Genomic DNA, 115,343 nt, shown 5'->3' on the forward strand with positions numbered 1-115,343 from the left:
CAAATCCTTCAAATACGGTCATGCCGCCATCGATGAAGATGCTGGCACCAGTAATGTAGTCTGATTGGTCGGAAGAGAGAAACACGGCGAGATTCCCAATATCCTGGGGCTGGCCAATTCGGTTATAAGGAATTAAGGTCATCAGGCCGTTTAGTGCCTGAGGGGTTTCCCAGGCCGCCCGGTTGATGGGTGTTTGAATGGCACCGGGGCAAATGCTGTTGACCCGAATCTTCCGATCACCATATTCCTGCGCCAGCGACTGCATCAACATTTTTACCCCACCTTTTGAGGTCGCGTAATTAACATGTCCGGCCCAGGGAATTAGTTCATGCACGGAGCTCATACAGATGATTTTTCCGGTGGCTGCTGATACAGCCGGGCGTGGTCCACGGCGCAAAAACTCCCGTATAGCCTCGCGAGCGCACAGGAACTGGCCTGTCAGGTTAACCCCAATCACGGTATTCCACTGATCGAGGGTCATTTCATCAAACTTCGCATCGCGCTGAAGCCCCGCATTATTGATTAATATATCGACTGTGCCGTACTGAGCTACCACGTCGGCAAATAAGTTGATTACCTGGTCTTCCTTGCTAACATCACACTGGGCCACCATGCCTGCACCGCCTGCATCGGTAATTTCTTTCAATACAGCATCAGCTGCCGGCTTTGTGGCCTCAACAGGATAATTTACCACAACAGTAGCTCCGGCAGCCGCCAGCGACTTGGCGACCCCCGCTCCGATTCCACTGCTGGCGCCGGTGATAATTGCAATTTGTCCCTTTAATACCTGATCCATACCTTTTAAAGAAGTGTTTGTTTATGGTAAGTCAGGGCAGATACAATTGTTTTAAAGGTCTACTTGATCGAGTAACCATTAATTGGTTTCTGTCAGACTTGCCAGCGGCAAACTACAAACGATTTATGGATTATTGCCATATTGGACCTTCCTGACAGTATCATATTAAATGAATTTAATAGGCCAGGCTCAGTGCTGCTGAGTTTTAAACGGGGCGGAGACAGTCCGGGTTAAGTTCAGCCAGGCTCTTGTAGCCGCTAAGTCCCAGCGTCAATTCCAGGTCGGCCAGCAGATTACGAATTACGGTCTCTACCCCTTCTTGTCCACCCAAGGCAAGACCATACACGTAAGGACGACCCAGGCAAACGGCTTTCGCGCCTAGTGCCAGCGCCTTAATCACATCGGCACCACCTCGTATTCCACTGTCCAGGAGTATTGGCAGTTGCCCATTAACAGCAGCAACTACGCCTGGAAGGGCTTCGATAGCACTGATTGATCCATCTACCTGTCGCCCACCATGAGTAGAAACGATGACGCCATTCATACCGTAGTCGACCGCTTTACGTGCATCATCGGGGTGTAAAATACCTTTGAGCAAAATGGGCAAGCTGGTTTGTTCACGAAGAAACGCCAGGTCAACCCAGGTTAGGGCGGGATTACTATAAATACCTGAAAACAGCGAAATGGCACCCATTGCGCGTCCAGAACGCAGGTTTTTCAGAAAAGAGCCTGTTGGATACCGGCGAACAGCGCCTATCAGATGCCGGAGTGTAGTTGCTGTTACCGACGGGCGAGCCGTTGGTGGCTGTTGTAGAAAGTCGTCCAGTAATTGTTGAAAAACTGGATCAGAGGTATACTGAGCTAGCCCCTTCCCATGCAGAAATGGTAAATGGCCTAGCGCAAGATCCTGCGTCCGCCAGCCAAGCATAGTCGTATCCAGTGTCAGCACGATTGCCCGGCAGCCACAGGCTTCGGCCCGATTGACAAAACTCGTCACTAAATCACGGGAGCGACTCCAGTAGAGCTGAAACAAGCGCATTTGTTCACCCATCACTGCCGAACATGCTTCCATTGATACCGATGCCTGATTTGAAAAAATGTAAGGCACCCCGGTGGTTACCGCTGCGCGCGCCACTGCCAGATCGGCTAGCGGGTGCGCCATTTCCAGTACCCCTATGGGAGCCAGTAAAAGTGGTGAGGGTAGCTGTTGGCCCAATAGTTCAATACGTAGATCAGGGTTCTCGACGTTTCGGAGCATACGTGGCACAATCTGCCAATGCTCAAAACCCTGTCTGTTGTCAACCACGGTTTGTTCGTTCCCGGCTCCACCCAAGATATAGGCGGTTGCCTCAGGTGTCATTTTTCGAACAGCAGCTTGTTCCAGTTGAATTGAGTTAGCTGGGATCGCAGGGATTTTTCCCGCAAATCCATCCAGGTAAATTTTCCGTTGCCAGTGTAAAGCCCGCATTGGTAGTAAAAGATAAAGAAGCTACGTTTAACAATCAGGGCCAACTTCACAAATAGTACTATTCTCATTAAAACCCTATAGTTTTCAGAGGAACACTATTTTCCGGGTAATGGTATTTTACAATAAAAAAACTATCTCTTCCAAAGAGATTTTGTTCAGAACCTTCTATTCGTTGTGTACAAAAAGAGGTATTTACCTTCTTTTCTACTTGGTTTTATGGCGCATTGGTTGTTCTTCTACTTAACTGATTTTAGACAAATTGAATAATTGGACTAAAAAATAGTCTTACAAATGCAACAAGTCCTATATTTTACAATTATTAGAAAAATACAATTCATACGCCATTTATAGGGACTTGTTGTACTTTTCCAATAAACGACCTACTATACTAATAGCAAATTGTATTTTAAGATGAATATTCAGCCATAACGAGCTTTAGAGAGCCTACCCTATTGCATTAAATCGTGTTTACCCCACACCTTTGTGACGGTTAAAACAAAATTTCAAACCAATGAAAAAAATCCGTTTATCAATCGCTGTACTTTTGTCAGTATGGAGTCTGGCTGGCACAGGAGTTGCCAATGCCGACAATGGTTCAGGAATGGGTGGTGTGAAAGTTGAGAAGTCCGAGCAAAAGAAAGTACGTGTTTATACAAAGCCGGGGACGCCCGTTGACTTAGCACTCATTGATGCTGAAGGCAACGTACTCTACCGGGGAGTTATCTCCAAAAATAACCAGAAGGCAACTTCGTTCAACCTGAACAACCTGCCCGATGGCCAGTATTTTCTGACGGCTGGTAGTAACGCCTGGTGGATGTCGCAAGGGATTACAATCAAAGCCAACTCGGTAGCTATCGACGAACGCAACCTGCAACAAGTGGCTGAGCCCACGCTTACAGCTTACGAAAAGAATAAAATCGAAGTTGTGCTGCCCTCTAAAAACGTCGAAGAATCGACAGTAGCGATCTATGATACCCAGAACGTACTGGTGCAAGTAGATACATTCAAAGGTTCGACCCGTCGTTTCGATTTATCTGGCTTACCTTCTGGCGCTTACACGTTTGTGGTTGGCCCAAATCAGAAGCAATTTGCTACCCGTATCGACATTCAGCACTAAGCTGTTTGTTTAGTTCAGTAACTAGCCGCTAGGCCTGTTCATTACACTTCTCATTTTAGTGGTCAGTCTTTTCGGACAAGCCTGACCGCACCCCTGATTCCGCCCGCTGCCTTTGTACAAAGGCAGCGGGCTTTTTTATGGTAATGAGTGATTAACTAAGTGCACGTCTCTCTTGCTCTATAAATGGGTAGCGTAACTATGTTGAACCAATACTCGTTTAATGTATGAAAATGAAGTTCCCATTCGGTTAGACTTGCAGGCTTGACCAGTAAAGAATGAGCGCCCGCTAAGTAGACTTTTTCAACAAGACCTGCCTCTTGCTGACTACTCAAAACTACGACGGGAAGAAGCGGATAACGGGAACGTATTTCCGTTAACAAGGCAAGTCCGTTTGAGAGTTGGGGAAGTAAAAGGGCTTGAAGTACTAACCACGGAAAAGCTCGGGGTTCGGCTGCAGAATACCCTAAAAAGGAAAGAGCGTCCTCCGGGTTGTCAGCAAAAATGGGTTCGGCCTGAGGAATCTTTGCACGTAGGCAATAGCCGATTAACAGTTGGTGATCTTTATTACTCTCGACCACTAAGATCGGGAAAACATTCTTCTGATGAAGTCGCTGGTCGGGGTCCATTAATAAGCTGAACTAATTGATTACGTAGTTGATTCGGGCATAAACTAGAGTGAATAACAGGTAGCTGATGGTAAAAACTATCAAGATTAAATAAGAATTCTGAAGGAAATCTGAAGAAGATTTTCTTCAGATAACACTATCCTACTGGCCAATAGGAAAAAATTTCAGATTCCCGATTAAGGATGAATAAGGTTCTGTAGAGGACGATTATAATCAACAGTTAAGCCCATTAGCCTAACATAACCAACTAATCATCTAATATACATCTGAACTGGATGAATCGGTAGTAGCAGGTTCCGCGTTTTAGTATTTTGACCGTTCGGTCAAAAGTTCAGCCTTAGTCACAAAGTAGTGACTTATTTTACAAGTAAAGTCCTACAACCATCCAGTTAACTTGGACTCATGCCGAATTCAATCCACGTATGGAAGATTTTACTCCTGATCAACGTATTAGCATTACAAAAGGCTACTGCAGCATGGCTCAGGCCCTGAACGAGTATCAGGTTTTACATTGGTCAGAACTCTCACATGAGCAGCATTTAGACCTTAATGCTTACCAGAATAGTTTGCTTAATCGGGCTCAGGACCTTCAGTTGCAGGTTAGCCGTCCCGCCTTTGCAAATGTAGCCGATATGGCTACTAGTGTGCTGCATGCAACAACGGACGCTCAGGCTGGTCTAAAACATATCAATAATCTGACTGTTGCGCTGAATATAGGGGCTATCACGGTTGCCCTTGCTGCGTACGTTGCCCGTGCTAATCTACGAGGTATCCAAACCGCCCTGCGCGAATTGAGTGATTTACTAACGCTGGAAAATAAAGTGGAGTAGGTGGAGTGTGTGCAGTAGGTGAACGGACTCCGTCAACTCACTGCATACACTCCACCTACTCCACGAGTAACTTACTCCACGACTTACAAAATCAATCCAGAAGGCGACTTTACACCCACAAGTTCAACTTCGAATGTAAGTTGCTGGCCCGCCAGCGGATGATTTGCATCCAACGTAACATTCGTATCCGTAAGATCGCGAACAATAACCGGGATGGGACGGGGGTTACCGTCTTCGTGCATATTGAGGGTCATTCCTACTTCAAGTGGAATATCATCCGGTATATCTGTCCGATTTAGGGTGAAAATCATTTCTTCATTGGCAGGGCCATATGCATCCTCTACAGGAATGTTGATGGTTTTCTTTTCACCCTGATTCATTCCCGCCACACCTTCATCGAATCCTTTAATCACCTGGCCGCTCCCTACTGTAAATTCCAGGGGTGTACGACCTTCTGATGAATCAAATATAGTTCCATCGGTTAGAGTTCCTGTATAATGCACCTGAACGGTGTCACCAGATTTTGCTTGTGCCATAAAACAAGTGGTTTGTTGTAAACGCTGATACAAAAATACCGGAACTTCCGACAAGAGTTTGCTTTTGCGTTAATTTTTACCAACTCGATCCTGACCTTAAAAGTTTACACCAATTTGTGTTAATAGTTAACGATTTGAAGTTACCTGAAGCGTACACAATAGGCATTTCAAGTAACTTCAAATCGCAAACCTACAGACTATTGACTCATGGCTTCCATAAACTTGATCCCCGCCAGGGTCATAAGCGGTTGAATCGACTTCGCTTTATCGTTTTTAAAAACGAAATAAACGTCATGAATCCCTTCAGTATCTTTAAGAGCCATCTTCACAGAGGGCGCTGGTCTCCTGAACCGATTAGGCGTTGGTGCTGCCGGAGCTGCGCCTGGTGTTGCGGTCGTACTGGCGGGTGGCGTAGCGGATTCCATCTGCGCCATAAGTTTTGCCATATCAACCTCGGGCGCTAATTCAACAGTTGCTTCGCCAATGAGTGGGCCAGTAGGCGAATTTAAATGGGCTTCAATCGTACCACCAGCGCTGCCTTCGCGTCGTTGAGCGGAGGCACCAAAGTCTAACTGCTTAATGCCCGTCAGATCTAACCGATGAAAACCAATATAACTATTCGCGTAGGGAATTACGTTCATGCCTTTCCCCATACCCCGTGCTTTCAATTCAGCTCCGTGTACAACTGCGGCATCCGACGCATTCATTTGCGGACTATGCAATACAATCATTCGTTCGGAGGTTTGTGTTGGAACAGTTTTGGCACCCCGGTCTGTATAGGCAGCCCGCACCAGTACGGAGCCCTGCCCATTGTCTCCTTCAGGCAATCTCACGCTATAACTCCCTTGCATGGGCAACGAGCTAAAGGTCTTCTCATTCACATTCAGAATGTATTTCACAATTACCTCAGCATCGGCCTCTGACATAGCCGGGTGCCCAGGCATGGCCACATCGCCCCATACACCCACGCCCCCATTGCGAATTTTCTTGACTAACTGATTCGTTGCACTAGCATTGCCTTTGTATTTGGTTGCAATTGCGGTAAACATCGGCCCAACCGATTTAGTATTGACCTGATGGCAAACTTTGCAATCGCTCTGACTAATAAGGGTTTGAGCCACAGCATATTGCGTGGATGCATCAACGCTCCGCTGGCTTTGCATGACTTCGGCATAATCGAAACCTTCTGAGGTGTAGTCAATACTTACTGCCACTTTTTCGGGTGTAATTTTACCGCTGCTCAGAGTTCCGTCCTCCTTATCATCCACATTCACTGCGTACCGAATTGGTTGGTTAGGAAAGAAAAACGTTTTATTGCTGGTCAGATTCATCGCTACTTCGGGCGGCTCATTCCCGGCAATGATCTTCACCGATTTACTATTGGATGCTCCCTTCGCATCCGTCACCGTCAACGTAGCGGTATACACGCCTGCCTTATCAAAACTAACGGCCGGATCGGCAATATTAAACACCTTTGGTGCAACTCCGGGAGCCGTTACTTTCCACTGATAGGTAAGTTTATCACCATCAAAATCCTTAGTTCCGTTGGCTAACAGTGTTAGCTTAAGTGGTATGGTTCCCCCTTTTTTACTAGTCGAAGCTTCGACAATTGGTTTTCGGTTACCGCCGTTATATTCAATCCGAACCAGCTTGGCGTTGTCGCTTTTACGAAACCAGTTGCTGCCGTACTCCAGTGTATAGAGATCACCGTCGGGGCCAAACTTCATATCAATTGGCTCAACGGGATGGTAGTTTGGCAATACGCGCTCCATGGATTTATAGTTACCCTCTGCATCCATTGTAACGGCCATAATCCAGCCCCGCGAGAAGTCAGTAATGATCCATTTGTTCTCGTAATACGCAGGCCAGGGTCGTTTAGCTCCTTTGAAATCGGACTGGTGATAAACCGGCCCACCCGTGGCAGAACGCGATCCGGTTCCCACCAAAGGAAACTCCTCCGACACGCCATATGGGTAATAAATAAACGAAGGAGCAACCGGTGGTAATTCTTTCAGACCCGTATTGTTGGGTGAATTATTAATCGGCTTGTTCGGATCTTTTTTCTCCAGCGGCTTCTTCTCCCCATAATCATACACCGGAAATGCCTGCATGTTGCCTACAAACCAGGGCCAGCCAAAATTACCCGGCTTGCGGGCCTGGTTCAACTCGTCATAACCGCGGGGGCCAATCTCCGAATCGGAGGTGGCATCCGGACCAACTTCGCCCCAGTAGACGTAGCCAGTCTTGCTGTCGATTGAAATTCGCCAGGCATTCCGATGTCCCATCGAGTAAATCTCTGGGCGAGTCTTAGTGGTTCCCTTTGGAAACAGGTTCCCCTCGGGAACGGTATACGTACCATTCGCTTCGGGGTGAATACGAAGAATTTTACCGCGTAGATCATCTGTGTTTCCAGCATGTCCCTGATCGTCCCAGCTACTACGACCGGGGCGCTCGTCGGTTTGTGCGGCCTGCTGGTTACCGGTATTGTTCCCTACGGTCAGGTACAGATTACCCGCCCGGTCCCAGGTCATACCCCCACCTGTATGGCAGCAAACTTCGCGCTGGGTTGGCACTTCGATTAACACTTTCTCCGATTTCTCGACCAGCTTGTCGTTAATCAGATCCCAACGGGTCAGAATATGTTTTTTCTCGGTTGGGTGTGCATAGTACAAATACACCCAATGGTTTTTCTCGAAGTTCGGATCGAGGCTCAACCCCATTAAGCCTTCCTCTGCTTCAGACACTCTACCTTCTGCCGATGTGTATTTCGTATTGACCGGAATCGTAGCGATCAGCTCAACCGTTTTAGTAACTGGATCATATTTTTTGAAGCCTCCTTTCCGCTCAATGATGTAGGCAGTACCGTCTTTCAGTACGTCGAATGTCATGGGTTCATCGAGATCATCAGCCACGATTACGGGCGTAAATCGGCTATCATCAGGCTTTTGCGACGGGGAGTCATCCTGCACCACGAAGGATGCCAATCCAAGCACCAGTACCGTATGCAATGCTATTGACAAGGGCAGATGCCGCAGGAAAGCCCTTTTTTTAGGAATACGTTTTGGTAGTATCATATCGACTGAGTTAGGCCGGTAATTTTTTCAGATACGTGTAACTAGTCGTGATGCTCTCAATAGGTTGAGCCGCCATGTCCTGCTCCACAAAGAAGTATTTTAGGCCAGCTAGCTTAGCAGCAGCAAACGCACTTTTGAAATCAACAACTCCGTTTCCTACTTCCGTAATCGTTTTCAGGTCGGATTTGATGTCTTTAGTATGCCAGAGGGGGAAACGGCCCGGATGCTCTTTAAACAATTTCACGGGATCTTTACCCGCTTTCACGGCCCAAGCCAGATCTAACTCCATCTTAACCAGATCTTTGTCTGTTTGCGAGAGGATTAAATCATAAGGTGTCTTGCCCCCTTCAACGGCATCGAATTCGGTGGCGTGGTTATGATAGGCAAATCCAATACCGGCTTTTTTACAGGCTTCACCCGTTTTCTGGAACACCTCAATCGACTTCTGAATCTCATCGAGTGTAGCCACAGGCGTACTGGCACAAACTAAATACGTCAATCCGCCTTCACCCGCTTCATCAACCAATTGCTGATAGTTGTCCCGCAGATTGAGCATGGGTGGCATCTTTGAAAAATCCATAGCTGGACGTGGGTTGGCTCCGGCAGGTGCCTGCCCTCCACCGGCGGTTCCAGTCGTGCTGGCGGGCGGTGTTGGTCGTGGCTTAAAGGGCGCGCCCCCTGCATGGTGAGCCCTCCAGGTCATGCCCAGATCTTCAACTACTTTTTTAAATTCTTTTGCCGTATAGCCGTAATAGCCTCCCTTCAAACTAAATGCCGATTCAACTTCTTTGTAGCCTACGGCAGCCACTTTTTCAAGGGTTCCTTTTGGATCATCGCTCATGGGCCGAAACAGCGTAAACAACTGTAGCCCGATTGGGCGGGGAGCCAGGGCGGGAAATAAGGCGTCGGCCTGAACAAGTTGGGGTAAAACAAGACCACCGAGGGTCAACGCTCCGGCGTCGCAAAGAAACGAACGTCTGGTATTCATAGGTATACGTTTGGGGTTTAAACAAACAACACAGACGAGGGGAACGCCAACACAGGTATTACCTCTACCTCCAAAATTGTTGTTTGATTACTCAAAACAACAGTAGTTCATTCACTCCCAAAAACGCAATAGACCGAAGCCCAGAAAATATCGGCAGATAGCCCATTTCAGCCGATGAATGGATTGTAGAATTTACAGGTTCATTTGTATTAATTAAAAATAGTCAGGTATAGTCTGGAATGAGCAAGGTTGAGTTTATGAACTACCAACCCTTGACTTTATCAGACTATACCTGACCACTGTTTACCTGCTACTATCAATAAGCCCGCGCAAACACCACACGCCCTTTCGAGGGTTTACCTGAATAGACGCACGTTCCTTCTTCGGCTTCCTGATCGAAGGGAATGCAGCGAATAGTGGCTTTAGTTGCTTCTTTGATGGCTTCTTCGGTTTCGGAAGTGCCATCCCAGTGGGCCATCAAAAATCCTCCTTTCTCGATTTGCTCCTGAAACTGCTCAAACGTATCGACCTTAAACGTATTATCCTGACGGAACGCTTTGGCCTTTGCATAAATCGTAGCCTGAATATCATCCAGCAACGCTTTAATACGCTCAGTCAATCCATCGAAGGGGACCGTTTCCTTACTTTTCAGATCACGACGGGCAATTTCAACCGTTCCGTTTTCCAGATCACGTCCGCCCATAGCCAGCCGAACGGGAACACCCCGTAACTCGTACTCAGCGAATTTCCAGCCTGGTTTATTCGCATCTGAATCATCGAACTTTACCGAAATTCCTGCCTTTTTCAACTCCTGAACCAACGGTTTAATTTTGGCAGACAACTGCTCCAATTGCTCTTCCGTGCGATAAATTGGCACGATCACCACCTGAATAGGCGCCAGTTTGGGAGGTAGAACAAGCCCATCATCGTCGGAGTGGGCCATAATTAAGGCACCCATCAATCGGGTTGAAACACCCCAGGATGTGCCCCATACATAATCCAGTTGATTCTGTTTATTCAGAAATTGCACATCGAACGCTTTGGCAAAGTTCTGGCCCAGAAAATGTGAGGTTCCGGCCTGAAGGGCTTTCCCATCCTGCATCATGGCTTCAATACAGAGCGTATCTTCGGCCCCGGCAAACCGTTCGTTGGCTGTTTTAGCGCCTTTAACAACCGGTAAGGCCATCCACTCTTCGGCAAACTGCGCGTACACATCAAGCATCTGCTGGGTTTCAGCTTTTGCTTCGTCAGACGTAGCATGGGCTGTATGCCCCTCCTGCCAGAGGAATTCGGTCGTGCGCAAAAAAATCCGTGTCCGCATCTCCCAGCGAACGACATTGGCCCACTGATTAATAAGTAAAGGCAGGTCCCGGTAGGACTGAATCCAGTTTTTGTACGTACTCCAGATTACCGTTTCCGACGTTGGCCGAACGATCAATTCCTCTTCCAGTTTTGCCTCAGGGTCAACGATTACACCAGAACCATCTTCTGCATTTTTAAGCCGGTAATGCGTAACAACAGCACACTCTTTGGCAAAGCCCTCTACGTGAGAGGCTTCTTTACTTAAGAATGATTTGGGGATGAACAGGGGAAAGTATGCATTCGAATGGCCCGTTTCCTTGAACATATCATCCAGAGCTCGCTGCATTTTTTCCCAGATCGAAAACCCGTAGGGTTTAATGACCATACAGCCCCGAACGGCTGAATTTTCGGCTAGATCAGCTCGCTTAATTAACTCGTTATACCACTCGGAATAATTCTCACTACGGGACGGAATCGCTTTTGCCATGTTTTGATAGGCCATTGATTGTCCCTGAATCATTTATGGTCATTTTTCGTGATAGAACTAAATGACCATGAATGATTCAGGGACAATCAATGACTTTTTTTAAAGACGGATTAAACCTTATTGATTAAAATGGAATCTAATAGAAGATAACTTGCAAAGATAGGTTTTTACTCTATTTTTGTAATCAAACTAGCCATTCCTGTGTTATAGATTGAAATGGCAGTTTACATGAGCCTTTATTACTTTAATTCCCTTGCCAAATGAAAACGCAACGACTATATTCTTACCTGACGTTGGCCGCCCTACTTAGCATCTGGAGTTGTACGTCCAGCCGTCAGACTGCGCAGAACACCGGTGAAGTGGATGATCTGTACGGAGTTTCCGGTAATTCGGAAGTATATGCCAGTAATCGCCAGTCGGATGGGTACAGTGGTCAGCAATCGAGCCGATCGCTGCAACGGCAGCAACAACGCTCACTCCGGAATGCCAATCCCGATTATGCCGATGATCAGCAGTATGGTATCAATGGTAGTAGCAACACAGATGAGTACTACTCCGAGTTAAGTACTCGTAAGCTAAATCGGGGCCTTTCTGCCGATCCAGGCTGGAATGATACCGGAACGAATGCCTATAACTCAGGCTTTGTGAATGGGTACAACTCAGCTACAGCCTCGGCTTACAGCTGGAACCGCTGGGGTTTCAACAACACTGGCTTCTACAGTGGCCTTGGCCTAGGTTTAGGCCTGGGTGGTTATGGCTACAATAGCTTCGGGTTTGGCTTTGGTAGTCCATTCTACTCGCCTTTCTATGGTAGTTCCTACGCCTATAGCCCCTTCTATTCGCCCTTTGGATACGGTTCTTATTATGATCCGTTCTATAGCTCCTATGCGTATGGTGGGTTTGGTGGCTATTACAGCCCCTTCTATTCACCCTATTACAGCGGTGGCTATTATGGCGGTTCGTATATCAACAATGGTTACGTAACCGGAGCTGATCCTTACCGTACCCGCACGTATGCACGTACAACTGATCGGTCGGCAGGTCGATACTCGACTCCGTTTGATAACTCGGCCCGTACATACAATCCGAATGGAGGTCGTGCCAGCGCTAACAATTCCGGTTCAACCGCAACAACGCGCGGGAATGATGGCTATTATGCACGTCCAAGCGGTGGCAGTAACCGGGGAAGTTATTACTACGATAACAGTTCGAGCAGCAATGGCCGAACCAGTACCAATACAACGGCTCCCTCGTACAACAGCAATTCGGGCAGCGGCACCAGCGAATACTACGCTCGCCCCCGCGAGAGCAACCGAGGTAGTTATACACCCTCTACCAGTGGCTCTAGCTACAGTAACGGTGGCAGTAGCCGGAGTAGTTATCAACCAAGTTACCAACAGCCAACTCAGTCGTACCAACAGAGTAGCCGGGGTAGCTATCAGCAATCGCAACCAAGTTATAGCCAACCTAGCTACAGTGCACCAAGCCGCAGCTATAGTGCGCCAAGCTACAGTGCTCCCAGTTCGGGTGGTGGTGGGGGCGGTGCCAGCCATTCAAGTGGTGGGGGCGGACGTGGCCCACGTTAGTTTTTTATAACTTATCAATAAAAAATCCCCGCTGGTTAGGACAATTAGCGGGGATTTTCGTTTTGTAAGTGTTGTGCTATTAACGTATTTATAAGATAGCGATTAAACGTTTATTCGTTAATCTGTTCTAATACGTATAATTATATCGCACTCCACCAATCGCCTTATAAACATGATTAAGCAGTCATTTTTTACAGTAGCCCTTATGGTAGCAACTCGTCTGGCTTTTAGTCAGGGAGCTGCCTTCGATTATGCAGACGATGCCTTTCGTTATTCTGATTTTAGCCAGAATGGCACCGCCCGTTTCAGAGGTATTGGCGGAAACCACACTGCCCTGGGTGGCGATGCCAGTAATCTATCCGGTAATCCGGCTGGCTTGGCCTTCTACAATCGGTCTGAGTTAAGTCTGAGCCCCATGTATACGTCGGCCAATAACCAGAGTACGTTTTTAGGTCAACAAACAACCGGCAGTAGTGGTAAAGTTAGCGTTGGCCAATTTGGCCTTATTCTACCTGGTAAAAACAATAATGGTAGCAGCCGCTGGCGCCGGACTACGTTTGGCATTGGCTATTCTCAGTCCGCAAACTTTTTCGATTATATCGACGCACGTGGGCTAAACAATAACCCGAATTCCTCTATCGCCCAGACGTATATTAATTCGGCAAATGCAGCGCAGTACAGCGAGACCGAATTAATTAATGGATTTTATCCGAATGATCGTCAGGCAGATTTTAAAGAAGCTGCTGCCTATGGTCTGTTCTTAATTAATCCAACCACGACAACAACGCCAAGTTATTCTGGTCCGCCTTATACGCGCTATGATGCCACAACCCAGAAAGACCAGCGTTCAACCATTAGCCGCTCGGGTGCCCATTCACAGTGGACACTGGCCTATGCGGGTAACCTGGATGACAAATTATACATTGGTGGTTCGTTGGCACTGACTCATCTGAAATACTCCTCAGAAGTTGCATTTCTGGAAACGCCGGTCAATGGTCGCACCTTTGCGAATTATGGACAGACAAACCGGTTGGATATAACCGGCACGGGCATCAATGCTTCACTGGGTTTAATTTATAAACTAATTCCCCAGTTACAGATTGGTGCTACATTGATTACGCCGACGTTCAGCAGTGCGAATGAAGTCTTTGGTCAAACCCTATCGGCAGTAGCCAAAGACCCAAATCTTCAGCTGAAAACGAATTATGTGGATGTGGTTGACCCTTCTAATGAGTTTACTTACTCATTACAAACACCTTTACGGGCGTCGGGCGGAGCCACATACTTTATCGGAAATGGCAAAATCGGCTTCCTGACAGCAACGGCCGAGTACGTGAATTATCAGGGTATGCGGGTACGTACGTCCGCCTTCACAAATCAACAGGACAACACCGACTTTAAAAATGATGTAAGACGGTTTGTTCAGGATACATACCAGAACGTAATTAATGTGCGAGCCGGGGCTGAAATCCGGGCGGGGCTGCTTCGTCTGCGGGCTGGGGTAGCTTACCTACCCAGTGCTTACAAACTTGATCTGGATCGGGTTGCAAAAGCAGATCGTTCTAAATTGCTGCTATCTGCCGGATTGGGCGTACGAAATGACCGCTTCTTTGCTGATCTATCCGGTTCTTATCTAACTTATAAATCAGGTTATTCTCCTTTCGAATTGCCTAATAGTGTTGATACGCCGACGGTTGCCACAAACAATCGTAGTGCCAACCTGATGCTTTCGCTGGGTGTGTTTTTCTGATCATAATAAGCGCGGGGCGTATGTACTAGAAGTGAACCATTTCTAGTACATACGCCCCGCGCTTATTACGTTTATCATAGCCATTTTCCTAATCTCCGCAGCAACTCATCCTCAGTTGTCTCTCCCGAAATAATGATATTAGCCTGTGAGTAAATAGGCAATCGGAGTTCATACCGTTTTTGCAATACGGTGAGCAGTTCGGGATCGTTTGCATTATTCAGCGGGCGATCCTCATGAGCATGCGCCTGTATCCGCCTGGCCAGCACATCTACAGGCACATCTAAAAATACAGACACGCCTGTTGCCTTGATGTACTCCATATTATTATGATAGCAAGGCATGCCGCCCCCCGTCGACACCACCATATTCGCGCCCGGTTTGAGATTCCGAAGAACCCGCCGTTCGACCTCCCGAAAATATTCCTCGCCTGATTCGGCAAAAATCTCGGGAATGGAGCGTCCTTCTTCCCGAACAATGATCTTATCGGTATCGATAAACCGGTAATGCAAGACATCAGCGATACGTTTACCAAGCGTACTCTTGCCTGACGATGGCATACCGATAAGGAAAATATTTTTCATGATTTGTGTAGTGATGAAAGCAAATGCAGTTAGTCACAGAATTGCTCAATGCACTGACTTCACCTAGTTCACTTACTTCACTAAACCCTGAACTTCACCCGCATCCGGAGTTGAATTGTAATGCCATTTACCACGCACCACGCCGTTACTCATCAGCCAGGTACCTGGGTTTGATCGCATGATGGTTTTCAGAACCGTAGCATCCGCTTTGTAATAGGGCACAGTTTCTAATTGAAACTCCTTCCGGAACGCCTTGATTTCATCATCACTAGTTGAAGTAAGTATATAGGAAGACACATTGCTTCCTTTTAACCCTTCAACCAAAGCTCGTATAGCAGGCAGGCTTCCGGCATCAATATCTTTCGTATTCTTAACAATGATAAAGAGCTTATTTCCTTCAAACGTTTGCTGAGTGAAATCTCCCTCGTCGTTCCAGATCCGGTAATCCGTAATTTTGGGCTTGGCACTCTGATTCACCAATACCATTTCTTTAAACTTATAGCTCTGATCGGTCGGATAGGTTTCAAACTCCGTTGTTTTTCCATCTTTCTCCATCACGTACTTGTAGCGAAGCGGCTCCGAAGGTTTCATCCCAGCAGGAATACTTTTCCCAACTGCGTAGGGCAGCATATCGATTGGCGGTAGAAACTGAACGGCGTACACACCAAGTGCAAGCGTCAGAGCAACCGTAATGCCCACCAGCCACCCAGTGTTGCGGGACCGAAGGCGGTTGCGGTGGCCTATAATAAACAGGATCAGTACGGTCAGCACAACATCCTTCAGGAACGATGTCCAGGGCTTGAGCTTAATAGCATCCCCAAAACAACCGCAGTCGGTTACCCGGTCGAAATAAGCCGAATAAAAGGTTAAGAACGTAAAGAAAGTGATCAGGAAAAACAGGAGCCAGACTGTCACTTTAGGTTTGTACGAAGCGAGTAAAGCCACACCAAGAATCACTTCTGCTGCGCAGAAAAGCACAGACATAATCAGTGTAAATGGGACTAGCGCCATGAAGAAATCATGAAGAAACGGCACATCCTGCGCAAAGACTTCAAAGTACTCCTCAAACTTAATCTGGGTCCCAACCGGATCGTTGAGTTTAATAAGACCTGAGAATATAAAAACAATACCGACAAGAATGCGGGCAATCCGAGCGGCAATCAGCATGGGTGGCGTGCCGGTTTTAACTTTAGGTTGCGATGTAGTTGGGTTCATAGGTTAAGAATGAAGAATGTATAATTCATAATGTAAAATGACTACTAAATGGCGTAAGATTAATTCTTCATTTTACATTATGAATTATACATTCTTCATTAATTAGTCAGTTTTATTAAGCAAAAAACGGCGTAGTTAATCATATCCATATAATTAGCTTCAACACCCTCAGATACGAGCGTGTTGCCCTGATTATCCTCAATTTGCTTTGTACGCAGCAGCTTCATTAAAATAATATCGGTCATTGAGCTAACGCGCATATCGCGCCAGGCTTCACCGTAATCATGGTTTTTAGCAAATAACAACTCAATAACCTGGCCAATTTGGCCATCATAGAGATGTTCGAGTTCATCGGTTGGAATATCGGTCCGTTTGTCCTGCACTAACTGCATCTGAATCAGGGCCATAACGCAGTAATTAATGATACCCACAAACTCAGGCTCAATGCCCTCGCCTACGCGGCTCACGCCCGTTTCCTGCAAGGTGCGGATGCGCTGAGCCTTTATAAAAATCTGATCGGTGATGCTGGGAAGCCGTAAAATACGCCAGGCGGTACCATAGTCTTTATTCTTTTTCAGGAAGAGGTCTTTGCAGCGTTGGATAACCTGCCGATATTCGGATTCTGTAGTGGACATAGTCATTCAATAATCATTGATCGTCATTAACCAGTCATTGATTGTACTTGCGAAGAATGACAATCCAATGTCAGTGGATGACAATTTAATGACCTTTTATGCCGAAAGTTACGAAAAAAAGCCTAAACTGCCGGGGACGGCTGGTCGATTTGACTGAACCCGTGGTGATGGGGATTCTAAATGCCACCCCCGATTCATTCTTTGCGGGCAGTCGCGTCAGCCTCGGTAAATCAGCTACGGAACAGACTGTTGAGCTTGCCGGCCAAATGCTAGCTGACGGTGCCACATTCCTGGATATTGGCGGTTATTCGACCCGCCCCGGCGCAGCAGCCGTTAGTACAGCCGAAGAAGTTGAGCGTGTACTGCCTGTTATAGAAGCGATTCTGGCAAACTTCCCCAGTGCACTGATTTCAATTGATACCTTCCGGGCTTCGGTAGCCCGGAAGGCCATTTCAGCCGGAGCGGTACTCATTAACGACGTGTCGGGGGGAACCCTCGATACCGATATGTTCAGGACGGCTGCCGACTTGAGTCAATCCATGTCGGTTCCGTATATATTGATGCATATGCGAGGTACTCCGCAAACTATGCAGTCATTGGCAACCTATCAGAATCTTGTTCCTGAAGTCGTGGACGAATTGGCACAACGTCTGGCTGAATTACGAACATTGGGGGCTAAAGATATCATTCTCGACCCTGGGTTTGGGTTCGCAAAGACAATTTCGCAAAATTTTGAACTACTAAACAAACTGGACGCTTTTCAGCTATTCAACGAGCCCTTACTGGTCGGTTTTTCCAGAAAGACAACGATCTGGAAAACACTGGCTATCAGCGCCGATCAAGCCCTGAATGGCACTACCGTCTTAAACACAGTAGCCCTCCTAAAAGGGGCATTGATTCTACGTGTTCATGATGTCCGTGAAGCGGTCGAAGCCATAAAGCTCACCCAACAATTAAAAAAAAAATAGGGGTAGCCCTTGCGCTTATAAAAACAAAACCCTACTTTTGCATTCCCAAACGACGAACGATACGTTTGCTGAAAGGGAAATGATCTGGTAGCTCAGCTGGTAGAGCAATACACTTTTAATGTATGGGTCCTGGGTTCGAATCCCAGCCGGATCACAAAAACCGCAAAGCCGCTCAATTGAGCGGCTTTTTTTATGTACCTCCAGGTAAGCTCACTACCCGTTTTTTATCTATTTTTGAGAAAATAGCTTTTCCTCATTGTTAATTTTTGGACAGGATCAACAGGATGTGACTTCTGTCACCCATCCTGTTAATCCTACAATCCTGTCGAAAATAGCCATATTCAACAATCCTTTATGTCCGTAACTATATCTGTGACCAACCTGCTTATCCGATTTAAATCCTATTGGTTAAGCTGCCTCCTAGCGGGCTTAGTATGCATTGAAACCCTCGCGCAACCAACGGCTATTATCTGTAAACGATTCATTGACGGAACAGGCAAGGTGATACAAAACGCGGCCATAATTTTATCTCGTATGAACAGCCAATTAGTTCCGAAGGTCTGGTCGCTAATGGCCCGGAGAAAATCCGAAAAGCCGTTCGGGAGGAGATCAAACAGGGTACCTATTCTGTACGTTCATTGCCCTATTGAGTCTATCAAATTGGCATTTTTCAAGAAGAACTATAATCAAATTCACAATTAAAGCCGTTTACTAGTATATTCCGACAAAGGCTGTTTTTGCCAAATTTTTTTAGTAGTATATTGCGTGACTTTGTCACAAACGCCCGTCAGCCCGGCTAACATCTTCTGATTTGTTTATACGCCAGGCTACCTGTTAATTTAGATTTTCCTAACAATCGACGTTATTTTTTGCGATTCTGTCAATCAGAATACATTTATAGCGTCCTTATCCAACACTGTTACGACCATGTCTGATCAGGTTGACCAATTGGCGGGCCTCTACCGCCCCGAGTTTGAACACGACAATTGCGGTATCGGCTTTGTAGCCCATATTAAAGGTCGAAAGTCTCACCAGATTGTATCGGATGCGCTCCAGATGCTTCGGCGTATGGAACACCGGGGCGCCGTTGGGTCTGAACCCAATTCCGGCGATGGCGCGGGACTACTCATCCAGATTCCGCACGAGTTTTTTGTTGATGAAACTCGCAAGCTAGGTGTTCACCTTCCTCCTGCGCTCGAATATGGCGTTGGAATGGTTTATTTTCCGAAAGATGTATGGCTTCGGGAAGAATGCCGGGCGGTATTGAATCGGAAGATGAAACGGCTGGGACTTGAACTCCTCTGTTATCGGGTTGTACCAGTCAATAACAGCGATCTGGGGAATGGCTCACGTTCAGCAGAACCTCAAATGGAGCAGGTGTTTATTAAACGCCCTGCCGACGTTACCAATGCGGAAGATTTTGAGCGGAAACTATACATTCTTCGTAACTATAGTACGCGCATCATTAATGAAACCATTGCGGGTGTCGACCATTTTTATTTTTCGTCGCTCTCTTGCCGTACAATTACCTATAAAGGGCAACTGACAACGCTTCAGTTGGAGCCGTATTTCCCGGACCTTCAGAATGAAGAGGTTGTTTCGGCACTTGGGGTTGTGCATTCGCGCTTTTCAACGAATACCTTCCCGTCCTGGAAGCTAGCTCAACCCTTCCGGTATATTGCCCACAATGGTGAGATCAACACAGTTAAGGGGAATGTGAACTGGATGAAAGCAGCCGAAGGGCTTCTTGAATCGGCTAAGTTTACAAAGGACGAGATGGACATGTTATTGCCCATCTGCGATCCGAAACAGTCTGACTCGGCTAACCTCGATAATGCTATTGAATTGTTGGTCATGAGCGGTCGCTCGTTGCCGCATGTGATGATGATGCTGGTTCCCGAAGCCTGGGACGGCAACGACCACATGGACCCCGTTCGGAAAGCATTTTACGAATACCACGCAGCCCTGATTGAGCCCTGGGACGGCCCAGCCTCGATATCCTTTACCGATGGCCGGATCGTTGGTGCTACCCTCGACCGGAACGGACTACGCCCATCCCGTTTCTGGGTCACCAGCGACGATGTTGTAATCATGGCCTCGGAAGTAGGTGTTCTTGATATTGATCCAGCAATTGTTGTGTCAAAAGGGCGCCTTCAGCCTGGCAAGATGTTCCTGGTCGACATGGAGCAGGGACGTATTGTATCGGACGAAGAGATCAAAGCGGAAATTTGTACCCGCAAGCCCTATAGCAAATGGCTGGCCGATAATAAAATAAAGATTCAGGATCTTGAAGCACCGATCCGGTCGTATAACCCGTATGATCCCGCCAAATTGCTACGCATGCAACAGGCGTTCGGCTTCACATCCGAAGATCTCCGGATGATTCTGGCCCCAATGGTGGAAACCGGTAAAGAGGCCCTCGGTTCGATGGGTATCGATATCCCGCTTGCCATACTGTCGGAGCAGAGTCAACACCTGAGCCATTATTTCAAGCAGTTGTTTGCGCAGGTAACCAACCCGCCAATTGACTCCATTCGGGAGCGATCGATCATGTCGCTGATATCATTTGTAGGGGCAACGTATAATCTACTCAGTGAATCGCCGGAACATTGCCGTCAGGTAGAATTAGATCAGCCTGTACTGACAACAAAGGAGTTTGATAAATTACGCTTTATTGACAAGCCCAATTTCCAGGCTAAAACGATCAACTGTTTGTTTACGGCCGATGGCCAGGGTCGCTCACTCGAACGGGCGCTCGATCGAATCTGTCGGTATGCGGAAGATGCCATTCAGGATGGATACTCGATTCTGGTTCTTTCCGACCGTGCTATCGACTCCAGCCATGCACCTATTCCATCCCTGCTGTCTACAGCGGCCATTCACCACTACCTGATTCGTCAGGGTTTGCGAGGCAAAGTTGGGATTGTAGTAGAAGCCGGGGATGTGTGGGAAACGCACCACGTTGCCACATTGATTGGGTACGGTGCATCGGGCGTCAACCCGTATATGGCGTTCGAGACGATTGCCAATATGAAAGAAAAGGGTTTGCTGGCGGTTGATTACGACCTCGACAAACTCTTCAAAAACTACGTTAAGGCTGTCAATGGCGAGTTGCTCAAAATCTTCTCGAAGATGGGGATCTCTACCCTGCAATCGTATCAGGGTGCCATGATTTTCGAATGCCTGGGCTTGAATCAGGACGTCGTGAGTCGGTATTTCACCGGTACGGTATCCCGCATTGGCGGTATGGGTCTGGACGAGATTGCCAACGAAATTCTGGTTCGCCATTGCGTTTCTTTCCCCGATATGCCCGTATCGGTCCCTCGTCTGGAAGTGGGAGGTATTTACCAGTGGAAGCAACGGGGAGAAAAGCACATTTTCAATCCCGACACGATTCACTTATTACAGCAGTCTACGAAGAAGAACGATTATTCGATCTTCAAGAAATATTCGAAACTTATTGACGATCAGACGCAGAAAGCCATCACCCTGCGCGGTCTGTTAAAGTTCAAGAAAGGAGCATCTGTGCCTATCGACGAAGTTGAACCCATTGAAAGTATCTTCAAGCGGTTCGCAACGGGGGCTATGTCGTTTGGGTCGATTTCCTGGGAAGCGCATACCACGCTGGCCATTGCCATGAACCGTATCGGCGGCAAGAGCAATTCCGGTGAAGGTGGGGAAGATGAACTCCGCTATACTCCGCTCGAAAACGGCGACAGTATGAACTCGGCCATCAAGCAGGTTGCGTCGGGCCGGTTTGGGGTAACGAGCTACTACCTGACCAATGCGCAGGAGCTACAGATCAAGATGGCGCAGGGTGCCAAGCCTGGCGAAGGTGGTCAGTTACCTGGCTTTAAGGTAGATGACTGGATTGGTCGGACACGCCACTCAACACCGGGTGTTGGCCTGATTTCGCCCCCTCCTCACCACGATATTTATTCGATCGAGGATTTGGCTCAGCTCATCTCCGACCTTAAAAACGCCAACCGGGCCGCCCGGATCAGCGTTAAATTAGTATCGGAAGCCGGGGTCGGTACCATTGCTGCCGGGGTTGCCAAAGCCCATGCCGATCACATCCTGATTTCGGGACACGATGGCGGAACGGGAGCCTCTCCCCTGTCGTCGATTCGTCACGCAGGTCTGCCCTGGGAATTAGGTTTGGCTGAAGCGCATCAAACACTGGTTAAAAACAAATTACGCGGCCGGGTAACGGTTCAGGCCGATGGCCAGATGCGTACCGGTCGTGACCTGGCTATTGCCGCGTTACTGGGTGCCGAAGAATTTGGCGTAGCCACGGCCGCACTGGTTGCCACGGGCTGTATCATGATGCGCAAATGCCATCTGAATACCTGCCCAGTGGGTGTAGCAACGCAGAATAAAGAACTTCGTGCGCTATTTACAGGCAAGCCTGAGCACGTGGTGAATATGTTCACCTTCCTGGCCATGGAACTGCGTGAGATCATGGCGGAGTTAGGCTTCCGCACCATTAACGAAATGGTTGGTCAGTCCCAAATGCTCGAATTGCGTGAGAATCTGGCACACTGGAAATACAAAAAGGTGAACCTCGATGCCCTGATTTACAAAGAGCCAACCAATCTGGATGTGGCACTGTACAAACAGGAAGAACAGAATCACTATTTAGATGACGTACTCGACCGGAAACTGATTGAACTGGCAAAGCCTGCGCTGGCATCTGCCGAGTCGGTTTATGGCGAATTCACGGTGCAGAACATTGACCGGAGCATCGGCACGATGTTGTCCAACGAAATCTCGAAGGTATACGGTGGCCCCGGACTGCCCGATAGTACGATCCACGTTAAACTTCGGGGTACGGCTGGGCAGAGCTTCGGCGCATTCAGCACAAGCGGTATCAAACTCGAACTTGAAGGCGATGCCAATGATTACTTCGGCAAAGGTCTCTGTGGAGCGCAACTGATTGTGTATCCTGACCGGACAGCGCAGTTTCAACCAGAGGAAAACAGCATTGTTGGTAACGTATCGTTTTATGGAGCCACCTCGGGCGAAGCATTTATTCGGGGGATGGCGGGCGAGCGATTCTGCGTTCGTAACTCCGGGGCTAAAGTCGTCGTTGAAGGCGTGGGCGACCACGGACTTGAATACATGACGGGTGGCCTTGCCATCATTCTGGGGCAAACGGGCCGCAACTTCGCAGCGGGTATGTCGGGAGGTGTGGCGTATGTGTACGATCAGGACGGATCATTTGCCTCGAAAGTAAATGGTGAAATGGTGAGCCTGGAAAGCCTGACAGACGAAGATCAGGGCATCATCCGTGAATACGTTGATAAGCATTTTCAATACACCACCAGCAACGTAGCACTGGCCCTGATTCAGGACTGGGACAATCAAATTGGTCGTTTCGTGAAAGTAATGCCCGGTGATTTCCGGCAGGCACTTGCTGGTCGGGGCATTTCGCTGGCGGATCAGATTCGCGACAAGAGCATTGTTTATCAGGACATAACCGTAGATGTGACGCAGGGGTAAGTAAAAAATACTATGGGAAAACCTACCGGATTTTTAGAATTTACGCGCGAGCTACCCAAAAAGCGCGACCCGCAGCAGCGGATTCACGATTACAAGGAAATTGAGATGCCGCACTCGGAGAAAGACTCCCAGCGGCAGGCTGCCCGGTGTATGGACTGCGGCACACCGTTCTGCCACAGCGGCTGTCCACTGGGAAACATCATTCCTGAGTTCAACGACGCGGTTTACGAACAGAACTGGGCCTATGCCTACGAGATTCTGAGCTCGACGAATAACTTCCCGGAATTTACGGGTCGTATTTGCCCGGCTCCCTGCGAAGCCTCGTGTGTATTGGGCATCAATAAACCGCCCGTCGCTATTGAGTTCATAGAAAAGTCGATTGCCGAAGCCGCTTTTGAGCATGGCTACATAACCCCAAAGCCGCCTAAAGAACGGACGGGTAAGCAGGTAGCTGTGGTAGGGTCTGGCCCGGCGGGTCTGGCCGCTGCGGCTCAGCTTAACAAAGCAGGCCACACCGTTACGCTATTTGAGCGGGCCGATCAGATTGGGGGTTTGTTACGTTACGGCATCCCTGACTTCAAACTTGAGAAGTGGACCATCGACCGCCGGTTAGCGGTGATGGAAGCTGAAGGCATAACCTTCAAAACAGGTGTTAATGTTGGCGTAGATGTAAAGGCGAACGATTTACTGAATGACTTTGATTTAGTAATGCTGACCGGTGGTTCCACCGTGCCGCGCGATCTGCCAATTCCGGGTCGTAACCTCAAGGGAATTTATCCAGCAATGGAATTCCTGAGCCAACAGAACAAGCGTAATGCTAAGCTTCCGGTTGTCGTTGATCATCAGGGTGAGAAGTACAGCGATGGCGAATTACTGGCAACGGGTAAAAACGTAGTTGTTATTGGTGGTGGCGATACAGGTTCCGACTGTGTCGGAACGTCAAACCGACATGGTGCTACCAGTATAACCCAAATTGAGTTAATGCCAATGCCACCGAAAGACCGGGCCGAGAATACGCCCTGGCCTAATTGGCCCATGATGCTTCGCACCAGTTCCTCGCATGAGGAAGGTTGTGACCGGCACTGGTCTATCAACACCAAGGAATTCATTGGCGACGAAAACGGCAGTCTGAAAGCACTCCGTATTGTTGACCTGACCTGGAAACACGAGAACGGCCGCATGCAAATGGTGGAGCTACCCGGTTCGGAACGCGACATCCCCTGCGAACTGGCCCTACTGGCCGCTGGCTTCCTGCATCCGCAGCACAACGGCCTGCTAGACGACCTCGGTCTTGAGTACGACGAGCGCGGCAACGTAAAAGCGACGAACTACCAGACAACGACCAATCCGAAAGTATTTGCCGCTGGCGATATGCGTCGGGGTCAATCGCTGGTTGTCTGGGCTATCTCAGAAGGTCGTGAAGCTGCCCGCGCTGCTGACCTGTACCTGATGGGTGAGACCATGCTCGAAGCGAAAGCGGTTTCGATGATAGCGGTGGACTAATACGTATTGCCGATTAATAGAAGCCGCCCGGCTGCTGGTGCCAACCAGTAGCCGGGCGGCTTTTTATTTGTAATTATTTTTTGTTCTTTTGTATCATTACAAGTTAATTTATTTACCGACCACAATACTAAAGGGATTTTTCTTAGTAGAATACGTACGATTACATAAACGATGCTAGTGATGACTAACTCAAATTTACCTGGTACCGAGCATTTGCCAACCGCTATAAGGTATGAATTGAGTATGCACGCTGGCCAGCACGTAATCTTTATTTACTTCGAGTTTAACAATGAATTAAACAAACAGGTCCGTCAGCTATCGGGAGCCAGATGGAGTCGTTCACACAAAGCCTGGTACGTTACTGATATTCCTCATTATCGGCGGCTATTTGGGCTTGCGCCACAGTTGGCCGGCAAAGAGGTAATCATTCAAATTGATCCGGTAAATCAACCAGCCTTTAAAGCACTTATAGAAACACTCCAATTGAAAGCTTACAGCGAAAGTACCATTCGGACATACCGTAATGAGTTTGCTCAGTTGCTATACCTTCTCAAAAGCATATCCGTTGATTCGTTGGAGCCAGACCGACTAAGAAGCTATTTTTTATATTGCATAAATACGTTTAAACTCTCCGAAAACACACTTCATAGCCGTATCAATGCGATCAAGTTTTACTACGAACAGGTAGCAGGAAGGGCAAAAATGTTCATTGAAATTCCAAGGCCCAAGAAGCGGATTAGTTTACCTAATGTATTAGCGATTAGCCAGGTTGAAAAGTTATTCTCAAATCTGGCTAATCTTAAACATAAAACGATGCTTTTTCTGGCTTACTCAGCAGGTCTGCGTGTAAGCGAAGTAGTAAATCTAAAACTGAAGAGTATTCATTCTGAACGTATGGTTATTAACATCAAGGGGGCAAAAGGAAAAAAAGATAGAACAGTATCCCTGTCACCCGGCATATTAGATTTATTACGGAAATATTATAGTGTGTACAAGCCCAGGGAATGGCTTTTTGAAGGCCAATATGAAAATAGCCAATACACGACCCGAAGTTTACAGCAAGTATTTCACCGGGCCAAAAATAGTGCCAAAATCATACAGCCTGTCACGTTTCATAGTCTGCGTCATAGCTATGCCACCCATCTACACGAGCGTGGCCCAGACATTAAATTGATACAAGAATTGCTCGGCCATACTGATCTGAAAACAACGCTGAGATACACCCATGTCAGTAACCGCACTCTGGAAAATATCATAAGCCCATTTGACCAGTTAAACTTAAAATAAGAGTCATTTTTTTAGATGACATTACAACATCTCTTCGTTGGTCACTCTTAAATTAATCGGAAACAATACAAAAAGTACGACAGATAAAGCACAATAAAGTATTCAAATTACACAAAACAATACAAAAAGTACGACAAAACTTTCGTCTATTACAGAGTTAGCGGTCATTGTAGGCGACACCTGGATATCGAACATACATTAAAAATGAAGCGAATAAAAATGACGACTTTAATATTTGTACTTCTGCTTTTCGGCTGCAATCATACCAATACCTTCAGCCAAGGACAAAATCAAACAACCGTAGCAAAAGATACAATCAAGTCCCAAACCAAAAACTCAATCACTTCCTATGGTCCTAAATCAATTGTTCGCTCAGTCATACAGGATAGAAAGGGCAATATCTGGATGGCTTCATGGGATGGCATTTTCCGATATGATGGAAAGTCTTTTACTAATATTACAAGTAAAGAGAGTTCGGGACGCTTTTTTTCGATTTTAGAAGATAGCAAAGGAAATTTTTGGTTCGGGACGATTGGAGAAGGTGCTTATTATTTTGATGGGACATCTTTTAAAAATTTCACAACAATAAACGGGCTACTTAATAATGAAGTTACAAGTATTTATGAAGATAAAAAAGGTAACATTTGGTTCGGTGTTTCCGGAGGAGCAAGCTGTTACGATGGGAAAATATTTCGGAATTATATCATAGATGAAAATGTCATTTATGAAGCTTGGAAAGGAAAAACTTTTACGGACAGACAACCTAATAGCCTTGGTGTTATGATGGAAGACAAAACAGGGAAATTATGGATTAGTACAAAGGGTGAGGCTTATATTTATGATGGAAAAACATTTGCAGTTCTTCGAGATAAAGACGGTAAAGCCTTTTACGGTTTTGGGGGTATAACCAAGGATAGAAAAGGCAATATTTGGTTTAGTGCAAATGATGGTATTTGGCGTTATGACGATAGCACATTTACTAAGTTTTCGGAGAAAGGTGCTTCATCAATACTTGAAGATAAAAAAGGAAACATCTGGACTTCTTCAACAACTGCTATGTATAATAAGCCATGGACACTTTCTCGTTATGACGAGAAGTCTTTATATAATGAAAAGCCAACAGTAACAGAAATAACAAATAAACAATTGATATTTGGAATTCTAGAAGATTATGATGGAAATATTTGGTTTGGCTCTGGTCATGGGGTTTATCGTTATGATGGAAAAACAATCACGGACTTTAAGGAGATACAAGGAGATAATTAGCTAGTAGTTTAAAGTTGAGTTGGAGAAGGAATTAAAAACGGCATCATAGGCGAGAAAAAACAACGAACCGCTAACATTGGTATTGCCAATAGTGTGGCTGGACAATGAATCAATCAACAGCGGTAATACATTTGTACTTCAGTTCGGGCTTGACGAATAGAGCCAAGCATTAGTTCTAATTATTTAACTTTAGTAAAAAGCCAAGCGGCAGTTCCGAGCTGGACGGAATACTAATTCCACACCATCGGCAATACCTGGCCGTTAGTGGCAACCGCAAGGAAAACTCAAAAGACATTTTCTGTTCAACAGAACAATTTTTCACATTTTAATCAATTATAAATAATTAAATGAAACTATCTGTATCATCAATCTTACTCTTACTTATCGTCAATACTTCTTGCTCAAACCGAATTGTCTATTGTGGACAAAATAAAACAGATCCTGTCGTAATTCGTAAAAATCCTGAAAAAGCATATTTTGAATATGTAAAACAACATACAAATGATATAAAGTTGAGTTTGAAATATTTGAATATTTTAGATATTGGTGGCGTTTCGGCAAATACCAAAAGTGAAATAACGACTTTAAGAGAAAAGTTGAATCAACAAAATATTTTTGTGCAGGAAGTTTTAAAAAGTAGTTTTTTTGCATTTTCGCAGAACCCATGTAATAAGGAAGTTGTTACAAATCATCTCAATATTTTGCAAAAATTTTCTGAAAGCAATAAAACTGTAAAGGATGTAACTACAACATTAGAGAAACTAACAAATAGTGTCAATTTCTCTAATGATATTGAAAGTACATTAAATAATTTAAATAAAAAATTGAAATGAGCAGAAAAAAACGAACAGCTTTACTGATTATTATCTTTTTATTAACATTTATTAATAATTCCTATTGTCAAAAATGGGGGCTTAGTCCAGATTCTAGTTATATTGCTTTTCAAATTTTCGCTAAAAAGATTTATCCTATTGAAGATTGGGAAAAAATAAAAACCGTATCTCATAAAACTAATGAAGAAAATTCAATAAGTATTGGTAGCTACAAAGAAAAGAAAAAATATTTTATAGAAACATCTAATGGATTTAATTCTTTAATTAACGACTATACTTTTCTTACTCATTACTCTGAAAACTCAATTAGTAGTTTATTCGGTACACTACTAAACATACCAACAAATACTTCAATAAACGAGATATATTTCAAATACTTTTACAATATCAATAAAGGATTAGATTTAAATAAATTTTTTTTAAACAACAATCTTAAGTCAATTATCGAAGTAAATACTTTGGATTTAAAAGAAAATAGTTCTGGTTTTTTAGGTTTTAAAACTTTGATGCTATACTATTTTATTTTTAGTCATGAAATGGCACATATAATTAATGGTGATGTTGAGCAGAAATCAAAGTTGCTTAAAAAAATTAAAAAAACTAACAAAGCCTCTAAACTTGATAAAATTAGGCAAAAATTAGATTTATTTGAATACAAAGCAGATTTATTTGCATACAATCAATTCAAAACGTTAGTAGATACTTTGAACTCGAAACTCAGTAAAGAGAGCAAAATTAAAGATTTTTGGTTTCCTAAATGTTCCTCATCTTGTATCGAACCATTGATTTTATTAGAAGAGATTGAAAATGATTACTATAAGAACATTGCTTTTGCACCACCATCAAAGCGAATTTTAAATTTAATAAAACACATCAACAAAGACAGTGATTGCGGACTAAATATTGAAGATAATTACATATTTGGTAAAGAGTTTTTATCCTTAGTTTTTAGTAACCCTGACAATCTCAATCTTTTAGATTCTAGTAAAATAGCAAAAAACATTACCCCTTATAATGCTACTTTTTTAAAGAAAGACGCTAAATTATTTTATGAAGCCTTATCAAATGATGATTTTATCCATAGTATCAATTCGCATAATAAAAAACTTTCAAGTAATATAATTTATGAATTATACGCTAAACACCATAAAATTTCTATTCTTGATAAAGCCAATTACTTTTTAAAAGGAAACAACAATTACAAAACAAATCTTGATAGTGCATTTCATTACTTCAAGTTATCCGCTGACTCATTGAATAAACTTGACAATTTTTCGGTAATCAAAAGTACCCCTGAGAAGTTTGAGTATGACTTTTTATTTGTTAAAAACAGGAATCAGAAGTTAAAGCATAATGAGGCATCTTCTGTTTTTAATTCCTTGCCTCAATTCACTCAAAAAGAAAAATTAAATTTTATTGTTGCCTTATTTTATTTCCATCTATTCAAAGATATTGAAAATACAAAAAAATATTTAAAAAATGAAAATGGTGTTTCGTTAACAAATTTAGTTTTATTATATGAGGAGCAGATGAAAAATAAGTGAAATACTATGAATGTGGACGCAGTATCGGGCAGACGAAAGCGGCAGCCACTAACATAGTATTTATGAAAAAGGGGGCGGACGGAAGTAATTGAACATCAGTAAATTAATCAACATTTGTACCGTCGGACGGAATACTATGAAACAGTTGGAATTAACTCAACTTTGGAACAAAACCCAGCACCAGTTACGGGCGGACGAGTTCCAAATTCCCCCTTCTTCATAAATACTTGTACGTTGGCGGCAACCCTAAATGACACAGCACTAAAAAAGTTACAGAAGACAGTACAAGAGAAAAATTTACCAGCGTCAAAACTGATCCCTATTACGGTAGTAAGACTTTTTTTGACGCTACCTTTTTAACTTTAGAGCTAATTCAATTGGGAAGTACTCCCCTTACAACGTTACCGTCTCCTCCTTCTCATCATAAAACAGATAATTCAGTAAATCACAGTAGGGTTTGATGATGCGGCTGCCGCGTACGATTTCGTCGGCGAAGTTGGGTTTGAGAACTTCCTTGTCGGTATAACGGTGCAGGAAGAATAACTCTTTGCGCCGAAGCAACTCGATTTCGGGGTGGTCGGCGGGATAGCCTTTGGGTGTTGTTTTCATCACCTCACCCGCTGCTTCAGGAAAGTAGGTCTTGAACTCATCGGCCTCAATGATGTCCTTCAGTTGCTGAGCGTTATAGTCCACTTCCTGCCGAAATTTAGCGAGGTTAGCGGGTGTCGGCTGCCACATGCCCGCACCCAGAAACGATTGGTTACCCGGTTGGATATGTACGTAATAATCAACCCGGCCCGAATGACGTCCGCCGGGGCCGACTGCAAAGGCCAGATTTGATTTGTAGGGCGCTTTATCTTTAGAAAATCGGATGTCGCGGTTGATGCGAAAAATACAGTCTTTTACCGCGGTATTGGCTAACGGTTCAAACGGGCTAAGCCCTGCCAATACCCGCTCCACTACCGCGCAAAGCTCGGCTTTGGCAGCATCGTACCGAGGCCGGTTGGCATGAAACCACTCCCGATTGTTGTTTTGAACGAGTTCGCGCATGAACTCCAGCGTAGGCGCCGTAAAGGCCGCTTTTGAGGCAGTTTTTGTTGTCATAACTACCCCAAAGATAAGTAAATTGATGTATGATATAGGATGTATAATGTATCGTTTTCTGGACATACACCATATATCGTACATCATACATCCTATATCAATTTAGCCCTAAGAGTTGCCGCTTGAACTGGCGGGGGCAGATGTTTTCGACCGAACGAAAGGCGCTACTAAAATGGGTGATACTGTTAAAGCCTGATTCATAACAGGCATCCGTAATGGTCTTGGCTGGGTTGCTCAAAATTGCCTTTGCCCGACGGATACGTTCGGTCAGGATAAACTGGGCCGGAGAAACGCCGAGCTCACTTTTAAAGAGTCGGAAAAAATGGGATTTAGACAGGCAGGCTTTATCACAAAGTTCCTCAACCGACAAACTACGGGTTATATTCTCACGAATATAGGTCACCACATACGCCAGCCGGTTCGTATTTATATGCTGGCTCGTTTGCAAAAGTAAACCCGTGCGCACCTGCGTTTGTGAAAGTCGGACAATCAGCTCACGCAGGGTGTTTTTGATAAAGAAGGGCCGAAACGAGTTGTTTTCACGAAACAACCGCATCAGTTTATCCGTCAGTGAACTGATTTCAGGGTCATTCTGTACCAGATAATTATCTGTATCCAATTGCCACTGATCTATGGTTTCGACACGCGGAATCTCTTCATTCAGCTGATCAATCGTTTCACGGATAAACTCATCTGAAATGGTGAGTGCCAGGCAGCGCGTAGGAGAATCGGTGGTGGCGTCGGGAAAATCAATCTGCATCAGCCGATCCGAGGGTAACAATAATGATTCGCCCGGTTGATAGTCGAAAGGGTCCATTTCACGCAGGTGCATCACCTTGCGGCCACTTAGCATACTGGTCATTACGGGTGCGTTGAAACGCAACTGAATCAGGTTCGCCTGCTGAAATGTCTCATACAGATGTAGTTCGGCTTCATCGTGGCTGAGTGTCAGCTTATTCTCCACCAACGTGTCCAAGCGGGCTCCCCAGGCACTTACCGCTTCCTTAGGAACCACTTTCCTTAATTTTTCCATACGACCACAGAATGGGAGGATTTCGTAAGTATTTGAGACGATACCGCAAAAATACTTGTACAATTTCGGCAAAATTTGTGAAGAAGCTAATTAAATCACATAAAACCTTTTTTAAACATGCAAACTGCAGAAGCACCGAGCAAGACTATGCCCCGGCCAATGTTTAAGACTCAATATGAAAACTACATCGGCGGCAAATGGGTACCACCCGTTGGAGGAGAGTACTTCGACAATGAGTCGCCGGTTGATGGGAGCCTGATTGCCAAAATGCCCCGCTCGAAAGCTGCCGATGTCGATTTAGCCGTTGCCGCAGCCCAAAAAGCGTTTGAAACCTGGGGTAAAACATCGGCTACCGAACGGAGCAAAGTGTTGCTTCAGATTGCCGACGTAATTGAACAGAATCTGGAGTTTCTGGCTCGTGTTGAAACTGTAGAGAATGGCAAAGCCCTCCGCGAAACGATGGCGGCCGATCTACCCCTTTGCGTAGATCACTTCCGTTATTTTGCGGGCGTTATCAGGGCTGAAGAAGGTACTGCCACCGAACTGAATGCCGATACGTTGTCGCTCATTATTAAGGAGCCAGTGGGTGTTGTCGGACAAATTATCCCCTGGAACTTCCCCCTGCTGATGGCAACCTGGAAACTGGCACCGGCCCTGGCTGCTGGCTGCTGCGTGGTGATTAAACCAGCCGAACAAACCCCTACCTCACTGGCCATTATGTTCGAATTGCTGGAAGGCATCGTACCTGCCGGTGTGGTCAACATTATTCAGGGATTTGGCCCGGAAGCGGGCAAACCGTTAGCCCAGCACAAAGGCATCAACAAAGTTGCCTTTACGGGCGAAACCACCACAGGACGGCTTATCATGCAGTATGCATCGGAAAACCTCATTCCGGTTACCATGGAGCTAGGCGGTAAATCGCCGAACATTTTCATGAAATCCATTGCCGATCATGACGATGAGTTCTTCGATAAGTGCGTGGAAGGAGCGGTAATGTTTGCGCTCAACCAGGGTGAAATCTGTACCTGTCCATCGCGTTTGCTGGTTCACGAAGATATTTACGACAAGTTTATGGAACGGGTAATTGCCCGTACCAAAGCGATCAAACTTGGCCACCCGCTCGATCCTGAAACCATGATGGGTGCGCAGGCCAGCAACGACCAGTACGAGAAAATTCTGTCGTACATCAACATCGGCAAACAGGAAGGAGCCGAAGTGCTGACCGGAGGTGGTCCCGCCGACACCATTGAAGGTGGTTTCTATATTCAGCCGACGATTTTCAAGGGAAACAACAAGATGCGGATTTTCCAGGAAGAAATTTTCGGGCCCGTTCTGTCGGTAACAACCTTTAAAGATGCCGACGAAGCCGTTGCGATTGCCAATGATACGCTTTATGGGCTGGGTGCCGGTTTCTGGTCTCGCGATGCGCATGAGCTGTACACCATTCCCCGGCAGATTCAGGCGGGTCGCGTGTGGGTAAACTGCTACCACGATTACCCGGCCCACGCACCGTTTGGCGGCTACAAGAAGTCGGGTTTTGGCCGTGAAAACCACCTGATGATGTTAAACCACTATCGCCAGGTTAAAAACCTGCTGATCTCGTACAGCAAAAACAAATTAGGGTTCTTTTGACAAAGGGGAGAAAAGGGAGGAAGGAGAGAGGGACGTAAGGGAGAACGTAAATCTATCTCTTGTTTGGTCCCTTCCCCCTCCTCCCTTTCGTCCCTCTCCTCCTTCCTCCCTTTTCTCCCTCTTCGTTATGGAAAGAATAGACCTCACTCCGGCGGCAGCCGAGATTATTGATAAACTCCGCGCTGATCACGGACCACTTATGTTTCACCAGAGTGGGGGTTGTTGCGATGGCTCCTCGCCTATGTGCTATGCTGTCGGTGATTTTATCATTGGCTCATCGGATGTGCTGCTGGGCCAGATTTACGGCTGTGATTTCTGGATGTCGAGCGATCAATTTGAATACTGGAAACACACGCACTTAACCGTTGACGTAACCCGTGGGCGTGGGGCCAGTTTCTCGCTTGAAATCCCGCTGGGTGTTCGATTTCTGATTCGGTCCCGGCTCTTTGACGATGATGAATTTGCTCAATTAGCCCCCGTTCATGTTGGGCCACTGGAGGAAGTATAACGGTTTAAGGTAGTCAGTATTCGGTTTACCGTGGTTACTGCAAAATCCGATCACTCTGCCTAAATTAGGCACCTAAAAATTGCAAAGTGAATCCTGTAAATCGTTAACAATCAGCTTGCTTTGTAATGTTCATACCTGTATATTCGATTAGTATTCTCTAAACACTTACAGGTATGAACGTTTTAAACCGAATTGAAAACTGGGGGGATACGCATCACCCCGCCTGGACCGACGCCCTACGTATTGTACTCGGAATTATCCTGGTGCTGAAGGGGGTTAGCTTTATCAGTGATACAGCCTACCTCACACGCTTAGTGGGTGGTCTGCATTTCAGCCTTTGGCCCGTCATGCTGGTACATTACGTTGCTTTTGCTCATCTGATGGGCGGCTTTCTAATTGCGCTTGGCTGCCTGACCCGGTTGATGGTCGTTCTGCAACTGCCTATTCTTGTTGGTGCGCTGTTCTTCGTAAATATCCGTCAGGGCTTTTCGCCCCTGAATTCTGAACTCTGGTTATCGGTTATCGTCCTGTTATTGCTCCTATGGTTCCTCGTCATCGGATCCGGAAAATTCTCGATGGATGAGTATGTGAAGCAGCATAGTCATTGATTTTTTAACCGTGCGGGCGGAACGCCCGCACGGTTAAAAAATATACCGAATCTCACACCAGGGAATCTCCTCCTTCACCAACTGCTCGAATACATCAATCATCTTACGCTTCAACTGGTGCTGATACCGAATGTTCCAGCCACCAAACTGGCTTACTTTACTCTCCTGTAATTCGGGTACCCACAATAGTTCTTCTGCCTTTGGATTGATGGCTAAGTTAGCCTGATGCTGCCATTGGTTGTGGGTCAGAAAAATTACTTCACATTTGAGTTGAGCCCGGACTTCGGGGCGCAACGCTGCATCGAGTTGACGAAACAACTCACGATAGTCATTTCGCCACGCTTTTCTGTCTCCATCAGGGCCGCTGTAGACAATGACGGGTGAGAAATTTACGTGCACCTCATAGCCCGCATCGTAAAAGTCATTGATAGCAGCAATTCGCTTTTCAATACTATCGGTACGCACATCGACTAGCTTACTGACATGACTGGGCATCAGACTGAAACGAATCCGTATTTTACGTTTTGGATCGAAGTTGAGCAGTGCTGGATTAACAAACTTGGTCGCAAAAGTGGCTTTTGCACGCGTATGATCCCGGTAAAAGGCGAACACCTGCTGCATCCCCTCCGTTAGATCATAGTCGATTGAAATATCTGAGTTGCAACCAATATCATACGTCCAGTAAGTGGGGTCAGTCTGGTTTGCTGGCTTGGGCCAGGCCAGCAACTGAACGTGTTTATCAACGCTCGTCAGGTTTTCGTCGATGTTGGTAAACAAGGTAATCGGGTTTACGTTTTTATGCCGATCGACGTAGCAATAGGTGCATGCCCCGAAACAGCCATTTGCCAGACTCGGCGCAATGTAATCGGCACTACGTCCACTCCATTTGATAGCCTGAGATTTCAGTTTTCCAAGTACCAACACGTCGGACTTGACCTTGAAATGATTCATTCCCAACTCTGGCAACCGGTTGTGCTGTTTCAGTTCAAGCGTCTCTGCCTGTGGGAACTGAGCCAGTACAGCTTCACCCTGTTCGTTCAGGGAATCGGCGGTATATAAAATAATTGATGGATTGAAATCGGGCATGAAGAAACGCTGAGGTTGGTAAAAAGAAAACGTTCACAACCCAGTAATGGTTCAGAAATCCCCCAAAGCAAGTACCTGTAAAACAGACGATTAATACTAGAAAAAACAATTTACTTCAACGATGAGTCGATCCGTATCGAATCACCTACCCGCCAGTTTGCCCAGACCGGATTTGACGAGTAAACTTGCGTGGTAGTTGTCTCGATAACCCATTGTTGGCGGGCTTCATCATAGTCTATACGTGTGATAAGTTCCCGTATTGAGCTATCTGAACCACGGTCGACAATACGCTCATCGGATTGAATGCGTCCCTGCACCAACCGAACAACCCGATCCGCTAACGCCTGTACATCAACCTCGTGGTGACTCACCAAAATCGTAGTTGTGCCCCAGTTCTGATGAAGTTGTCGCAACATCTGTCTGAGCATCTGACTAGCTACTTCATCAAGAGCGGCAAACGGTTCATCCAGTAACAACAGTTGTGGCCGACGAACCAGCGCACGAGCCAGGGCTACCCGCTGACGCTGGCCGCCCGACAAACGAACAGGCTTCTGATTCACGAATGGTTCCAGGCCCGTGGCCTCAATCAGTTCATCTACTAAAGCTTCCCGACCAGCGGGAGCCGCATATTGAATATTTTCCCGAACCGTCATATTCGGAAACAGGCCTGTGTCCTGAAATACATAGCCAATGGACCGTTGCTGGGGAGTGCGGTTAATACCCTGGCTTTTATCCAGCCATATCGTTTCATTAACCTCAATATGGCCCGTGCCAGGAGTTTCCAGCCCAGCCAGTAACCGAAGAAGGGTTGTTTTTCCAGAGCCAGAAGGCCCAACCAGTGCGGTTAAACTACCCGTTTCCAAGTCTAGTTGCACTTGAAGTTCACTGGCTCCTTCGGCAAACAGACGCGGCATGGTTATGTCCAGTTTGATCATACCGTTACGCGTTTATTGATGCCATAAACCAGTAAGAGAATAGCAAATGAAAGGCCCAGCAACAGAGCCGCATAGGTATGAGCCGTATCGAAATGAAGTAGCTCGACTTCATCGTAAATAGCGATAGACGCCACCCGTGTTTGGCCTGGCAGGTTACCTCCAATCATTAATACCAGACCAAATTCGCCGATGGTGTGCGCAAATGTCAACACGATTCCGGTGAGCAAGGCGGGTTTACAGTTGGGCAATAATACCCGCCACAGGGTTCTGCTTCGCGATTGTCCCAATGTATAGGATGCCTCACGCCAGGAAATGGGCAGGTTTTCTAATCCAGCCTGAATGGGATGAACCATAAACGGTAAACTATACAGCAGTGAAGCTACGACTAAGCCTTCGAACGAGAAGACGAGTTGTAGATTAATCGTTTTCAACAACCAGCCCCCTAACCCACTGGTTGGGCTAAAGGCTAACAGCAGGTAAAAACCAACCACTGAAGGGGGTAGAACCAACGGCAGGCTGATTAGTGCTTCAATGACGGGTTTAAGTCGGAATCGGCTAAGGGCTAGCCAACCCGCCAGTGGTACGCCAATCAGGAGCAGAATAAACGTAGTGATACCGGCTAAGCGTAAGGTTAGCCAGATGGGTTCCCAGTCGATGGGCATAGAAAAAAAGGATAAAGGGAGAAAAGGGAGGAAGGAAGAGAGGGACGAGAGGGTAAACCGAGAATTTACATCCTCCCTTTCTTCCCTCTCCTCCTTCCTCCCTTCAATGATACCCAAACTGCTGCAAAATACGGCGGGCTGCCGGACTACGCAAAAATGCCATGAATTGCCGGGCTTCTTTAGGTAAGCTGGTTCGTTTCAAAACAACTACGCCCTGCGCAATAGGAGAATAACCCGTTGTTGGCAAATCGAGCCAATGTCCGCGCTTTGTCAGGCTGGGATCGAGCACGACCGATTTAGCCGTAAACCCTACCTCTGCTGCGCCCGTCAGTATGTATTGATTGACCTGGGCAATGCTTTCGCCGTACACAATTTTAGGCTGTACCACTTCCAGCAACTTTTTGGATTTCAGGAACGAAACTGCTGCTTCGCCATACGGAGCCGTTGCCGGGTTAGCAATGGCTATATGGCGAACAGCCGGGTCTGACAATATCGTTAAATCAGCCGTTAAGGGTAGATCGCTTCGTGTCCAGAGAACCAGTGAGCCATAGGCATACACTAGCGGTGCATCCACCGTAAGTCCAGCTTTGTGCAAGGTTTGCGGATAGTCGACATCGGCTGATAGAAATACATCATAGGGGGCCCCCTGTTGAATTTGCGTCGTTAGCTTTCCCGAAGAGTTCACAATTGACTCAACTTCAATACCCGTCTTTTTCTGGAATGCGACCTTCAATTGCTCCATCACAAATTGCGCGTTAGCCGCCACCGCTACGCGCAGAGGCTGACAATGAGCAAACCCTGTTATGGAGTATACGAGAAGAAATATGAGTAGTTTTTTCATATCAGTTAGCAAATCGCACCTCAATTGATTTCACTTCCCGAATCCAGCGGGCAGGCTTTTTCTCTCCAGGAACTACCACCCGGTATGGCCCTACACCCTGAGCCAGTGATACTCCGTCTACAGAGTCGGCCAGTAAGATTACCCGTGTTGTAAAGTCCGGGTCAATCTCAGCGAGTGCGAATATGACTTCATAATTATCTATCGCTTTCACCACGACATACTTTGTCAGGTTTTCGCCCCGTAGTGCACTGCCTAAGGTTGCTCCTGCCTGTTTGAGTAGTTCCGAGAGTGGTACGCCCGAGTACTTGTGTTCCTTTCCATCCCGATCATTACCGATTACCTCGGTATGAGTCATGGCTTTCAAATCAGCCGCTTGTAAGGTGAGTGGTTTAGTTACCTCTCCCGAAATAGTCAGCACTATCTGGGCCTCTGCCCTATTCGTCCCAAGGAAACCCGTTAGTATGAACAACAGGCCTAGGACCGCGTGCTTACCGGTTCGTGTTCTCGCACTCTTTCGGCTCATATGGTTTACCAGTCTTAGCATCAGTTATCGTTATATACACACAAACATAACGATAGTTTTGTTTCAAACTCACCAGAACAAACCAGTAATTGATAAAAGTGGTACAGATTTTGGGGCACAAGTTGTGCCAGCAGCTAGCACCAACCGACCATAACCAGACAATTTGAACCATGCGTAGGTCTTCAGCTACTTTCCAGCTTAGGTCGCTGTTTTCAACAGATGGTAAGCGCTTCTGGACAATGCAGCTTATCTATCTGATTGTAAGCTGCTTATTTTTACTACTCTTTCTCAATTTACCCAACAACCGCGATTGGTTAATCACAACTATTCAACGATTTTATGATCAGCGACGGGATTTGGGGATACGGACTGACATCCAAACCCGCAAACAGGAAGGTTATGGTGCAGCTTTCACGTACACGAACCTTATTCGGAAATACTGTAAACCATCCGATTATTTCCTGATTCCACCGCAACGCTACCTCATTCGGAAGGCTTATCGGCAGGGGGCAGCCACCGGATACGCCTGGGTGTATCCAAGTGTATTGTATTACCATCTTGGCAAGTCAGTTCATTTAGTTGACATGGTCAGTCCTGATTCAATGATAGGCCGCGCTACATTTACGTTTTGGGTACAGAAAAATCAAGTAGCCTTACTGAGACTTACCGACAACAATCGCGCTCAGATTCTTGCCGAATTCAGGAAGTATGACCCGCACTTTTTTGCTTATACGCCACAGCAAGCCAAGGCCTACGTTAAGACGACCAAGCCATGACGATATCCCTTATTTTGGTCATCAGCGCCCAATTTCTGCTAGGTTTCGGCCTGATTACCCGGCTTCGAACGGTATCGACTGGATTTAGTTTGCTGGGACTCTCTATGTTGACCGGGCTTGGTCTGAGTACAGTAATCCCCATAGGCATACAGCTTAGCCATCTGCCAATTTCGCCAACGCCGATGTTTATTGGGCTAGGTATACTGGCTGGTTCATCGCTACTCCTGTTACGCGGGCAAGGGAACTACCTGCGCCTGTTGTTTAGCTGGAAACGAATATCATTCCGTCTGTTTGAACTTCCCTTTCTGGCCTTCTGGGCGTATTTACTAGTTATCAGTGCCTGGAAATGCGCCTGGTTTCCGAACCTCCCATTCGATACGATCGTGGGTCCTGATCTGGTAGCAACGTTTGCCGTTCGAGAGCAAACGCTGGTTTCGTCGGTGTTTACAGAGCATCTGCCTACTGCATCGGTTTTCAGTAACCAACCGTTCTATGCACCTTTTAGTACAATGCAGCAGGTTATCTATCTGCTAGCGGCCGATGATTCAGGACCTTTTCCGTTTGGGAAAGTGTGGCTAACAGTAGTGGTCATCGCCTTTGGTGTATTTTTATATGCCGAGTTACGCGAACGCATCCATCCACTTCTGGCCGGACTTCTCGTCACGATCCTCGCCTGCTCACCCGAACTGTTTGCCTATACGTTCCTGGTGCAGACCGACTGGGCCAATGCGGCCTTCTTTGCAACGGGGGTGATACTGGTACAACGCTATCTGGCATCAGGTCAGCCAATAACCCTGGTCGCGAGTGCACTCATGCTGGCCTTTGCCTGCTGGACACGTACCGAAACCATTTTCTTCGTGCCAATTGGCTCGTTACTGGTCTGGCTACATTCTCCAGGTATTCCGAAAAAAAGTGGTTTTCTACGGGCCACCGCTGTATCGATAGCCTGCCTGGTACCAGTTGTCTTCTGGAATTATGGTTTCTTACGAGGGTATATCCCCCTCCCACCAAATGCCAGTCTGGGGAAAGTTCATGGTTTTACAGACAGCTACGTTGGTCAACTCGCGAGTGTATACGCCACTATGAATGAGCAAGTGGTGTTCGATGAGATTTACTGGGGCTATGCTGTACCGATCTTCTTAGTACTAACGGCTATTAACGTTTTTGTTTTTCGAGACAAACGAGGTCTTTCCATTCTCCTCTGGATAGCAGGCATATACATCATCTTTGGGCTTCTCATTCAGCATATTGACGGCGCCAATATTCCGTTTACCTTCCGGCGGGGCTTTTTCAAACTGCTTTTCCTGATGTATTACTACCTGGGCATCACAAGCCTGTTCCGCTGGCTGTCGGATTGGCTATATCGGTGGGAAGGGAAGCACCCAGCCAGCAATAACTTACTGAAGTTACGCAGTGATTGTGCCTTTGTCACAATCTGAGCAGAATATACCATTTTTGCCACTATGAAAGGGCTGACGCTGGAACAAGATTTATACTCGGACTATCTGGTGGTCAATCAGGGACAGGCCACTGCCACCCGATTAGCCGCTCTTTTAGAACAGCAGCTCAGCCATGACCGGTTAACTCGTAGCCTAAGCGGGGCTGATTATGGGTCGGCTCAACTCTGGCAAGTTGTTAAGCCCTTTGTACAACAAATGGCCCACCCGGATGGACTCTTACTACTGGATGATACCGTCGAAGAAAAACCCTACAGCCAAACCAATCAGTTGATCAGCTACCACTTTGACCATACTCAAGGCCGTTCGGTCAAAGGCATTAATCAACTCACGGCGCTCTATCACAGTCAGGATACAAGCTTGCCTGTTGGCTTTCATTTAGTGAGAAAGACTAAAACCATTCAAGCCAAGAAAGGGCCTAAACGGGTCAGTGAGCAGACCAAGCAACAACTTTTTCGGGACTTAATTCGGCAGGCAATCGCCAATCAATTCCCGTTTAAGTACGTCTTGGCCGACAGTTGGTATGGTTCCGTGGAAAACATCAACTATCTGATTGACAAACAAAAGCAGTTTATTTTTGCGCTAAAAACCAATCGACAAGTAGCCCTTTGTGAAGCCGATAATCAGCAGGGGCGGCATCGGTCGATGAGTGAGTTAGGCTGGGAGGAGACAACACAACACCGTGTCTGGCTGGCAGGCGTAGAAACCGCCTTGTTGCTGACCAGACTCGTTTTTGATAACAAAGACGGCTCACGGGGGACACTCTATCTGCTGACCAATGACCTCACGACCGATGCTGCTCAGATACAAAGCACGTATGGACTGCGGTGGCGGATCGAACCGGGCCGCCGGAGCGGAGTTCTACAAGTCGATTAAGTCAAACACGGGCTATGCCAACTCCCCGGCTCATCGGGTACGCACTCAGAGCAATCACCTGTTCCTATCAATGGTCGCTTTTGTCAAGTTGGAAGCACTCAAAGTCTTGAGTCGGCTGAATCATTTTGCCTTGAAAGCAAAGTTGACTCAGAATGCCTTAAAACAGTCATGGCAGCAGTGGCAGGACTACAAACAAGCCTCTACACTACTTGCTCTATATGCGTAACATCAGTAACTTATTTTCGACAGGATTCACAGGATAAGGCAGTATCTGTGTTTGATCGTGTGATTAGGTTAATCATTGAACTTACTTTCCCCTAAATCCCCTGAAAGGGCAGGGCCGTTAAGTTCTGAATTTTCTTTACTTAACCAGCCTCTTTTGTTAGCTCATTTTTACCCCCAACCCCCTGAAGGGGGAGAAAATCCACTTCGGAGTACTCCCCCTTCAGGGGGCTGGGGGGTAAAAACGCTAGAACTTAACGGCCCTGCCCTAAAGGGGGACTTTGCTCGCACTTGAATAAAGTCCCCTTTAGGGGATTTAGGGGTAAAACAAGTTGGGAAAGGATAACCCTAAACAGGTCCTTCTTCATAATCCTGACCTATCCTGTAAATCCTGCCGAAAAAGATTTACCCTTGTTACCTTATAACCAGAGCGGCCTGGCTTCCAAAACGTTAGCATATACGCTACAATCGGCGGAATGGGCGCCGGGCAGAAATCCAATACTCATCAAAAACTCATTCACGATCTCTCCGCCTGTGAAGCGAAACGTTTTCTTGAACAGCTTCACCCACTCTAGTTTTGTTTTTGGATGATGAAGTTCCAGCCATGCGTCAAACGAGCCATGTTCCGCCTGGAGTTGTAGGATGGTTTTCGCATTTTCGATGGCTGCATTAATTTTTAGCCGATTGCGAATGATACCGGGATCGGCCATCAGCCTCTCGCGATCTGTATCCGTATAGGCCGCCACTGTTTTTAAGTCGAAATTGTCATACGCCTTTCGGAAAGTAGCTTCTTTTCTCAGAATGGTTTCCCAGCTCAGGCCAGCCTGATTTATTTCCAAGACTAATCGGCAAAACAACTCATTATCATCGTGGATGGGAAAGCCATACAGATAATCGTGATAGGCTTTGTGTAAGGCTTTCCGTTCTTCGGGCATGGAATCGATGGCGCGGCAGTAGGACATTGAGGTTGTGTTTAAACCCCAAAAATACGGCATTAGTCGCATCTTATCTCACAACAGGGAGATATAACCATACGTACAAGCGCTAACCCACTATCACTTCTTTGTGCTGGATTTAGCGATCTTGCCCAGAACAACTCTGGCGTTTTCGCCCATAATTTTATCTACCTCCTGGCTGGTAAGTCCTTTTGCTTTCAAGGCTTCCGCTACCTGCGGATATTGAGTATAGTTCGTTAACACCGGTTGAAAGTTAGCGCTCATATCGGTGCCAATCCCGACGTGATCAATGCCCACCACATCGATCAGTCGTTTAATGTTATCGACATATTCATCGAAGCTTTTATTGAATCCCGAAGGCCATGCTCCAATAACGCCACCCGTGTCAGCGACAAATTTTGCATGCTCTTTTGAAATAGCCCGGAGGGCAATTGGGCGATCGGCCTCCATTTGCAGGATGCTGTGCGATAAGATGATCGGGGATTTCGTCAGGTTGGCCACATCTTTAGCCGTTTGAAACGACGCGTGGGCCACATCGATCACCATACCCAGTTCATTCATCTTTTTGACGACATCTTTACCAAACGATGACAATCCATTGAACGTCGTTTCGGCCGTTTGAAGATCCCCAAGGCCATTTTGTGCGTAGTGTACCAATTGAATGGAGCGAACCCCGTCCTGATAGGCTTCTTCGATCCGGCTTAGCTGATCATCTAAAAAATCACCCCCTTCCACAGCCAAGTACCCAATGGGGCCGCGGCTTTTGGTACTCAGGTCATTCAGATCGGTTGAAAACGGCATGCCCACTTGCGCAAACACCTCTTTTATCCGCTGAAGCTGGCGTTTATACTCTGTCCAGCCATCGCCGGGCGAGAATTTACGAGTAATGATGATTCCTTTTGGGCCTGGTTTTATCAGGGGCGCATCGGCTACCAGCGCAAGAAACCCACTGGTTAGATGGCCTTCCTTCATGTCGCTGATCGTTTGCACGGTCTCCCCGTTATTGGCAAAGTTACGCTCGGTCATCGACCAGCCGGGATGGCAATGAAAATCAAAATAGATGGACTTTTTGGGGGCGGGCCTCGCGTAGGCTGCCAGCTCATCTACCGGCAGCAAAGATGCGCCCGCGGCTATTGTGCATATATTTTTCAAAAACTGCTTTCGTGTTTGCATAGGAAGGTTTTCTATAAAGAGGTTGTATTCGCAATTGTAAGATAGGATTTCTTTGGTTAACCCGTAACCGTTAATTTGCAGGTATGAATTATCCTAACTATTTGCTTGCGCTGGTGGCCTGCTGCGGTTTAGCGATGCCGACGAGCGTACAGGCACAGGACCGCAATCTAACGTACCGAGAGAGTCAGGACGATTTTTTAAATCCAGAACGAGGTTTTTACATTCCGATTTCTACGTCGTCGGCCCGGTTTGTACCGCTTGATGCCGCTGCGCTAACGACCTACCGAACCCAGCCGCAACGTGTCTCCAAGGCTACTTATTCAATCTACTGCTCGCTGGTGTATCGGAGTTACCGGCTGGAAACGTTTAAAGACAGTCCGCTCAGTGCGGATTTTCTGGAAAACGTGCGGGCCGATTTTGCCATTGCCCGTACTTCCGGCGTCAAACTCATTCTTCGATTCGCCTATACCGATAAAGCCACCAACGGCGATTGTCCCGATCAATACAAAATATGTCCGCCCTATGGCGATGCCCCCAAAGCTATTGTGTTGAACCACATTCGGCAGCTAAGCCCTTTACTCCATGAAAATGCCGATGTGATTGCTGTTTTCCAGATGGGTTTCATTGGCATTTGGGGCGAAAATTACTTTACCGATTATTTCGGCGATGCATCTACCAATGGGCTGAGCGTTGTGCCTGATAGTAGCTGGCAGGATCGCAACCAGGTACTGGCGGCTCTCCTACAGGCACTTCCCACCGACCGCATGGTGCAGGTGCGTACCCCCCAGATTAAGCAACGATTTGTTTATGGCCCCAAAGCACCCATTACGTCGGCAGCTATGCCTGCTACTGCTGGCTTTGGCGCTTCTCCCACCGCCCGGATTGGCTTTCACAACGATTGCTTTCTGGCCAGCCCCGACGATTATGGGACATTTTATGACGTGGGCAATTCGTCGACCAAGCGCGGGCCCGCTACGGAGGTGCTCCGCCGGTATATGGCCCAGGATAGCCACTATACCGCCGTTGGGGGCGAAACCTGCGATGATGCCTTCAGCCCCCAAAACGACTGCGCGCCCCTCGGCCGTGCTGAGCAGGAAATGGCCCTGATGCACTATAGTTACCTGAACGCCAGCTATAATAACGACGTGAACAACGACTGGCAGGCCAATGGCTGCATGGACAACATTCGTCGCCGACTGGGCTACCGGTTTGTGCTTCGGAAGGCCACACTCGCTGAATCCGGAAAGGCGGGGCAGTCTATAACCGTTGCGTTCACTGTTGATAATGTGGGGTATGCTTCTCCCTACAACCCAAGGCCGCTTCAACTCATTCTGCGACATACGAAAACGGGGGTAGTCCATACGCTTCCCTTAAAAACGGATGTTCGACGGTTGCTGCCCGGCTCGCATCAGCTCCGTCAGTCGGTCAAACTTCCTGAAGATCTAAAAGCGGGGCAATATGAGTTGCTTTTAAATTTGCCCGATAGCTATGCCTCTCTGGCGACTAACCCGGCTTACAGCATTCGCTTGGCCAATGACGGGCTCTGGGAAGCCCAAACGGGATTTAACAAACTGAACCATGTGCTTACGGTCCGCTGATTGTAGGGCTTGTTGAGCAATGGGCTTTTTGAAAAGCCAACGTACAGGGCTTTCTTATTAATTCAATTTTCAATTCATGGTCAAAAGCATCACGTCGTTATGTTTCTGCTTTGCCGATATGCCTATCGATCATTGTGTTAAGCGACACGGTTTTCAATTGATTGACTTTATCTTTCATTGCATGACATGGTAGGCCTAATATCACAAAAAAACCGCTACACCTACCTCGAAGGTAAGCATAGCGGCAATCTACTCTTTGGGTTCCGCTCTTCTCTGGGGCTAAACCAAACGAGCCATCTCTGTCTCTTGATGATCCTTTCGCTTTTCCATTAACTCCTCATACACACAGTCCCAGAGGTCAATGCGTTTTTGCAAAGCCTGACGAACAGACTGTTCGGCTTCCAGCCAGTATTGTTCATTCTCTCCGCATAGATTGGCCGTCATTTGTAGCGCTAGTTGGCTATGGTGATCACCGTCGACTTCAATGTGGCGTTCGAGGTAGTATTTGAAGATGGACAGGCTATCCGGGAATTTCCTGTGCAGGTCGTTGATGATCGAAATAAACATGCCGGGAATCAGGTCTTCGCGCCCGAACGTAAACACCGCCGATTGCTGGTGCTCCCGATTACCCGAAATAATAGCAAAGGTAAAATTTACAAAATCGTTGGCGGCCTGCGGGGTTGCTGAGGCTGTAAACGCCTGATCGAAATCACCCGTTTCTTTCAGGATCGCGACAAATGTTTCTATTGGTACTGTATCAGCACCGCACTGTTGCATAGCATCCAGATACAGTTCAAAGTGGCTTTTACGGGTGCCGTCCATATCGACATCCGATTCTTCGCCGGCAACGATTTCATTGATTAAATAGCGAGTTTCCGCCGAGCCCTTCGGAAACCAGGGAACCGATGTACAAGTGAGATTAAGTTGCAGGGCCTTGAGTAGCGACATAAAATCCCAGACGGCAAATACGTGATACTGCATGAACACTCGGACATCGTCCACACTTTGAATGGCGTCATACACCTTGTGGTTTATAATCTCCTGCCGCAACGGCTCAATTGATTGTTGAATTTGTTCAATTCGTGCATTCATCATTGGAAATAATTCACTGTTTTGGGTTGTATATACGACTGAAACCTGATAAAAGATGGCATACGATGGCGCAAGGCCGGGCCACGCTGGCTCCAGCCTTGTGTCTATTATTTTCCGGCCTCTGGCCGGATTATCAAACGTATCTTTGTTACCGGCCAGAGGCCGGGGAATAGTAGACACAAGGCTGGAGCCAACGTGGCCCGGCCTTGCGCCATCACGAAAACCCAATTAAAAATTCGGTCCAGCCGTCTTCGTTGGTTTTAAGGGAGAACGAAAACTGGTGATTCAGGAGAATTTCGCGGGTGAGTGTCAGGCCGATACCCTGGCCTTCGGGCTTGGTGCTGTAGAATGGATTGAACAGATTGGCTTCAATATCATTGAGGATAGGCTCCCCATTATCACGAATAACCAGCTGGCGTGCCGTGCTGATCACCTCGACACGGTGGCCCGTTTCGCAGGCTTCGAGGGCATTTTTTACAATATTGACCAGCACCTGCTCCAGTTGCTCCACATCAACCACCTGAACGTTAGCTTCTTTTCCGATGAATTGAAGACTAACACCCCGCAACTCGGCCTGTGGCTGCATTAACCGGACAACGCTTCGGGCAATTTCACCGATATCCATAGCCCGCTTCTGGGGTTGCGGTAAACGCACGACATCAGCAAACCGGCGCATGAAGCGGTTCAGTCGGTCGTTGCGTTCGATGGCTACCCGAACGGCGTGTTGCACATCGGGATCAGCTACGTAGGACTGCGTCACATCGAGAATTGAATTAACAGCTCCGATGGAATTGTTCACTTCGTGCGCCATCATCCGGATTACTTTGCTGTAGGCTTTCTTCTCACTCGCCAGAATCTCGGAGGTGAGTTCCTCAATGATCAGAAACGAGCGTCGGAAACCGCGATCCATGAAATTCGACCGCAGGACTTTGTAGGTTTCAAGCCCATTGGGTTTCATAATCCGCGATTCACCATCGGCCAGATCAGCAATTTGGGCCAATAGCGAAAACCCAAGTTCCGCTAGTTGTTTCCCAACTACGTCGTCGGGGCGCACCGATAGCAGTTGACTGGCTCGTGGATTAACGGACGCGACATTCCCGTCGAAATCAAAAATCAGAATCGCAATGGGGGCGGCTTCGATGAGTTTTTCCAGAAAAAACTGCTGTTCTACCTGCCGGGTCCGCTCCTGCCGAAGTTGGTCGATCATCAGATTATAGACGGTGATCAATTCATCGACCTCCTGATTACCCGTCGGCACGAACTTGACCGTAAAGTCCTTATCCCGAATGGCTTCAATCCCCGAGGCAATGAATTCTGACGGCTGCTGGAACCGCCTGTAAATACTGATAGCCGCATACACAGACAGCAAAAGTCCGATTTCACTGGCAATGAACAGCAGCTTATTTTCCTGTAACACCAAAAACAGCAGCCCCGTCATTGCCAGATGAATAGCAATAATGTACAGCAAATAGCGGGTGCGAAAACTAACGTGCATATAACTTAAACGCAAAGGGCGCAAAGGTAAGCGCAAAGAACGCGATGTAAATCTTAGCGCTCTTTGCGCTTACCTTTGCGCCCTTTGCGTTAAAAAAAACTACTCCTCAGTATACGGGATGCCAAATTTCTCTAATCGGCGGTAGAGTGCAAAACGGGTGATGCCTAACGCTCGCGCTACTTTCGCTACCCGATTATGATGGAACGCCATAGCACGCTGAATCATTTGGTATTCCATCTCCTCCAGGGTCATGGTGCCTACATCTGGCAGGGAGCTCGGGGCATGGAGCGGGGTGGTTACGTTTGATGTGAGGTTTCGCTCGAAGTCTTCGGTTTGCAATTCATCGTTCGAGGACAGGAGAACGGTTCGCTCAACCACGTTTTTCAACTGTCGGATATTGCCCGGCAACGCGAGGTTTTTCAGCCACTTCTGCGCCACCGGGCCTACGCGCAAGTCCGGGCGATTATAAATGGTTTTCAGGTTGGTTACGAAGTAGTTGACCAGCAATGGAATATCTCCAGGGCGCTCCCGCAAGGCAGGCAATCGAACGGTAATGAGGTTGATCCGGTAAAATAAATCTTCCCGAAACTGCCCTCTGCTGACCATCTCTTCGAGATTACGGTTAGTCGCACAAATTACCCGCACATCAACCGTTTTAGATTTGCTACTGCCTAACGGTTCGAACGTCCGATCCTGCAACACGCGTAGTAATTTAACCTGACTGGCGGGATCAAGATCCCCAATTTCGTCCAGGAAAATAGACCCTTTATTGGCCAGTTCGAAACGACCTACGCGATCGGTTTTGGCATCGGTAAAGGCACCCCGCACATGCCCGAACAGTTCACTTTCGAAGAGTGTCGATGAAATACCACCCAGATTCACTTTCACAAACGGCTGGCGTTTCCGGCGACTGTTCTGGTGAATGGCTTCGGCAATGAGTTCCTTGCCCGTACCACTTTCGCCCGTTATCAATACGGGCGCATCGGTTGGCGATACGCGCCCGATGGTTGTCAGGATATCCAGCAAATTGGGGTCTTCGCCCACAATGTTATCGAACCGAAACTGCTGATCGAGTTTCCGACGATTGGGCGATGTCGATGCGGGTTGCGCCAGATTCAGCGCTGTTTGAACCGCCTGAACGAGGTGATCATTTTGCCAGGGTTTCGTAATAAAATCCTTTGCTCCGGCTTTCATGCCTTCCACCGCCAGATCGATACTCCCCCATCCGGTAATCAGAATGACTGGTATGTTAGGCAGTCGTTCCCGAATTCGACGTAATAAACGCAGCCCATCATCGCCGGAAGTATCGACCGAGAAATTCATATCGAGCAAAATCAACTCAGGCACTTCCTCGTCCAGAACCTCAAAAGCCTCAAACGGCCCATCGGCAACGCGCACAGTAAATCCTTCTTTCCTGAACAACAGGGAAAGTGACGTTTGAATAGCAATATCGTCGTCGATGATGAGGAGCATGTTTTTTTAATGAATAATGGATAATGAACAATGAATATTGGCGGGCTACAGTCTATTATTCATTTTCGTCATTCATTTTACATTATCCATTTTACATTATTCATTATCCATTAATCTTATTCCTCATGCAACGCCACGGCGGGTTGAATCATGGCGGCTTGTCGGCTGGGGAAAAGGGCGCAGAGCGTGACAATGCCGTAAATGATAGCGACCGCAATCAGAATGGCGATTACATAAATGCTTGCCTGTAAGTCAAATACGTTCAGCAAGGGAAATTGGGCGGCAAACAGCAAGCCAATTAGCATGGCAAAGGTAGCCAGTACCCAGATTTCGCCGATGAATTGGGTCGAAATTCCGTTTCCCGTGGCACCCAATGCCCGACGAAGGCCAATTTCACCCCGGCGTTTGGCAATACTTAGGTTCAGGACGCCAAATAAACCAAGGGCTACATTGATCAATAAAAATCCGCTTACAATGAGCGCGATGATAATAGGTACCAAAACCAGATTATGCTGATTTTTACGCGAATCGGTCAGGTAATCCACTTCGACACTCCAGCCAGTCACCATCGACGCGATGTCTTTCACAACTTTGGCTTCAAACGTGGCATCCGTTCCGGGTTTCACTTTGATCAGCATCGTATCGATCCAGGTTGCATTGGCCTTTGCTAGCTCAAACACAGCCGGTTTATTCGTCATAAATTCGCCCTTGGCTTTGAAATTATCGATCACACCAACAACCCGGAATCGCTCACCAATAATTTTACCCAGCGGGTTTTCATCCCCAAATAAGCCTTCTCTGGCCTTCTGATTGATGATTACGGGCGTGTATTTACCTACACTGTCGGCATTTCGGTACCAATGTCCTTCTGAAACGGGAATATCAAGCGTTTTTGCAAAGTTCTCATCGGTTGTGTAAAAGTCCGCGAGCACTTTTCGCTTTTTGTACTCAATACCATTGTTCGTTTGATTCGCCGAAAATGGAAAGTTGCTACCCATCCGGGAAACAGATTCGACTTCCGGATACGCCTTCAATCGTTGCTGTACCCGCTGTAATTTGTCCGCGATTTCGGTCGTATCCTGGTTAGCCTTCAGGCCAATGGCCCAGACGTTTTCGTAGCGGAAGCCCAACGGCTCTGTGTAATTTCCAACGTTCACAACAACCAGTGTTGCCAGTCCAAAAAGCACCATAAACGACGCCCAGATCTCGACGATCAGGAGAGCGTGTGCTTTCTTCTTATTCCAGATTAATTTAAACAGATGAGGGATCATGATTAAAGAGCGAAAGAGTGAATGAGCGAAAGAGTGCCTAAGTGATCCAGCCTTTTCGCTCATTCACTCATTCACTCTTTCGCTCTTTAAGATTTGAGCGCTTCGGCAATGGTTAGTTTCGACATACGCAGGGCGGGCAACACGCCTGATAGGAGTCCGAAAATCAGGCACACGATCAGGCTGATTAAGAATACATTCAGATTGATGGTCAGATCGGCGTAGGCAATCATGCCGCTGGTATTGATCAAGTGAATGACAATCATTGTTAGGCCCAGTGCAATGGTACCACCGATAAGAGTAATGAAAATATTCTCAACAATGAACTGCCAGACCAGCGTTTTTACGGGTGCACCAAAGGCTTTCCGAATACCAATTTCAGAGGCTCGTTCCATAATTCGGCTGACATTTATATTGACTAAGTTGATTGCCGGTAAGCCCATCAACATGAATAGAACAAACGTGATCACTCCGAAAAAAATAGTCTTGATTCCAGAGTTCCCCTCCAGGATAGGCCCTATAAAATTATCCAGATAGGACTCGCCCTTCACCTCCAGTACCGAATAGTTAAATCCATCCTGGATACCGGGCAATGGGATACGGTCGATATGACTCTTGAACTCCTCCTGAATAGCCGGTAGGTCGGTTTTATCTTTCGCCAATATCATCGCCACATACCCGCCCCGCATTCCGGTGGCCTGGTAATTACTTTTGGGAGTCGTGTACGGGAAGTAAACATCAGCATAGGTAAACGGTCGGGTAGCCGGACTGGCCTTCACTACGCCAATTACCTTATAATGAATGTTTTCGATTTCAACATCCTTACCAACAACGGGTTCGTCAGCATTGTCAAAATAGTGCTTCTTGAAATCATCGGTAATGACCGCCACGTTTTCGCCATTGGCCATATTCTGTTCATTGTACGGCTTGCCTTCCAGAAAGTCAAAGTCGGTTACCTGCCAGAAATCGGCATCGGTGAATTTGGTATTGAGTTTAATTTTCTGTGACCCCACATAGGCATTGGAGCTATTGATAAAGGTGGTGATCGTTACTCGTTCAGGCGTTTTCAGCGACTTGGCGTAGTCTGTCAAAAACTTAAAACTCATGGGCCCCGAGCTATTCGACGTCCGACTCGAATCCTGCAGCCGCATTTGCATGATATAAAGCATCCGATCCCGCTTATTTTCAGGGTAATGGCTCCCAATCAGGTGATCGAGAAAGGAGGTCAGCACCATCATCACGGTCAGTGTCAGGCTGATGCCGAAAAGGGTAATGAAGGTGTAAAAGGGATGCCGCAGCAACACCTTCCAGGCGATTTTTATGTAGTTCAGTAGCATAATTTGTAGTCATTAGTTGTCATTTGATGGCCATTAATAGTCATTTGATGGTCAGTTGAAAGTCATTATTTGCTGGTAGAACATGACAACGAATGACAACTAAATGACTACAATGACCATAAATGACAATTTATAAAACCTGCGTTCCGTCGAACAGTCGAATGAGTCTATGCGTGCGTTTGGCCATTTGCTCGTCGTGGGTAACCATCACGATGGTGGCGCCGTCGTCGTTGAGTTGCTGGAGAATGTTCATGATTTCGTTGCCCATCGCACTGTCGAGGTTGCCAGTTGGTTCATCGGCAAGTATGATATGGGGGTTCCCAACGATGGCACGGGCAATGGCAACCCGCTGTTTCTGTCCACCCGATAACTGCTTCGGAAAGTGCTTCATGCGGTTACTCAAGCCTACTTTAGAAAGGGCCTCTTTGGCGTACTCCTGACGTGGCTTACCGTTGGTCGAACGATACAGCAACGGAATCTCGACATTATCGAGCACTGACAGGTCGTTGATGAGGTGGAAGCTCTGAAAAATGAAGCCGATCTTCTGGTTACGCAGTCGGGCCAGTTCCTTGTCGGTGTACTTCGTGACCGGCTGCCCATCCAGTTGAACCGTGCCCTTCGAGGGTTCATCGAGCAGGCCCATGACGTTGAGCAGGGTACTCTTGCCGCAACCCGACGGCCCCATAATCGAGACGAACTCGCCTTTCCTGATGTCCAGGTTGATGTTGTTCAGCGCCAGCGTTTCGATGGTGCTGGTCCGGTAGACTTTTTCGATGTTTTGGAGAGAGATCATAGTTTTAAAGGAGGAAGGAGAAAAGGGAAGAGAGGGAGGAAGGGTTAAGCGGATAAGTGAATGAATAATTTTTTTATTCCTTCTCCCTTTCCACCCCCTCCTCCCTTTTCTCCTTCATTTTAGTTTCTGGTTTGTGTCAAAATCGTATAAGGTTAATAAGCGAAGGGTGTAGTAGGCTTGCCAGTAATCGCGCAGGGCCAGGATGGCATCGCGACGGGCGCGGTCTTTTTCCTGCGTGGCAATGCCTAAGTCGGTCACACTGAGGTCGCTTAATTTAAAGCGATCCTGCGCAATCTGGTAGCGGCTCTGGCCAATCTGGTCGGCTTTGGCAGTGAGCGTCACTTGCTGGCGAAGCATTTGTAATAGCGTCACCTGCGTAAAAATCTCCTGTTCGAAAGTGAGTTTATCCTGCTCGACGGTTTGCTGCGCCAGTTCCCGGTTTGCCTTTGCCGTTTCGACAATGGCCTGCGCGCGGCCCCAGGTCATAATGGGTAGCGTAAATTGAAGCGAGACATATTCCCGGTTCTGCGGACGAACGTACACGTCAATGAGACTGGGGCCTTGATTCGACAAACCGTATCCTGCCGTTAATGTCGCGTTCAGACCATTGTTTTTGCGCGCTTTTTCCAGATCCCGTTCAGCCTCCAGCAGCCGACGTTTGAACGCAATGGCTGCCGCCCGATTGGCCGTGGCCTCGTTGATCGCCCGATTCACATCGACCGTCAGATCAGGAATCTGGTTGGGAATGGCCAATTCAAGCGGGCGCGTTTGGCTAATCACCGAACGATCGTTTGCTTCCGTTCGATAGCCAATAAACGTCTTCAGTTTGAGCGACGCCACAGCTGCCGTTTGCCGCGCCGATGCCAGGTCTTTCTCGGCATTGAGTACGCTCAGTTGCAATTGTAACAAATCGTTCTGCGAAATTTTGCCAAGGTCTAGTTTGTGGAGCGCAATGTGATAAAGGGTATCATTATTGACACGGTTGGTTTCGGCAATTTGCAGATTCACTTGCGACACCAGCAGATCAAAATACAGGTTGGTGGCCGTTAGTGAAACCTGTTCGAGCGATTCGATCAGTTGCTGATTTCCCTCGGCAAATAACAGTGGCTGGATTTTCTTATCCCAGCGCATCTGGTTGAACTGGAACAGCGGCTGCGACAGGCCAATGCCAAACGGAATGCCATTATAAAGCGTGCTATTCTGAATGAAATTATCGAACCGCTGGAGCTGTTTCTGAACAAAAATCGTCCCGCCCGTTGGGGCAATCGTTTGACTCAGCGACAAATTCAGGATCGAGTTATTATACGATACGGGCTCAAACCGAATGTTCCCATCGGGCTGCGTCACCTGCACATACGAGCGGGTGAAATTAGGCAAGGACCCATCCAAACTGAGCTGCGGTTTAAACTGAGCCAGAAACGAGCGATAAGCCCAGATGTTCGTACGCTGTTGCGTGTTAGCCCGTTTCGCCGACACCGACTGTGCCTGCGCCAGTTGCAAAACCTCGTTCAGGGTCGTGACTTGTGCCGATGTTTGCCCAACGATCCCAAGTAAACCCAGTATGACTAAGTAAAAGCGGTTCATAGCGGTCTGGGTTAGTGTTTCGGCTCAATGGTGATTTCTTCCAGATGCTCGTACTGGCTCAGATCGGTCAGGATGATTTGTTCTCCCGGCTGAATCCCCGACTTTATTTCTACGAAATCAAAGTTGGATAGACCTAACGCGATCTCCCTACGGTGCGCTACCTGACTCCCTTTCGGTAACACATATACGTACTGGGTTCGCTTGCCTTTGAAGGCGGGACCGTTAGCTACCCGTACGGCCTTTGCCACTCGATCAGTGATGACGAACACTTCCACTTTCATATTCGGACGAAGGGACGCGTGGTGGCTGTTATCCAGTTGAATCACAAACTGCACAATCCCATTTTTCACGGCGGGTTTCACCTGCGTAATGAGCCCCCGCAGATTGGTTTCATTTACTTTAACCGTAACCATTAGCCCTACTTTAACCTGATCGGCATACACATCAGAACACGACCCTTCAACCCGAAAACTCGCCAGATCGGCCAGTTTGGCCAGCATTTCGCCTTCGTTGACGGCTGAGCCGATGTTCTCATTTACCCAGGTCAGCACACCCGGCCGGTCGGCAATAATATTGGCCTGTTTTAGTTTGTGAGTCAGTTCTTTCAGGTTCTTTTCTTCAATCTGCGCCTGTAAGGTCGTTTCGCGCAGGCTGGCGCTCATCGACTGTCGATTGTAAGTGAGGTCGTTCTCTAACTGCTTTTTTTCCAGTTCGGCCACACGAAGGGCATTTTCGGCGCGGGTCACATCTTCGCCTGTGCTCCCGCCTACTTTCTGCAATCGTTTGGTCCCTTCCAGATCAGCCCGTAGCCGATTGATGTTGAGCAGCTTTATCTGATCATTCACTTCGGCATCGTACAGGCTTTTATTCAACTTCATGCGCAACTGATCGATGCCGTTCCGTTTCAGCGCCAGCTGGTCATTGAGTTTTTCCAATTCAATTTCGGTGAGCGACTTATCGAGATCCATAATAGGCTGACCCGCTTTTACCGACGTACCCGGTGTCAGTAATATCCGACGGATACTGGCCCGAATGGGACTGGTATAGATCTGCTCGTAAGCGGGAATGACTTCACCCGTGGCATTCAGGGAGTTTTCGACCGGCCCAATTTCGGCAGTGGCCAGACGAATTCGATCGGCCTCGACAGACGTTTTGAGCGCATTCCGTGTCCAGAGAATGACCAGTGCCAACACAACAACAGCCGTCACCCCAATAAGCAGGTTCCGATTGCGGCCACGGTTGGCGATCTCTGGGGCAAGTTCTTTATCCATTTTCTGTGTTGTATGACACAGATAGAGAGCCAAACAACGTGCCAGGAGGCAATCTACTAGAAGTCAATTAGTTGGCAGAGATTAGCTTAAATAAAATGTGCGATTTCGCACATTTTATTGCGATTTCGCACGCGTGTTTTTGTCATCCCGAAGAATGAGGGATCTCAAGTTTCCTGACGCTTGAGATCCCTCATTCCCGACGTTCTCGCTTGGCTTCGCCGAGTGAGGATTATTTTTTGACGGCCTCTGGCCGGTGAATTATGTCAAAAACGGGCCAGAGGCCCTTGAAACGATAGTCCTCACTCGGCGAAGCCAAGCGAGAACGGTGTGTCAGGTGTAAGCACCTGGCATCACAATCACCATAAATCTTCTCCCCTACAAAAGGCAGTTCCAAAAGCTTTTCGTACCTTTTTACCCCATTACCATAGCCAATGGATTTCCCGTCAAAAAATGATGAAAATTACTTTTACAATCCTCTTCCAATTCCTCGTTTTCCTCTCTTACGCTCAACAGAATCTGGTTCCCTACGTACAACCGCTGATTGGCACCGAAAAAATGGGACATACCTTTCCTGGCGCTACGGTGCCGTTTGGGTCGGTTCAGTTAAGCCCAGATTCGGACACGTTATCGTACGAATTTAATGGCAAATACAATGGCGATGTTTATCGATACTGTGCGGGTTATAAATACGAAGACAAAACGATTGTCGGGTTTAGTCATACCCATTTCAGCGGTACGGGGCACTCGGACCTTGGTGACTTTCTGATTATGCCCACGCAGGGGGCTTTACAACTCAATCCGGGCGTGGCGTCGAATCCCAAGGGTGGCTATCGGTCGGCGTTTTCGCACGCGAATGAGGTGGCCGAAGCGGGGTATTATAAAGTCAAACTTGACGATGATGCCATTACCGCCGAGCTGACTGCTTCCAGTCGGGTTGGTTTTCATCAGTACACATTTCCAAAGTCGGATCAGTCGCACATTATTCTGGATTTGACGCACGGTATTTACAATTACGAGGATAAAGTGGTCTGGACGTACGTGCGGGTGGTCAACGACACACTGATAACGGGTTATCGGCAAACCAACGGCTGGGCACGCACCCGAACGGTGTATTTTGCCCTATCGTTTTCGAAACCCTTTAAATCATACGGACAGCAAAACCTGGATAAACCGCAGGTGTATAAGGGCTTCTGGCGGAAGTTCGATCAGACCAAAAACTTCCCGGAACTAGCGGGCAAGAAGATTCGGATGTATTTCGACTTCGATACGAACGAGGGCGAGAAAGTTAAACTAAAAATGGCCTTATCGCCGGTTAGTCAGGAAAATGCGCTGGCCAACATGCAAACCGAAATCCCGCACTGGAACTTCGAGCAGACAAAAGCACGAGCCCAGGCCGACTGGAATAAGGAGTTGAACAAAATCCAGATCGACGCATCGGAAACCGACAAAGTAAACTTCTATACATCGCTCTATCACTCGTTTATCAACCCAACCACCTATATGGATGCGAATGGGCAATATAAAGGGTTGGATCAGGGTGTGCATCAGGCGGGTGGGTTTACGAATTATACGACGTTTTCACTGTGGGATACCTATCGGGCGCTGCATCCATTCTTGAATCTTACACAACCCGCTCGCTCTAACGATATGGTGCAGTCTATGATGGCCCATTACGACCAAAGCGCACTCAAAATGCTGCCCATCTGGTCGCATTACGCCAATGACAACTGGTGTATGAGTGGGTATCACAGCGTATCGGTGCTGGCCGATGCTATTATCAAGGGTGTCTATAAAGGCGATGCCCAGAAAGCGCTGGATGCCTGCATAGCCACCTCCAACCACCGTGATTACGAAGGCATTGGGGAGTACATAGACAAAGGGTTTATTCCTGAGAATACAAATAGAACCTCCGTCTCGAACACGCTTGAGTATGCGTATGACGATTGGTGCATTGCCCAGTTGGCGAAGAAACTGAATCGGCCCGATGTGTATGCCACCTATCTCAAACGCTCCGAAAACTGGAAGAACGTCTACGATACGTCCATTGGGTTTATGCGTCCCCGCCTGGCCGATGGCTCGTTCAAAAAAGAGTTTGATGTATTGAAAACGGATGGGCAAGGCTTTATTGAGGGCAATTCCTGGAACTTCAGTTTTTTTGTACCACAAAATCCAGCAGCCCTGATGCAAGTAATGGGTGGGCCCAAAAAGTTTGCCACCCGGCTCGACTCGCTCTTTTCGATGCATTTGCCGGATGAGTTTTTTGCCGAAACGGAAGATATTACCCGCGAAGGAATCATTGGTGGGTACATTCACGGCAACGAACCAGCGCACCACATTGCCTACCTGTACAACTGGGCGGGGCAGTCCTGGAAAACGCAGGAACGCGTCCGGATGATCCTCAACATGCAATACAAATCCACTCCCGACGGCTTGGGCGGCAATGATGATTGTGGCCAGATGAGCGCCTGGTACATGTTCTCTTCGATGGGTTTTTACCCGGTAGCACCCGGTTCCGAAGAATACTCGCTGGGAAGTCCTTCGGTCAAAAACGCCCGCTTGAACCTGGAAAATGGCCAGACGTTTACCATCGAAGCCATCAATCAGGGCGATAAAAATGTGTATGTGCAGAAGGTGCTGTTGAATGGCAGGGAATTGACGCGGCCCATAATTACGCATTCGGATATTTTGAAAGGCGGGAAACTAACGTTTTACATGAGCGCGAAACCAACGAAAAAATAGATGGTCATTGATGGTCATTAGGTTGTCATTAATAGTCATTCATTGTGGATAATCTATCAATGACAACGAATGACCATCAATGACAACCTAATGACCATCAATGACAATGAATGATAACTTACAAACCAGGAACCTGTTTGATGATCCCTTTCGGTCGATAGCGGATTCGCTTACCGAACACCAGTCGAAGATAACTCGTGTTCGTGTTGATCAAACCATTCGAAAAGGTCCGGTTCATCAGCGTGGTTGATCCATATAATCCGCCATAAAAGATACTCGAACTATAACCAATCGTTGCCGATGCAATTCCCTCCCAGCCCGGCTGTATGTGCGTTTCGGAACCCGATGTTTCGCCACTGCTTTGTTGTAGCATAATCGTTAGTCCCGGCCGTACGGTGAAACTGACAAAATAGTGTTTGCGATAAACAAACGTCTGGCTGTACCCCAGATCGATGCCCACGGCCACCGATTTAAGATTTAGCAGATTCGACTCGGGCCGAAAATCAGCCTGCAACGCAGTGGGTACCAGGGACGAATCGGCCCGTATGAGCTGATAGGTTATCGAAGCCCCAACATTCCAGGAACTTGCGCCTTTGCGTTGTTCTTCCCGCTGAAGCAATGTGGCTGGTGTCGAGAGCTGGAGCGGATTGAACTGGTACAGCAACCGGCTCGACACCGTCTGGCTCCGAAGATCATTGCGATACGGATACGCCGAATTATGGTCAAACCAATTCGCCTGAAGGATGTCGGGATTGCTCAAATAAAAACCGCGATAAAACTGGTATTGCGTTGATAACCAGAACCGGCGGTTGTTTAAATTGATAGTCACTCCAAACGGTTTGGTCTTTCCCCGGAGGTCGTTATTGTAGCCAAAGAATGGCAGTTTAACCGTTATTTCCGTTCCGAACCATTTGTAGTTGACCCCCAGACCCAGCGACCAGGCCAGATTGGGCCTGTAAACCAACGTATTCGGCGAACCAACCACCCGCAGGGTATAATCCTGACGGTCGCTGACGGCATATAAATGTAACTGTCGATAATAAGTCGTTATGTAGGCTTTGTCGACCCGTGGTATCTTGGTTTTCAGCAACGTATCCAGCGGAATACCCAACAAACTAAGGCCCTGTCCAAAACTGCCAATGTGGCTACCCATCAGCAGGATAAGCAGTAACCATCGCCCCAAAATAACCTTACCCATGCGTAAACAGGACATCTAATCTCCTCTATAGAACGCAGATTCTTATGATTATTAAGATTAGTTATGATTTTTCCGGATAAATGGCCAAATGAATATTCCGTTATTCAGGGATTAAATCATAAATAAATCATAAGGATCATAAAGATCTGCGTTCTATTGAACAGGTGAAGGCAGAGAATGTTTCTACAACACCACAACCGCTTTACCAATGACTTTACGTTCCATCATATCGGTAAGCGCTTGTGGCGCTTCGGCCAACGTATAGTGTTTAGATATATGCGGTGAAATTTTACCTTCCATGGCCCAACCCGCAATTTCCTGCATGTTTTTCATGCTCAGGGCCGCTTCTTTTTGAGTGAACATGCCCCAGAAAACGCCCACCAGCGAACTACCTTTTAACAACGCGAGATTCAGCGGAATCTTCGGAATTTCGCCCCCCGCAAACCCGACAACCAGATACCGACCTTTCCAGGCCAGCGACCGGATGGCTGGCTCCGCCCATTTGTCGCCCACCGGATCATAAATAACATCGACGCCTTTCCCCTGCGTGATGTCTTTGATCCGTTCGCGCAGGTCTTCGGTGGTGTAATTGATCATGTAGGACGCTCCTTTCTCATTGCAGACCGCTAGTTTTTCATCGGACGATGCGGCTGCGATGACCGTGGCCCCCATCAGATCACCTAATTCTACGGCCGCTAAACCGACACCGCCAGCCGCTCCCAACACCAGCAATGTTTCGCCGGGTTGCAGTTGCGCGCGATCTTTCAGGGCATGATAGGAGGTGCCATACGCATACATGGTCGACGCACCTGTTACAAAATCCATCCCAGCGGGCAGGGGAATCGTGGTTCGGGCATCCGAAATACGTTCTTCGGCCAGTCCGCCATGCGAACCGAACGTAAATACGTGATCGCCCGGTTTGACGTGCTTTACACCCTCGCCCACCGATTTAACGATACCCGACGATTCACTCCCCGGCGAAAACGGCAGCGGGGGTTTAAACTGATACATATTCCGGATCGTGAGCGTATCCGGAAAATTCAGGCTACAGGCTTTCGTCTGGATCAACACCTCACCGGGGCCGGGCGTTGGTGCAGGAACATCTTCAAGCGTAAGCGTGTCGGGTAGCCCGTAGGCGCGGCAAAGGATGGCTTTCATGTAGTTTATAGATGGCGCGAACGTCTACGTTCGTGCTGATTATTCCCCGGCCTCTGGCCGGAAGTTAAGTAATAGCCAACCGGCCAGAGGCCGGGGAATAGTCGGCACGAACGTAGACGTTCGCGCCATCTCATCGCGCTATTAATGCGCATCAAAATTATCCTCAAACGCAATCGTTCCATCTGGCCGTTTAAAGCGAACGAAATCGACTGAACCGGTGCCTTCAAATTCGTAGCTGACACCCACAATATCCGTAAATGCATTGGGCGCGATGGCTTCATACGCTTTTTTACCAGCCACAAAGAGTAGCACCCGCTTGTTCCGAACCTCACAACGAACGTCTACCCACTTTGACAAATCAGCCCCGAAATTGGATAAATCTTTCGTCTTTGCTTCTGCTTGGTGGCCAGCCAGGTACAAATCCAGATTGCCAATACAGCCTTTTGCCGACAGTGGAATGGAGAAGTATTGGTTCTTACAGAGAACCATTATTCGAATATACTGGCAAGCCGAGGAGCCTTTTTCAAAGTCATTTCTCACCCGCGTCTCGAATATAAAATTTTTGGCATTAAGCCGGTCAAACTCCCGCACATACCGATAAAGTACCGTTGGAGGCTGAGGTTGTACTGGAATATTACGTTTCTTAATATCCTCAACCGACAACCCCAGGACTCCTTTTCGAGTTATGTCATCGGATTTGAAATAGATCGGAACAGGTGTCCACAAAACGGCCACGTGCCAGCCATCCGATGGAATCAGCAGGTTATGTTGCTTCACAATCTGCTTACCAATCACCAGCTTAGCCCGATAGTAGCCGGGCGAATAATAAATTGACGTGTATTCGTGGCCGTTTTTAGGTACCAGGTCGCGTCGACGGGGGTCCCAGGATTGCTGAATAAACACCGAATCGGTAGGCGAAGCGGTGGCATCGTACGAAAAGACGACCGAGTTGGGAAGGCCCTTTGCAACAGGTTGGCTACTGAATGAGAAATCAGTTGGGGAGAGTGGTTTAGGCGTAGCATTGCTCAGAAAAAACGCGAGAACGCCAACGACGCTGGCTAGCAATCCAAGTCCTACCCATAAGCGATTTCTACCAGCGATAAGACGCTCTTGAACTGGTTTTAAGGTAGTCGCTGGCAGCTCTCCAACAGGTTCAGGTACGGCTATAGAATCAGGTTCGCTCTGTTTTTTTGGTGAGAAATCCTGCTCCGTAACCGCTTTAAAATGCGACCAGTTTTCATAACCCGCAAACTGTACCAGCGCATTGAGCGTGGTGGCTGTGGGTGCCGATTCGTAACGCACCCGCCCCCACACCCGCTTAAGCGTTGTTACGCTCAACGAAATGCCCGTCTGTCCGGCAATCTGTTCACTAAGCCGTTCGAAATCCTGGGTAGACCACCCGTCGCTTCTGCCCCACCCCATTTTCTCCTCGATCAACCGACGGCAGCGGGCGAGTTCTCTGTCTTCCTGTTGAGTAATCATAAACCTAGCTGTCAGTCAGTTAGCTACTTGTCTAAACTTGAATAGAAGTTGAACAGGGTTGAATAGGCCTTGTACGCTGGGGTTCGCAAGTTTGTTTTCGTTCGCGATTGATCAACCAAATGTACTGAAACAAACGATGAAAAACCGGCCGACAGCCTTTGCATTTCTACTGCTTCTACTTGCCCATCTGGTCAATGCCCAGACCACTATTCCCTACGGCAACAATCCGCAGGCTGGCCACTACTACAACGTGGGTGATGCCAAAATCTACTATGAACTTTATGGAAAAGGCAAACCTATTGTGCTCCTGCACGGGGGGTTGTTCGGGTATATCGACGAGTACGAATTTCTGATTCCTAAACTGGCTCAAACCCATCAGGTTATTGCCATTGGCACCCGAGGGCATGGCAAATCGGAGATTGGCACCAAACCATTTACGTACCAGCAACTCGCCAATGATGCCTATGCCGTTATCAGAAGCGTAACGAAAGATAGCGTGCTGGTCATCGGCTTTAGTGATGGTGGCATCACCGGCTATAACCTTACCGCCACACACCCCGAACTGGTTCGAAAACTCGTGGCAATCGGTTCCCCCCGGCGACCAGCGGATCGGGTTTTGAGCAACGAAGAAGAAGGCAAAATGACCGCCGAACGGTTGGATAAACTAGCGCCCGATTTCGTAAAATCCAGAAAGGCGATCATGCCCGAACCGAATCGATGGAATGAATTGCTGGATAAACTCGACCCGCTCTGGAATCAGCCAACCTTCATTTCCGACGAAGCCCTGCACCAGGTCAACTGCCCCGTTCTGGTCATGGCCGGGGACAAAGATCCGTATTTCAAGACTGAAAAAGTCGTAGAAACAGCCCGTTTGTTTCAGCACGGCACCCTGGCTATTATTCCCGGTTGCGGCCATGTGGTACTCTATTGCAACTTCCATGCGGTTTGGGAAGCTATCGTTCCTTTTATCAAGTAAACCCTATTTTATTCATGAAAACCCTCCTATTGACCTCGCTTGTTGGGTTAATTGCCCTGAAGGCAACAGCCCAGAATCAACCCGAGAATTACGGCGATTTCTCAACCAAACAATGGACGTTCAGCAGCAAGTACACCAGGGCTACTTACTTAGGCAAGCCCGCACTCAAACTTATCCGCGAGAAAGAAACGGCTACGGGAGCCAGCATTGCTTACCTCAACGACTATTCCTTTTCGGATGGGAGCATTGAACTAGATATTGCGACCCCCTTTCCCAAATCGACGATCTCGTTTCTGGGTGTGCTTTTCCACTTTAACAAGGTCGGCAGTGAACCGCGTTACGAGTGCTTTTACTTCCGTCCGTTCATGTCGGGAAAATCGGGGGCGATGCAATACATGCCAATCAACAACGGCCTCGTCAACTGGCCCGACTACCAGGCCGCTGTTTATCAGGGGTCTCCGGTTTGTAAGACGCAGCAATGGTTCCACGTCAAAGTCGATGTAAAAGGGCCAATGGCAACCGTTTTCGTAGATGGCAAACAAGTGTACCAGATCAAAAATCTGGCCCGTGGCAGTTCAAAAGGATCGGTGGGACTTTGGCTGGGCAACACGCCCGAAGGCTATTTTGCCAATTTCAGGGTGACCCGAGCTTTACCAAAATAGATTCTAGTGCTCCTATTGATTCTGATTGATCCTATTGCTGCTAGTAGGATAATAACCAGACAAGGATTTACCAGAATCAAAATTGGACGAGTTCTAGTCCAGCGATGGCAGGGAGTACATCAATGAACTACTAAACGCCAACCCAACCAGCATCAATTAATATTTATCATGAAAGCCTTGTTATTTTTTTTGCTGATAGTTACTAATAGTCAACTAGTTGCTCAAACCATCGTCCCATTCGATTCGTCAGCCTGGACGTATGCCGGTAAGGTTACGAAAGAGACATTTCAGGGCAAAGACGGCATTTTGCTAACCAACGGGCGGATTACATTGAAAGACAATACCTTTAAAAATGGCATCATCGAATTTGACATGACTCTGTCACCGGATCGCGACTTTCCTGGATTTGGGTTTCGCCTTCAGGACAACGACAATTTTGAGCACATTTATCTGCGGCCCCATCGGGTAGGCAATCCTGATGCCATTCAATATATGCCCGTTTACAATGGGCAGGATTCCTGGCAGTTCTACTATGGCGATGGTTATTCGACAACCGTGAATTACCCCATGAATGAGTGGGTGCACATTAAACTGGTTGTTCGGGATACGCAAGCCGAAGTGTATATCGGCAATTCCATTGAACCCGCTCTGTTGATCCATCAGCTAAAACGCGAACCCAAACCTGGCCGAATCAGCCTGGAAAACGGGGCACCAATAACCACGCGTTTCGCTAATTTTCAGTATACCAAAACGGACAATCCACCCATGGCGGGTAAGTTCAAGCCCGAAGCAGCTCCTCAACCAGGTACGCTATTGACCTGGCAAGTTTCCAGCACCTTCGACGAAAAGCTACTGCAAACCGATTATACGATCCCACAGTCAGTAGCTAACCAATTAACATGGAGCAGCTTAACGGCCGAAAACTCGGGCCAACTCAATGTTTCCAAAATTCGCAAACGCAGTGACGACGCCAATACGGTCTTTACAAAATTGACGATCATGTCCGATAAACCGCAGATCAAGAAGCTAGATCTCGGCTTCAGCGACCGCGCCAAAGTCTATCTTAATGGCCGTTTGCTGTATTCCGGTCACGATGAATTTCTATCGCGGGATTATCGCTTTCTGGGCACCGTTGGCTATTACGATGCGATTTATCTTGATCTAAAAAAAGGCAAAAACGCACTCTGGATTGCAGTTTCTGAAAACTTTGGCGGGTGGGGAATCCAGAGCAGGATTGTTGATCAACGGGGTCTTATTGTCAAGTGACAACTTGTGAACAGTATAATTAATTCAATTTAAATATGCCACATTGCATATTTAGGATATTTAAATTGAAACATTATGCCTATAATCATATATATTTACACCAGGTAACTTTGTTTCCCTACTCTACTTATGGTGTAGATAAATTTTAAAGCGGATTGGCAATGCCAATCCGCTTTTTCAGTTAAGGCCCAACTTGGCTGATAAAGCTATTTACGTTCACGATTACTTGTGAACATCCACTGAATTGCTCGAACATGATTAGCCAATCCGGACGTATTGCTAATTGCTCAATTTCCATTAATAGGTAAAAGCACTAACTCTATTCTAGTAATCACTATCGGTAGCAAGTATACTACCCTATGGTATTGTCTATAATAAGACACCTCCTTTATTCCCCAATGGTTTGCCCTCTCACCCGTAGCGGTCGAATCAGCTCTTAATGTGTATTTTTTTTCAAAACACACAAAGCCAATCTACTGGCATTATAATTGTACACGTAAATAAAGAATGTGTTTATTTTAAAATAAACCAAATGTTAATCAAATGAAACAAATTTGTACGTTTATAGTCTTTATTGCCATTTTCGTGTGTATTAATGTAACACATGCACAAATAAAGGGGGCAGTTTTTCGAGACTTTGATCTTAATGGTGTTCGTTCAGATACATTACCCGTTGAAGTAGGAATGGCTGGAGTACCTGTATGGGCCTTTGTTGGCATGAATAAAACTCCTGTTCAGACGATCACTGATGCTAAAGGGAATTATTCATTTACGAGTACCGATGTGCCTGCTGGTCAGTCGGTGCGAATCGAATTTGACCAGTTCCCCCCTGGCTATTATAGTAGCCCTTACAGTTCCAGGAGTGGCACCAGCGTGCAATTTGTTAAAAGCCCCGCAGAACAGGTAAACTTGGGCATTAACTACCCTGCCGATTACTGCCAGCCAAGCGGAGTTCGGCTGGTAATACCTTGCTATGTCAATGGGAATACCCAGCTGACAACCGATGCAACTGGTAATCCGGTACCTGATGAAAAGCAGACTGCTGAGAGTGATGCCCTGGTCAGTATTGCTTACGAAGCTACTGGTCAGCCAGACAACTTTCCGCCCAATCATCTGGCAACGGCAGGCCAGGTAGGTGCTATCTGGGCAATTGCTTATCAACGACGAACCAAAAAAGTATTCAGTGCAGCTGTAATCAAGCGTCATATGAGTTTTGGGCCGCTAGGCTCTGGAGGTATCTATATGACTGATATGCCAAGCCAAACAACAACTAATTTTCTTGATGTCAAAACACTCGGAATTGATACCGGGGACGACCCCCACAGCGGATTGTTTGGCGATAAAACCCAGGCAAGTACCGATCCGGGTTCAATGACAGCTATGGGGCGGGTTAGTATTGGCGGTATGGATATATCGGAAGATGATAAGACCTTGTATTTCGTCAATCTGAACGATCGAAAAATTTACAGTTTGTTCATTGATACACCCGCGGTAGCACCCACCTCCTTAACCTCTGTCCATTCGTGGTCAATTCCTGATCCAGGTTGTTCCAATGGTGATTTTCGTCCCTGGGCACTTAAAGTCTATCATGGCAAGATTTATGTTGGGGTGGTTTGTTCAGCCGAAACCTCACAACAGCAAAGCGATTTAAAAGCAACCATATACCGCTTCGATCCAACAACTACTACGCCCGTATTTGACGAAGTTCTCTCCTTCCCACTCAATTTTAAGCGAGGCCCTGTTGATATAACAACGGATGATACTCATCCAGAAACTAGTTGCGCCAAGTATGACCACTGGTTACCCTGGAGCGATAGCTGGCCAACTCCTTGTGGGCAAGGCAATAACCCCACCTTTGTGATGTACCCCCAGCCCATTGTTTCAGACCTTGAATTTGACGATGATGGATCGATGCTGATCGGCTTCCTTGATCGTTTCGGCCATTTATCGGGTGTAGCTAATCATTCTCCACAGGGTAACGGAGCGTTCGATGGCTTTACTGGTGGCGATCTATTGCGTGCCGCCAACAATAATGGTGTTTTTGAGCTGGAGAAAAACGGGAAATCGGGTAATTTAACCGGTAGTGGTGTAGGAAATGGCGAAGGCCCGATTGATGCGACGAACACCGGGGGTGAGTTTTTTGGAAAGGATAACTGGTTTTTTATTAATCATTATGCTCATTCAGAAGTAACCAACGGCGCATTGTCCCTGATCCCAGGTTATAATGAGGTCGTTACATCGGCTTTTGACCCAGTTACTGATATCTACCAGTCAGGTGGGGTAAAAGTGTTTAACACAAAAAATGGGTCTTCAAATCGAAATTATGTCTTGTATACACTGACACCTGGTTCATTCGGAAAAGCGTCCGGTTTGGGAGATGTCAAAGCTTTATGTGACCCGGCTGGCATTGAAATTGGAAACCGGCTTTGGTTTGACGATAACCGCAACGGGATTCAGGACGCTTATGAAACTGGTATTGACGGTATTGTACTAACGCTTCATGATATGGAAGATGGAGGTGCAGTGGTTGCCACTCAGACTACCCATGATGGAGGGCAATATTATTTTAATAATACTACCGTTCCGAGTGGTTTGAAATATGGACATAAGTACGAGATTCGAATGGCGACAACCCAATTATCAACGCTGGATATTTCCCTGACTGGAACTAAACCGTTAACCCCATCCGGAGGCCGGAAAGCGGCTAATGCAGCCGGAGCCAGAAAGGGCGCAACTGATCGTCAACCTTACTATGCTCTTTCACCGAATAATCAGACAGGTTTTACCAATCCAGACCAGCGCGACTCAGATGCTCAGCTAGTTAACGGATACGCTGTAATTAGCCTAACGACCAAGGATGCTGGACAAAACGATTTCTCGAACGACCTGTCTATTTATTCCTGCCCATCCATAAGCAGTGAAAAAGATACTATTTCGCTTTGCCGAACAGTGGCGCCAGACTCAATCGCAGCATTTGGTACTCATTTCAGCCAGATCGATTCAGTTAGGTTTGTGCAGTTTAGTAGTCCTCAGTCAGGTACAGCCATGTACGGCAGTGGTGGGATTGTGTTAGGCACTGTAAAGCCTGATAGCACTACAAATCGGGCGGTACTCTATCATCCAGTACTTACAACTGGTGCGACTTCGTCTGGCGTTTCCTATCAATATATTTATGCAACTATCTATCCCATGCCAGAGAATCCCGATTGCCGTCAGTCGGCGGTAACAACCCTTAAAATTGCGCCAACTGATTGCTTTCCTATAAGCATTAAACAACTAAAGTAGATCAACTAAACTTCTTATTCATCAAAAGTTCCCCGAGCATAGCCATAGCTCTGGGGACTTTTTCAAGTAATACAATCGTCGTAACCCTACGTAAATTAGCCCCCTCTACATCTTCGTGTTTATAATTCTTGACTTCCCCGTTTAGTTGTTTTTGCCTAAACCCTATTTGTCAATCAATCGAGCTCGTATGGTAATCAACGCATCTTCGTACGAAGCACCAATCGGTATCGGTTGGCCCGCCACCGTTAGTTCCTGACGGGCCATTTTCTCAATTTTATCGAGCGCAATACAGAATGAACGGTGTATCCGAATAAACTGATCGGAGGGTAAGAGTTGCGTCAAATCGGCCATTGTCTGACGACTCAGTAATTTTCGGTTTTTGAGTACATAGATCAGGTAATTCCCTTCCGCTTCGATATACAGAATATCATCCAGCAATACTTTTTCCGTTTCGTAGCCCGTCTTGACAAAGAGATAGGCCTGTTCCTTATCCGAACGCAGCGTATGCATGTCGAGCGCTTTCGTACAGGCTTTCAGAAAACGGACTAACGAAAATGGTTTCAGCAAATAATCGACCGCATCCAGCTCAAATCCCTGTACGGCAAAATCCGAATAGGCAGTGGTAAAAACAACCATCGGAACTTTAGGCAGACATTTCACAACCTCCATACCAGAAATATCGGGCATTTTGATATCCAGAAAGAGTAAATCCACCCGATTGGTTTGCAGCCAGGCAATGGCCTCAAAGGCGTCGGTAAAACACGCTTTAAGGTCCAGAAACGCGACTTTTGCCGCATGAAGTTTTATTACTTCCAACGCCTGGGGTTCATCATCAATGGCAACAGCGGTAAGAGTCATGGCTGCAGAGAGTGGCGTTAATTTTTAGAATAAACTCAGGAATTATTTGTCGGCTTATTGCAATTGGCACTAGCCAAAGTAGCAGAAGAGGTAGGATAAAATATCTCATATAGAACGATTTTTTATATAAATCAGGGTATTCACCAATACACCAGCGTTAATGCGACAAAGTAATCCTGATCCGATTGCTGAATAGCCAGTTGATGTCGGTTGGGGTAAATCAGGTCCAAACGCTTGCGCACATTATCCAACCCTACACCTGATTGAGCTTCTTCAGGATCAGCCCCGGTTTTAGGATGCCGGGAGTTGTGTACTTTAAAATACAAATGCGTGTCATCTAAAGTTAGCGTGATGTAAATCCAGGATGGGTGCCGGAGGCTGATTCCATGCTTGAACGCATTCTCGACAAAGGGCGTCAGCATCATAGGAGCGAGATAAATAGCACGGTCAGGCTCCTGAATGTTTACCCGGATTTCAATCGGATGCGTCTCGTCAATACGCATGCGCTGAATCTGGATGTAGTTATAAAGATATTCGACTTCCTTGTCGAGCGGAATACGATCGCGGTTGTTTTCCTGCAACATAAACCGCATCATATCGCCCAGTTTCTGGATACCATCGGCTGTTTTTTCACTGTTTTCCCGTAGAGCAGTGGCATACAGACTATTCAACGCATTGAACAGAAAGTGGGGGTTGATCTGTGCCCGTAAGCTCGACAACTCTGCCGATTTGGCCGAAACCTGCGTTTGAAGTACGGTATTCTCTTTTTGTAGTCCCTGCCGAAGAAATGCAATAGAAACTGCCCCGATCAAAACGAGGAACATCAGAAGAAGTGGATCGCGGTTGTCGTAATGAAATCCCGTACTAGCTCCCCATATACCAAGAGTGGACACAATAATCAGTAACAAAAAGGTAGCAATTCGGCTTGCCAAGACCACTTCCGACGTTGGGGAACTTCTTAGAAAAGGCATGATCACAAGCATGTAGGTGGCAATGCGCCCAGCCCGTAGCACCTCGTATGTTGAAGAAGTCTTTAAAAGAGGCAAGATATAAGCATAAAAATACGCTTGCAGGAACAGAATCTGAATGGCCAGGCCGGAGAAGATCAATGTAGTTCGGGTATTCCTTTGCCATAAAAACATTAACACATCTCCTCTGAATGCCATCCCAAGCGCCAGTACACTCAAGCCGGCTAACAACAGGTAACTGACAATCTGGAAATGCGTTTCAGACTCTTGCCAAATCTTCCGTTTTAGATAGTAATAATACTGAAACCCGATCTCATACACCCCCAATACAATACCAAACCCAATAACATCGGCCAGTACAGTCCGCTTGCGGTAAAGCGAATACACTTTAAGGCCAATAATGCGATGTGCGTCATTATACTGATAACGAACCTGTAATTTGAGATAATGATACAGAAAGGTACCCGCAAGCAGTAGAAACACAGTAATTGCTCCATATACGGCGACTTTCTGGTCGTTAGTGCGGTCGTTTAGGAGCGGATAGGTCAGATAATGAAACACATACCAGCCTCCTAGTAGTAGACAGACGCCTATAATCAGAGGAACATTATTATTGAGGGTATGGTCGTAAGAAGCTAGATTTCGCCAGACAACAGACGAGGGCACCCGATTATGCAAGGTCATCTCTACCATGGCATCGATTCGGTCCACTTCTCTGATCAATCGCCTGATGATGTAAATAACCGCTGTGCTTAGTACGAATACCAGTTCATAGCGCCGAATAAGTTGTACGTCCCGCATTGGTCTACTTGATTTTTGACCAAAACTAGGCGGGACGAACAAGCTTGTGGGTAAAAAGGGTTGAACAAGCTGAAAAATGGGATGAAGGTCGGGGAGCTCGGTGCAGGGTGCAGGGTTTTCCACGCTCCGAGCCCCCCGCTCCCTGCCACACGCTACTCCGACCGCAGGGAGCGCACCGGATTCATTAACGCAGCTTTGATGCTCTGTAAGCTCACCGTTAGTAAAGTAATAAGCAATGCTCCGGTACCCGATACGGCAAAAATCCACCACGTAATTTCTGTACGATATTGGTACTTCTGAAGCCAGTTATGCAGAAAATAGTAAGCAATGGGCGTTGCGATGCCAAACCCAACAATGACCAGCACCACAAAATCTTTCGAGAGCAAACGCCATAGATTAAATACCGACGCACCCAGTACTTTGCGAACACCAATCTCTTTGGTGCGTTGCTCGGCCATATACGACGCCAGGCCGAACAAGCCCAGGCAGCTAATGAAAATGGCCAGAATGGCAAAGAATGATGCTAGTTTCCCAATCCGCTCTTCCGTGCGAAACTTAGCGGCATATTCATCATCGGCAAATTTGTATTCGAAGGGGGCCGATGGAATGAGTTTTTTGAAAACCGCTTCGATTTTTGGTAATGCATCGCTGGTACTGATGGCAGGGTTGAGTCGGATATTGATCCAGTTAGGATTCCCAAACAGACAAAAGATAGTGGGCTTGATTGGCTGGAATGGCGACTCCATGACCATGTCTTTCACAACGCCAAGCACTATAAAACTTTTTTCGACATTATCGGTCATCCACTGGCTTTTCCAGCGAATCGTTTCGCCAATGGCCGATCCAGCAGACCGATTCTGGAAGCCCATCTGTTTAGCGGCTGTTTCATTAATAATAAAGCCACTGGAATCAGAAGCAAATTCCTTCGAAAAGTTGCGTCCCGCTATAAATTGCCAGCCAACCGTTTGGGCATATTCGGGAGTGACCGATAAGGTAGCAAACTGCTCGGTCGACGCTATGGATAGGCCTTTCCACCGGAAACCATCATTTGTCGACCAAACCCCTGTAATTGGGCTTTGTGATTCTGCCACGTCGGTGACGGCACCGGTATTTTTTAGTTCGGTACGTAATAAACCGGTTTTCCCATAGAAATCGTCAGATTGCATTTGCACCATTAACAAGCCATCCCGGGAATAACCGACCGGGCGATTTTTAGCAAATTGAACCTGACGGTAAATAACAAGCGTACAGATGATCAGTGTAATCGAAACCGTAAACTGCATAACGACCAGCACCTGACGAGGCATGGACGAAAAACGCCCCATTTGTGCTTTTGCTAAACCGCCCCCTTTCAACACCTTGACCGGTTGGAAAGAGGTTAAATACAAAGCCGGATAGCTACCTGCCAGCAAACCAGTCAGCAGCACGAATCCAAAGTTAAACAGCCAGAAGTAGCCATTTTTCCAGGGGATACTCATCTGCTTGGCCGCCATATCGTTGAACCAGGGCAAGGCTGTCGTCACCATCAAAATGGCCAGCACAAAAGCCAGAAATACAACCAGAAAGGACTCACTAAAAAACTGGCCAATCAATTGAATTCGAAGCGAACCGATCGCTTTTCGAATTCCTACTTCTCTGGCGCGTTCTTCGGAACGAGCGGTTGACAAATTCATGAAATTGATACAGGCCAGCAACAACACAAAGAAGCCAATCAAGCCCACTAGCCATACGTATTGAATCGGTCCATTGCTGACCGTTCCATTTGTAAAATCGGAATACAAATGCCAGTTTCGCATGGGATTTAACCACATCTGCGGGGTAGTTGCAGCCTCCTCCTTCATGCTCTCAAGGTGCTTGATCACATTCAACTCAGAATCTTTTATACTGGCCGTAACCTTATCGAAGTCAGTATTCGGTTGAATCTCTACATAAATCCAGAGCGCATGGTTATCCCATTTTTTCTGCCTCATATAGGCATTAGTGGCCACGAAGTAATCCCAGGAAGCCAGAAACTGAGCGTTATGAAGTTCCGTATTCTGGGGTAAATCTTCGTAAACACCGGTTACACGCACATCCTTATCCGTATTGATTTTCAACAATTTACCCATCGGTTCGGCATCGCCAAACAATGCACTGGCTGTGGAAGCCGACAGTAAGATTGATTGTTGGTCCTGCAAGCCTGCCCAGGTTCCTTTGAGCATATGCAGCGTGAACATTTCGGGAGCTTCGGCCCCAATATATTGTCCTTTTTTTGTGAGCTTCTTATCGGTTGTCGACAGGATATAATCACCTGTGTGCGTAGACGTTACGATATGTTTAAAATGGCGTTTGTAGTTCGTCTTTAATTCATGAATGAATGGATAGGGTAATGTTTGCGACGTCTTGATCACGCCATGCTCAGTCTGATTTTGCATGATCTGAGCAATACGGTTGTAATTTTTATGATACGTATCAAAAGACAGTTCGTCGTATACCCACAGGCCAATGAGCATGGCTACGGCCATACCTACAGCCAGCCCTCCAATGTTGATAAACGAGTAACCCTTGTTTTTAACAAGAGTCCGAAAGGCGATTGTCAAATAATTGCGTAGCATATCAGTAGTTGTTGGGTTGGGAAATTCTCCGGAGCGCCGGGTCGTTGGCTGTCGTTTCATGATCGAGGGTCGAACATAGACTAGCACCTCCCGCCAGTATCGGCGTCGGGCTTTAGCTTCCCCTAAATTCTGCACCCATAATGCATAGCGTTCGTGCAGGTCGCCGATCACTTCCTCACGCAGGTGAGGAGCGCAGAACCAGTTCAGCAGGCGGTCAGCGAAGCGGGGCAGTTTTATAATGGATAATGAGTGTCAGTAGCTGTATTATTGGCACCAATGGCGTTATTCATTTTGCATTGTCCATTACTCATTCCGACCGTAGGGAGGTAACCGGGTTCATCAATGAGGCTTTGATCGCCTGGAAACTAACGGTTAGCAGCACAATCAACACAGCGGAAAACAAGGTTAGTATAAATACACCAACCCCAATGGCTATGCGGTAATTATAATCCTGCAACCATTTCTCCATGGCATACCAGCCTACGGGAGCGCCAATGACAAAAGCAACCAGCATAAGCTGGATAAACTCTTTGGTTAACAAGCTCACAATACTGGTTACGCTTGCTCCCAGCACTTTCCGTACGCCAATTTCTTTCGTTCGCTGTTGGGCTGTGTAGGCCGCTAATCCAAATAATCCCAGACAGGAAATAAGAATGGTCAGCCCCGCAAACAGGCCCGTTAATGAACCCGTTCGCTGTTCGTCGGCAAATTTGGCTTTGTACGACTCGTCGGCAAATGTGTACTCGAACGGGTACCCAGGGTTATATTTCTTTGCGATCATTTCGGCGAGTTCGAGATTCTTAGCCACTGTATTCGCCGGATTTAGGCGAATGCTCATCCAGTTGAGGGGAATTGATCCACCTGGCCCATGAATGATAACCGGATTGACCGGCTCATAGGGAGAGGCAAAGATGAAATCCCTGATAACGCCAATTACATGCCATTCCCGATTGTCGAACGTCAGGCGCGTACCCACTGGCTTTTTCAACTGCATTGTTTTTACGGCAGTTTCATTTAACAAAACAGCCGTTGAATCCGTTGGATACTCCCGAACATTGATCTCCCGCCCTACCAATAATTTTGTGCCCGTCGTTTTCAGAAAATCCTGATCGGCCCCAAACCGGTCAAACTCAACATCCTTATCTGCTTTTGTACTACCGGGCCACGATAACCCCCATTGGCGTGAATTTATAGTAGTAATGGGGCCCAGTGATTTGCTGGCCGAAACAGCCGCTCCACCCCGTATCAAATCCTGTTGAAATGAGCCATAAAATGTTGGCAGTTCTCCCGACATATAGGTAAACAGGAGGTTATTCTGGTCGTAGCCGCTTTCCCGATTCTGCGCATAGTTTATTTGCTGGTGAATCACTAAGGTGGCTATGATCAGCACGATAGCAAAGGTGAATTGGGCGACCACTAACCCTTTTCTGGGCGAGAATACGCTATGAATAGGTCTGAACGCGCCTTTCATCACCTTAACTGGCTGAAAATTAGCGAGAAAGAAAGCAGGGTAGCTACCGGCCAACAAACCCGTGAACAGGACAAATGCAAGGGCACAAAGCCAGAAATCAACCGTTCCTAGTGCCAGGGTTAACTGCTTATCCGTTAAGTTGTTGAAGGCAGGAATACAAAGGGCAACCACTACCAGTGCCAGCAATCCAGCGAAAAAGGTAAGCAGTACCGATTCGCTGATGAATTGCAGGACAAGCGCCGATTTTTGAGCACCCGCCACTTTACGTATGCCTACCTCTTTCGCTCGTTTTTCACTACGGGCCGTTGTGAGATTTATAAAGTTAACAGCCGCAATGAGCAGAATTAAGGCCGCTATAAGCCCAAACAATCGCACCGTAACAATCTTTCCGTCAACCAGTTGCCCATTCTCCTGCTTTGAATACAAGTGCCATTTACTGGCCGGATGAAGAAAAATCTGCCGGTTCGATACATCATTAATAACCCCCTTGAGCTGTTCCGCGGTCACACGCTTAATCTTTTCATTGACAGCCACTGGATTAACCTTGTCTCTGAGCAGGACAAACGTATAGTTGTTGTTCGAAGCCCAGCCATCGGAGTCCCAAACGGGTGTCACAAAATACGACCAGGGCAATAGGTACGATACGTTATTAAATTGGGTATTATTTGGCAAATCATCCAGAACGCCAGTCACGGAGAAACTATCCTTATGGTCAATCTGAACAATTTTACCCAACGCATCGATAGTCCCAAACAATTTTTCAGCCAGCGCCTTTGTGATAACAATGCCATTGCTTCCAGAAAGAGCCTTATCCGGATTACCCGCCATGAATGCGAAATCAAATAAATTCAGGAAAGACGGATCGACAAAGGCGCCCTCTGTGTTTATTTTTTTATCTGCCGCCGTCAATAGTAAGGTGGTAGGCCGGAATCGGGAAGCGTCCTCAATCTCTGGATAATTCTGTTTTAAGGTAGGTGCCAGTGGTTTAGGCGTTGTTCCCCAAACCTGCCGATTTCCACTAAACATATCCTGGTTATACACCTGAAAAAGCCGATCTGTTTTACTATAAAATCGGTCGTAGGTAAGCTCACTTTGAATCCACAGGAAAATAAGGGTTGAAGCCGCCATGCCAATGGCCAATCCGGCCATATTGATAAAGGCATAGCCTTTTTCCCGAACCAGATTCCTCCAGGCGATTTTCAAATAATTGCGTATCATAATAGGGCTCAAATAAGAATAAGATGGGTATTCCTTTGGTTTTCGTTTGATCATCGATGGTCGCAGGTAGGCCAGCACTTCCCGCCAGTAACGGCGTCGGGCATTGCTTTCACCCCATTGCTGAACCTGTAAGGCGTACCGTTCATGCAGGTCACCCAGGACCTCCTCCCGCCAATGGGACGCCACCAGCCAGGTTACAAGCTTATCGGGCCAACGGGGTGGGATTTTAGGCTTATTGGATTCCATATGGGTACAAGACTAGCTGGCTATTCGCTTCGCAAACTCTTAACGGGATTCACCAGGGCGGCTTTAATTGCCTGATAACTAATGGTTGCCAGGGCAATGGTGACGGATAAAACTCCTGCAACAACAAACACCCACCAGTCAACCTGAATGTGATACGCAAATTCATTGAGCCATTGATGTGTAGCCCACCAGGCCAGTGGAAAGGCTATGCCATTAGCGATCAGGACTAGTTTCAGAAAATCTTTTGACAACAGGGCCGAAAGACTCAGCACACTGGCACCCAGCACTTTGCGCACCCCAATTTCTTTGATCCGTTGTTCAGCGGCATACGTAGCCAGCCCAAAAAGCCCCAGGCAGGCAATAAAAATAGTAGCCAGCGCAACCCAGATAAGCATGGTTTCCCGGCGTTGATCGTCCAGGTAAAATCGGGCTAGCTGTTCGTCCAGAAAGTGATATTCGAGCAAATGGGTGGGGTCAATTTTGGTCAGAATGGTATTCATCTGGGCTAGCGTAGCCGGCATATCTTTTCCGTCGATTCGGGCTGTAAAGTAGTCGATGTTATGCACCGGGTTACGCTGAAAACCCAGCACCATCGGTGCAATTTTTTCACGCAACGATTGAAAATGAAAATCCTTTACAATCCCAATAACCCGCGCGTTAAAGGGTTGGTTAGCCTCATTGAGGGGCCTATAGCTCCCCTCCATAGCTCGGGCGGGGATTTCGACCCGTTGCGAAGCAGCTTCGCGGATACCGAGTTGCTTAGCGGCTGTTTCATTCAGGAGGACAGCCGTAGAATCACTCATTCCCTGAAAATTCCGCCCGTTTATAAGCTTTATAGCAAAGGTCCTGATAAAGTTTTCGTCGGCCCCAATCCAGTACGCGGTCTTGTGTTCACTGGTGTTTCCTTCGGGCCTGATTTTAACCGTTGGAATTATCTTCCACTCGCCCGGTACTCTGGACGTAACCGATACACTTTTTACTGTTGGGATCCGGCTGAATTCCGTTTTGATCGTTTCTGCCCCACTTCGTATTTTCCCGCTGTTAATATCCACCACCAGCAGTAATTCTTTAGTGAACCCCAAATCCTTGTTATTCGCAAACTGAACCTGTTGAAACAGTACAATGGTAGCGATCATCATGACCACCGAAATTGTAAATTGAAAAACAACCAGCCCTTGTCGAAACGACAGGTCCCCTTTGCTTTGCCGTTTCATCTTTGTCAGCAGCAAAAGTGGGCTAAACCGCGACAACAAAAACGCAGGATAACTGCCTGATAGTAATCCGGTAACAACAAGAGCGATCAGAGCATAAAGCCAGATTCGATAATCGCTGTGAATACCCAGTGAGAGTTCTTTGCCGGTAAACTCATTGAAGAAAGGGAGCAGTACATTAATCAGCACCACCGCCAGCAGAAACGAAAGAGATGTTACAACCAGCGATTCGGTTAGAAACTGATAGATGAGATGACTCTGAAACGCTCCATTGGCTTTCCGAACGCCAATCTCTTTCGACCGATTGGAAGCCCGGGCGGTGGCGAGGTTCATGTAATTGATGCAGGCAATGAGCAGGACAAACAGAGCCACAATGGCAAAGATTTTCACGTAGAGGAATACTCCCTGGCTCATTGCCTCGACGTTGGAGTTTCTGGCGCGGTCTATAATATGCTCAGAAAAGAGGTGCATAGCTGCCAGTGGCTGTAAGGTAAAGTTGGCCGATGTTCCGGCATCCCATTTCACGTTGGCGTTGAGTAAGTCTGTTAGTTTCGACGCTGCTACCTCAGGATCGGCCTTTTCCTTCAACAGAAAGAACGTCATGAAATTTTGTGATGCCCAGTCAGACATACTGTCCCCGAAATCCGGATCACGGCTGATGGTTGCTTCCGAAATGACCGCGTTGAAACTAAAACTCGAATTGCGGGGGTGATTTTTCAGGACAGCCGTTATCTTCAGCGGTTTACCCAACTCAAAATCCACAGTTTTACCAACAACCTGCGTGCTGTTAAACAGTCGTTGAGCTAGTTCTTCGACGATAATAATTGAGTTCGGCTCAGTCAAGCCCGACTTACCATTACCATCAATTACTTCAAAATCAAATAGTTCCAGCAAGCTTGCCGTACCAAAGGTGATTGTTTCCTGAAACGTATGCTTGTTTTCCGGGTTTGATAAATTAGCCCTTCCCGTTCGGAAAATCCGGGCTGAGTTTTCAATTTCACCAACATGTGTTTTTGCCTCTTCAGCAACCTTATAGCTAGTAGCCGCAATCAGAAGATCTTCGGAAGCTGTTTTTTTATGCTGAATAGCGCGGTAAAGCCGATTCGTTTTGCTGTGCTGCTGATCAAATGTCAGCTCATCGAAGAGATATAAGCCGATCAGCAAAAAACACGTAATCCCGAACGTCAGACCAGCTACGTTGAGAACGGTATACAGCTTGTGTCGGCTAAGCGTTCGAAAAGCAATTTTTACATAATTCCGTAGCATATCAGTATTTGTTGGAGTTGGGTATTTTTCAGCTTGTCGTTTGATCATCGATGGTCGCAGATAGGCCAGCACTTCCCGCCAGTAACGGCGTCGGGCTTGAGCCTCACCGAGTCGATGAGCCCGCAGATAATAGCGTTCATGTAAATCGCCCAGCACTTCCTCCCGCAGATGAGGAGCACAAAACCAGGTTAGTAGTCGATCGGCTAATTTTGGTGGGTTCATGATGGATAGTGTAAAATGAAAAATGGACAATGAGGTGCATCAGCTATCAATCATTATCAATAGCGTTGCTCATTATGCATTCTACATTATTCATTCCGACCGAAGGGAGCTAACCGGATTCATTAAAGCGGCTTTGATACTCTGGAAACTTACCGTTAGTAAGGCAATACCGATAGCCAACAGGCCCGCCAGGGTGAACATCCACCACTCGATGTCGATCCGGTAGGCAAATCCCTGTAGCCAACGGTTCATCGCATACCAGGCTAAGGGAGTGGCAATAACGATTGAAATCAGAACCAGTTTTACGAAATCCTGAATGAGCAATTGGACAATACCGGGTACGGAAGCGCCCATAACCTTACGGATGCCAATTTCTTTTTTACGCTGCTCGATGACAAAAGCAGACAGCGCAAATAAACCCAGACTGGCTATAACAACCGCTAATAGGGCAAACACGGAAAACAGTGTCTGGACACGTTGCTCACTCGCGTAGAAAGTGGCAAATTTGTCATCAAGAAAACTGTATTCCAGTGGACCATTTGGATTAAATGAATCCCATTGTTTTTTCAAATCACCAAGAAATCCATTCACATCGGTCGTCTTGATTTTCAATACGATACCACCGAAATTCCTTCCCAGCACCATCATAAGTGGGGCAACTTTTTGCTTTACAGACACATAATTAAAGTCCTTAGTAACCCCTATTACCTTAAATTCCTGCTGACCTGACTTAACAACGGATCGACCAATAGGATTTAAGCCAGTCCATCCTAATTCGCGAACGGCGGATTCATTAATTAATACACCCGAAATTGAATCGCTCGGAAAGTCTTTCGAAAAATTTCTCCCCTGTATAATCGGTATCCCTAATGTCCGTAGATAATCGTAGTCTATATGAAAAATATTTGCATGAATTTCTACGCCATTCGATGTTTCATTTTTAGGATGAATTTGGGTTCCATCCATCATTTCACCGCCCGGAAAATACCTCGAATTACTGGCAGCAATCACGCGACTATCCTGTAAAAGCTGCTCTTTAAAGGCTAATTGATTGGTGCCCAATAATCGGGTATCAGGCAGTGCTATTACCTGATCTTTGTCATACCCCAACTTTTTATTCTGCATATAATATAGCTGTTTGTAAACAACTATTGTGGCAATAAGTAGAACGGTAGAAATCGAAAACTGAAATACAATTAAACTACTGTGCAATGGTTTGTTTTGTGGGCTTTTCGTAAATAGTGAACCCTTTAGCGTTTTAATAATACTGAAGGATGACAGGAAGAAAGCAGGGTAAATACCGGCCAAAATCCCGGATAAAAAACTCACCAGAAACACCGTAAGAATAGCCTGATAGTTCAGGAAAAACGAGAAGCCGATTTGCCTGTTTGCCAGTTGATTGAAGAATGGTAATAGAAGAAATACCAGTAAATAAGCGCATATCATAGCAAAACTGGTCAGCAACACCGATTCGGTCAGAAACTGGATAATCAGCTGTTTTTTTACTGACCCCATTACTTTACGAACCCCAACTTCCCGGGAACGCTTTGCGGCCTGGGCAGTAGAAAGGTTTGTAAAATTAACGCAGGCTAACAGTAGAATAAACAAGGCTAGAATTAGAAAAATTACAACATACTGTATATCGCCATTGGGCTCCAATTCATATTTAGTATCAGAATACAAATGAATAGCGGTAAGTGGTTGTAACAAAAACCGAAACGTATCTACTGATTTCTGGGCTTCTGCCAGACTTATTCCCATATCGCGTTGCACCTCCGGAACCACATATTTAGCAACGAGTTGTGGGAATTTTGCCTCCAGCTTTTTGGGGTCAGCTTTATCAGTTAATTTTATATACGTGTAAAAACCAACATTACTCCATGTCGGATTTATACTATGGTGGGTGGAAAGACTGAGAAAGGCATCGAAATGAAAATGAGAGTTATCAGGTACCTTCTCAAACAAACCTGTCACTTTATAAGCCGTTTTGTTGGTACCAATAGCTATGGATTTTCCGAGTGGATCTTCATTGCCAAAATATTTGATGGCAAACGCTTTCGATAATACAATACTATTAGGTGCTACAAGCGCATCTCTGTCATATCCTTCAATCAAAGGAATTGAAAACAACTGTAGAAAATTTGAATCCGCAAATGCCAGATGAGCTTCTTTAAACTGGTTATTTTTATATTGCACATAATCACTGGCCGGTAGTAGGCGAGTCGATTCCTTTGCTTCAGGAAATGCGTTCAGGATTCCATTACCAACAGCCGCGTCTACATTTGGATAAATGGCCACATCACCGTTGCCAATAACGGATATGTTTACACGGTATATATGGTTAGCATCCGAGGGGTATTTGTCATAACTCAATTCATTATAAACAAACACAGCTATTAGCATAAAACTGGCAAGACCAATGGCTAATCCCAGAATGTTAATAATAGAAAAGGCTTTATTGGCGAGCAGATTTCGCCAGGCGATTTTAACATAGTTTTGTAGCATTTCCATAGTTGCTGGAGTTGGGTATTTTTCAGCTTGTCGTTTACTAATAGATGGCCGCATATAGGCCAGCACTTCCCGCCAGTAGCGTCGTCGGGCTTTCAACTCGCCCCATTGCTCCACCCAGAGTATGTAGCGTTCGAGTAAATCACCCAGCACTTCCTCCCGTAAGTGAGGTGCACACGCCCACTCAATGAAGCGGGTCATCCACCTGGGTGGGCCTTGAGCCGATTTTTTAGCCTTCATGCCGAGTAAGTTGTTATTACTGCCAATCCAGTAGCAAATGCGAGTCGATGCGCTCCCAAAGTCGATTACGAACAGCCCGCACCTCCTGCAGGATTTTACCACCCAAAGCAGAAACGGTAAATAGTCGTTTTCGGCGACCTCCCCGCTCGGCGGTAGCCTCTCCCAAAAAGGAACTTACATACCCTTTTTGCTCCAACCGCTGGAGGGCTGCATGTACCGCTCCTGTACTAACCGTGTTTCCCGTTTCCCGCTCCAGTTCTTCGGCAATAACCACCGAATAGGCTTTGGGGGACAGCGCAGCTACAGCCAGCAAAACCACCTCTTCAAACTCGCCTAAATCACTACGTCGCATGGGCCGAAAGTTGGGCTATTGAACACTAGAATCTGATTTCCTCTATTTCCGTATATCAAATGGTCTGCCAAAAGAGAAATAGCCGCCAATCAAGCTAGAATCGAGCTTTTTATACGGAAGGTCAATACGTCCATTGTCCGTTTCTGGACAATCCGTGTACGCATCTGGACACTGATTTGAGGTAAGGCCGTTATACTTAAACGCAAAAAGGTCGCGTGAGAACGCGACCTTCCTGTTTTACCAACTGTATTCAACTGACCTGCTTAATTGCCCACCATAAACACAGCGTTGCTAAATAGTAGCTTACCATTGTACCAGAATCCCCGGAAGAGTGGGTCATCGGCCAGATACACGATGCTACCACGGCCATAGGTTTGGACGCCCATCAGCAGGGTGTTTTTCAATTTCTCTTTGGCGTTTTTACCCGAAAAACCAGCTACGTAGTTGTCGGTTTTCAAATACCCTACATTCCACCCATCTTTCAGGAATTCAAAGTTAAAGGCATTTTGCACGAGCGAATAATACCCTCCTGTAAGCCCATAGCCCAGTGGGTGGCTTGTATCTACGTTCACCCGATAAATACTCCCTGGAATATCGTCAGAAATGGCTGCCCGCTCCCGGTTGATATAGAGTTTAAGCGAATCAACAGCACTGCTTTTTTTAGCTTTGTCCTTGTCGGCTGACTTATCTTCTTTCTCTTTCAGTTCGAAACCCTCTTTACCAGCCAGAAAAGCAGCGGCCCGCTCCATAGCAATGAGTTTCCCCCCTGCCCGTACCCACTCTTTGATCGCCGATAGGTTCTTCTCGTTCAGGAAACGCCCGTAATTGTAGTTCGTTGGCAGGATTAACACGTCTAGTTTACTCCATTCTATTGTTCCCAGCGAATTGCCATCGAGCAACGAGATCGGGTAATTCAGCTCCTGATCGAAAAAATGCCAGACTTCACCCGCCGACGGTGGTGGCGTACCATCGCCGAGCACAACACCCACGCGCGGTGCTTTCAACCCCGTTACATAATCCGAACCGAAGTCGGAACCAGTCGTTACAAAGCCCGTTTGTACGGCCACGATCTCGGCACCCGCCTGAGTGGCCGCCTGCGATACCAGCGCGCCCAGTCGATCACCAATGCGTTCGTTCCCTGTTCGGGTGATGATCAACGTGCCAGAGGGATAGGTTTTACCCTCTACTTCAAATTGTTTTTCTGCCGCTCTAACTCTGATTTTCTGCTTTAGTAAAGCTGCCAGTGTTTGTACGGCTGGCAACGACTGCCAGCGAACGAGGTAAGCATAGGCAGAGGCTGGCACAACTGCAGGAGTAGGCGCTGTTGGTGCTGTCGTGGCGGGGGTCAGGCGGGCGGGGATACCAAAGGTTTGCAATCCAAAGGCGTACGGTAGTGACCAGGCCGTAATGTCGTAGGTAGCTGAGTCTTCCAGAGCCGAATTCTGTTCAAACAGAATTTTCAGCAAGGTTGATTTGGGCTGGTATGCACTAATCACGATATCATCGGCACCCACCGAAACGGTCTTATCCGTCTTCTGCGTGGTATAATTGAACCCAGCCGCAACCGTCTGCGCTTTACCAGCGTAGCCAAAACTAATTTTATTCCGTTCCAGCAGTTGCTGCAAGGCCTTCAACCTGCCGGCATCTCCGTTCGATTTGATCACATAACTCTTGTAGGGCCCAATGGGTGTGTTGCGGGCTTTATCGAAAAACTGACCGAACTCTTTTACCACTTCAGCGGGTCGGTCGGCTACAGACTCCAAGGTGGCAATACTGGCAGTATAGTGGTGATCGATCCGCTGGCGAAGGGTTAGGGTATCGCCATCGGCTTTTTCTATAGCCAAACCGGCGCGGCCACTCCCACCCTGCTCATACGTCATACCAATAGCACCGTTGTAGGTCGGATAGGTATCGCCATAACTGGGATAAAATAAGTCAAAACGTTCCCGGGTGTAGTAGAGCCATCCATTTTTATCGAAATACCGACTGCAATACTCCCCAATCGTTTGCTGGAATTTCCGTTGGTAGGGTGTGATATCTTCGTGATAGGGCTTGGCCGACGGTGCAAAATAATAAGGGCTCTCTACACTCATTTCGTGAAAATCGCCGTGCAGTTGAGGCATCCACTGCTGATACAGCGCCATCCGTTGCTGGGTGATTTCCTGCGTTTGCCAGGCCCAGTCGCGGTTCGGATCGAAGAGGTAATGCGTGTAGCGCCCACCTGGCCAGGGTTCACTGTGCTCCCGGGCAAAAGGCGTTGGGTTCGCGTTACGCCCCAACATTTGATTGTACCAGTTCACGTAGCGATCGTGGCCATCGGGATTCAAACCGGGATCGAGAATCACGACTGTTGAGTTCATAATTTTCTGCGATACGGCATCGGAGGTATTCAGAAGCCGGTACAGTACATCCATAAATGCTTCTGAGCTTACGGCTTCGTTGCCGTGAACGTTGTAGCTGAGCCAGGCAATAGGTGGTTGGGTAGCCGACGTCGGATTCCCCTCCATTAAGCCAATCCGTTTTAGATTATTGGTCCGAATTTCTTCCAGACGTGCCATATTGGCTTCAGAACCCAGGGCCACTACCATAAGCTGTCGGCCTTCGTAGGTTGTTCCATATGGAATCAGTTTAATCCGGTTGGGCAGTTGTTTGGCTACCTGTTCGGCGTAGGCCAGTACACGATGGTGGGGGGTAAATCGGTCGCCAATCTTATAGCCAAGAAACTGAGCCGGTGATACTAAGGTAGTTGACGAAGCGGTAGGTGTTTGAGCCTGAGCAGACTCAGAGGAAACTGTCAGCGACGCGACCGTCAGAGCTGCCAGCAATAAAACGTGTTTCATGTAGGTGATGAAAAAAAATGGAAAGCTAACCTCCTCAAAAATAGCAGTAAATCGGCCACAAACCCTTTTTTTAGAAAAATTTTAGTGGAGTGTGTTGCATTTAAAAAACATTGCCTTACCTTTGCACCACGATTCGCCACCAGGGCAGCCAGAAAGCTAAACTGATGGGTCTTTTAAACAAGACGGCCGATTCGTCTAGCGGTTAGGACATCGCCCTTTCACGGCGGTAACACGGGTTCGATTCCCGTATCGGTCACTAACATTTGCAACGCGGTTGCGCAAAAAGCCTCAAAATCTCCGTATTTTGAGGCTTTTTTGTTTAGCTCTCCCGTCCTTAAAAAGGGATCAAATCGGATCAATTCGGATCAAGGTCAAAAGTTGTGGAGGGCGTTGTATTTTTCTAGGTTTGTGGTTTCACCCAAGTCTAGCTCGTTTTGGAAAGTTTCTTGCCCCTGGTCGAATACCTTTTACCTGATTTCATCCTAACCTATTACCACTTAACTCGCGTCGAATCCGCTTCCGAAGTACTTCATCTGTATCTGGAAGAGAAAACCTATGACGAGTCGGCTAAGCCAAAAGCCGAGCTGCTATCCAAGGGCTTTCTACCAGAAATCACTATTCAGGACTTCCCCATTCGAGACAAGCGCGTGTTTCTGCACATTAAACGCCGTCGGTGGCTCAATACCCAGACTCAAAAAGTGGAAACCAGGGACTGGAATCAAGTGGCAAAAGGCACGCGAATGATGACAGACTTCGCGCTTTTTTTAAACCAGATTGACGGATTCCTCCCCCCACAGTACCAATAGCCTTGGCCGTCTTTATGGGGTGGATGGCCATCAGCTGACACGGCAATACCGAATCGAGTTAAGTGAGTTTTCAACTTGGGATCAACGAACTCATGCCAAGCAGTGGCTTTTGTATCCTCAGAATCTGGGGCCGCACCTGTCGCTGGATGAAACGAGTCTATCCCAGGGCGAGCTCTATACGATTCTGACCAATAAGGCCGCCAAAGGGGGCAAGGGAAGCATCGTGGCTATTGTAGCAGGAACGAAGGCCGAAACGGTGATTGAGATCTTGCGTAAGTTGCCTGAAAACCAGCGTAAAAAGGTACAGGAGATTACCTTAGACATGGCAGGGAACATGGGGCTGATCGCTAAAAAATGTTTCCCTAAGGCTACCCAGGTAACCGACCGTTTCCATGTGCAGCAACTCGCTCTGGAGGCTGTTCAGGACATGCGCATCCACTACCGCTGGCAAGCCCTGGATGCGGAGAATGAGGCCCTTGAGCAGGCCAAGCTCAACCAGATCGACTATCAACCAGAGTTACTTTCCAATGGTGACACGGTGAAACAACTACTGGCACGTAGCCGCTATATACTTTATAAAAAGTCGATTGATTGGACTCAAAGCCAGCAGGAGCGGGCCAATCTGCTGTTTGATCGCTACCCAGATTTGAAGAGGGCTTATGAGTTGAGTCAATCCCTGAGCCACATCTTTGAGAATACCACCGACAAGCTCTACGGCTTAGCTCGGTTGGCTAAATGGCATGAAAAAGTCCGACAGGCTGGTTTCAAAGCTTTTAATACGGTAGCCCGTTCCATCCAGAACCACTACACCACTATCCTCAATTATTTTGACAACCGCAGCACGAATGCTTCGGCGGAGTCCTTTAATGCCAAGATCAAAGCCTTTCGGGCGCAGTTTAGAGGGGTGCGTAATGTGGAATTCTTCCTATATCGGCTCACTCAGTTATATGCTTAATCTAAGACGCTCCACAAATATTGTCCTTGATCCATCAATTCCAAAAGTTGTGGAGGGCGTTGTATTTATCCAGGTTTGTGCGTTTAATCAAATCTGACTGTTCTGGCAAATTGATTACCTGTCATTCAGCTTCTCTTACCCGAGTTTATTCCTAAGAGGTTCAACTTGATCTCTATCGATCGACAATCGGCAGGATGGTGGAGTTCGAAATTTTTCCATCTGAGACCATACAGTTTTTCTTTCAATTTAATACTCTCCCCTTATAATACAAACAAAATATATCAATTCACGAAATTGTGACTAACAATAGGCCTCTCTATATCATTTAAGGACTAAACTCTGGAAACAATTAGAGCTACATACAGTTTATAATACAAATAAAACATAAACTCAACACTATGAAAATCGAAGTAGAGAAAGGTCAGGACAAAACACTATTGACAGATGGCCAGCAGCAAGTAACTGTTACGGACATTGAGGAAGGCACCAGTGAATACAAAGGCATTCCATTTTTTGCCGTTCGCTTCGAAAATGATGAGGGGTATATATCCCAGCGTTTTTACCAGTCTCAGGCAGGAATGCCCGCTATTATAGGTTTGTTTGAAATGGCTGGAGTTCCCGTTGAAGCAGGAAAAGAACTGGACACAAAACAACTAATGGGTAAGGAAATGATAATTGAAGTAGGCGAACGGTCCTATACCGATCCTGAAAGCCATAATGAACGGACGTTGAAGCAAGCCGTGAATTTTTTAGTAAGCTAACTGGGATTTCGTCAGTGGTTGCTTAACAGGCATCCAAAAAATCAGCGACAAACCTTTAGTAAATAGGTTTATATTACAAACAGGCAGCTCGTCAATTGACGAGCTGCCTGTTTGTAATATAATTATTGATAGCTGGATTTCCTATCGATTATCAATCGATAGTTTATGAAAACGTGCGTCCAATCTAAATTCCAGATATATACCTGTTAAGATTCTTGACTCTGCTCCTGAGGTTCTTCAACTAGCTGTTCCTCAACAGGTTGCTCAACAATAGGTCGTATGCTAACCGTGTTGGTTCCGCTTATTTTTACCCGATATTCCCAGTCTCTTTGGGCTTTGTTGCCAAAGTATTCTTTAAGCGAAGGATGAGAAAAACTGGCTCCATGCTTCGACGTTTTCTTCCGTTCAATTGGGCAATGAATTCGCTGATCATTCGGAAGGGTTACTACGACAATTTTACCGTGTTCCCCAAAATATGAATCAACACCGGCTGGCACATTTACAATACCTTGTTTGTGACTGGCTAACTGTGCGGTGATCGTAAATGCGGGTTGACTCGGTAGATTACTCGGTGGATTGCCTGTAGACATGAGACTTGCTTATTGTGAAGCACAAAGGTATATAATAATAAAATCAGTAATTTACTATGTTGCCTAGAATTTAGAGTATAGCTTAGCTTAATTTAAGCTGAGTGTACGCTAAATTCTATTTATTTGTTCATAAGTTGACTTTATTGCCTCCTCAGGCTCATTTCTGCCACGCATCCAATAACCGACGGATCATAATAATTTCCCCCACATGATACGCCGTATGATCAGCGGTGAGCATAGCCTCGCGAAGTAAGTTTTGCCCATCCCCATGGGCAAATGGTGTGTACAGGTCGGACTGAGGGTCATTCAATAGGCCAACGAAGGCGTCGCGATCCTCCCGAACCTGATCGATTGCCTGTTGCCAGACGGCCTCATTTTCAGGAGCCTCTGCTTTCGTCCAGTACCCTGTTGGCCAGGGAGGGGATTGATGATCCGCATTCCGGGAAAATTCGAGAATATCCCATTGCACCGTTCGGATGTGGTCTACTAGCTGCCAAATACTATACGGAAGCTTGTCTGGCTTTATTCCCCGTAGCTCACCCGGTAACTCGTTTACGGCATTGTCGAATGACTGATGGGCATTACTACCGGTTAATAAGCTAATTAGTTGCTGGCGGACGGCTACGTCCTGATCGGCACTAACTTGATTGGGTTGGGCCATGATGATTGACGTCGGTTCTGTTAAAGACTACCTGTAATGATCGCTGATTGTTATGTTTTTTTATGATTTTACGAACCGTAACATAAACGATACGTCTTTGTTAATGATCCCAACGAGCAATTATGAAAGCAATCATTATAACCCAACCCGGTGGCAGTACTGTACTCCAATTTCAGGAACGGCCTGTTCCACAACCCGAACATGGTCAAGTCCTGATTCGGGTACGGGCGGCTGGCGTCAATAGAAGTGATATTCTTCTGAGACAAGGTGGCTATGGCATGAATCCGGCAGGGCAGATTCCAGGTCTTGAAGTAGCGGGAACTGTTGAGGCATGCGGCCCCACTAGCAGCCGTTGGCAGATTGGCGACCAACTTTGCGCGCTCATCAGCGGGGGTGGTTATGCTGAATATGTAGCCGTTGATGAACGCCATTGCCTGCCTATTCCACCAAGTCTATCCTTTGTTGAAGCAGCTTCACTCCCTGAAACTGTTCTGACAGTCTGGTCAACGGTTTTTCAGTGGGCGCACCTGACATCGGGAGAAAATTTTCTGGTGCATGGTGGTAGCAGTGGCATTGGTGTTACCGCCATTCAGTTAGCAAAAGCGTTCGGTGCCCATGCCTATGCAACCGCAGGCAGCGATGAAAAATGTACGGCCTGCGAGCAGCTTGGTGCAGTAAAATGTATCAACTATAAACTAGAAGATTTTGAGCAGGCGCTGCAGGAAGTACAATTAAACGTCGTTCTGGATATGGTTGGCGGTGATTACACGCCTAAAAACCTCCGCCTACTGGCTACCGACGGACGACTGATGTTTATCAATGCCATGCAGGGCGCCGATAGTCAGATCCACATTCCAACGCTGATGCAGAAGCGTATAACGATCAGCGGCAGTATGCTCAAACCACGAGATGCCAATTTCAAAGCAGCGCTAACGACCGAAGTTGAACAGCAGGTTTGGCCATTGGTAGCAGATGGGCGATTAAAACCGATTGTCTACCGTACCTTTCCCCTTTCAGAAGCCGCACAGGCTCAAGAACTCATGACTGGCAGTGACCATATCGGCAAAATCATCCTTGAAATTCAATAAACAGCTCCCCCATTATGGCCACTACGTTTCTGACTGCTGAATGGCGAAACTTAATCTTTGCGAATTACGCCCTCGACCGTCAGGTGCTTGAACCTCTCCTTCCCTATGGAACCGAACTGGACGAGTTCAATGGCGTTTACTACGGAAGCCTCGTAGGCTTTTATTTTCAACATGTGAAACTGTTCGGGCGGGTTTCTGTGCCTTTTCATCGGCAATTTGAAGAATTCAATCTCCGATTTTATGTCCGACGAAAATCCCCAACGGGCTGGAAGCGAGGGGTCGTCTTTGTTAAAGAACTCGTTCCCAAACTTGCCATTACGCTAGTGGCGAACACACTGTATGGCGAACCCTACGAAACGCATCCTATGCGCCACCGCTGGGACATTCAGGAGAAAACCCAGCAGATCGACTATGAGTGGAAAGTCGGTTCTGCGTGGAATCATATCCGGGTAAGCGCCGACCGTACCGGCCACCCCCTAACCCCTGAAAGCGAAGAAGCGTTCATCACCGAACACTACTGGGGCTATACGAGACGTGGAGACGGTCGACGTCATGGACCCGGACGTACCTCGGAATACGAAGTTGTTCACCCACCCTGGAACATTTATCCCGTAACGGATTTTAGTGTTCTGTGCGATGTAGAAAAACTTTACGGCGCTAGGTTCGCGCCTTTTTTTGAGCACCCTCCAGCATCCGTTTTTCTGGCCGACGGATCGGCGGTGAGTATACAATCAGGCTCGGAAATTCGGTGAAAAATGGAGAAAAATACTTGTTTAAACGCAGAAAAATGACTATCTTTCGTATAGATAATCAGACAGTTAATCAACATGACTACTCAACAAACACCTGCTGTAAACCCCTCATTTCCAAGCCCGGAGAATTTCCTGAATGACATTGAAAATTGCCTCAGCCTATACACTCTCAATGTGCTAAAAGACCGGTTGGTTAGTCAATATCGGATCAATCCAACGATCGACACAGAGGCCTATGATTCTATCTGGAAAGCCATGCACCGGAAGTCATGGAAACTTAAAGGCAAGTGGAATAAATCCAGCCATCGCTTCCTGTCTGTAGCCTAGCCACTCGGCTAACACATGCGCTCAGGTTCTCGCTTGGCTACGCCGACCAGGCTGGCGTACCAGTGAATTCTATTTCTTCAAGGGCCTCTGGCCCGTTTTTGACGTAATCTGCTTTTCTCCGGCCAGAGGCCATTAAAACAATAGCCCTTACTCGGCATAGCCAAGCGAGAACATGTGAATGGCCAACTTTCCCTACTTGACAAGCCAGACCTGTTGCGTGAAGGCACCATTGATCGCAGCATCCCACACCTCAACCCGCATCCAGGTTCTATTTTTGAGATTAGTGGTCAACGTGAGTGTCTGCTTGCCAAACGGAAGCGTGTTCATCAGGTCAATACGTTCGCGATAGACCTGGTTGCCATCTCCCGATATGATTTCGGCAAACGTTAACGGGAATGTCCAGTTTACGGTTAACGAAATGGTCGCTTTTCCATCCGCAGAGAGCTTTAGCGTTTCTCCTGCCCCTTTTCCATTGACCGAGAACGTGGGGAGCATGACCTCACCCGTTGTTACGAAGAATTTACCCTGTTTCATCACATCCAGAATTGGCTGCCAGCCCTGACTGTAGTCTGGCAATTTATCCAACTGGAGATAGTTGACATTCAGGTGGGCGTAGGTTTCATTCTCCGGCTCCATCGAAAAAATGTCGGATTCCGCAATCACGTGCTTTTTTAATCCCCAGTTAGCCATATCGTCCATCAGATCCAGTACGCGCCGACTTAACCGCGGCTCCGACAGATCCGCAGGAATATTTTTCCAGGCAGCTCCAAAAAAGTGGTCGGATTTATAAAAATCTTCGTCTTTGTATTGATCCGGAAATCCAGTCGAACCCTTCGTGCGGGCATGCGCTGTCCAGGCCAAACCATTCTCGGCCTCAAGAAGCTTCAACATGTCGTTTTTATCAGCAATGCGATACACTTTTCCGTAGGTCGGATCGTCCGTAACGAACGGCATCTCGGGTTTACGGGACATGATCCAGTACACTGGCTTCGGGAAAAAGTCCAGCCAGTGCCCCCCGAAAAAGTTATTCGGCTCTTCGCCCGGAAGTAATAGAAAGTTGTTGTCTGATAGTCGTTTACATTCACTGAACAAAGTTTTTAGTTCCAGCAGGCGTTGATCATCGGGCCCTTTGGGATGGCCGGGGCCATGAAACTCTGCCAGGTGCACAATATTGACGCCCGCGTTCTTGAACACGTTCACGAAGTTTGGCACCTTCGGTACGGGCTTTCCGGCCAGCACCGTGTTCATAACGTGTTCATTATGAAAGTGGCTCGACATAGTTTTGTAGCCAGGCAGCACGGGGTATTTATCGTTATGGGTGAAGCGTTTTACCTCGTCTAGCACTTGGGCTGGTTTATTGGTGCTGAGCAGGCAAAAGAAGTTTAACCGCTGCTGGGTTTTAGGGGGTGCATTCACCCAGGGAACCCAGCGCCTGTCGCCCATCAGGTCCTGCCGAATACCGATGCCAAACGCAGGTACCAAACTCCGGTAGTTAGTACCATACCAGGTAAAATCCAGATTATAGGCTTCATCCAGCGGGTAAAAATATTGATGGGGGGCAGGAAATACCGCCAGACTACCCTGGTTATTGGCCCCGATAATTGTCCGGTATTTCACCGCCTGAGCTTTGTTGGGTTGGTTCAGGTCGGCCGTTACGCTTTGCATCTGGTTATCAGTATCCGACCAGGCAATGTTCGTCCAAACCGGCTGTTTAGTCACCAGACCGGCATCATAGAGAATGGCCGTAGAATCCACCTCTGTGGCCATCACCGCGGCCACATTAAACAGGGGACTTCCATTATAAACCGTAATTTCAAGCGCACCTTTGAAGGTAGCGGCTTCCACCTCCGAGAGTCTGACTACGGTTCGGGAGCCAATGGTTTTGACACTGGCAGTCCGTTTGGACAATTCAACGGCGTACGATTTGTGGGGTAGTTTGTTCGTTTTATCGAAGAAGATATTCCAGCCATTTTGGGAAATTAAATCCCGTTTACCAATCGTCAGCACGAAAGCGGGGTCGAGCGCGCTGGCTATCTCACTAAATTTTCCCTGTTGAGATAGCTGAATGCTATTGAACAGGGGCTTTTGGGCATCAAGATTAAGGATCAATTTAGCCGTCTCTTTTCCATTGGCGAGCCAGCTAACAAGCAGGTTATTTCCCTGAGTGGTTACATTGGTGCCGTTTTTTTTCTGATAACCCGATAAATCCACGGGTACCTGCGCGTAAACGCCTGAGCAAATCAGCACCAGTAAGGCTACTAATTGATTCTTCATAAACCCTCTTCGTTATGAACCTCATAAGTGGGTTGCTCGGAGAATCTAATGCCGTGGAGCTGTAGAAATGGGGTATTAGGAGGTTAGTAGGTTAGTAGGCAACCTATTTATTCAATATGGCCACCTGCTTAGAGGCAAAATCTACCACAGTCAGTAAAATCAGACGGCACAGGCCGCCCTGCGCCAAAGCGGCAACTTTTACGTTTCGTTAACATTCTTTTACTAGCCCGCCAACACATCTCAGCACAAAGACTGGTAGGTTTACGGTCTGTCGTTGCGGCCGTCCGCGGCTGCGGTTGACATTCGTTGGTATCAAAAAAGGAAAAAGGATGAACTACTCCCCCGTATATGTTTTGTTCTGGATGGTTGTTTTTTGCACTTCCTGTGGACAAAACCAAACAAACTCACCAATAAATACTATCAAGTCCGAAATTAAAGACATCGGGCCTAACATAATGGTTCGCAATATAAAAAAAGGCAGAAATGGCACCATTTTGATTGCTGGCCCGAACAACTCATCATTTGGTGATGTTTTTCGATACGACCCTTCCAGGGCCGGGGAAAAATCGTTTACTAATCTGACAAGTAGACTAGGCCAGCATATATTCTGGGATGTGCTGGAAGATCGACGAGGGAATCTTTGGTTCGCTTCTACTGATTCAGGCGTTTATTATGACAACGGGAAATCCATTCAACATTTCACTACCACGGAAGGACTTGCCAATAATCGAGTTACGTCTGTTTATGAAGATAAAGCCGGCATTATTTGGTTCGGCACTGGAGGTGGAGTAAGCCGTTACGATGGGAAATCGTTTCGAAATTTCACTTCTCCGAACACTCCGCTTTTTTTTAAAGAAGGGCATTGGAATGATGATATTCATACAATCCTTGAAGATAAAACAGGGAAATTGTGGGTTGGCACAAGGGGCGACGCCTTTGTTTATGACGGGAAAAAATTTACCACGTTAACCCATAAAGGTGAACCCTTTCTCGACGTTTGGGCTATACTGGAAGATAGCAAAGGGGCTATTTGGCTCAGCGGTTACAATGGCTTTAAAGGAGGCCATCGACCCGGTGGGCTCTATCGCTATGACGGCAGTACCTTTACTAAGGTATCGGAGAGAGGTGCTTATGCTATAATCCAGGATAAAAAAGGAAACATCTGGACTACGGGTCCTGTAAATCCAGCTAATTGGACTGTCCAGGCACTTTCCCGTTATGATGCAACGTCCTTATATAGTACTAAGCCCACGGTAACCGAAATAATTTCAGGAAAGGCTTTTCTGGGACTTTTGGAAGCTAATGATGGAAGTATTTGGTTTGGCGATGCGACCGGAGTGTATCGTTATGATGGAAAGACCATCACGGACTTTTATAATAAAGAGGGTCAGAAAAAATATATCATCGATACGAAGCAAAGTGCTATAATCTGGAAAGGTTCCAGGTTACTTGGTGGATGGGAAGGTCCTACGTTAGTTAGTGATGGTTCCAGTACAGGAGACGTCGATATAGTAAAAGGAGAATTGTTGATCGAAAACCGTCAGCTGCAGGGTGGTGCAGTTGAAGTCGACATGAATACCATTGAACAAAAGTTTGATGATCAACGTCCACACAATAAATTACCTGCATTTTTTGATGTCAAAAAATTCCCTGTTTCAACCTTTGTCATTACGAAGGTTGAAACAGGGAATGATGGACATACAAAAGTTCCAACTGATGGAAGTATAAGAGTTAATGAAGGAAATATAAAAGTTACAGGGAACCTGACCCTTGAAGGTATCACGAAGGCAGTTACGTTTCCAGCCAAAATGCAATTTAAGGACGGAATGGACGGAACTGTCGAGGTGAATGGTACGCTGATCCTTGATCGAACAGATTGGGGTACCGATTATGGATCAGAAAAGTACTTTTATCAGTCTGGTGATGCAATTTTGGACGACGTTAAACTCTATATGAAAATCGTAGCCAAAAAATAACATCTGAATCCATTAGACTTCAACATGATCAGATCATGTCATTCCGTTGCAAGAGCTTTTAGATTTTCGAAATTTTGTAAAAAATTAAGCAGAAAAAGGGGTTCTGCGTGCAGCCACGCAAAAGAGCATACAGACGGTTCCGAAAAGAAAGTAATACCCGGCTGATTTCATTTGACTTAAATTTCAGGATCCTGTGGGTAAATGGTCCATACCTGATTGGCACCAGCTGTTTTCTTCGCCAGAACTACTTTCGCATTCACGGTTCCGGCGTCGGATGGGGTTAAATACAGATCGCTCCCTTTGAGCTTGATTCGATAGGTATCTTTCCCCGTACGAAGAAATTCGTATTCCTGATTTGCCTGCAACGAAACCAACGGTTGTTGTTCTAAACTGATGCCCTCCGTTGGAGTGGCTGCGATGGGTTGCAGCGTTTTGTTCGTGAATAAATTGCGTAGCTGATACGTTTCGCCTTCTACGTGATTAAAATCCCAGGTTACGCATTTCCAGTTAACAGGCGAATAGGAAACAATGGGCGTTCCGTTTGCTTTTCTAGCATCCTGCACCCGAAGCACCAGGCCCGTCTGCGTGTTTTTGATCGCATAGGTTCCTCTAATCACCTGAGCAAAACTCGCTTTAGTCAACACGGTTAAGCCAATGACTATCAACCCAATCAATTTTGTTTTCATCGTTGCATGAGGGAATTAGTTGAACAAAAAACAAAGTAAGCAAGAAGGACGAAACGCTACGGTATCCAGCCCTCAAAAGTCCAGTTCACGGTATGAGAATGCCCAGTATTTTAAGGATACTTTCATGAATGTAGCGCGCCCATCAACCTATCTGTTTGTTCAGAAAGTAGTATTCTGTCGAGAAAGATTCCAACAGTCAGTAGCCCACTGTACACCAATCCGATTACGAAAAAAGGAATTATCAGACTAGGAATTTTTAATAGCCGGGGACGGAAGGGGAAATTCCTTGAACTGGCTACTTGTTGAGCATGCCGTTACTGATTAACTCAAAATCATGTTTGTCGATCTCAAAAAAGCCGATACGAAAGGGGTAGCCCCATGATTTTTTGTTCGAGATAAAGTCAAGTTCATCAATGAGTGGCAAGATCGACACATCACTGGAGGCATGAAACGTTACGTTTCGCCGGAAGGGAGAAAAATTCTCCGAAACGGTAACCTGATAAATGGTGTCGTCGATTAGTTGCCCAATGGCTGTAAACGCCTGACATTTCTGGTCACCTTCCAGGACTTGTTTCGGCGAATAGAAGATCACCCAGTCACCGGGTTTCATTCGTTTCAATGGCGCTTGTTTTCCGTGATTGGCCTGCATAAATCCGCCGGAAACCCCTCGAAGTACGTGGTCTTTTGAGGCTACAACGATCCAGTATTGCGGTGATTGGCTCATAATACGACACGGATTGCGTTTAGTCCAGGGATACGTTGCCTTCGGTGAATTTCAGGTTGTATTTTAATTGGTTCAACCGCCAGCCGTTCGTTGTGCGCTCGGCCTTCAAGTCATAGCTGCCGGTAAACGTCCGTGTCTTACCTTTCGTAACAGCCTCCCGGAAGTGGGTAGCTACTGCATAGCCGTATAGGTCCGCCTGGGTGCCTCTTAGAGTTATCAGATAATGTCCACCCTGGTGGTGTACCTGATCAAGGTGTTGAAACCCTAAACACCTCATTTACTAACCCTTCCCAATTCCGGGAATCGGTGTACATGAACAGACGATTTGCCAGCTCGGCAAGTTGCTGCCTGTCCTGTAGCTCGGTAAAAGCAGTTCCGCGTTCGTTATTCATGAAAAATGACGGTCTGTGTTACTACTATTTACGGAAAACAACCTCTCTAATTTCGAATTTGTTTGCTAAATGGCTATGCCATCACACATAGTGAGCATTCCTCTACAGAATCACTCGTTTCTTCATATTCCTTCTTTTGCCAGCAAGTCGGCGGCTTCCCTGTCCTTATATTCCAGAATTAGTTTCTTCAGTTTCATTTTAACTGGGCAATGACCACTTGATTCTGAGGAAAATAGTTTTACTATTTTTACACTGGAGTATAACATTAGTAAAACTTTACTCTTTTTGCTCTAGCAATTGCTGTAATGCCTTTTTACCCTCTTCATTACCAGGCCAGAGCACAATGGATTTCCGGTACATAGCAATGGCTTCCTGTTATTTTCCATCTTTAGCCAGGGCAATGGCATAGCTATCCTAGGTGCATGCTGTCGTCTTTTAATTTATTGAATCGGCGAATCGCACAATCGGGTCCTTTGCTGACCATCCTCTCTCCATATACCCTTGCATCATCACCTGTAGCGGATTTGTATCGATATTGCCATAAAAAATGTTGGTTTGCTTTTTGGTCAGGTTTCGGTGCAGAAAGGTAGTTAGGCCAACAATATGCCCGTCAAGAAACATGAACCGGTTGACGGAATAAACGAAAATCGGGCAGAAAACACCTACTAAGGTCTCCTGCCCGATTTAAATATAGTTTGCTTCTTATGCTTCTTATAATGCCTTGATATCAATTTTCGACATCTTCATCATGGCTTCCATGGCCCGTTTTGCTTTCTTCGGGTCTTTATCACCCAGCAGTCTGCCCAATGCAGAGGGCACAATTTGCCACGACACCCCAAATTTATCTTTCAGCCAGCCACATGGCCCTGGTTCCCCACCTTCAGTAAGCTTCTCCCAAAAGTAGTCTACCTCTTCCTGCGTTTCGCAGTTTACGAAGAGCGAAATACCCTGGGCAAAGGTAAAATGCGGGCCACCATTCAAGGCAAAAAACTCCTGCCCGTCGAGTTGAAACGTAACAGACATAACTGTACCTGCGGGTAGCGGAGCCCCCTCCCCATACCGGCTCACACGCCCAATAGTTGAATTTTTAAAGATGGAAGTGTACAGGTTTGCTGCTTCTTCGGCCTGGTTGTTGAAAGTCAGGAATGTCGTGATCTTTTGCATGTTGTTTACCGTTTTGATTACTACCGAAGCAAAGGTACAATAGCTCAAAACAACATCAGGTGGGTAAAAACGACATTATCAGGGTCGATTCCGACAAGGGATTTTTGTACTTATTGTTTCTGTGGATTCTGTAGAATCACTATCGAATCTTGAACAGAACCTCAACGAACGGGTCATTCGTCACGGCACGATCTTTCCGCGTTATATCGCGATCAAAGGGGCGGTTGAGGTTATTACCAGCCAGATCTTCCTGTCGCCCTTCAATTCGAAGTCGATACGTTCCAGCCTGCCAGGCCTCATTGGGTTTGAAGGAACTTTGTTTTTCTTCATTGCCCGGTTGCCATTTACCCGAAACCGGTTTGCCGGATTCGGTCAGGACGTGCAGTGTTTCGGTCAGCAGGTTATAATCGAGGGGCTCCCCGAATGCCACTTCCAGTGGGCTTACGCTTCCCGATTGCGGCTGGGATAATGTCCATTTTGCCGGAACGGGAGATAAACTATCGCGCGGCACTGTCACAAATGGTTTTATAGTTTTCTTCATGAGCCTGGCACCCTGCTGATCAGGCCAGGCAGCCGAAACAACCAGTTCATAGTGAACACCTGCCAGTAAAGGTGCGCCTAAACGTTTGTTCGGTTGTAAATCACGTTTGATGCGGCCGGGGTCGAGCCAAAGGGTTAGCATCGTCCGATCGGCATTCCAAAGTTCAGGCTGTAGGTTGAGAAAAACACCGGGTAGCGTATCGGTATAATTTCTAACTAAGGAGACGTAGTTCTGTGATTGCCCTTCCCGCATGGGGCGGGAAAAATGCAGGTAAATTTTCAGCAAATTATCCGGCAATGAATCCTGGGTCGGATAGATGGCCAGTAAGGTTGGGGTATCGCCGGGGGCCAGGTCAGGAATGGTCATTTCGCCCAGTTGATTGTCTTTCAACCAGACACCATAGGTGAGCCCACGGGTAAACGGAATCAGCGGTTCAAAAACAATGGATTTACCAATTGATTGATAGTTACCTGCAATGGCAGTCTCTTTACCCGCTAATCGTACCGCCAGAAATTGACCCAGCGAATCGGAAGATACGGACTGGAGTAACTGTTTTGGGATGGAAATACCCGTTGCCCGTTTATCAGTCCACCGGATCGAGATCTCGGCCTTTTTTGAGGGATGACAAGCCCAAACGAGTCCGAACGTAAAAAAAATCAGGCTGTACACGGCGTACAACCTGATTTCGGCATGCCTATTTCTTTTATAGATAACGATCATTAGCGGTCCAAAGATCAAGATTACCGTTTGACCGGCGCTGGAGCAAAATCATCTGATTATCGCCCAGTTTGTCTAATTGAATCACATTGGTTAATGGCAACGATACAAAATTTACGCCAGCCGTAGCAAAGTTTTCCTCAACGGGTGTGGTCAGTGAGCCTTGATACTCCTCAATGTTTTTGTAGCGTACTTTAAAAACCGGGCGGCTTGAGTTAGCCATGATCAGGAAGGATTCGTTTCCTTTTTTCAGCGTGATGATATCCAGCGGTTGGTTACCACTACCCATCTCAGCAACCGTCCGGCCTTTTACATGCTTCCCGGCTTTCAACTCATCCATTGGAAAAAGCACCAGCGGGGTGCAGGTATAGCTGGCCAGCAGGTATTTTTTGCCCTTGATCTCCGTTGTCGTAAAGGTTTTGATAGGCGCCATTGTTTCGTACTTACCATGGGCGGCATGGTAGATTTCGAGCGAAGCCTGATCCTGCACGTTTGTAAACGGAAACGGAATGCTACGGAATGTAGACCCAAACTCCTGGTTCGATAAGCCGCTCACCAGTACCTTGCCATCGGCAAAATCCATATCCGAAATTGCCGCAATACGCAGCGATTCGCCCCGTTGGCCTTTAGCATCTTCAGCCGGAACATTCGCTAGTGCCTGCATGGAGAAGGGAACGTTGCTTAGTGAAACCGGGGTTAATTTGTCGCCTTCTACTTTGAGTAATACCGGTGTCCCATCGCTGTGTTGTACAGCACAATACACGCTTTTTGATGTTGGGTTGACAGCAATATCCTGAATCGTGATGTTTTTGGCGTCCGTTCCTAATAAAGCAGCAATCTTCTGATCAATGTTTTTGACATCAACCGGGCTGGGCTTTTCAACAAGGCTGGCATCTTTCGTGTCGATGGCGAATACCGTTGCGCTTTTTCCATCCCCAATAAACAATACCCCATTCGGGCCAAACGAGAGCGCATTGATTGATTTGATAGCGGGTGTTCCCGTCACAAACCCATACTGATTTTTAATCGGGCGAGTGGTTGTTGCCAGCAGCACAAGTCCGGCACAGCCAATGGCCAGTAAGGAATACATTTTCTTCATGCTTGTAAAGGTTAATTTATTGTGAATAAACGGATTAGCGAACGAATATAAACATTATCAACCAGGTTTAAAGGTATTCCTATTGAGTGGTTTTAACGACAAACACCCTGACTTGTTTTCGCTAAGTCAGGGTGTTTGCCCTCAAATCAGGGAAGTAATTATTTCTTTTCGGCCATGGCAGGATCCTGCTTGACGAATTCACCCATTGCCTTGATTTCAACTTCTTCGCTCACAACAGCAGTCGATGAGGAGCCCACGCCAAAATCCGAACGCTTCAGCGTACCGCTAATTTTCAGACCTGCTTTTTCCTGCTTACCCCGAGGGTTTTCCATAGTAACAGGGCCAGTCAGAACCGCAACGAACGTAACAGGTTTGGTTACACCGTGCATGGTCAGGTCACCCGTTACATTGTACTTCTTACCATCGGCTTTCTTGAACGATGTGCTTTTGAACGTCAGGGTTGGAAATTTTGCAGCATCAAAAAAGTCGGGGCTTTTCAAGTGTGTGTCGCGACGATCGTTCTCGGTATTGATGCTGTTAACATCAGCAGTTAACTCAATGACAGCATCCGAAAGATCAGGCTTAGACGATGTAATTTTAGCGTCAAACGTTTTGAAGTTACCGTCTACTTCCGATAACATTAAGTGGGTTACAGAAAACCCTACTTTGGAGTGGGCTTTATCAACTGCCCAGGTTTGCGCAAAGGCGGTCGAAAGGGATAGTAGCGCGGCAACGGTGAATGCGATTGATTTCATGCGTGATTGGAATTGGATTGGTGAAAAATTGAATTTAAGCAAATTTAAATTAAATGTAGCAACACAGAAAATAAACATACGTACTTCATTTGGGTACCCTCTGTATTTACGTTACTAATCTGATTATCTGGGACGTCCGCCTGCTGGCGCTGCCTGTTGTGGCTGAGCATCGCCACCGCCGTCACCTTTTACATCGTCATTACTGACCGACTTCGACTTCCGACGTTGTTCTTCAAACGTCATTTTACCGATACGGTAGGTAAACGTCACTTTCAGGTTTGAATTGTAGAGGTGAGTCACATTCACCTGCGACAGCAGTGGAGAATTCAGCGTGGTTCGCATGGTTACTCCGTTTCCAACGAAGTTCTCAGCCGCCAATCCGATGCTTCCACGCTTGTTGGCAACATCTTTTCTAATCCCCAGTGAGTACATGTAAAAACTACCCTGCGTGCCCTGCAACTGTGGACTTGGCCCCCGGAAGAAGCTAAATACCTGCGCGCTCCAGCCTTTGTTCAATTGCAACTGGCTCATTAATCGACCGCCAAGGCTTATGCCAGAATTATCGATTGTTACTGACTTCCCATCGGCCCCGGCGGTTGTGCCCTGCATATACATGTAGTACGTATCCAGTCCGCCGTTCAGGCTCCATTTTGAGGTCAGGCTCGTATTGAAGAAAACGTTAGCCCCGATGGTACGCTGCACGCCAATGTTCTGAAACGTTGTGATAATAGCCCCTGGCAGATAGCCCAACGACGTATCGGCAGGAATACGAACCTGTGATATAGCATTGTTGGTTAATCGGCCAAATACCGCGGCATTCAGATATGTTTTCTTAATGGTTGAACTCAGGCTTAATTCAACGTTATCGGTCAGTTCTGGACTCAGGGTTGGGTTACCCTTCATGATCATCTGCGGGTTAGCTGCATTTACGTTCGGGTTCAACTGTTGCAGGCCCGGCCGTTGAATCCGTCGGTTATAGGCGGCTTTCAGGGTGCTCCCTTTCAAACTTTTCGATACGTTGATACTCGGCACCAGGTTGCTGTAATTGGGAATATTCAGCGGTACATTTTCATTGGCCGTAGCCGATATGCCCGTGTGCTCATAGCGTGTTCCAACTTTAAACGTGTATTTGCTGGGCGTTACGTAGGTATACGAGATATAACCCGCTCCAATATTCTGACTGTATTTCAGTGAGCCGGATGGGTTCGTTGGATCGATGTTCAACTCGCCCGTGCTACCTCCTACCAGATACTGAAAACGACTGTCCACCTGACGCATGATGGCCTTACCCCCGAACTCCAGCAACTGGTTTTTCCGAATCGGCGTCTGGTAATCTGTCTGGAAGGTTAATTCCTGATTAGTATTGTTGTTCAGGTTTTGCTGACGACCCGTCAACATACCTGTATTATTATTCAGCAAATCAGCGAAAAAGTTATTGGTCAATCCGGTACGGCTGTATTGGGTAGAAATACTCCACTCCTGCTGAGGTTTAAACGTGCGGATGTAATCCAGATTCATATCGACCGAGTTGGACAGATCTTTCCGGTTTACATCGCGGTTGGTCATGCTCTGGAGCACGTCATTCGCAAAGGTGCTGGTGAGCTGACTCTGCTGCTGAATAAAATTACGGGTACCAAACCGGACGTTAGCCGACAAGGACTGGTTTTTTGCCAGATCGTAATCGAAACCAAGCGTATACTGACCGAATACGGGTTTATCGAAAGCCGTACCATTCTGAAGCGTGTGCAGCGATTGCGTACCTACTTTCGTTGTCTGGTCTAATGTAGAGGAAGCCCGGTTATACATAGCCCGGCCAAAACCACCCAGCGTAATACCCAGTTTACCCTGCCGATACGATCCATTCAAACCCAGGTTCGACGCCCGCAAGCCTGCTCCGGCATCTACGTTCAAGGTTAATCCATGCAGGGTATTCTTTTTCGTAACGATGTTAATAATCCCGGCGGCACCTTCGGCATCGTACTTGGCCGATGGGCTCGTAATCACTTCTACCGATTTAATCATGTCGGCAGGGAGTTGTTTCAGCGCATCGGCTACGTTAGCGGCAACAATGGTGGAAGGCTTGTTATTGATCAGAACGCGAATATTCTGGCTACCCCGTAAGCTCACGTTGCCATCCAGATCCACCGACAGCATCGGAACCCGTTTTAACACATCAGAGGCATCGCCCCCTTTAGCCGTGATATCTTTATCGGCGTTGAAAACCAACCGGTCAACTTTTTCTTCGATCAGCGCAGCCTGCCCAGTCACAACTACTTCGCCCAGCATACGTACGTCGGCAGGGAGTTTTATCGAACCCAGATTCATGTCGGTGCCTTTGGCAATGGTAAACGACTGAGAGTCGCGGGTTTTATAGCCAATGAAGGAGTACTGAAGCCGATATTCACCAGGAGCCAATTTACTTAGAGAGAAAAGCCCTTTTGCATCGGACGTTGTCCCATCAATAGGCTTATTCGTTTTAACATTCATCAGGGCGATGGTTGCAAATTCAACGGGTTTCCCGGACGTCGAATCGACAAGGATACCTGCTATTTTGCCATTGCCTTTTGGCGTATCTTCGGCAACGCCCGTAAATTCGGCTTTTTTACGTCCGTTATCCTGGCCAAATCCGCCTGGGCCACCGGGTCCACCACCTGGAGGGCCGCCACCAAATTGAGCGTATGTTATTTGGATACCTGACAGACCAGTCCAGAATCCAAGGGTAAGTAGTAGAAGTAAGAATTGCTTACGCATTTGTACCTATAATTTCAGATTGATGGGTCAAAACAACAACCGTTCGATCAATCCAGAAAACGCAATAGACTGAAGGGTTGAAAACATCGGCAGATCACCCTTTTTAGCCGATGAATGACTATGGGATTTCGTGCTTTCAATAATCGGGCCATTCGTCGGTTAAACTAAGCCAGCTATCGGCAAAGTCGGGGGAACCAGCGATTGACTGACGCAGAATCAGGTATTTACTGTAAACTTGTAGCTTTCCTACTGATCATGGCTGTCACCCTGTTTTCACGGCGTTACGTTCCACTGCTGATTCATGTACTGGGTTGGATCTTGCTGGGCTACCTACTTTTTTTCAATCAGTCGCTTAATTCGGAGCTAAAATTTCCGCCCTTATTCTGGATCAGGCAGGTCATCTTTTTTGCTCTGATGGTGGGCGTATTTTACGTAAACTCCCAGCGGCTGGTTCCCAGGTTGCTTTTGCAGGGTCAAACCAGCCAATACATATTGACCTTGTTAGGCCTGATTTTATTCGTCCTTATCGTACTAGGAGGTATTGAGTTTGGATTTGATCTACCCACAAAAGTCCATCGGGTATTTCATCCGGATGGCTTTGGAAAACCGAAGTATTACGGTTGGATTCAGCCTACGCTGTTTACCATTTTTCTTGTGTTAGCCATCAGTACCAGCATTGCCATGCTGCTGAAATGGCAGGATGATGCGAATCTCCGAACCGCCCTTGAGCAGGCCAAGACAACCTCCGAGCTCTCGTTTTTAAAGGCTCAGATCAATCCGCACTTTTTCTTCAATACCCTCAATAACATTTACGCACTCACCCTCATCGACGTTGAAACCGCCCGTGAAGCCCTGCACCGACTCTCCCGGATGATGCGTTATGTGCTCTATGATACTCAGTCTGGTACTACACTGCTAAGTAAGGAACTCTCGTTCGTCAGCGATTACATGCAACTCATGCAGCTCCGGTTAACGGATAAAGTAACCGTAACCCTCGATACACCAAGCCCACTGCATGACCAACCAATTGCCCCCATGCTTCTGCTCCCGTTTGTTGAAAATGCCTTTAAACATGGTGTCAGTGCTCTGCACCCAAGCCGAATTCAAATCGCCATCCAGCAACAGCAGAATACATTAGTACTGGATGTGCATAACACGGTGTTTGTTGAAAAAGCGCCCTCGCTCGAAGCGGGGAATGGCATTGGCCTGACCAACACCCGACGCCGACTCGATCTGCTGTATCCAGGCCAGTACGACCTTCGGATCAATGAGCACACCATGGCTGGCGAATACCACGTGCACTTATCCCTCTCTCTGGCATGACACTCTCCTGCATTGCGGTTGATGATGAACCACTGGCGCTGGGCCTGGTCTGTGCCTTTATCGAGAAAACCCCCTTCCTGAAACTGGCAGGACGGTATAGTAGTGCTGTTGAAGCCTTACAGGGCCTGATGTCAACGCCGGTCGATGTTCTATTTCTCGATATTCAGATGCCTGATCTGACAGGGTTGGAGCTGGCACGTGTACTCGAACGGAGCAACCGGGGTACTAACACGACCCGAATCATCTTTACAACGGCCTTCGATCAATTTGCCCTCGACGGGTTCCGGGTCGATGCGCTGGATTATCTACTAAAACCCTTTAACTACGAGGAGTTTCTGCGGGCGGCCAGTAAAGCCCGGAATTATTTTGAGCTCGTGCATCGCCCCATTGAACAAACCACAGTAGCAATTACCACGTCAACTCCGACTGAGGTTGTCGATGATTACCTGTTCCTGAAGGTTGAGTATCAGCTCGTCCGTATTGCCTACAATGACATTCTGTATATCGAAGGACTTAAAGACTACGTAAAAGTCTACCGGCTCAGTGATCCAACAAAACCGCTACTTTCTTTAACGAGCTTAAAAACGCTGGAAGAGAAACTCCCCATCCGGCAGTTCATGCGGGTCCACCGGTCGTTTATTGTCGCCCTTGATCGTATTAACGCCGTTACCCGCAACTCTGTCCAGATCGGATCGGCAGTGATTCCAGTGAGTGACCAGTATAAAGAGGTATTTGGGCAATTCATCAGCCGCTGGCTGTAAGTAGTACCGCTCCGGCGGCCGTCCCGTCCCGGTCGGGTTTGTGTGACGTCAGCTACTTATAGCTGACGCAATAGGTTTCTCAAAACCTATTTTTCGCACCGTCAGGTTTTGAGAAACCTACGGTGTCGGTTACTTACAACCGACACCACTCAGAACATCGTAAGTCGTATATCGTAACTCGGAATTCCAATAAGTAGGAAGCAATTTGGCCCTTCTTTCAGGTACTTAAAGCTAGTAATATGCGAGTTGAAGCGGCCATTGCTACCGGTTCCGGAAGTTTTCAAATTGATTTTATCGAAGTTGGTGACCCCCAGGGCGACGAAGTCCTGGTTGAGATTAAAGCTGCGGGTATCTGTCATACCGACTACGATTCTCTCTCCTGGGGAAAACCCATCGTCATGGGGCACGAAGGCGCGGGTGTCGTGCTACGTGTTGGCCCCCTTGTCCGAAAAGTACAGCCGGGCGATTCAGTCATTCTTAACTGGGCCATTCCCTGCGGCTACTGCTTCCAGTGCCTGGAAGGAAATCAGCATATCTGTGAGGTAAACTCGCCGGTCACGTCGGGAAATAAAGCCAGCGGAGGACATGCCGCACTAGAACGGACAACGTACAACGGTCAACCGATTGAGCGGTCGTTTAGTCTGGGCACCATGTCGGGAGCTACGGTGGTTCGGGAGGCTGCCGTTGTAAAAACGAACGTACCTATTCCGTTTCCATCAGCCGCTATTGTAGGGTGTGGGGTTATGACAGGCGTTGGTTCCGTTGTCAATGCCGCTCAGGTAAAACCAGGTCGATCCGTAGTGGTAGTCGGTACCGGAGGTGTCGGGTTGAATGTAATTCAGGGAGCCCGAATTTCCGGAGCCGGGATGATCATCGCGGTGGATGTCAACCCTAATCGACTGGAGATGGCCGTCCGCTACGGAGCCACGCATTCCATTCTGGCGGATCGGGCAGATAAAGGACTTAGCCAGGCGGTTAGTCAGGTGAAACAGTTAACCGGGGGACGGGGAGCCGATTATGCTTTTGAATGTACAGCCATTCCTGAGCTGGGTGCCGTACCACTGGCCATGGTCCGAAACGCGGGTGTCGCCTGTCAGGTAAGCGGCATTGAACAGGAAATCAGTATCGACATGAACCTGTTCGAATGGGACAAAATCTATATGAACCCCTTGTATGGAAAATGTCGCCCGGAAATTGACATTCCTATTTTGCTAAATCTATACCAGAAAGGCGACTTAATTCTGGACGATCTGGTTACCCGAACCTATTCCCTTCATCAGCTCAACACCGCTTTCGACGATATGCTTAAGGGACGCAATGCCAAAGGCGTACTGGTTTTCTAATGGCCACTCCTTTCCGAACCATCGAAATTTCCGATCCGGCTTACGAGCGGGATGGACTTCGGTTGATCACCGTCAAGACACCAAATCTGGCAGGTCGTGGCGATATAACGGTCTGGATACCCGGCCCTGATTTGATTGGCGACGAACCCCTTCCGCTGGTGATTCTGCTGCATGGCGTGTATGGCAGTCACTGGGCCTGGTCACTAAAAGGCGGTGCCCATCGAACAGCCGAACGCTTACTCCGGGACGGTCGGATTCGTCCGATGATCCTGGCTATGCCGTCCGATGGACTCTGGGGGGATGGTAGTGGCTATCTGCCCCACAATGAACTAAATTTTGATCGGTGGATTGTCGAGGATGTGTCTGAAGCCGTACGAGCGGCTTTACCGGTTCACCAATCCACGCTACTTCCTAACCGCACGTTCATTGCGGGCCTGTCGATGGGCGGTTTCGGAGCTTTACGATTAGCCGCAAAGTATCCTGAACGATTCCAGGGAGCATACGGGCTTTCATCGATTACACACCTCAATCAGCTCCCCCTGTTTGTAGAAGAACCCCTCAGCCACTATAAACAGGCTGACCCTGTCGATGAATCGGTTCTGGACTTGCTAGTCCGAAATCGGGCGAAGCTGCCACCTATTCAATTTGATTGCGGCACAGATGATCTATTGATCGAGTACAACCGCTCCTTACATCATTCATTGACCGAACAGGACATACCGCACCAATATAGAGAACATCCCGGCGGGCACGAATGGCCGTACTGGCAGGAACACCTGGTCGATGCGTTGGTATTTTTCACCTCGTTAGGTTAGCCACAGACCGATCCACCGATGCGGCACGGTGAACACAGAGTTTTTAGGAAATATTTTTCTTTGTGTTCGCTGTGCCGCATCCCCGGACCGGTCTGTGGCTAAACAAATTTTCTACTGACGAGAAACCATTTTATCCAGCACAATTTCGTACTCTTTGGTATTCATATTGTAACGGATGATGTACTCGCCTGGATAGTAGCCAGTTGGTGCTATTTTCTGTGGCTGCTTGATCGCTAGATGTTGCATGGTCGTTTTCTTGAGGTAATCCACCGTGATCATCGGTTCGTAGAAGATGATCTCACCCTTGTTGCTCCCATACAGGAAGGTGGTCGTAAAGCCTTTACCGGCTAATTCCGGGCTGGTGGCATCAACCCAGTGATTCCCCATCATGGGCACAGGCCCCGCCGTGACGTAATCGGTAGGCAGGTAACCTGCATCCGGTACTTTACTCATTTCGGCCTCCTTACCGGGCGTCATGGTCAATCGTTCCGCATTGGTAATTTTGTAAAAATGAAAATCAAAATGCGGTACCGTATACACTCCATCGGGCTCATGTCCATGCGGCATGTAGGTTACATACGCATGTTTAAAGGGTGTTTTAGCCCCTTCGGTCGGCAACTCCATCACCAGTTCCACCATATCGGCAGGTAAGCTGTTCAGAGCCGCTTCTGATACCGCGATTCCAACTTCATCGGGGTTACCGCTGGCATCCAATTTCACAAACGTACGGGCGGTTCCGTTTCCCAGCGTTACCGATTGCCCATAATGAGGATCAGTTGGGTTAGGCGTGTCGTTGTTGTCTTTTTTGCAACTGCTGAGTTGCAGCGTAGCGGCCAGTAAAGGCAACGCTAATAGATAAGATGGTTTCATAAAAAAGAGGATTATAATTGATTATTGGCCCAAAACTAGAGCCAGAGCCAACCGGGCCCAGATGCCGATCAAGCGAAGTGAGAAATCCGTTCATTGAAGCGTCTAAAAGGCGCTATGGAACGCAGATGGCGCGGATCGGGCATGTTTTCTCGGATAAAAACGGTTTAAATCTGCTAACCCGCCTGTGAGGCAATCTGCCGTTCATTCCTTTGAGTAGTACGGATTGACGGTTTATGAGCGTATACGGATAGCTCATATTCTCGATACTACAGTTCATCAGCCCAAATTTCCGGTTCACTCACTTGCCAACTGGCGATTGGCCAGACACCACCCAACTTTGAGCCAGCAAACAACAAATACGAGGCTAAACACGCCAATCGTCATGAAAACAGTTACCACTTTTTTCCTCTTTTTCTGCATCAATACCTTGCTGCGGGCTCAGAGCGTCTCGTTTCAGGGAACCGTTCTTGACGGGCAAACTCAGGAACCCATACCGGGCGCTACGGTTCGACTCCTCGGCACTACGATCGGGTCCATCACCGATGCACAGGGACGGTTTTCAGTAGCGGGTCAGCAGGCAACCGACAGCCTGATCATTAGCAGTATCGGTTATCAGGAACGTCGGGTTGCCTCCTCCGGCAAACTGAGTATTAAGTTAATGCCCCGAATTGAGGACCTTCAACCGGTAGTGGTAACGGCCAGTCGGGAAGCTCAGGCTCGTTCGGAAGCGCCCATGGCTATTAGTCGTCTGTCATCGGGACTTTTGCAGGAAACTAAGCCCGTTAATCTCTACGAAGTCATTAACAAAACGCCCGGTGTGGTTATGCCAAACCTCGGCAACGAGCAACACATGATGGGTATCCGCCAGCCCTTCAGCACCAACGCCTATTATTTGTACCTGGAAGATGGGGTGGCAGTACGCCCAATGGGGATTTTCAATCATAACGCCCTGATCGAATTGAACTCCTTTTCGATCAGTTCTGTCGAGGTGGTGAAAGGACCGGTTTCCTCGCTGTATGGTCCCGAGGCCGTTGGGGGTGCCATTAATTTCCTGACGCATCGACCAACTGCCGTACCTGTAGTGCGGGTAGGCGTCATGGGCGATGGCTGGGGATACAGACGCGTTCAGGCGGGGGCGGGTGGCATGCTCACCAACCGACTTGGCCTGTTTGGGGGCGTATCTGTAGCCCGGCAGCGGAATAGCTGGCAAACCCAAAGCGACTTCGATAAAGTGTCGCTCAATGCTCGTGCCGAATACGCGTTCTCCAACCAGACACGCCTGACGGGGACAGTTTCCTACAACCAGTATTATTCGCAAACGGGCGGCAGTGTAGATAGCCTGGCGTATTACAGCCGTCAATACGTGAGCACAACTGATTTCACGTATCGAGATGTCCGGTCGCTCCGGTCGCGGTTGACACTGGAACACCGCTGGGCCGCCCACAGTGAAACATCGGCAACCGCCTTTTATCGGGACAACAGCCTGAAACAGAATCCAAATTACAGTATCCGCTGGAAATCGGAGGCCACCACAGCCACGGGTGAAATCAATGAAAATGCGTTTCATAGCATAGGCCTGATGGCCCAACACAGCCAGCGGTTTGCCTGGATCGACAGCCGATTACTCGTGGGTATAGTATATGATAACTCACCGACGACCTACTACGCGTACCAGACAGAGTTGCAAGCCACCTTACGGCCCGACAAACGGTCGGTGGAACGGTATGTTCAGGTACGCGAGTTGCCCGATCAGTTCCTGAGCCGGTATGCCGCCACGATTCATAATCTGGCCGCCTATGCGCAGTACGACTTTGCACCGATGCCGAATCTGCGTCTGTCGGCAGGACTCCGCTACGACCGAATGGCATTCGATTACGAGAATTTCCTGGATAAAACGACTGGCACAAAAAACTACAATCAACTAACGCCTAAACTGGGGCTAACCTACGATCTTGGCCACGGTGCAGGCTTGTATGCAAATGTTAGTCGAGGATTTTCACCACCGGGGTTAACAGCCGTGTTTCGTAAAAACCCGAATACCGCTGCCGGACAGCCCCCCTTCTATTATAACCTTCAGTCGGCCCAGTTTAGCAATCTGGAAGTAGGTGGCTGGGCGTCCTTTCTGAACAAAAAAGTCAACATCGACTGGGCTTTGTATCAGATGAATGGTATCAACGAACTGCTCAGCATTCGTCAGCCAGACAACTCAACCGACTATCAGAGTGCGGGCCGAACCCTCCACCGGGGTCTGGAATACAGCCTGACGTATAAACCCTCCGGTCAGTGGTTTTTCCGCTTCGGTGGCACCAATTCCATCCACCGCTTCGAGGACTTTGCCCTAAGCAACCTGCCATCCGATGTGGTAAAAAATCTGGCTCATTATGATATGCCACAGGCTCCCCGTTGGGTGGCCAATACAGAACTGACCTATAAGCCCCGCTGGGCGAAAGGCATACGGATGGCGATGGAGTGGCAGCGGATCGGTCCCTGGTATCAGAACCAGACCAATACGGTTCAGTACAACGATCGGGGAGCGTTTGGTGCGCGGGGTGTCAGCGTACTGAACCTGCGAACGGGCTACGTGTATAAGGCGATGGAAGTCTATGTAAACGTACTGAACCTGACAAATGAACTGTATGCCAACAACGCAACGCGGGGTAATGCCATTACCGACCGCACAACATTCACCCCAGCCGCACCCCGCACGTTTGTGATCGGTCTCCAATACAATTTCACTGGAAACTAATGCCCATCATTCATGAAAACACTACTCTTTTTTAGCGCCCTGTTAATCAATACACTAACTACACTTGCGAATCCGGGCGATTCGCTCCTGAAAATTCCCAACGCATCGTTTCCACGCCTGCAAACGGACCATCGGGGCAATCCGGTACTGACCTGGATCGAGCGGACGAAAACAGGTATCTCGCTCATGCACTGCGTATCCACCAATGGAGGGAAAACATTTGGTGCACCAACGCGTATCAGCCTGCCCGCCACGACCGCAGCCCACGGCGAAGATGTACCAAAACTTATATTTAAGGGCGATGGCACACAACTGGTGGTGTTCAGCCTGCCGAAGCCCACACCCGATGCACTCCGTGCCGGAAACCTGCTGTACAAAGTGTCAACAGATCAGGGAAAAACCTGGAGCTTAGAACAACCTATACACCGAGATACAACAGCGGGTAAAAGCCACTCCTACGCCGAACTAACCCGCCTGCCAACGGGCGAAATTGGACTGATCTGGCTGGATGAGAAACTACCCGGTCACGAAGGTCGCTCAGTTCGGTTTACCCAGACCCTGGCCACCGGGGGATTCGGACCGGAAATTGTAGTTGATTCCAACGCCTGTCAATGCTGCCGCCCCGGTATTGTTTCCGATACTCAGGGACGCATTTACCTGACCTACCGCGACTGGTTACCCACTGAAAACGGCCCGGGTGCACGAGATATTAGCTATGTCGTATCGACGGACAATGGTCTGTCTTTTAGTCCGCCCAACGTGCTGGTACATGACGACTGGCAGATCAATGCCTGTCCACATTCGGGGCCACAGTTGTTTGTTCGCGACGAAGTGGTGTATGCCACCTGGTATTCTGGTGCCAGTGAACATGAAGGTATCCGGCTGGCCAGAGTCGATAAGCCACAAGCTACCGAGTTCATTGCCGGAGCCCAACGGACACACCCGCAGGTAACGGGCTGGGCCGACGGGCGATTAGCGATGGTCTTTGAGGAGTTGGTGGGCGAAGCTCCCGATGCGTACCGTCAAACAATGGTGCGGACGTACATGGCCAATGGCGAATCCCGGACAATGGCTCTAACGGCACCCGGTGAGTTAACCTCCTTGCCCGTGCTGCTCCCAACACCTGATGGCCTGCTGGTTGCCTACCAGAGCTGGCAGGGGCAGAGTACCAGTGTTATAGTAAAGAGAGTTCCTTTTTTTCAACCATAAACAATCAAATCCAATGAATCTGTTTGCACTGGCTATTGTAGCCGCCACGACCCTGATGGGGTCCAATGACACGCCTGCAGGCGAAAAGAAACCAGCCATTATTCAGTATGGCGAATCGGTAAAAGCCGGAAACGGCACCCTCCGTTCGTTTGTGCGGCTCGACGCCAAGGGCAACCCCGCACAACTGGGCGTGGCTATCTCCGAAGCTACGCTAAAAAGCCTGCCCGCTGAAGATGCGTATTGGGTGCTAACGATGCCCAAAGGAAGCGACAAGGCGCAAATTCAGCATGTATCGTTCAACTGGATGCCCCACGGTCACGAGCCAGATGGTGTGTACAATGTACCGCATTTCGACTGCCATTTTTACTATACATCCAACGAAGATCGGCTTGGCATTGTTGAAAATGATCCTCGGTTTGGCAAAGACCCTGAAGGCGCTTATCTGCCGAAGGGATACGTAAAAGGCCCTGCGCTACCCCAAATGGGTGCCCACTGGATCGACCCGACCAGCCCTGAATTGAACGGCAAACCCTTTACAACAACCTTTATCTATGGCGCACTCGATGGCAAGGTTACCTTCCTGGAACCGATGTTTACGCTTGATTTTCTGAAGAACGTAAAGGACGAACAGCTACTTGTAAAACAAGCCGAAAAGGTGGAAAAAGCAGGCTTCTACCCCGCTGCTTACCGATTTGTATACAATGCTGCGGAGAAACAATATGAGGTAATTCTGGAGGATCTTCAGAACCGCAAGTAAGTTAAAATTGCCTATTACATACAGAGACACGGAGAGCACAGAACCGTAAACTACTGATTTTTAGTATTTAATCCGCACTGGCGGCCCGTTCTGTTTTCTCTGTGGCTCCGCTTCCGCAGTCCGATGTGTTTAATAAATTTACTTTATTAAACACATCGGATTAATTTTTGCGCCAGTACGCTTCAGTCCCCAGATGTGACGCTTCACTGGGGGCTTTTTCCGTTTTACAAACCTTCTGGTTGGGGTAAACGCCTAAATTTGCCGACTTTTAGGGCATTTTTCTTAACCAATCGAAAGTTATTTTCATGACGTTTGCGACCTGGAATCTGTTGTTTACAGGCATGGTTAGCTCCATTTTGCTACTGAACGTAGTGCAATGGGGCATCTACCGGGAGCGCATTTATGGTCTGTACACCCTATACATGCTGGCCTGGCTGGTTTATTTCAGTCTACGAGTAGACGAAATCAACAAGTATGTATCAGCCAATCTTTGGTATTTTGTTCGGGCTAGTGCCCCCATGCTGGCGTATTTTGTCTATTTCGACTTTGCCGACGCGCTGATTCAGCTCCAGGCCCGGCTACCGGGTCTGTTTCGGCTGTTCCGCCTGGCCAAAGCAGTAATTGTGAGTTACTTGGTGCTCATGGGCGTGTTATGCTTTGGTATAACAGACTGGTATGGAGCGCTCTACGACACAGCCCACACGATCATGCGGTTACTCATGGTTGGGCTGGCAACCTACGG

At 47.3% G+C, this 115,343-nt stretch carries 91 protein-coding genes and 2 tRNA genes (2 of these 93 only partly in view); 41 read left to right on the top strand and 52 right to left on the bottom strand.

The window, feature by feature from the left end:
* Positions 1-796, bottom strand: the 5' portion of a protein-coding gene (locus EXU85_RS17025) for a glucose 1-dehydrogenase (protein WP_142773234.1). The gene continues 14 nt to the left of window position 1, outside the view; 796 of the gene's 810 nt are visible here — the first part of the coding sequence; its start codon is at positions 794-796; its stop codon lies off the left edge, out of view.
* Between the two features lie 205 nt (positions 797-1,001).
* Positions 1,002-2,264, bottom strand: a complete 1,263-nt coding sequence (locus tag EXU85_RS17030; protein ID WP_142773235.1) for a lactate 2-monooxygenase — start codon at positions 2,262-2,264, stop codon at positions 1,002-1,004.
* A 511-nt stretch (positions 2,265-2,775) separates the two neighbouring features.
* Between EXU85_RS17030 and EXU85_RS17035 the strand changes: the two genes are divergently transcribed.
* Positions 2,776-3,381 (top strand): T9SS type A sorting domain-containing protein, encoded by a 606-nt coding sequence (locus EXU85_RS17035; RefSeq protein WP_142773236.1) that lies wholly within the window; start codon positions 2,776-2,778, stop codon positions 3,379-3,381.
* Between the two features lie 155 nt (positions 3,382-3,536).
* Here EXU85_RS17035 and EXU85_RS17040 read toward each other — a convergent pair whose 3' ends face one another.
* A complete protein-coding gene (locus EXU85_RS17040; RefSeq protein WP_142773237.1) occupies positions 3,537-4,007 on the bottom strand; it encodes a response regulator in 471 nt (156 codons plus the stop codon).
* Between the two features lie 422 nt (positions 4,008-4,429).
* On the opposite strand from EXU85_RS17040, the gene EXU85_RS17045 reads away from it, so the two are divergent.
* Entirely contained in the window at positions 4,430-4,837 is a 408-nt protein-coding gene (locus tag EXU85_RS17045) for a hypothetical protein (protein ID WP_142773238.1), read from the top strand.
* An 83-nt stretch (positions 4,838-4,920) separates the two neighbouring features.
* On the opposite strand, the gene EXU85_RS17050 is transcribed toward EXU85_RS17045, so the two are convergent.
* The 4 genes from EXU85_RS17050 to proS all read right to left on the bottom strand — a co-directional run bounded on the left by EXU85_RS17050 (position 4,921) and on the right by proS (position 11,224).
* A complete protein-coding gene (locus tag EXU85_RS17050; protein WP_142773239.1) occupies positions 4,921-5,373 on the bottom strand; it encodes a peptidylprolyl isomerase in 453 nt (150 codons plus the stop codon).
* A 197-nt stretch (positions 5,374-5,570) separates the two neighbouring features.
* Positions 5,571-8,447, bottom strand: a complete 2,877-nt coding sequence (locus EXU85_RS17055; protein ID WP_142773240.1) for a PQQ-dependent sugar dehydrogenase — start codon at positions 8,445-8,447, stop codon at positions 5,571-5,573.
* Between the two features lie 10 nt (positions 8,448-8,457).
* On the bottom strand, positions 8,458-9,435 hold the full coding sequence (locus EXU85_RS17060; protein ID WP_142773241.1) for a sugar phosphate isomerase/epimerase: 978 nt from the start codon (positions 9,433-9,435) through the stop codon (positions 8,458-8,460).
* Positions 9,436-9,751: 316 nt separating this feature from the next.
* Positions 9,752-11,224, bottom strand: a complete 1,473-nt coding sequence (gene proS / locus EXU85_RS17065) for a proline--tRNA ligase (RefSeq protein WP_142776743.1) — start codon at positions 11,222-11,224, stop codon at positions 9,752-9,754.
* A gap of 260 nt (positions 11,225-11,484) precedes the next feature.
* On the opposite strand from proS, the gene EXU85_RS17070 reads away from it, so the two are divergent.
* Both EXU85_RS17070 and EXU85_RS17075 read left to right on the top strand, forming a co-directional pair.
* A complete protein-coding gene (locus tag EXU85_RS17070) occupies positions 11,485-12,810 on the top strand; it encodes a hypothetical protein (protein WP_142773242.1) in 1,326 nt (441 codons plus the stop codon).
* Between the two features lie 172 nt (positions 12,811-12,982).
* The gene (locus tag EXU85_RS17075) at positions 12,983-14,560 is read left to right on the top strand and encodes a hypothetical protein (protein WP_142773243.1); all 1,578 of its coding nucleotides are present in this window, start codon (positions 12,983-12,985) and stop codon (positions 14,558-14,560) included.
* A 74-nt stretch (positions 14,561-14,634) separates the two neighbouring features.
* Here the strand turns inward: EXU85_RS17075 and EXU85_RS17080 are convergent, their stop codons facing one another.
* The 3 genes from EXU85_RS17080 to EXU85_RS17090 form a co-directional block, all read right to left on the bottom strand.
* Positions 14,635-15,141 carry a shikimate kinase gene (locus EXU85_RS17080; RefSeq protein ID WP_142773244.1) on the bottom strand — a complete coding sequence of 169 codons (507 nt, stop codon included), beginning with the start codon at positions 15,139-15,141 and terminating at the stop codon, positions 14,635-14,637.
* Positions 15,142-15,213: 72 nt separating this feature from the next.
* Positions 15,214-16,356, bottom strand: a complete 1,143-nt coding sequence (locus EXU85_RS17085; RefSeq protein ID WP_142773245.1) for a BT_3928 family protein — start codon at positions 16,354-16,356, stop codon at positions 15,214-15,216.
* Positions 16,357-16,454: 98 nt separating this feature from the next.
* On the bottom strand, positions 16,455-16,991 hold the full coding sequence (locus EXU85_RS17090; RefSeq protein ID WP_142773246.1) for a DUF1599 domain-containing protein: 537 nt from the start codon (positions 16,989-16,991) through the stop codon (positions 16,455-16,457).
* 98 nt (positions 16,992-17,089) lie between these two features.
* Between EXU85_RS17090 and folP the strand changes: the two genes are divergently transcribed.
* The 8 genes from folP (at position 17,090) to EXU85_RS17130 (ending at position 29,894) form a co-directional block, all read left to right on the top strand.
* Positions 17,090-17,959 (top strand): dihydropteroate synthase, encoded by an 870-nt coding sequence (gene folP / locus EXU85_RS17095; protein ID WP_142773247.1) that lies wholly within the window; start codon positions 17,090-17,092, stop codon positions 17,957-17,959.
* 81 nt (positions 17,960-18,040) lie between these two features.
* Positions 18,041-18,113, top strand: a tRNA-Lys gene (locus EXU85_RS17100).
* Between the two features lie 773 nt (positions 18,114-18,886).
* Positions 18,887-23,461, top strand: a complete 4,575-nt coding sequence (gene gltB / locus EXU85_RS17105) for a glutamate synthase large subunit (protein WP_142773248.1) — start codon at positions 18,887-18,889, stop codon at positions 23,459-23,461.
* 12 nt (positions 23,462-23,473) lie between these two features.
* Positions 23,474-24,964, top strand: coding sequence for a glutamate synthase subunit beta (locus EXU85_RS17110; RefSeq protein WP_142773249.1), 1,491 nt, complete (start codon positions 23,474-23,476; stop codon positions 24,962-24,964).
* A gap of 180 nt (positions 24,965-25,144) precedes the next feature.
* The gene (locus EXU85_RS17115; protein ID WP_142773250.1) at positions 25,145-26,251 is read left to right on the top strand and encodes a tyrosine-type recombinase/integrase; all 1,107 of its coding nucleotides are present in this window, start codon (positions 25,145-25,147) and stop codon (positions 26,249-26,251) included.
* A gap of 204 nt (positions 26,252-26,455) precedes the next feature.
* Complete coding sequence (locus EXU85_RS17120) at positions 26,456-27,517, top strand: two-component regulator propeller domain-containing protein (protein ID WP_210422475.1); 1,062 nt, start codon at positions 26,456-26,458, stop codon at positions 27,515-27,517.
* A 347-nt stretch (positions 27,518-27,864) separates the two neighbouring features.
* Positions 27,865-28,350: a hypothetical protein gene (locus EXU85_RS17125; RefSeq protein ID WP_142773251.1), complete on the top strand. Its 486-nt coding sequence runs from the start codon at positions 27,865-27,867 to the stop codon at positions 28,348-28,350.
* Positions 28,347-29,894: a hypothetical protein gene (locus EXU85_RS17130; RefSeq protein ID WP_142773252.1), complete on the top strand. Its 1,548-nt coding sequence runs from the start codon at positions 28,347-28,349 to the stop codon at positions 29,892-29,894. The genes EXU85_RS17125 and EXU85_RS17130 overlap by 4 nt, the downstream gene beginning before the upstream one ends.
* Positions 29,895-30,287: 393 nt before the next feature.
* On the opposite strand, the gene EXU85_RS17135 is transcribed toward EXU85_RS17130, so the two are convergent.
* On the bottom strand, positions 30,288-30,998 hold the full coding sequence (locus EXU85_RS17135) for a DUF2461 domain-containing protein (RefSeq protein WP_142773253.1): 711 nt from the start codon (positions 30,996-30,998) through the stop codon (positions 30,288-30,290).
* A 97-nt stretch (positions 30,999-31,095) separates the two neighbouring features.
* Positions 31,096-32,031, bottom strand: coding sequence for an AraC family transcriptional regulator (locus EXU85_RS17140; protein ID WP_142773254.1), 936 nt, complete (start codon positions 32,029-32,031; stop codon positions 31,096-31,098).
* 117 nt (positions 32,032-32,148) lie between these two features.
* Here EXU85_RS17140 and EXU85_RS17145 point away from each other — a divergent pair, with 117 nt between their 5' ends.
* From EXU85_RS17145 to EXU85_RS17155, 3 genes are all read left to right on the top strand, one after another.
* Positions 32,149-33,663, top strand: coding sequence for an aldehyde dehydrogenase family protein (locus tag EXU85_RS17145; protein ID WP_142773255.1), 1,515 nt, complete (start codon positions 32,149-32,151; stop codon positions 33,661-33,663).
* Positions 33,664-33,790: 127 nt separating this feature from the next.
* Positions 33,791-34,171: a DUF779 domain-containing protein gene (locus tag EXU85_RS17150; RefSeq protein ID WP_142773256.1), complete on the top strand. Its 381-nt coding sequence runs from the start codon at positions 33,791-33,793 to the stop codon at positions 34,169-34,171.
* 173 nt (positions 34,172-34,344) lie between these two features.
* On the top strand, positions 34,345-34,779 hold the full coding sequence (locus EXU85_RS17155) for a DoxX family protein (protein ID WP_142773257.1): 435 nt from the start codon (positions 34,345-34,347) through the stop codon (positions 34,777-34,779).
* A 33-nt stretch (positions 34,780-34,812) separates the two neighbouring features.
* Here the strand turns inward: EXU85_RS17155 and EXU85_RS17160 are convergent, their stop codons facing one another.
* The 5 genes from EXU85_RS17160 to EXU85_RS17180 all read right to left on the bottom strand — a co-directional run bounded on the left by EXU85_RS17160 (position 34,813) and on the right by EXU85_RS17180 (position 38,826).
* Positions 34,813-35,865 carry a spore photoproduct lyase family protein gene (locus EXU85_RS17160; RefSeq protein WP_142773258.1) on the bottom strand — a complete coding sequence of 351 codons (1,053 nt, stop codon included), beginning with the start codon at positions 35,863-35,865 and terminating at the stop codon, positions 34,813-34,815.
* Between the two features lie 110 nt (positions 35,866-35,975).
* Positions 35,976-36,800 carry a sulfate/molybdate ABC transporter ATP-binding protein gene (locus EXU85_RS17165; RefSeq protein WP_142773259.1) on the bottom strand — a complete coding sequence of 275 codons (825 nt, stop codon included), beginning with the start codon at positions 36,798-36,800 and terminating at the stop codon, positions 35,976-35,978.
* Complete coding sequence (gene modB, locus EXU85_RS17170; RefSeq protein ID WP_142773260.1) at positions 36,797-37,462, bottom strand: molybdate ABC transporter permease subunit; 666 nt, start codon at positions 37,460-37,462, stop codon at positions 36,797-36,799. The genes EXU85_RS17165 and modB overlap by 4 nt, the downstream gene beginning before the upstream one ends.
* A 103-nt stretch (positions 37,463-37,565) precedes the next feature.
* On the bottom strand, positions 37,566-38,303 hold the full coding sequence (modA, locus tag EXU85_RS17175; RefSeq protein ID WP_142773261.1) for a molybdate ABC transporter substrate-binding protein: 738 nt from the start codon (positions 38,301-38,303) through the stop codon (positions 37,566-37,568).
* Position 38,304: 1 nt separating this feature from the next.
* A complete protein-coding gene (locus tag EXU85_RS17180; protein ID WP_142773262.1) occupies positions 38,305-38,826 on the bottom strand; it encodes a molybdopterin-dependent oxidoreductase in 522 nt (173 codons plus the stop codon).
* A 170-nt stretch (positions 38,827-38,996) separates the two neighbouring features.
* Between EXU85_RS17180 and EXU85_RS17185 the strand changes: the two genes are divergently transcribed.
* From EXU85_RS17185 to EXU85_RS36185, 4 genes are read left to right on the top strand one after another with little or no spacing between them, the layout of a single operon-like run.
* A complete protein-coding gene (locus EXU85_RS17185) occupies positions 38,997-39,602 on the top strand; it encodes a hypothetical protein (RefSeq protein WP_142773263.1) in 606 nt (201 codons plus the stop codon).
* Positions 39,599-41,041, top strand: coding sequence for a glycosyltransferase family 39 protein (locus EXU85_RS17190; protein WP_142773264.1), 1,443 nt, complete (start codon positions 39,599-39,601; stop codon positions 41,039-41,041). Before EXU85_RS17185 ends, EXU85_RS17190 begins: the two co-directional genes overlap by 4 nt.
* Before the next feature lie 24 nt (positions 41,042-41,065).
* Positions 41,066-41,935: a transposase gene (locus EXU85_RS17195; protein ID WP_371732029.1), complete on the top strand. Its 870-nt coding sequence runs from the start codon at positions 41,066-41,068 to the stop codon at positions 41,933-41,935.
* The gene (locus EXU85_RS36185; protein WP_371732030.1) at positions 41,877-42,161 is read left to right on the top strand and encodes a hypothetical protein; all 285 of its coding nucleotides are present in this window, start codon (positions 41,877-41,879) and stop codon (positions 42,159-42,161) included. The genes EXU85_RS17195 and EXU85_RS36185 overlap by 59 nt, the downstream gene beginning before the upstream one ends.
* A 415-nt stretch (positions 42,162-42,576) precedes the next feature.
* Here EXU85_RS36185 and EXU85_RS17200 read toward each other — a convergent pair whose 3' ends face one another.
* Entirely contained in the window at positions 42,577-43,119 is a 543-nt protein-coding gene (locus EXU85_RS17200) for a DNA-3-methyladenine glycosylase I (protein WP_142773265.1), read from the bottom strand.
* 93 nt (positions 43,120-43,212) lie between these two features.
* Positions 43,213-44,286, bottom strand: coding sequence for a dipeptidase (locus EXU85_RS17205; protein ID WP_142773266.1), 1,074 nt, complete (start codon positions 44,284-44,286; stop codon positions 43,213-43,215).
* An 83-nt stretch (positions 44,287-44,369) separates the two neighbouring features.
* Here EXU85_RS17205 and EXU85_RS17210 point away from each other — a divergent pair, with 83 nt between their 5' ends.
* A complete protein-coding gene (locus tag EXU85_RS17210; protein ID WP_142773267.1) occupies positions 44,370-45,884 on the top strand; it encodes a DUF4832 domain-containing protein in 1,515 nt (504 codons plus the stop codon).
* Positions 45,885-46,163: 279 nt separating this feature from the next.
* On the opposite strand, the gene EXU85_RS17215 is transcribed toward EXU85_RS17210, so the two are convergent.
* From EXU85_RS17215 to EXU85_RS17250, 8 genes are all read right to left on the bottom strand, one after another.
* Positions 46,164-46,976 carry a DUF3050 domain-containing protein gene (locus tag EXU85_RS17215; protein ID WP_142776745.1) on the bottom strand — a complete coding sequence of 271 codons (813 nt, stop codon included), beginning with the start codon at positions 46,974-46,976 and terminating at the stop codon, positions 46,164-46,166.
* A gap of 214 nt (positions 46,977-47,190) precedes the next feature.
* Complete coding sequence (locus EXU85_RS17220) at positions 47,191-48,471, bottom strand: PAS domain-containing sensor histidine kinase (RefSeq protein ID WP_142773268.1); 1,281 nt, start codon at positions 48,469-48,471, stop codon at positions 47,191-47,193.
* Between the two features lie 99 nt (positions 48,472-48,570).
* On the bottom strand, positions 48,571-49,944 hold the full coding sequence (locus tag EXU85_RS17225; protein ID WP_142773269.1) for a sigma-54 dependent transcriptional regulator: 1,374 nt from the start codon (positions 49,942-49,944) through the stop codon (positions 48,571-48,573).
* A gap of 116 nt (positions 49,945-50,060) precedes the next feature.
* Positions 50,061-51,215, bottom strand: coding sequence for an ABC transporter permease (locus EXU85_RS17230; RefSeq protein WP_142773270.1), 1,155 nt, complete (start codon positions 51,213-51,215; stop codon positions 50,061-50,063).
* A gap of 86 nt (positions 51,216-51,301) precedes the next feature.
* The gene (locus tag EXU85_RS17235; RefSeq protein WP_142773271.1) at positions 51,302-52,549 is read right to left on the bottom strand and encodes an ABC transporter permease; all 1,248 of its coding nucleotides are present in this window, start codon (positions 52,547-52,549) and stop codon (positions 51,302-51,304) included.
* A gap of 130 nt (positions 52,550-52,679) precedes the next feature.
* Positions 52,680-53,342, bottom strand: a complete 663-nt coding sequence (locus tag EXU85_RS17240; protein ID WP_142773272.1) for an ABC transporter ATP-binding protein — start codon at positions 53,340-53,342, stop codon at positions 52,680-52,682.
* A gap of 114 nt (positions 53,343-53,456) precedes the next feature.
* Positions 53,457-54,926, bottom strand: coding sequence for a TolC family protein (locus EXU85_RS17245; RefSeq protein ID WP_142773273.1), 1,470 nt, complete (start codon positions 54,924-54,926; stop codon positions 53,457-53,459).
* Between the two features lie 11 nt (positions 54,927-54,937).
* A complete protein-coding gene (locus EXU85_RS17250; RefSeq protein ID WP_142773274.1) occupies positions 54,938-56,197 on the bottom strand; it encodes an efflux RND transporter periplasmic adaptor subunit in 1,260 nt (419 codons plus the stop codon).
* Between the two features lie 450 nt (positions 56,198-56,647).
* Between EXU85_RS17250 and EXU85_RS17255 the strand changes: the two genes are divergently transcribed.
* Complete coding sequence (locus EXU85_RS17255; protein WP_142773275.1) at positions 56,648-58,936, top strand: GH92 family glycosyl hydrolase; 2,289 nt, start codon at positions 56,648-56,650, stop codon at positions 58,934-58,936.
* Positions 58,937-59,054: 118 nt separating this feature from the next.
* Here EXU85_RS17255 and EXU85_RS17260 read toward each other — a convergent pair whose 3' ends face one another.
* From EXU85_RS17260 to EXU85_RS17270, 3 genes are all read right to left on the bottom strand, one after another.
* Entirely contained in the window at positions 59,055-60,149 is a 1,095-nt protein-coding gene (locus EXU85_RS17260) for a DUF4421 family protein (protein ID WP_246859594.1), read from the bottom strand.
* Between the two features lie 168 nt (positions 60,150-60,317).
* Complete coding sequence (locus EXU85_RS17265; RefSeq protein WP_142773276.1) at positions 60,318-61,292, bottom strand: NADPH:quinone oxidoreductase family protein; 975 nt, start codon at positions 61,290-61,292, stop codon at positions 60,318-60,320.
* Positions 61,293-61,433: 141 nt separating this feature from the next.
* Complete coding sequence (locus EXU85_RS17270) at positions 61,434-62,774, bottom strand: hypothetical protein (RefSeq protein WP_142773277.1); 1,341 nt, start codon at positions 62,772-62,774, stop codon at positions 61,434-61,436.
* 136 nt (positions 62,775-62,910) lie between these two features.
* Here EXU85_RS17270 and EXU85_RS17275 point away from each other — a divergent pair, with 136 nt between their 5' ends.
* The 4 genes from EXU85_RS17275 (at position 62,911) to EXU85_RS17290 (ending at position 68,963) form a co-directional block, all read left to right on the top strand.
* A complete protein-coding gene (locus tag EXU85_RS17275) occupies positions 62,911-63,750 on the top strand; it encodes an alpha/beta fold hydrolase (RefSeq protein ID WP_142773278.1) in 840 nt (279 codons plus the stop codon).
* A 14-nt stretch (positions 63,751-63,764) separates the two neighbouring features.
* Entirely contained in the window at positions 63,765-64,412 is a 648-nt protein-coding gene (locus tag EXU85_RS17280; RefSeq protein ID WP_142773279.1) for a family 16 glycoside hydrolase, read from the top strand.
* A 168-nt stretch (positions 64,413-64,580) separates the two neighbouring features.
* On the top strand, positions 64,581-65,678 hold the full coding sequence (locus EXU85_RS17285; protein ID WP_142773280.1) for a hypothetical protein: 1,098 nt from the start codon (positions 64,581-64,583) through the stop codon (positions 65,676-65,678).
* A 543-nt stretch (positions 65,679-66,221) separates the two neighbouring features.
* On the top strand, positions 66,222-68,963 hold the full coding sequence (locus EXU85_RS17290; RefSeq protein WP_142773281.1) for an SdrD B-like domain-containing protein: 2,742 nt from the start codon (positions 66,222-66,224) through the stop codon (positions 68,961-68,963).
* A 162-nt stretch (positions 68,964-69,125) separates the two neighbouring features.
* Here EXU85_RS17290 and EXU85_RS17295 read toward each other — a convergent pair whose 3' ends face one another.
* The 8 genes from EXU85_RS17295 to EXU85_RS17330 all read right to left on the bottom strand — a co-directional run bounded on the left by EXU85_RS17295 (position 69,126) and on the right by EXU85_RS17330 (position 85,758).
* Positions 69,126-69,821 carry a LytTR family DNA-binding domain-containing protein gene (locus EXU85_RS17295; protein ID WP_142773282.1) on the bottom strand — a complete coding sequence of 232 codons (696 nt, stop codon included), beginning with the start codon at positions 69,819-69,821 and terminating at the stop codon, positions 69,126-69,128.
* Positions 69,822-69,961: 140 nt separating this feature from the next.
* On the bottom strand, positions 69,962-71,590 hold the full coding sequence (locus tag EXU85_RS17300) for a sensor histidine kinase (protein WP_142773283.1): 1,629 nt from the start codon (positions 71,588-71,590) through the stop codon (positions 69,962-69,964).
* A gap of 152 nt (positions 71,591-71,742) precedes the next feature.
* Positions 71,743-74,355, bottom strand: coding sequence for an ABC transporter permease (locus EXU85_RS17305; protein ID WP_246859595.1), 2,613 nt, complete (start codon positions 74,353-74,355; stop codon positions 71,743-71,745).
* A 136-nt stretch (positions 74,356-74,491) separates the two neighbouring features.
* Positions 74,492-77,119 carry an ABC transporter permease gene (locus EXU85_RS17310; RefSeq protein ID WP_142773285.1) on the bottom strand — a complete coding sequence of 876 codons (2,628 nt, stop codon included), beginning with the start codon at positions 77,117-77,119 and terminating at the stop codon, positions 74,492-74,494.
* A 20-nt stretch (positions 77,120-77,139) separates the two neighbouring features.
* Positions 77,140-79,818: a permease prefix domain 2-containing transporter gene (locus EXU85_RS17315; protein WP_142773286.1), complete on the bottom strand. Its 2,679-nt coding sequence runs from the start codon at positions 79,816-79,818 to the stop codon at positions 77,140-77,142.
* Positions 79,819-79,908: 90 nt separating this feature from the next.
* Entirely contained in the window at positions 79,909-82,566 is a 2,658-nt protein-coding gene (locus EXU85_RS17320; protein ID WP_142773287.1) for an ABC transporter permease, read from the bottom strand.
* Between the two features lie 16 nt (positions 82,567-82,582).
* Entirely contained in the window at positions 82,583-82,918 is a 336-nt protein-coding gene (locus EXU85_RS17325) for a PadR family transcriptional regulator (RefSeq protein WP_142773288.1), read from the bottom strand.
* Positions 82,919-83,181: 263 nt separating this feature from the next.
* Positions 83,182-85,758, bottom strand: coding sequence for a M14 metallopeptidase family protein (locus EXU85_RS17330; RefSeq protein ID WP_142773289.1), 2,577 nt, complete (start codon positions 85,756-85,758; stop codon positions 83,182-83,184).
* Between the two features lie 184 nt (positions 85,759-85,942).
* On the opposite strand from EXU85_RS17330, the gene EXU85_RS17335 reads away from it, so the two are divergent.
* The 4 genes from EXU85_RS17335 (at position 85,943) to EXU85_RS17350 (ending at position 88,280) form a co-directional block, all read left to right on the top strand.
* Positions 85,943-86,014, top strand: a tRNA-Glu gene (locus tag EXU85_RS17335).
* A 178-nt stretch (positions 86,015-86,192) separates the two neighbouring features.
* Positions 86,193-86,564: a transposase family protein gene (locus tag EXU85_RS17340; RefSeq protein ID WP_142773290.1), complete on the top strand. Its 372-nt coding sequence runs from the start codon at positions 86,193-86,195 to the stop codon at positions 86,562-86,564.
* 34 nt (positions 86,565-86,598) lie between these two features.
* Complete coding sequence (locus EXU85_RS17345; protein WP_256366049.1) at positions 86,599-87,519, top strand: transposase; 921 nt, start codon at positions 86,599-86,601, stop codon at positions 87,517-87,519.
* 398 nt (positions 87,520-87,917) lie between these two features.
* Complete coding sequence (locus EXU85_RS17350; protein ID WP_142773292.1) at positions 87,918-88,280, top strand: hypothetical protein; 363 nt, start codon at positions 87,918-87,920, stop codon at positions 88,278-88,280.
* Positions 88,281-88,486: 206 nt separating this feature from the next.
* Here the strand turns inward: EXU85_RS17350 and EXU85_RS17355 are convergent, their stop codons facing one another.
* Both EXU85_RS17355 and EXU85_RS17360 read right to left on the bottom strand, forming a co-directional pair.
* Positions 88,487-88,870, bottom strand: coding sequence for a hypothetical protein (locus EXU85_RS17355; RefSeq protein ID WP_142773293.1), 384 nt, complete (start codon positions 88,868-88,870; stop codon positions 88,487-88,489).
* A 157-nt stretch (positions 88,871-89,027) separates the two neighbouring features.
* The gene (locus EXU85_RS17360; RefSeq protein WP_142773294.1) at positions 89,028-89,531 is read right to left on the bottom strand and encodes a DinB family protein; all 504 of its coding nucleotides are present in this window, start codon (positions 89,529-89,531) and stop codon (positions 89,028-89,030) included.
* Between the two features lie 122 nt (positions 89,532-89,653).
* Between EXU85_RS17360 and EXU85_RS17365 the strand changes: the two genes are divergently transcribed.
* From EXU85_RS17365 to EXU85_RS17375, 3 genes are all read left to right on the top strand, one after another.
* Entirely contained in the window at positions 89,654-90,619 is a 966-nt protein-coding gene (locus tag EXU85_RS17365) for an NAD(P)H-quinone oxidoreductase (protein WP_142773295.1), read from the top strand.
* 14 nt (positions 90,620-90,633) lie between these two features.
* A complete protein-coding gene (locus EXU85_RS17370) occupies positions 90,634-91,371 on the top strand; it encodes a YqjF family protein (protein ID WP_142773296.1) in 738 nt (245 codons plus the stop codon).
* Positions 91,372-91,446: 75 nt separating this feature from the next.
* A complete protein-coding gene (locus EXU85_RS17375) occupies positions 91,447-91,698 on the top strand; it encodes a hypothetical protein (RefSeq protein ID WP_142773297.1) in 252 nt (83 codons plus the stop codon).
* 192 nt (positions 91,699-91,890) lie between these two features.
* Here the strand turns inward: EXU85_RS17375 and EXU85_RS17380 are convergent, their stop codons facing one another.
* Positions 91,891-93,972, bottom strand: coding sequence for a hypothetical protein (locus EXU85_RS17380; protein ID WP_142773298.1), 2,082 nt, complete (start codon positions 93,970-93,972; stop codon positions 91,891-91,893).
* 329 nt (positions 93,973-94,301) lie between these two features.
* On the opposite strand from EXU85_RS17380, the gene EXU85_RS17385 reads away from it, so the two are divergent.
* Positions 94,302-95,948: a two-component regulator propeller domain-containing protein gene (locus EXU85_RS17385; protein ID WP_142773299.1), complete on the top strand. Its 1,647-nt coding sequence runs from the start codon at positions 94,302-94,304 to the stop codon at positions 95,946-95,948.
* A 176-nt stretch (positions 95,949-96,124) separates the two neighbouring features.
* On the opposite strand, the gene EXU85_RS17390 is transcribed toward EXU85_RS17385, so the two are convergent.
* The 10 genes from EXU85_RS17390 to EXU85_RS17430 all read right to left on the bottom strand — a co-directional run bounded on the left by EXU85_RS17390 (position 96,125) and on the right by EXU85_RS17430 (position 104,777).
* Positions 96,125-96,634 (bottom strand): RICIN domain-containing protein, encoded by a 510-nt coding sequence (locus tag EXU85_RS17390; protein WP_142773300.1) that lies wholly within the window; start codon positions 96,632-96,634, stop codon positions 96,125-96,127.
* Positions 96,635-96,929: 295 nt separating this feature from the next.
* Complete coding sequence (locus EXU85_RS17395) at positions 96,930-97,358, bottom strand: EVE domain-containing protein (RefSeq protein WP_142773301.1); 429 nt, start codon at positions 97,356-97,358, stop codon at positions 96,930-96,932.
* A 19-nt stretch (positions 97,359-97,377) separates the two neighbouring features.
* Positions 97,378-97,635 carry a nuclear transport factor 2 family protein gene (locus EXU85_RS17400; protein ID WP_142773302.1) on the bottom strand — a complete coding sequence of 86 codons (258 nt, stop codon included), beginning with the start codon at positions 97,633-97,635 and terminating at the stop codon, positions 97,378-97,380.
* Entirely contained in the window at positions 97,607-97,750 is a 144-nt protein-coding gene (locus EXU85_RS35390; RefSeq protein ID WP_168207812.1) for a hypothetical protein, read from the bottom strand. Before EXU85_RS35390 ends, EXU85_RS17400 begins: the two co-directional genes overlap by 29 nt.
* 435 nt (positions 97,751-98,185) lie before the next feature.
* Positions 98,186-98,371 carry a hypothetical protein gene (locus EXU85_RS17405; protein ID WP_142773303.1) on the bottom strand — a complete coding sequence of 62 codons (186 nt, stop codon included), beginning with the start codon at positions 98,369-98,371 and terminating at the stop codon, positions 98,186-98,188.
* Positions 98,372-98,461: 90 nt separating this feature from the next.
* Entirely contained in the window at positions 98,462-98,914 is a 453-nt protein-coding gene (locus EXU85_RS17410; protein WP_142773304.1) for a VOC family protein, read from the bottom strand.
* A 139-nt stretch (positions 98,915-99,053) separates the two neighbouring features.
* Positions 99,054-100,175 (bottom strand): Ig-like domain-containing protein, encoded by a 1,122-nt coding sequence (locus EXU85_RS17415; RefSeq protein ID WP_142773305.1) that lies wholly within the window; start codon positions 100,173-100,175, stop codon positions 99,054-99,056.
* Entirely contained in the window at positions 100,159-101,271 is a 1,113-nt protein-coding gene (locus tag EXU85_RS17420; RefSeq protein WP_142773306.1) for a hypothetical protein, read from the bottom strand. Before EXU85_RS17420 ends, EXU85_RS17415 begins: the two co-directional genes overlap by 17 nt.
* A 158-nt stretch (positions 101,272-101,429) precedes the next feature.
* The gene (locus EXU85_RS17425) at positions 101,430-102,026 is read right to left on the bottom strand and encodes a YceI family protein (RefSeq protein WP_142773307.1); all 597 of its coding nucleotides are present in this window, start codon (positions 102,024-102,026) and stop codon (positions 101,430-101,432) included.
* Between the two features lie 123 nt (positions 102,027-102,149).
* A complete protein-coding gene (locus EXU85_RS17430; RefSeq protein WP_142773308.1) occupies positions 102,150-104,777 on the bottom strand; it encodes an outer membrane beta-barrel protein in 2,628 nt (875 codons plus the stop codon).
* 255 nt (positions 104,778-105,032) lie between these two features.
* Between EXU85_RS17430 and EXU85_RS17435 the strand changes: the two genes are divergently transcribed.
* From EXU85_RS17435 to EXU85_RS17450, 4 genes are all read left to right on the top strand, one after another.
* Positions 105,033-106,100, top strand: a complete 1,068-nt coding sequence (locus EXU85_RS17435; RefSeq protein WP_142773309.1) for a sensor histidine kinase — start codon at positions 105,033-105,035, stop codon at positions 106,098-106,100.
* Positions 106,097-106,861 (top strand): LytTR family DNA-binding domain-containing protein, encoded by a 765-nt coding sequence (locus EXU85_RS17440; RefSeq protein WP_142773310.1) that lies wholly within the window; start codon positions 106,097-106,099, stop codon positions 106,859-106,861. Before EXU85_RS17435 ends, EXU85_RS17440 begins: the two co-directional genes overlap by 4 nt.
* Before the next feature lie 239 nt (positions 106,862-107,100).
* Positions 107,101-108,204, top strand: coding sequence for an alcohol dehydrogenase catalytic domain-containing protein (locus EXU85_RS17445; RefSeq protein WP_142773311.1), 1,104 nt, complete (start codon positions 107,101-107,103; stop codon positions 108,202-108,204).
* The gene (locus tag EXU85_RS17450; protein ID WP_142773312.1) at positions 108,204-109,019 is read left to right on the top strand and encodes an alpha/beta hydrolase family protein; all 816 of its coding nucleotides are present in this window, start codon (positions 108,204-108,206) and stop codon (positions 109,017-109,019) included. Before EXU85_RS17445 ends, EXU85_RS17450 begins: the two co-directional genes overlap by 1 nt.
* A 111-nt stretch (positions 109,020-109,130) precedes the next feature.
* Here EXU85_RS17450 and EXU85_RS17455 read toward each other — a convergent pair whose 3' ends face one another.
* Complete coding sequence (locus EXU85_RS17455; RefSeq protein WP_142773313.1) at positions 109,131-109,889, bottom strand: DUF5602 domain-containing protein; 759 nt, start codon at positions 109,887-109,889, stop codon at positions 109,131-109,133.
* A 382-nt stretch (positions 109,890-110,271) separates the two neighbouring features.
* Between EXU85_RS17455 and EXU85_RS17460 the strand changes: the two genes are divergently transcribed.
* From EXU85_RS17460 to EXU85_RS17475, 4 genes are all read left to right on the top strand, one after another.
* A complete protein-coding gene (locus tag EXU85_RS17460; RefSeq protein WP_142773314.1) occupies positions 110,272-112,635 on the top strand; it encodes a TonB-dependent receptor in 2,364 nt (787 codons plus the stop codon).
* Positions 112,636-112,647: 12 nt separating this feature from the next.
* The gene (locus EXU85_RS17465) at positions 112,648-113,844 is read left to right on the top strand and encodes a sialidase family protein (protein ID WP_142773315.1); all 1,197 of its coding nucleotides are present in this window, start codon (positions 112,648-112,650) and stop codon (positions 113,842-113,844) included.
* Positions 113,845-113,857: 13 nt separating this feature from the next.
* Positions 113,858-114,601 (top strand): DUF5602 domain-containing protein, encoded by a 744-nt coding sequence (locus EXU85_RS17470; RefSeq protein WP_142773316.1) that lies wholly within the window; start codon positions 113,858-113,860, stop codon positions 114,599-114,601.
* Positions 114,602-114,906: 305 nt separating this feature from the next.
* Positions 114,907-115,343 carry the 5' portion of a sensor histidine kinase gene (locus EXU85_RS17475; RefSeq protein WP_142773317.1) on the top strand. It continues 898 nt past the right edge of the window, so 437 of the gene's 1,335 nt are visible here — the first part of the coding sequence; it begins with the start codon at positions 114,907-114,909; the stop codon falls past the right edge of the window.

Origin of the sequence: Spirosoma sp. KCTC 42546 (assembly GCF_006965485.1) — a bacterium.
Lineage (GTDB): Bacteria > Bacteroidota > Bacteroidia > Cytophagales > Spirosomataceae > Spirosoma.

Bases quoted from the DNA above. Each gene is read 5' to 3' on its own strand.
- EXU85_RS17420 (WP_142773306.1), bottom strand. From the start codon at position 101,271: ATGAAGAAAATGTATTCCTTACTGGCCATTGGCTGTGCCGGACTTGTG.
- EXU85_RS17150 (WP_142773256.1), top strand. From the start codon at position 33,791: ATGGAAAGAATAGACCTCACTCCGGCGGCAGCCGAGATTATTGATAAA.
- EXU85_RS36185 (WP_371732030.1), top strand. From the start codon at position 41,877: ATGGACTGCGGTGGCGGATCGAACCGGGCCGCCGGAGCGGAGTTCTAC.
- gltB (WP_142773248.1), top strand. From the start codon at position 18,887: ATGTCTGATCAGGTTGACCAATTGGCGGGCCTCTACCGCCCCGAGTTT.
- EXU85_RS17390 (WP_142773300.1), bottom strand. From the start codon at position 96,634: ATGAAAACAAAATTGATTGGGTTGATAGTCATTGGCTTAACCGTGTTG.
- EXU85_RS17290 (WP_142773281.1), top strand. From the start codon at position 66,222: ATGAAACAAATTTGTACGTTTATAGTCTTTATTGCCATTTTCGTGTGT.
- EXU85_RS17180 (WP_142773262.1), bottom strand. From the start codon at position 38,826: ATGAGCCGAAAGAGTGCGAGAACACGAACCGGTAAGCACGCGGTCCTA.
- EXU85_RS17270 (WP_142773277.1), bottom strand. From the start codon at position 62,774: ATGATTACTCAACAGGAAGACAGAGAACTCGCCCGCTGCCGTCGGTTG.
- EXU85_RS17110 (WP_142773249.1), top strand. From the start codon at position 23,474: ATGGGAAAACCTACCGGATTTTTAGAATTTACGCGCGAGCTACCCAAA.
- EXU85_RS17330 (WP_142773289.1), bottom strand. From the start codon at position 85,758: ATGAAACACGTTTTATTGCTGGCAGCTCTGACGGTCGCGTCGCTGACA.
- EXU85_RS17320 (WP_142773287.1), bottom strand. From the start codon at position 82,566: ATGAAGGCTAAAAAATCGGCTCAAGGCCCACCCAGGTGGATGACCCGC.
- EXU85_RS17040 (WP_142773237.1), bottom strand. From the start codon at position 4,007: ATGGACCCCGACCAGCGACTTCATCAGAAGAATGTTTTCCCGATCTTA.
- EXU85_RS17240 (WP_142773272.1), bottom strand. From the start codon at position 53,342: ATGATCTCTCTCCAAAACATCGAAAAAGTCTACCGGACCAGCACCATC.
- EXU85_RS17400 (WP_142773302.1), bottom strand. From the start codon at position 97,635: ATGAGGTGTTTAGGGTTTCAACACCTTGATCAGGTACACCACCAGGGT.
- EXU85_RS17205 (WP_142773266.1), bottom strand. From the start codon at position 44,286: ATGCAAACACGAAAGCAGTTTTTGAAAAATATATGCACAATAGCCGCG.
- EXU85_RS17045 (WP_142773238.1), top strand. From the start codon at position 4,430: ATGGAAGATTTTACTCCTGATCAACGTATTAGCATTACAAAAGGCTAC.
- EXU85_RS17385 (WP_142773299.1), top strand. From the start codon at position 94,302: ATGAACTACTCCCCCGTATATGTTTTGTTCTGGATGGTTGTTTTTTGC.
- modB (WP_142773260.1), bottom strand. From the start codon at position 37,462: ATGCCCATCGACTGGGAACCCATCTGGCTAACCTTACGCTTAGCCGGT.
- EXU85_RS17470 (WP_142773316.1), top strand. From the start codon at position 113,858: ATGAATCTGTTTGCACTGGCTATTGTAGCCGCCACGACCCTGATGGGG.
- EXU85_RS17060 (WP_142773241.1), bottom strand. From the start codon at position 9,435: ATGAATACCAGACGTTCGTTTCTTTGCGACGCCGGAGCGTTGACCCTC.
- EXU85_RS17195 (WP_371732029.1), top strand. From the start codon at position 41,066: ATGAAAGGGCTGACGCTGGAACAAGATTTATACTCGGACTATCTGGTG.
- EXU85_RS17185 (WP_142773263.1), top strand. From the start codon at position 38,997: ATGCGTAGGTCTTCAGCTACTTTCCAGCTTAGGTCGCTGTTTTCAACA.
- EXU85_RS17245 (WP_142773273.1), bottom strand. From the start codon at position 54,926: ATGAACCGCTTTTACTTAGTCATACTGGGTTTACTTGGGATCGTTGGG.
- EXU85_RS17090 (WP_142773246.1), bottom strand. From the start codon at position 16,991: ATGTCCACTACAGAATCCGAATATCGGCAGGTTATCCAACGCTGCAAA.
- EXU85_RS17460 (WP_142773314.1), top strand. From the start codon at position 110,272: ATGAAAACAGTTACCACTTTTTTCCTCTTTTTCTGCATCAATACCTTG.
- EXU85_RS17125 (WP_142773251.1), top strand. From the start codon at position 27,865: ATGAAACTATCTGTATCATCAATCTTACTCTTACTTATCGTCAATACT.
- EXU85_RS17085 (WP_142773245.1), bottom strand. From the start codon at position 16,356: ATGAACCCAACTACATCGCAACCTAAAGTTAAAACCGGCACGCCACCC.
- EXU85_RS17130 (WP_142773252.1), top strand. From the start codon at position 28,347: ATGAGCAGAAAAAAACGAACAGCTTTACTGATTATTATCTTTTTATTA.
- EXU85_RS17120 (WP_210422475.1), top strand. From the start codon at position 26,456: ATGAAGCGAATAAAAATGACGACTTTAATATTTGTACTTCTGCTTTTC.
- EXU85_RS17315 (WP_142773286.1), bottom strand. From the start codon at position 79,818: ATGAACCCACCAAAATTAGCCGATCGACTACTAACCTGGTTTTGTGCT.
- EXU85_RS17115 (WP_142773250.1), top strand. From the start codon at position 25,145: ATGACTAACTCAAATTTACCTGGTACCGAGCATTTGCCAACCGCTATA.
- EXU85_RS17325 (WP_142773288.1), bottom strand. From the start codon at position 82,918: ATGCGACGTAGTGATTTAGGCGAGTTTGAAGAGGTGGTTTTGCTGGCT.
- modA (WP_142773261.1), bottom strand. From the start codon at position 38,303: ATGAAAAAACTACTCATATTTCTTCTCGTATACTCCATAACAGGGTTT.
- EXU85_RS17445 (WP_142773311.1), top strand. From the start codon at position 107,101: ATGCGAGTTGAAGCGGCCATTGCTACCGGTTCCGGAAGTTTTCAAATT.
- EXU85_RS17280 (WP_142773279.1), top strand. From the start codon at position 63,765: ATGAAAACCCTCCTATTGACCTCGCTTGTTGGGTTAATTGCCCTGAAG.
- EXU85_RS17050 (WP_142773239.1), bottom strand. From the start codon at position 5,373: ATGGCACAAGCAAAATCTGGTGACACCGTTCAGGTGCATTATACAGGA.
- EXU85_RS17455 (WP_142773313.1), bottom strand. From the start codon at position 109,889: ATGAAACCATCTTATCTATTAGCGTTGCCTTTACTGGCCGCTACGCTG.
- EXU85_RS17275 (WP_142773278.1), top strand. From the start codon at position 62,911: ATGAAAAACCGGCCGACAGCCTTTGCATTTCTACTGCTTCTACTTGCC.
- EXU85_RS17145 (WP_142773255.1), top strand. From the start codon at position 32,149: ATGCAAACTGCAGAAGCACCGAGCAAGACTATGCCCCGGCCAATGTTT.
- EXU85_RS17425 (WP_142773307.1), bottom strand. From the start codon at position 102,026: ATGAAATCAATCGCATTCACCGTTGCCGCGCTACTATCCCTTTCGACC.
- EXU85_RS17070 (WP_142773242.1), top strand. From the start codon at position 11,485: ATGAAAACGCAACGACTATATTCTTACCTGACGTTGGCCGCCCTACTT.
- EXU85_RS17360 (WP_142773294.1), bottom strand. From the start codon at position 89,531: ATGGCCCAACCCAATCAAGTTAGTGCCGATCAGGACGTAGCCGTCCGC.
- EXU85_RS17365 (WP_142773295.1), top strand. From the start codon at position 89,654: ATGAAAGCAATCATTATAACCCAACCCGGTGGCAGTACTGTACTCCAA.
- EXU85_RS17030 (WP_142773235.1), bottom strand. From the start codon at position 2,264: ATGCGGGCTTTACACTGGCAACGGAAAATTTACCTGGATGGATTTGCG.
- EXU85_RS17410 (WP_142773304.1), bottom strand. From the start codon at position 98,914: ATGCAAAAGATCACGACATTCCTGACTTTCAACAACCAGGCCGAAGAA.
- EXU85_RS17235 (WP_142773271.1), bottom strand. From the start codon at position 52,549: ATGCTACTGAACTACATAAAAATCGCCTGGAAGGTGTTGCTGCGGCAT.
- EXU85_RS17405 (WP_142773303.1), bottom strand. From the start codon at position 98,371: ATGTTTCTTGACGGGCATATTGTTGGCCTAACTACCTTTCTGCACCGA.
- EXU85_RS17255 (WP_142773275.1), top strand. From the start codon at position 56,648: ATGATGAAAATTACTTTTACAATCCTCTTCCAATTCCTCGTTTTCCTC.
- EXU85_RS17415 (WP_142773305.1), bottom strand. From the start codon at position 100,175: ATGATCGTTATCTATAAAAGAAATAGGCATGCCGAAATCAGGTTGTAC.
- EXU85_RS17035 (WP_142773236.1), top strand. From the start codon at position 2,776: ATGAAAAAAATCCGTTTATCAATCGCTGTACTTTTGTCAGTATGGAGT.
- EXU85_RS17135 (WP_142773253.1), bottom strand. From the start codon at position 30,998: ATGACAACAAAAACTGCCTCAAAAGCGGCCTTTACGGCGCCTACGCTG.
- EXU85_RS17055 (WP_142773240.1), bottom strand. From the start codon at position 8,447: ATGATACTACCAAAACGTATTCCTAAAAAAAGGGCTTTCCTGCGGCAT.
- EXU85_RS17140 (WP_142773254.1), bottom strand. From the start codon at position 32,031: ATGGAAAAATTAAGGAAAGTGGTTCCTAAGGAAGCGGTAAGTGCCTGG.
- EXU85_RS17440 (WP_142773310.1), top strand. From the start codon at position 106,097: ATGACACTCTCCTGCATTGCGGTTGATGATGAACCACTGGCGCTGGGC.
- EXU85_RS17370 (WP_142773296.1), top strand. From the start codon at position 90,634: ATGGCCACTACGTTTCTGACTGCTGAATGGCGAAACTTAATCTTTGCG.
- EXU85_RS17225 (WP_142773269.1), bottom strand. From the start codon at position 49,944: ATGCTCCTCATCATCGACGACGATATTGCTATTCAAACGTCACTTTCC.
- EXU85_RS17080 (WP_142773244.1), bottom strand. From the start codon at position 15,141: ATGAAAAATATTTTCCTTATCGGTATGCCATCGTCAGGCAAGAGTACG.
- proS (WP_142776743.1), bottom strand. From the start codon at position 11,224: ATGGCAAAAGCGATTCCGTCCCGTAGTGAGAATTATTCCGAGTGGTAT.
- EXU85_RS17075 (WP_142773243.1), top strand. From the start codon at position 12,983: ATGATTAAGCAGTCATTTTTTACAGTAGCCCTTATGGTAGCAACTCGT.
- EXU85_RS17250 (WP_142773274.1), bottom strand. From the start codon at position 56,197: ATGGATAAAGAACTTGCCCCAGAGATCGCCAACCGTGGCCGCAATCGG.
- EXU85_RS17165 (WP_142773259.1), bottom strand. From the start codon at position 36,800: ATGATCAAACTGGACATAACCATGCCGCGTCTGTTTGCCGAAGGAGCC.
- EXU85_RS17375 (WP_142773297.1), top strand. From the start codon at position 91,447: ATGACTACTCAACAAACACCTGCTGTAAACCCCTCATTTCCAAGCCCG.
- folP (WP_142773247.1), top strand. From the start codon at position 17,090: ATGCCGAAAGTTACGAAAAAAAGCCTAAACTGCCGGGGACGGCTGGTC.
- EXU85_RS17395 (WP_142773301.1), bottom strand. From the start codon at position 97,358: ATGAGCCAATCACCGCAATACTGGATCGTTGTAGCCTCAAAAGACCAC.
- EXU85_RS17190 (WP_142773264.1), top strand. From the start codon at position 39,599: ATGACGATATCCCTTATTTTGGTCATCAGCGCCCAATTTCTGCTAGGT.
- EXU85_RS17265 (WP_142773276.1), bottom strand. From the start codon at position 61,292: ATGAAAGCCATCCTTTGCCGCGCCTACGGGCTACCCGACACGCTTACG.
- EXU85_RS17380 (WP_142773298.1), bottom strand. From the start codon at position 93,972: ATGAAGAATCAATTAGTAGCCTTACTGGTGCTGATTTGCTCAGGCGTT.
- EXU85_RS17465 (WP_142773315.1), top strand. From the start codon at position 112,648: ATGAAAACACTACTCTTTTTTAGCGCCCTGTTAATCAATACACTAACT.
- EXU85_RS17220 (WP_142773268.1), bottom strand. From the start codon at position 48,471: ATGCACGTTAGTTTTCGCACCCGCTATTTGCTGTACATTATTGCTATT.
- EXU85_RS17450 (WP_142773312.1), top strand. From the start codon at position 108,204: ATGGCCACTCCTTTCCGAACCATCGAAATTTCCGATCCGGCTTACGAG.
- EXU85_RS17300 (WP_142773283.1), bottom strand. From the start codon at position 71,590: ATGCGGGACGTACAACTTATTCGGCGCTATGAACTGGTATTCGTACTA.
- EXU85_RS17230 (WP_142773270.1), bottom strand. From the start codon at position 51,215: ATGATCCCTCATCTGTTTAAATTAATCTGGAATAAGAAGAAAGCACAC.
- EXU85_RS17430 (WP_142773308.1), bottom strand. From the start codon at position 104,777: ATGCGTAAGCAATTCTTACTTCTACTACTTACCCTTGGATTCTGGACT.
- EXU85_RS35390 (WP_168207812.1), bottom strand. From the start codon at position 97,750: ATGAATAACGAACGCGGAACTGCTTTTACCGAGCTACAGGACAGGCAG.
- EXU85_RS17260 (WP_246859594.1), bottom strand. From the start codon at position 60,149: ATGTCCTGTTTACGCATGGGTAAGGTTATTTTGGGGCGATGGTTACTG.
- EXU85_RS17215 (WP_142776745.1), bottom strand. From the start codon at position 46,976: ATGAATGCACGAATTGAACAAATTCAACAATCAATTGAGCCGTTGCGG.
- EXU85_RS17200 (WP_142773265.1), bottom strand. From the start codon at position 43,119: ATGTCCTACTGCCGCGCCATCGATTCCATGCCCGAAGAACGGAAAGCC.
- EXU85_RS17350 (WP_142773292.1), top strand. From the start codon at position 87,918: ATGAAAATCGAAGTAGAGAAAGGTCAGGACAAAACACTATTGACAGAT.
- EXU85_RS17310 (WP_142773285.1), bottom strand. From the start codon at position 77,119: ATGGAATCCAATAAGCCTAAAATCCCACCCCGTTGGCCCGATAAGCTT.
- EXU85_RS17285 (WP_142773280.1), top strand. From the start codon at position 64,581: ATGAAAGCCTTGTTATTTTTTTTGCTGATAGTTACTAATAGTCAACTA.
- EXU85_RS17155 (WP_142773257.1), top strand. From the start codon at position 34,345: ATGAACGTTTTAAACCGAATTGAAAACTGGGGGGATACGCATCACCCC.
- EXU85_RS17295 (WP_142773282.1), bottom strand. From the start codon at position 69,821: ATGACTCTTACCGCTGTTGCCATTGATGATGAACCCCAGGCGTTGGAA.
- EXU85_RS17435 (WP_142773309.1), top strand. From the start codon at position 105,033: ATGGCTGTCACCCTGTTTTCACGGCGTTACGTTCCACTGCTGATTCAT.
- EXU85_RS17160 (WP_142773258.1), bottom strand. From the start codon at position 35,865: ATGCCCGATTTCAATCCATCAATTATTTTATATACCGCCGATTCCCTG.
- EXU85_RS17210 (WP_142773267.1), top strand. From the start codon at position 44,370: ATGAATTATCCTAACTATTTGCTTGCGCTGGTGGCCTGCTGCGGTTTA.
- EXU85_RS17355 (WP_142773293.1), bottom strand. From the start codon at position 88,870: ATGTCTACAGGCAATCCACCGAGTAATCTACCGAGTCAACCCGCATTT.